A 92,796-nucleotide genomic window follows, 5' to 3' on the forward strand; every position below is an offset into this window, starting at 1 on the left:
GCCAGCCTGCGCCCTGTCGAACAAAGCGACCGCGCATCCCCGCAACAGGGGCCGGCAGCAGCCGGACCGCGCGTCGAGGAGGAGGAAAAGAATGCGTAACGTCACCATCGAGAACGTCACCGACCTGGTGATCGGGTCGCTCGGCCAGCACGAGCCCATCCCGGAGCGCCAGCGCGAGATCATGACGGCGCTGATCCGGCACCTGCACGGGTTCTGCAAGGACGTGAACCTGACCCACGCCGAATTCATGCAGGCCTGCGACTATCTGGGCCGGGCGGGCGCGCTGTGTTCGCACAAGCGCCAGGAATTCATCCTGCTGGCCGACATCCTGGGCGTCGAGGTGCTGGTCGACATGCTGTCGAACCCGGTGCAGGGGAACGCGACCATCTCGACGGTGCTGGGGCCGTTCTTCCGCGAGAACGCGCCGGTCATGCCCAAGGGCGCCAGCACCGTGCAGAAGGCGTTCGAGGGGCAGGAAACCGTCTATGTCGAAGGCTATGTCCGCGACACCGAAGGCAACCCGATCCCCGACGCCATCGTCGATGTCTGGGAGGACGCCCCGAACGGGCTTTACGAAAACCACGATCCCGAGCAGCCCGACTACAACCTGCGCGGGCGGTTCGAGACGGACCGGAACGGGCATTACGCCTTTCGCGCCATCCGCCCGGTGCCCTACCCCATCCCCGGCGACGAGACGGCGGGCGAGTTGATCCGCTATATGGGGCATCACTGCATGCGCCCGGGCCATATCCACATGATGGTCAACCGCGAAGGCTATCGCCCGCTGATCTCGCAGATCTACGATTCCAGCAGCGAATACCTCGACAACGACTCGGTCTTCGCGGTCAAGGAGGAGCTGATCGGCGAATTCCGCAAGGCGCCGGAAGGGGCCGACACGGACTTGGTGCTGCGCTTCGACTTCGTGCTGCCCCGCCAGGAGGCGAGCGGCCGCGTCGCCGCCGAGTGACGGCACGGGGGCCGCGCCGCGCCGCGCGGCCCATCCGGCCACCCTTTGGGGACAGAAAAGGATCTGCCATGACCCAGCCCGCCGTCTACGACCTCGCCCAGGCCCTGCCGGACGCACCCGGTCGCCGCCAGTCCATCGCGGCCGTCGAAACCGTAATCGTCGACGTTCCGACGACGCGCCGCCACCGCCTGTCAAACACCGAGATCAGCGCCCAGTCCTATGTGATCGTCAGGGTCGTGCTGGGCGACGGCACCGAAGGCTGGGGCGAGGCCGCGACCCTGGGCGGGCCCCGCTGGGCCGAGGAAAGCGTCGAGGCGATCCGCGCCAATATCGACGGTTATATCGCCCCCGCCATCCTGGGCCGCAGCGCCCTGGAATTCGAGGCCAACGGCCTGCGCATGACCAGGGCCGCCAGCCGCAACAACGCGGCCCGCGCGGCGGTCGAGGCGGCGCTGTTCGACGCGGCGGGCCATTCGCTGGGCCTTCCCGCCAGCACCCTGCTGGGCGGCGTGGTGCGCGACCGGATCGAGGTGCTGTGGGCGCTGGCCTCGGGCGATGCCGACCAGGAAATCGACGAGGCGCGGCGCAAGCTGGCCGCGCGCGAACATCGCCGCTTCAAGATCAAGCTGGGCTTTCATTCCCCCGCCGACGACATGGCGCGGCTGACCCGGATCGTCGAGGCCCTGCCCGGCTGCGAGATCGTCTGCGACGTCAACCAGGGCTGGACCGAGGCGACCGCCATCCGCTACCTGCCGCGCCTGCAGGACCTGGGCGTCGTGCTGATCGAACAGCCGCTGCGCCCGGGCCTGCTGGCCGCGACGGCCCGCGTCGCCGCGCGCAGCCCGATCCCCATCATGATCGACGAGGCCGCCTTCACCGGCCCCGAACTGGTCGCGAACGGCATGGCCGCCGCCGGCAGCGTCTATTCGCTGAAGCTGGTGAAAAGCGGCGGGCTGATGGAGCTGAAGCGCGCCGCCGGCATTGCGCAGGCCTTCGGCATCGAGCTTTACGGCGGCTGCCTGCTGGAAACCAGCGTGGGCGCGGCGGCGCATCTGGCGGCGTTCTCGACGCTGCCGGCGCTGGAATGGGGCTGCGAGCATTTCGGCCCCCGCATCGTCCGGACCGACCTGGTACGAAACCCCATCGTCTTTCGCGATTTCCATGTCCACTGTCCGGCCGGGCCGGGCCTCGGCATCGCGATCGACCGCGACGCCCTGGCCGCGCTGGCGCGAAAGGGCTGACCATGCCGATCCTGCACTGGTCGCCGCGCTCGCCCTATGTGCGCAAGGCGATGGTGGCGATCCGGGAAAAAGGGCTTGCCGACAGGGTGACGACGCTGCGCACCCAGGCCGATCCGATGATCCCGCACCAGGGGCTGATGGCGGTCAACCCGCTGTCCAAGATCCCCACCCTGGAGCTTGAGGACGGCCGGTGCCTGTTCGACAGCCATGTGATCTGCCGCTGGGCCGACATGACGGGCGGCACCGGCCCGCGTCTGTTTCCCGACGGCGCCGCCGGGCTCGAGGCCGAGCGGGACGAGGCGCTTGGCACCGGGCTTCTGGACGTGGCGCTGCCCTGGCTGGTCGAGGCGCGGATGCGCCCCGAGGCGCAGCGCTCGGCGCAGATGATCGCGGTCTATCGCACCAAGCTGAACCGCATCGGCGACTGGCTCGAAACCCATGTGCCCCGGCTTGAGCAGCGGCCCTTCGACATCGGGCATCTCAGCATCGGGGTCGCGCTGAGCTATCTGGATTTCCGCTTCCAGGACGAGGGCTGGCGCGACGGACGCCCCCGGCTTGCCGCCTGGCACCGCGGCTTTGCCGCCCGGCCCTCGGTTCAGGCCGAGCCCTTTCGCGACGACCCCCGCCCCGCGACCTGAGCGTTGCGGGCGAATTTCCGGGTGACCTCCAGAAAGTTCATGACCTGGGGCGAACGGTTGTCCAGCCGGGCATGGACGGTCAGCCCGGTGCCGGGGTTGTAACCCGCATAGGGCCGATAGGTCACGCCGGGCCGGGTCGTCTGCGCCACGGATTCGGGTACCACCGACAGGCCCACGCCAACCGATACCAGGCTGATCGCGCTTTGGAAATCCTGCGTCAGCTCCAGCCGCCCCGGCGTGAAGCCCTCGCGTTCGCAGATGCCCAGCACCACGTCGGCATAGCTGGGCCGGGGTCGGCGCGGATAAAGCACGAAGGTCTGCCCTGCCAGGTCGGCGAAAGCCACCTCGGACAGGGCGGCCAGCGGGGAATTGTCCGGCAAGGCCAGGATCAGCCGTTCGCGGCACAGGGGTTCGCTGCGGAATTCCTCGTCCTTCAGTTCCGGCCGGGCCACGGCCACATCGATCTCGCGCGAGATCAGGGCAAGCTGCAATTCGGCGTTGTTCAGCGCCGAAAGCGCAAGCTCGACATCGGGATAGAACGAGCGGTAGGACTTGATCAGCGTCGGCAGCACCCCGTGCGAGGCCGAGCCCACAAAAGCGATCCGCAGCCGCCCCGCGCCCCCTGCCCCGACCAGCCGGGTTTCGCGCCAGGCCGCGTCCAGCGATGCCAGAATGCGGCGCGCATGTTCCTGAAACACCAGCCCGGCCTGCGTCAGCCGGATCTGGCTGCGGCTGCGGTCGAACAGCTGCACGCCCAGATCGGCCTCGAGCGCGGCGATCTGGCGCGACAGGGGCGGTTGCGCGATGTCAAGCCGGGTGGCCGCACGCCCGAAGTGAAGCTCCTCGGCCACGGCCAGGAAATACCGCATCCTGCGGAGCGCCATGATGTCCCCTCCCCCCAGAGCCGTCCCATCCCTGCCGACAGATACCGCGCCCCATCCCGCCCGCGCAACGGCAATGTCCCCTGCCCGCCGTGCCCGAGGCCTTCATGCTGCGGCAGGTATGCCATGATACCGCCCGTCCCGGCGCCACGGTGCGTGACAGCCGGCAACCGGTCGACCCCACATCATGAACAATCCGCCACCGCCATTCATCAGCACGGACGCTGCAGGGCCTTCCGTGCCTGATCGACCTCGGACCGCATGACGCAACCCTCTGCATGGTCGTTGATCGGCCTATTGCCTGCATGAAGGCATAAACCGTGGGTCCGCCAGCTCAGGCCCGACTGGAAGCTATCAAGGCAGAGCTTCTCAAACAGCGCGATGTCGTCGACCACCGGAAAGCCCCACTCCCGGTCGTGATAGGCTAGAAACTCGGGCAGCAGCGGCAGCGCGGGCGGCCGTCCGGGCCGGGAACGGTGCCGCTCATGACGGTGTCTTCAGGAAATCCAGCGCGGGCACCGTGCGCCTGGGGTCGATCTCGTGGGTTTCCGCCGTGACGATCCCCTGCGCGACGAAGGGATCGGCGGCGATGCGGGCGTCGTGATCGGCACGGCTTTCCCCGTGGGCAAGGATCGCGCCCCCGGCCGGGGGCTGCAGCGCGCCCACGCAAAGAAAGGCGCCATCGGCAAAGCCCTGGGCGATCCAGTCGTTATGCGCGGCCATGACGTCCGGCGCGGCGGCGCGGTTCTGGGCGAATTTCAGGATGGTGACGAACATGGGCGCTCCTTTTTGGCGGATGCAGAAATGTCCGGCAAGTTCGTCAGCCAGTGCTCGATGCCGGCCACCTCGCTGCCGATGAAGGATTCGTCCCGGAACGCCGTGGCCATCACCGCGACGCCCTGCGACCAGGACTGAAGATGCATCGCCAGCGCCGCGGCCCGGTCGCCGGCGCCAAGCGCCCGGAACTGCCCGGCAAGCCAGTCGCGGAACAGGCCGAGGATGTCGGCCGCCCTGCCCTGCGCATCGTGATCGAGCTTGGCGAGCTCCGAGCAGAGCGTGCCGACGGGACAGCCGAAGGCCATGATCCTGGCCCGGTTGGCGATCAGCATGCGGATGAAGGACAGGATCCGGTCGCGCGGATCGGCCCCATCCGCTTGCCAGCCGTCAAGCATCGCCCGTGTCTGCACCATGCGGCGTGTGATCACCGCCTCCAGGATGTCGTCCTTGGTCCTGAAGTGGTGATAGAAGTTGCCGCGCGAGATGCCCACGGCCGCCGCGATTGCGGCAAAGGAGGTGGCCTCGTATCCGCCCTCATAGAACAGGGCGTCTGCCTTTTCGACAATCAGGTCACGAGTGGATGGCGCGGTCATTGTAGGTCAGTTGTCCTAGATTGCGTCTGGCATAGGGCACGGGGCATCGAATCGTCAATGCCCTGCCGTCGGATGGGGTGCGTTGCCGCCCTGCCCTGCCCACTTGATGCAGCCAAGGATTTCTGTCCGCTGCGACGCGATGCCGGAGTGTTCCGCCAAGGCGCTGATCCGTGATGCCAGCGGAAAGTTGACGGCTGTCAACTCAGCCCCGCGCCATCTGATCGCTGCGCAACAGCGCCAGCACCATCGGTCCGGGCTGAAAGTCTCCGCCTGTCGCAAGCCGCCGCAGATAGGCGCCGGGGCTTCGGATGCGGTCCGCGCGCTGCAGGATGCAGGCCAGCGCAATCGCCCGGTTTTGCGCACCCAGGTGCTGACCCGCCTGCCGCCAGGTTTCCGAGGTTATTCCCAGCATGGGATGCACGAAGCTGGCCAGCGCGTCCAACTGGTGCCAGTGCCGGATCGGGTCGGGACTGTAGTCCTGGATCTCGGGGGCCGCCTTCAACACGATCTCCAGCGGCAGCGTCTCCGTTTCTGGCGTGGTCTGCGCCGGTTCAGATTCAAAGGATTCAGGGTTTGTATTATAATGGTGCCGCTCATTCTGGCTGTCATTGCCGCCCATTTCTGGCGTGTTCGGCAGCGCGGCCAGGATCTCGTCGCGCAAGGAACGCAGGCCCCCCGCCAACCGCGACAGCGCCTCGGCATCCAGTTTCCGCCGCAGCATCGGCTGCAGGGCAGCCAGACGGGCGCGCTGGTCGGCGGTGATGTCCGCAGCGGCGTCTGCCATGTCCAGGATCTTGGTCAGGTCGCGCATCAGCAGGATGACGGTCTGGCGGGCGTGGCGGACTTGTCGCGCCGTTTCGCGTGCCGCTTCGGCGGCGGCGGCGATCTCATCGGCCCGCAGCAGCAGCGGCCGCAGGTCAAAGCCGAAGACGCGGTCGATCTGGCCGCGGCCGTCGCGCATGGCATAGCGCTTGCCGTTCGGGCTGTCGTGGCGCAGCACGATCCCCGCGTCGACCAGCGCGGCGAGGTGCCGGCGCAAGGTGCTTTCCGGCATCCCGTGCAGGCGCGCGCCCAGGCTGGCGTTCGAGGGGAACACCGTCAGCGGTCCATCGACCAGCTTGCGGTCGGGATGAAAGGACAGCAGCGCCGACAGAACCGCAAGGTTGCGGTCCGTCAGACCAAAGGCCGCGCGGGCCTCGGTCAGATCCTGCAGGACGGCCCATTTGTCCGCAGGGTCCAGACGGGTAGGCGCCTCGGCCAGCGCGTGGTGCGCCAGCAGGCCAGCCGTCACCGGCCGCCGCCCGAAGGGCGTCGTGGAAATATGCCTCATTCGTGATCTCACAAGGCAACAGAATTGCATCCGCCGGGGACCGACGCTGTTGACAGCTGTCAACGATTGCCGCTATCTTCGAGGTGCTAGATCGAGAAGCGGCCCTTCGGGATGTCATGTCCTGGGGGGCTTTTCTTTTGCCGTGCCGTGCCTCCTTGTGTTGCCGTTATGCTGTCCGTCCCGCAATCAACTCCGGCTTTTCAGCCAGTTGCGGTGAACCTCGTCCAGGTGATCGACCAGCCAGTCCGCGAAATCGCGTCCCTCGGTACCCAGTTCGATCACCGTCTTTGTCTTGCCTTGCCGCACATGGCCCAGCACCGTGCCCTGATCGTCGCGCAGGGTGCGCGCGGGCCGTGGGGCAGGGGGGGCGCTGACGGCGGCGAACACTGCGGCAAAGCGCGTGTCCGAATCGGACCCCTGCGCCGCGGCGACCAATTCGGCCAAGGGGCGGCTGCGCGCCTTTTGCGCCAGCGCCAACCAGCGGTCGCGCCCGGCCGACGGCGCGGCGCCGATGGCGCGGATCAGCCGTTCCGGCACCGCCTCGGTCACCGACAGCATCCGCGAAATCACCGTCTTGTCGATCGACAGCGCATCGCAGACCAGCTTGCGGTCATAGCCGGCGGCCGTCATCTGCCGGGCGAAGTTCGCCTTTTCGATAAAGCTCAGGTCCTTGCGGGCCGAGTTTTCCTGTCCCTGCGCCACCACCAGGTCGCGGTCGTTCAGGTGGCGCACCATCGCCTTGACCGGCAGGCCCAGCAGCCGCAGCGCCGCCACCCGCCGCCGGCCGAAGACGACGTCGTAGCGGCCCTCGAAATTCGGCGAATGGCGCAACAGGACCGGCACCTGCTGGCCGTATTCCCGGATCGAATCCATCAGCGCCTCGATGCCGCTCGGATCGTCGTCCAGCCGGTCCTCCAGGCCCGCATTGTCGATCAGCCCGGCCGGAACCTCGATGATGGCGCGGCTTTTCAGTTCGTTGATCGACTTCGACACCGCGCCGATGGCGCCGCGGTCCGAACGGGGCAGGGGGGTGCGCGCCTCCTCGGGGACGGGGGGCGAGGCCATCAGGTTCTTGAGCAGGTCCTTGCGCGCCATTATCCCCCCTTGCGGCCCCAGGCCGCCTGTATCAGGCCCTCGATCTCGCCATTGACGGCGTTCAGGCTTTCCATCGCGCGCTCATAGGTGGCGCGGGTGAACTGGCCTTTTTCGACTTCGTACAGCGTCTGCTTGGTGATCCCCGCATCCGAAATCGCGGTGGATTTCAGCACCGGATGGTTCAGCACATGATCGCCGAACATCGAGCGCATGAAGCTGACCATCTGGTTCTGCGGCCCGTCGCCCGGCTCGTAGCGGGTCACGACATAGCGCATCCAGTCGTAATCCATGCTACCGCCCGCCTCGGCGACCACGCCCAGCAGGTTCGAGGTCATCAACAGGAACTGGCACATGGACATCACGTCCAGCATCTGCGGATGTACGGTGACAAGGATGGCGGTGGCGGCCGACAGCGCGGACATGGTCAGGAACCCCAACTGCGGCGGGCAGTCGATCACCACGACATCGTAATCCGCCTCGACTTCGGCGAGAACGTCGCCAATCCTGGTAAAGAAGTAGTTACCCGAGCGTTCGCGCAACGCCATCGGCGTCGTATGCTCGAACTCCATCAGGTCGAGGTTGCCGGGAATCAGGTCGAGGTTCGTGAAATAGGTGTGCTGGATCACCTGCCGCAGCGGCACCGGGTCGTCGTAGCGGATCGCATCATAGATCGTGCCGCCGTCGCGCAGGTCGAATTCCGGCTGCACGCCGTGCAGGGCCGACAGGCTGGCCTGCGGGTCCAGGTCGATGGCAAGGACGCGATAGCCGTCCAGCGCCAGCTTTTGCGCCAGATGCGCGGCGGTGGTGGTCTTGCCCGACCCGCCCTTGAAATTAATGACGGTGATGACCTGCAAATGGTCGCCCGCGCGCCGGCCTGGCAGATAGGTTCCAGCGGATTTCGCCCCCTTTTCAAGCAGTTCTCGCAGCGCCTGAATGTCGGCCGGCGTGTAATAACGCCGCCCGCCGGCCCGCGTTTCGGGCGAGGGGCCCTTGCCCTCGAGGTCCAGCTTGCGCAGATAGGCGTCCTTGACGCCCAGAAGGTCCGCCACCTCGCCCGAGGTGAAGCGCCGCAGCTCGCGCCGCGCATCCGGCGGAAACAGCTGTTCGCGATGCGCCTGCAAGCGTTCGGACAGGGCGGCGGCATGGTCGCCGACCAGCTTGTCGATGCGTGTCTTTGGCCCGGCACTGCCCATGTCGGTGTCCTTTGCTCGTTCCGGGGCGGTTGTTGTTACGCTTTGACCCGTCTTATTCTGTTTATGCCGTAAATTAATCGGCGCTTTTTTCGATTCTGACAAGCAACTTTCACCGCCAAGCGCCCGATTTTATTCCCATAAGGGCGGTCGCTTCAGGGCAAGGCCTTGATCTGGCAATGCGTTCTTGCTATATGCAAGGAGGATCAGCCAAATGCATTGTGAACCGTCATGTCCGAATCCAGCGTCACCATCAAGGGCCAGACCACGCTGCCCAAGGCGGTGCGGCAGGCCCTGGACCTGTCGCCCGGCGACCGGCTGCGCTATGTCATCCTGGACGACGGCCAGGTGCGGCTGATGCGCAGGGTGCCGGTGGCTGGACTGGCCGGGCTGTTGCGCCGTCCCGGACAACCCGCCCTGACGGTCGAGGACATGGACCGCGCCGTGGCCGAGGGCGCGCGCGACGCATGATCGCGCTGGACACCAATGTCCTGGTCCGCTTCCTTGTCCAGGACGATGCGCAGCAGGCGGCGCAGGCCAACGCGGTCTTCGCCGCCCTGACCGAAGCCGAGCCCGCCTTTCTGTGCCGCGAGGTTCTGGCCGAACTGGTCTGGGTGCTCGAGCGCGCCTATCGCCTGCCGCGCGCCGATATCGCCGGCGCCATCGACGGCTTGCTGGCATCGCGCGAGATCGTGGTCGAGCAGGCCGACCGGGTGGGGCTTGCCAACGACCGCTATCGCCAGGGCGGGGCTGGGTTCTCGGACCAGATGATCGCGCTGGCCGCGCGCGAGGCCGGCTGCGCCGCGGTCCTGAGCTTTGACCGGCAGGCGATCTCGGGCGCCGGGATGACGGCCGTTCCCGCCCCGGCCTGAGGAGGGCCTGCCCCGGACATTTCCGCCATGGCGATCCAGTTCCGCCTGGGGCCGAAGCGCGGGTCGGGTGACGCGACGCCGCGCCGGCATTCTTCTGGCGCCTCACGAGCGCTTCCCATGAACCGGCGGGATCAGGCGGTTCATGTCCGAGCTTTCCGACACCGCCGCTCCGACCCTGCGCCGTCACCCTGGTCTTCATGGTGCCGACGGCCTGCGGAGGCATAAAAAAGCACAGGTGCGGCGCCTAAAAAGAACATAAAAAAACTATTGCATGCAATCGAATCTGTACTGATACTGAAAAAACCAGAAGCATCTTGCCGCGGTCGGCAAAGGCAGCCCACTTCGGACAGCGAAGGGGCAGGCAGAGTGCTCGCGACTCCACCTCCTGTCCGTGGGGAGTAACAGGGATATGATTGCTTTCATCCTGCGCCGTGTCGCGCAGGCCGTTCTGGTCATGCTTGTCATGACGATCATCGTCTTCATCGGCGTGAATGTGATCGGCAACCCGGTCGACATCATGATTTCGCCGCAGGCCGATCTGGCCGAGCGTCAACGGATCATCGCCGAGCTTGGTCTGGATCAGCCGATCTGGCGGCAATATCTGAATTTCGTCGGCGGGCTGCTGAACGGCGATCTGGGCGTCAGCTACGTCTACAACCGCCCCTCGCTGGACCTGATCCTGGAACGCCTGCCCGCGACGCTGGAACTGGCCGCGACCGCGATGGTCATCGCCATCGTCATCGGCATTCCGGCGGGACTTTACGCGGGGCTTTATCCGCGCGCGGTGCTGTCGCGGCTGCTGATGGCGGCCAGCGTGCTGGGGTTTTCGCTGCCGACCTTCTGGGTCGGGCTCCTGATGATCATGGTCTTCGCCGTCCACCTGGGCATCCTGCCCAGCGGCGGGCGCGGCGATACGGTCCGCCTTCTTGGCATGCAATGGTCGATCTTCAGCCATAACGGGCTGGCCTATATCATCATGCCCGCGCTGAACCTGGCGCTGTTCAAGACCTCGCTGATCCTGCGCATGACGCAGGCCGGCGTGCGCGAGGTGATGCCGCAGGATTACGTCAAGGTCGCGCGCGCCAAGGGCCTGAGCCCGGCGCGGGTGGTCTGGGTACATGTGCTGAAGAACGTCATGATCCCCGTGGTCACCATCATCGGGCTGGAGTTCGGCTCGGTCGTGGCCTTTTCGGTGGTGACGGAAAAGATCTTCGCCTGGCCGGGGATCGGCAAGCTGATCATCGACAGCATCGGCTCGCTCGATCGTCCGGTGATCATCGCCTATCTGATGATGATCGTGGCGCTGTTCGTGCTGATCAACCTGATCGTCGACCTTCTCTACATCCTGCTCGACCCCCGGGTCAGGACCGCAGGCGGACGGAGCTGAACCCGTGTCGGATAACGTCAATCCCATCGTCGAAGCCCCCGCCCTGCAAGAGGGCAGCGCCCTGGCCGTGGCCCGCAAGATCCTGCGCGACCTGATCCGCTCGCCCGTGGCGGCGGTGGCGCTGGTCGTGACCGTCGCGATCTGTCTTGTCGCGGTCTTCGCGCCCTTCATCGTGCCGCAGAACCCCTATGACCTGCAGCAACTCAGCGTGCTGGACGGGCTTCAGCCGCCGGGGGGTGCGCCGATGATGGGCGGCTATACCTTCATCCTGGGCAGCGACAGCCAGGGCCGCGACATGTATTCGGCCATCGTCTACGGACTGCGCATCTCGTTGCTGGTGGGGCTCGCCTCGGCGGTGTTCGCGGCGCTGGTCGGCGCCTCGCTGGGGCTGATCGCGGCCTATGCCGGCGGGCGCACCGAAACCGCGATCATGCGGCTGGTCGATCTGCAGCTGTCCTTTCCGACCATCCTTGTCGCGCTGATGATCCTGGCCTTTCTGGGCAAGGGGGTCGGCAACGTCATCCTGGCGCTGATCATCGTCGAATGGGCGACCTTCGCGCGCACCGCGCGCGCCGCCGCCCTGGTCGAGATCCGCAAGGAATACATCGCCGCCGCCGAGACCATGGCGCTGTCGCATTGGCGCATCCTGACGCGGCATCTGCTGCCCAACTGCATTCCGCCGCTGATCGTCATCGTGACCATGCTGGTCGCCCGCGCGATTTCCCTGGAAGCGACGCTGTCCTTCCTGGGCGTCGGCGTGCCGATCACCGAACCCAGCCTGGGGCTGCTGATCTCGAACGGCTACGAATACATGTTCGCGGGCCATTACTGGCTCAGCATCTTCCCCGGCATCGCACTGCTCGTCACCATCCTGTCGATCAACCTGGTCGGCGACCGGCTGCGCGAAATCCTGAATCCGCAGAACAATGCCTGAGGTGGCCCATGTATGACCAACCGCCGCCCGCCGCAGAGCGTCGTGCCGATGCGGTGACGAATCCGGTGCTGCGGGTCCGGAACCTGACGACCGCCTTTCGCCGCGATGACATGTGGACCGAGGTGATCCGCAACATCTCGTTCCACATCGACCCGGGCGAGACCCTGGCCGTGGTGGGCGAATCCGGTTCGGGCAAAAGCGTCACCGCGAATTCGATCATGCGCCTGCTGCCGCAGCATTCCAGCCGCATCACCGGCCAGGTCGAATTCGCCGGCCGGTCGCTGCTGGAACTGCCCGAAAGCGCGATGCGCCGCATCCGCGGCAACGAGATCGGCATGATCTTCCAGGAGGCCGGGCTGAACCCGACCTATACCGTCGGCTTCCAGTTGATCGAGACCCTGCGCCAGCACCGCCGCATGGGCCACGCCGAAGCCAGGGCCGAGGCGACCCGGCTGCTTGAGCGTGTGCGCATCCCGGCCGCCGCGCGGCGGATGGCGGACTATCCGCACAAGCTGTCGGGCGGGATGCGGCAGCGGGTCTCCATCGCCATGGCCATGGCCTGCAAGCCGCGCCTGCTGATCGCGGACGAGCCGACCACGGCGCTGGACGTGACCGTCCAGGCGCAGATCCTTGAACTGATCAAGCAACTGCAGGAAGAAGAGGCGATGTCGGTCCTGTTCATCACCCATGACATGGGGGTGGTGGCGGAAATCTCGGACCGGACGCTGGTGATGCTGCGCGGCGATTGCGTCGAGACCGCGCCCACCGCCGATCTGTTCCGCGCCCCGCGCGCGGCCTATACCCGGCGGCTCATGGCGGCGGTGCCGGTGCTGGGGGCGATGCAGGGGTGCGACACGCCGCAGCCTTTTCCCCGGCTCGATCCCGAAACCGGCCGGCCGGCGCCGGCGGCCGAGCAGCCCCGAACCGTGCGGGCCGACCAGCCCCCGGTGCTGGAGGTCGAGGACCTGGTGGTGCGCTTCGACCTGCGCGGCGGCTTGATGAACCGGGTCTCGGCGCGCGTCCACGCCGTCGAGGGCGTCAGCTTTCACGTCATGCCCGGCGAAACCCTGTCCATTGTCGGCGAATCCGGCTGCGGCAAGTCCACCACCGCGCGGGCGGTGATGCGGCTGCAACAGCCCGGCGCGGGCCGGATCCGCGTCGCGGGGCAGGATATCTCCAGGCTCGACGGCAAGGGGCTGGTGCGGCTGCGCCGCGATTGCCAGATGGTGTTCCAGGACCCCTATGCCAGCCTGAACGGGCGGATGAAGATCGGCGACGCCATTGCCGAGCCGATCCTCCAGCACGCCATCCTGCCGCGCGCCCAGGTGCGGGCGCGGGTGGGGGCGCTTCTGGAACAGGTGGGGCTCTCGGCGGATATGGCGGGGCGCTATCCGCACCAGTTTTCGGGCGGCCAGCGCCAGCGCCTCTGCATCGCACGCGCCCTGGCCTTCGAGCCGAAACTGATCGTCGCGGACGAGGCGGTGTCGGCGCTGGATGTCTCGATCAAGGCGCAGGTGGTCAACCTGATGCTGGAACTGCAAGCCAGCCTCGGCCTGTCCTTCCTGTTCATCAGCCACGACATGGCCATCGTCGAACGGCTCAGCCACCGCGTTGCCGTGATGTATCTGGGCCGCATCGTCGAAATCGGCCCACGCGCCGCGATCTTTGACCACCCGGCGCATCCCTATACCCGCCGGCTGATCTCGGCCGTGCCGGCGACCGATCCGACCAACCGCCATCTGCGGCGCGATTTCTCCGCCTCCGAGATCAGCAGCCCGGTCCGGGCCCTGGACTATCGGGTGCCGGACCTGCCGATGCGGCAGGTCGGTCCGGGCCATTTCGTCCGCGAACCGGAATGAACGGGCAGGGGTCGCCCGCAGCCATGACCGCCGGAGGCCTCATCCGGTCCCGGCTGCCTTTTGAACGCTTCAGGGGATGCTTCCATGAAGGATGACGACAAGAAAGCCAGCGGCGCGCGGACGGTCGAAACCACGCTGTGCCACGTCGGGCGCCGCTCGGCCGAGCATCACGGCGCGGTCAATACGCCGGTCTATCGCGCCTCGACCATCCTGTTTCCGACCCTGGCGGACCATGCCGACCGCAAGTCCAGGCCGGTGCGCTATGGCAGGCGGGGCACCCCCACCAGCCAGTCGCTGGAAGAGGCGGTGTCGGTGCTGGAGCAGGCGGCGGGAACCGTGCTGGCGCCCTCGGGCGTGTCGGCGATCTCGGTGGCGCTGCTGGCGCATGCCCGGCCCGGCGCGCATTATCTGGTGGCCGACAACGTCTATGGCCCCTGTCGCGCCTTTTGCCAGGACGTGCTGGCGCGGCTGGGCGTGCGGACGGAGTTCTTCGATCCGGCCATCGGGGCGGGGATCGCCGCCCGGATCGGCGAACGCACCCGGCTGATCTGGATGGAGGCGCCCGGTTCGCAGACCTTCGAGATGACCGACATGCGCGCCATCGCCGCCGTCGCGCGCGATCACGGCGTCATGACCGTGGCGGACAACACCTGGTCGGGGGGGCTCTTCTGCCAGCCTCTGGCGCTGGGGGTCGATGTCTCGGTCCAGGCCGGGACGAAATACCTGTCGGGCCATTCCGACCTGATGATGGGAACCCTGGCCTGCGACCAGGCCGCGCTGCCGCTGATGCGCGACATGGCGGCCAGCATGGGGCTGTGCGTCGGGCCGGACGACGCCTTCATGATGCTGCGCGGCATGCGCACGCTGCCGCTGCGGCTGAACCAGCATCAGGCCGGCGCGCTGAAGCTGGCGAACTGGCTGCTGACCCGCCCCGAGGTGATCCGCGTCATGCACCCCGCCCTGCCGCAGGACCCCGGCCATGCGCTGTGGCAGGACCAGTTCAGCGGCGCGTCGGGCCTGTTCGGCTTTGTCATCCGCGACGTGCCGCGCCCGGCGCTGGCCGCGATGATGGACGGGCTGGACCTGTTCGGCATGGGCGCAAGCTGGGGCGGCTATGAAAGCCTGCTGATCCCGACCGATCCGCGTCCGCATCGCAGCGCGACCGAATGGGCGGCGGGCGGGCAGACCATGCGCATGCATGTCGGGCTGGAAAACCCCGATGAGCTGATCGACGACCTGGACCGCGGCTTTGCGCGCATGGCCGCCGCCTGCGCCACGGGAGGCGCGGCATGAGACATGCCGATCTGCGCCGCATCGGGCTGATCGTTCCGGCGGGCAACATGGCGCTGGAATGGGAATTCTCGCGCTATCTGCCGCCGGGCTTCGCCTTCAACACCGCTCGCGCGGTGCGCCGGACCGACGCCGGGCTCGACTTCGCCTCGCTGCTGGAGATGGGCGATGAGGCCTTGCCGGCGGCGCGGTCCCTGATGCGGACCCGGCCCGAGGTCATTCTTTACGGTTGCACCTCGGGCAGCTTCATCGAGGGCTCGCAGGATATTCCGATCCGCATCGCCTGCGAAACCGACACGCATTGCCTGACGACCGCGGGGGCGGTGCTGGCCGCGCACGAGGCGCTTGGCGCGCGCAACGTCGTGCTGATCACCCCCTATCCCGACGCGGTCAACCACGCCGAGATCGCGTTCCTGAAGCAGGCGGGCGTCGTCGTGAACCTGTGCGACAGCCTGCCCTGCGATGCGGATCATCCGATCGGCGCGGTCTCGGACGCCGAGACGATGGCGCTGGCCTTTCGGCACGCCGATGCCATCCGCGAGGCGGATGCGCTGTTCATCAGCTGCACCAACCTGCTGACGCTGGACCGCATCGCCACGCTCGAGGCGCGGCTGGGCCGCCCGGTCATCTCCTCGAACCTGGCCTCGCTCTGGGCCGTGCTGCGCCATCTTGGCCATGACGCATGGCGCGGGCCGAACTGGAGCCTGATGGCCGCCGGCCGGTCCTGACATTCCCTTCCGGCCGACTGCGCCGAACCGCTTGACACTCGAACCGAGGTTTCCATGAAATCACCCTATGCGCCCCGCCTTGCCGTCGATATCGGCGGAACCTTCACCGATGTGGTTCTGGAAACGGCGCCCGGCGAATTCCTGTCCGGGAAATATCTGACCACCCATGCCGCCCCCGAGCAGGCCGTGATGACCGGGGTTTCCGATCTGCTGCAACGGTCGGGAACGCCTGCCGAGGCGGTCGGCGTCATGGTCCACGGCACCACGCTGGCCACCAATGCGCTGATCGAGCGCAAGGGCGCGAAGATCGCGCTGATCACCACGCGGGGCTTGCGCGACTCGCTGGAAATCGCCTTCGAGCACCGTTTCGAGGTCTCCGACCTCTATATGGTTCGGCCCGAGCCGCTGGTGCCGCGCAACCTGCGGCTTGAGGTGACCGAGCGCATGGCGGCCGATGGCTCGGTCCTGCTTGACCTCGACGACGCCAGCGTTGCCGCCCTGGTCCCGCTCCTGCGCGAAAACGGCATCGAGGCTGTGGCGGTCTGCCTGCTGCATTCCTATGCCAATCCGGCGCACGAGGCGCGCGTCGGCGCGATCCTGCGCGCGGCCATGCCGGAACTGCGCATCACGCTTTCGGCACGCATCTGCCCCGAGATGCGCGAATACGAACGCGGCTCGACCGCCTGCGCCAATGCCTATGTCCAGCCGGTGATGGAAGGCTACCTGCGCCGTCTGGAAAGCAGCCTGCGCCAGATCGGCGTCGGCTGCCAGGTGATGCTGATGATGTCCTCGGGCGGGCTGACCAGTCTGGACATCGCCTGCGAACAGCCGATCAAGCTGGTCGAATCCGGCCCGGCGGGGGGCGCGGTGCTGGCCTCGCAGATCGCGCGCGAACTGGGGCTGGACAAGGTCATCGCCTTCGACATGGGCGGCACCACCGCCAAGCTGGTGCTGATCGACGACGGCGCGCCGCAGCGCAGCCGCCATCTTGAGGTGGCGCGGGCCTATCGCTTCCTGCGCGGCAGCGGCATGCCGCTGCGCGTGCCGGTCATCGACCTGGTCGAGATCGGCGCGGGCGGCGGTTCGCTGGGCGGGGTCGATGCGCTTGGCGGCGTGTCGGTCGGGCCGGAAAGCGCAGGGTCCGAGCCGGGGCCCGCGTGCTATGGCCGTGGCGGTCTGCGTCCGGCGGTGACCGACGCCGATCTGGTGGTCGGCAAGATCGATCCCGAAGGCTTTGCCGGCGGCAGCTTCCGCCCCGACGTGGCCCTGGCCCAAGCCGCGCTGTCGGGCCACATCGGCGATCGCCTGGGCATGGACGTGCGCGGCGCGGCGGTCGCGATGATCGAGGTCGTGGACGAGAACATGGCCAATGCCGCCCGTGTTCATGCCACCGACAACGGCGTGGAACTGGAAGGCCGCACCATGATCGCCTTTGGCGGCGCCGCGCCCATGCATGCCGCCCGCATCGCGCAAAAGCTGCGCATCGAGCGCATCGTCATCCCGCGCGGCGCGGGCGTCGGCTCGGCCCATGGCTTCCTGATGGCCCCGGTCGCCTATGAGGCGGTGCGCACCCGGCTGATGCTGCTGGGCGGCATCGACCGTGGCGCGCTCAGCGCCGTTCTGGACGAGATGCGCGACGAGGCCTCCGGTTTCGTCCGCAGCGTCCTGCCCGCCGACCAGCCGCTGACCGAGGAGGCGACGCTTTACGTCCGCTATCGCGGGCAGGGGCACGAGGTGCAGATCGCATTGCCGCAGGGCCTGCCCGAGATGGACATCCAGGCCGAGATCCGCAGCCGCTTCGAGGCGGAGTATGTCCGCCATTTCGGCCGCATCATCCCCGGCATGGACATCGAATGCCTGACCTGGACGCTGACCGTGTCGGGGCCACGGCATCCCGCCGCCCCCGCCCTGGGGGACGCCGCCGCCCAGCCCGCCCCCTCGGCCCTGCGCAGCCACAAGGTGATCGACCTTGCCACCATCCAGGAGTTGACGGCGGAGATCCACAGCCGTCCCGACCTGGCCCCCGGCACCATGCTGCAAGGCCCGGTCCTGATCACCGAAGCCGAGACCAACACCACCGTTCCGCGCGGCTTTGCCGCCCGCATCGACGCGCGCGGCAATATCATCCTGACCGCCGAGGAGGCCGCCCAATGACCGCAGCCATCAAGACCATCCAGCTTCAGATCGTCTGGAGCCGCATGATCGCCGCAGTCGAGGAACAGGCCCGCAGCCTGATCCGCGCCGGCTTTTCGACCTCGACCCGCGAGGCTGGCGACGTGTCGGCGGGCGTGTTCGACGTTCGCGGCGACATGCTGGCGCAAGCCGTGACCGGCACGCCCGGCCACATCAACTCGATGGCGAATTCCGTGCGCCATTTCCTGGCCGAATTTCCGCCCGAAACCATGGCCGAGGGCGATGTCTTCATCACCAACGATCCGTGGAAAGCGACCGGCCACCTGTCCGACCTGACGGTGGTGACGCCCGTGTTCCGGGCCGGGCGCATGATCGCGCTGTTCGCCTGCACCACCCATGTCGTCGATATCGGCGGCAACGGCCCCTCGCCGGAATCGCGCGAGGTCTATGGCGAGGGACTGTTCATTCCCATCATGAAGATCGCGGATCGCGGCGTGATGAACGAGTCGCTGCTGCGCATCGTGCGCGCCAATGTCCGCGAGGCTGCGCAGGTCGAAGGCGACATTTTCGCGCTGGTCTCGTGCAACGATGTCGGTGCCCGCCGCTTGCTGACGATCATGGACGAATACGGCCTGGACGATCTCGAAAGCATCGGCGCGGAAATCCTGGCCCGGTCGCGCAAGGCGATGATCGAAGCCATCGGCAAGCTGCCCAAGGGAAGCTGGAAGAACAGCATCACCATCGACGGCTACGAGGAGCCGATCACGCTTTGCGCCGAGGTGACCGTCGGCGACGAAGGCATCCACATCGACATGGAGGGCACCTCGGGCCCGTCGCGCTTTGGCATCAACTGCCCGATCTGCTATGCCGAGGCCTATGCCTCGTTCGGGGTGAAATGCCTGGTCGCGCCCGGCCTGCCGAACAATGCCGCGACCCTGGCCTGCATCACCCTGAGCGCGCCCGAGGATTGCATCGCCAACCCCAGGTTCCCCCGCCCGGTGGTGGCCCGGTCGACCATCGGGATGTTCCTGCCCGATCTGGTCTTCGGCTGTCTGGCGCAGGCGCTCGAGGATCGCGTGCCCGCAGAAAGCACCGGCACGTTGTGGAACATCCGGCTGGCGGCGGCGGCTTCCGACAAGGCGCCGGCCTTCATGGTCACCAGCTTCCATTCCGGCGGCACCGGCGCGCGCCCGGCGCTGGACGGGCTGTCGGCGACGCCCTTCCCCTCGGGCATCCGCAACGTCCCGGTCGAGGTCACCGAGTCCATCACCTCGCTGGTGGTCTGGCGCAAGGAACTGCTGGCGGATTCCGGCGGGCCGGGCCGCCAGCGCGGCGGGCTGGGGCAGGTGATGGAGATCGGCAACCGCACGGGCGAGCCGCTGACCTTCTTTGCCCGGTTCGAGCGGGTGGTGAACCCGGCGCGGGGGCGCGAAGGCGGCGATCACGGAGCGCGCGGTCGGGTGTCGCTGGCCTCGGGCGAGGCGCTGAAGGCCAAGGGTACCCAGACCATCCCGGCGGGCGACCGCGTCGTCATCGAGATGCCGGGCGGCGGCGGCTACGGCCCCGCGACCGAGCGTCCGCTGGATCAGATCGCGCGGGATGTTGCCCTGGGCTATGTCACGCCCGAAAGCGCCGCGCAGGATTACAAGGCCGTGGTGTCGCCGGCGGGTCGGATCGACGCGGCGGCGACCGCCCGGCTGCGGGCGCGGGGCTGACCAAAGATGCAGCCCGCGAGCCCCTATCCGCTGACGCAGCGGCTGGCCCATGTCCTGGCCGCGCGCCTGGCCCCCGGCGCCGATCTTGACCAGCAGGCGCTGGCGGCGGTGTCGCGCGCGCTGCTGGACACGATCGGCGTCATGGTGGCGGGCTGCGCCGAGGCGCCCGTCACCCGGCTGGCCCCGGTCCTGACCGCAGCCGACGGGCCGTCGATGGCGCGCGAGGCGGCCATGCTTCTGGGCACGGCCGCCCATGCGCTGGATTTCGACGATGTCGCTTTCGGCGGTCATGTCAGCGCCGTGCTGGTGCCGGCGCTGCTGGCGGCCAGTCTGGGCCGGCCGGTCTCGGGTGCGGATTTCGCGCGCGCCTATGTCGCGGGATACGAGGTCTGGTCCGAACTCGCCACCCGCGACCGCGACATGTATCACCGGCGCGGCTTTCACCCGACCCCGGTTCTGGGCGCGGTCGCGGCGGCGGGTGCGGTCGCGGTGCTGCTGGGTCTGGATCGGGCGCGGATCGCGGCGGCTTTGGGACTGGGGGCCAGCATGGCCGCGGGGCTGGTGGTCAATTTCGGCTCGATGGCCAAGCCCTTTCACGCCGGGCGCGCGGCCGAGGCCGGGCTTCTGGCCGCGCAGCTGGCGCAAGGCGGCATGGGCGCCAGCGACGATGCGCTTGAGGGCGCCAAGGGGTTTCTGGCCTGCTTCACGCCGCAGGGCGCCGTGGACCGGGACCGGGCCCTGAACTGCGAGGAAACGCCCGGCTGGATGCTGGCCCGCCGCCAGCCCAGCGTGAAGCGCTATCCGGTCTGCTATGCGGCGCATCGGGCGGTGGATGCGGCGGTGGCGCTGTCGACGCGGCTGCCCGCGCAGGCGGGGCTGCGGGTCGAGGTGACGACCAGCGACCGCCACAGCACGACGCTGCGCTTTCGCGACCCGGCGACCGTGTCCGAGGCGCGTTTCAGCCTGGAGTTCTGCGTGGCCACGGCGCTGCTGCGGGGACGGCTGGGGCTGGCCGAACTGGGCGATGCGGGGCTGGCCGCGCCGGAGGTGCGGGCGCTGATGCCCCAGATCTCGCGCCGGATCGCCGACCATCGCGATCCCGCTCTGGACGGCTATGCGCTGTTCGACCGGGTCGAACTGTTCGACGCATCGGGCGCGTCCCTGGCGGCGCAGGAGGTTCGCCGTCCGCGCGGGCATGCCGACAATCCGGCGGATTTCGCCGATCTGCTGGCCAAGTTCCACGATTGCGTCGCCAGGGGCGGATTGCCCGAAGGCTGGGCCGCGCGCATCGCCGGTCTGTGCGAGGCGCCGGCCGGTATCGAGACCGTGGCGCCGCTCGCCGCCGATCTGCTGGGCGTTGCTCGGGGGATGCCGGGGCGTCGATGACGGTTCTGCCGGGGGTGCTTGGCGCGCTGCGCTGCCGGGCCTATCGCCATTTCACGATCGGCAACGTTCCGTCGCTGCTGGGCCAGTGGGCGCAGCGCACGGCGCTGGCCTGGCTGATGTGGCGGATGACGCATTCCGGCACCTGGATCGGCGCGCTGGCCTTTGTCGAGCTGGCGCCGATGGTGTTGCTGTCGCCGCTGACCGGCGTGCTGGCGGATCGCTGGCGCTATCTGCGGGTCATGCGGGCGGTGCAGCTGCTGCTGGCCGGGCAGGCGCTGGCGCTGTTCGCCCTGGCGCGGTGGGGCGACGGGGCGCTGACGCCGGGACTGATGCTGGTCCTGGTGGGGCTGGGCGGCATCGCCACGGCGGTCGACAACCCGTTCCGCCTGTCGCTGGTGCCGATGCTGGTGCCGCGTCCCCGGCTGGCGGATGCGCTGGCGCTGAACTCGATGCTCTTCAACCTGGCCCGCTTTGCGGGGCCCATGCTCGCGGCGGCGCTGCTGGCGTCGGGCGGCGCGGCGCTGGCCTTCATCGCCAATGCGCTGGCCGCGCTGCTGTTCTGCGCTGCCCTGCATCTGCTGCGCGACCCCCCGCTTGCGCGGCCCCCGACACCCGAGCCCTTGGGCCGCATGTCCCGCGACGGGCTGGGCTATGCCTTTTCGCATCCCGGGCTGCGGTTGATGATGGGCATCTCGGTCGCGGCGGCGCTGCTGGCGCGCTCGGTCCCGGAAATCCTGCCGGGCTATGCCGCGCTGTTCGGCCATGAGGCCGAGCTGTTCGCGCGCATGTCCGCCGTGGTGGGCGCCGGCGCGATGCTGGGCGGCATCCTGGTGGCGCGCGGACGCTCGCCGCGCCGGCTGGCGCTGATGGCGCTGACGGCGGCGGGCGCGCTGGCCTGCATCGTCATCCTGCTGGCGCTGGCGCCGGGGCGGGTGCCCGCGCTGGCGCTGCTGTTCCTGCTGGGCACGGCCCTGGTGGTCAGCGCGGTGTCCAACCTGAGCGTGATCCAGATGACCGCGGACCCGTCGCGTCGGGGCCGCGTGTTGTCCCTGCACACGATGATCTTTCGCGGCGGTCCGGCGGCGGGCGCGTTGGCCATCGGCGGCCTGTCCGATCTTGTCGGCCTGCGCCTGGTCCTGGCCTTCTCCGGCGGGCTGTGCCTGATCCTGGCGCTGTGGTGCGCATCGCGCCGTCAGCCCGGGCTCGCCAGCCTCCTGGACGAGCCCTAGTCCTCGGCCCGGGCATCCAGGCTGAACAGCATGCGGTGCTGCTGCGATGACCGGATATGCTTGCGCGCCGCCTCTTCCGCGCCTTCGCGGTCGCGCGCCAGCAGGGCCTTGACGATGGCGCGATGTTCCTCGGCAGCGGATTGGGCCCGGTCGCCCTTGTCCAGCAGGCTGGGCAGCAGCGACATCGTCAGCGTCAGCTGCGACAGGCTGCGCAGCAGATAGCGGTTGTGCGCGGCCAGCATCATCAGCCGGTGGAAGTTGCGATTGATTTCCACCAGCGCGCCGATGTCGCCCAGCGACTGGGCCTCCTTGTTGCTCAGCTCCTCCAGCATGGACAGCTCGATATCGCTGGCGCTTTGCGCGGCCAGGCGCGCCGAGGCGCCCTCCAGGATCTCGCGCATGAAATACAGCTCGACCACCTGCTGATGGCTCAGGACGGTGACCACGAGCCCCCGGCGCGGCTCGTTCGTCAGCAGCCCGTCCGCTTCAAGCCGGGAAACGGCATCGCGCACCGGGGTACGCGAGACGCCGAAACGCTCGGCCAGGTCGACCTCGGTCACCCGGTCGCCCACGCGCAGCGCCCCGGTGGTGATTTCCTTGCGCACCATGTCATAGATGTCGGAAACCAGGTCTCCCGAAGCCGAGGCCGTGCGCGATCGGGGGCGGGACGAGGTTTCGGATTTCTCACGGGACATGTGGGTTCTGTCTCTTAAGTATGGATGGAACGGGCAGTTTTCCCTCTATAAGCGCAGTGCCGTCGATTTCACAACGATTTGCACAATGGCCGCCCATTGTTCCGGCATGGCGGCCGCGTAGGTATTCCTTCCTTTGGCAGCACAAAGAAAAGCATAAAAAAACTCTTGCCTCCAAGCGGACGATGGACCTAGCCTTCCGGCATAAAGACACATGTATACATATGATTTTTCATGTGTGCCCAGTGAGAACAGGAGAGGTCAGGATGACAATCGCGCGCAGGGGATTTCTGGGCATGGCCGGGGCGGCGGCGACATTGCCCTGGTGGGGCATGGGGCGGGTGCTGGCGGCCGAACCCGGCGGAACGCTGACCATCGGCCTGTCGACCGAGCCGACGGCGATCGACCCGCATTGGCACCTGGTCAGCCAGAACAATGCCCTGGCGCAGCATATCTTCGACCGGGTGGCGCATGGCAAGCCCGACATGACCGTCGGGCCGGGCCTTGCCGAACGCTGGAAGGCGCTGGACGAACTGACCTGGGAATTCACCTTGCGCGACGGCGTGCGCTTTCACAACGGCGACCCGCTGACCATCGAGGACATCGCCTTCACGCTTGAGCGCGCGCAGAACGTTCCGGGCGCGATCTTCAACATGCGCAGCTATCTTCAGGACAAGGTGCTGGAAAAGGTCAGCGACCGGGTGTTCCTGATCCGCACGCCGATCCCGAACCCGGTGGTCGCCGATGAGCTGTCCACCTGCGCCATCGTCTCGAAGGCGGTGGCAGGCACGGCCACGACCGACGATTACAACAGCGGCAAGGCCGCCATCGGCACTGGCCCCTACAAGCTGGTCGAGGCCGATCTGACCAGCCGCATCGTGCTGGCCCGGAACGAGGATTACTGGGGCGAGAAGCCCAGCTTCACGCAGGTGGTCATCCGCCCGATCCCGGTCGGCGGCTCGCGCATCGCGGCGTTGCGGGCCCGCGACGTCGATCTGATCGACAAGGTGCCCCCGGCGGATGTGAAGGGGCTTGAGGCGCTGTCCGACGTCGCGCTTGCGCGCGGTACGCCGAACCGCTGCATCTTCCTGACCATGGACCAAAGCCGCGCGGTCTCGCCCTTCGTGCGCGGCAAGGATGGCGGGGAAATCCCGAACGTCCTGCGCGATCACCGTGTGCGCGAGGCGATGAACCTGGCGATCGACCGTAAGGCGATCTGCGACCGCATCCTGGGCGGCAACGGCATTCCGGCCAGGCAGCTAGTCCCCGACACCATCTTTGGCGCCAGCCCCGACCTGGCGCTGCCGGCGGTCGATCTGGACCGCGCCAAGGCCCTGCTGGCCGAGGCGGGCCTGCCTGACGGCTTCAGCCTGACGCTGCACGGCCCGAACGACCGCTTCATCCGCGATTCCGAGGTGACGCAGGCGGTTGCCCAGATGCTCAGCCGCATCGGCATCGCGGTGCAGGTCGACACCATGCCCGCCAGCGTCTTCTATCAGCGCGCGACCAGCGGCGGGCCCGAGGGCGGCTCGACCTACAGCTTCTTCCTGGTGGGCTATGGCGCCAGCATGGGCGACAGCGGCCCGTCGCTGCGCAACGTGCTGATGACGCAGGACAAGGAAAAGGGCCACGGCGCCAACAACCGCCTGCGCTATTCCAACCCCGAGGTGGATGCGCTGGTGCTGGAAGGCCAATCCACCATGGACGATGCCAAGCGGGCCGCGCTTTATGGCCGCGCCAGCAAGATGGCGATGGACGATGTCGCGATCATCCCGCTGTATCACCCGGTCGATGTCTGGGCGTTCAAGTCGGGGCTGACATATGCCGGACGCAACGATGAGCGGACGCTTGCGATGGATGTCGGCATCTGATCGCAGCCTTGAGCCTGGGGGACCGGCGTGCAGAAGAACCGCAGCGATTTCGACCAGCATGTCGCCCAGGCCAGCGCGGCGCTTGAGCCGCGACTGATCGCCCTGCGCCGCGATCTGCACCGCCATCCCGAGCTGGCCTTTCAGGAGCACCGCACCGCCGCGCGGCTGGTGGCCGAACTTGAGGCGGCAGGCCTGCAGCCGCGCGGCGGGATCGGCGGAACGGGCGTGGTCGTGGACATCGACGGCGGTGCGCCGGGGCCCTGCATCCTGCTGCGCGCCGATATCGATGCGCTGCCGATCCATGAGGCGACGGGCCTGCCCTTTGCCAGCGAAACGCCCGGCGTGATGCACGCCTGCGGCCACGACCTGCATGCGGCGATCGGGGCCGGGACGGCGCTGGTCATGGCCGGGATCGCGCCGCGCCTGCATGGACGGCTGCGCATCGTCTTCCAGCCGGCCGAAGAGATCCTGGAGGGCGCGCAGGCGATGATCGACGACGGCGTCCTGGACGGCGTCGACATGGCCATCGGCTTTCACAACAAGCCGGACCTGCCGGTGGGTCGCTTCGGCATGGTCCACGGCGCGACCACGGCGTCGTCGGACCGCTTTGTCGTCACGGTGCGGGGGCAGGGCGGCCACACCGCGCGCATGCACCAGACCCGCAGCCCGATTCCGGCCGTCGCCTCGCTGGCGCTGGCCTTGCCCGCACTGGTGCCGGCGCTGGCCGATCCTGCGGTGCCCGCGATCCTGGGCCTGGGCATGATCCAGGCGGGCCATTCGCATAATGTGGTCCCCGACACCGCCAGCCTGTCGGGCACCTTGCGCACGCGGTCGGAGACGGTGCGCAACACGCTGCAGGCCGCCATCGCCCGGCAATGCCGGGCGGTGGCGCTGGCCCATGACGTGGAATGCGCGCTGGACTACAGGCGCGGCGTCTGCGCCCAGGTCAATGACGCGGCGCTGTTCGTCCCGGTGCGCGCCGCGCTGCGGGCGCGCTTCGGCGATGTCATCGACGAACTGCCACCCGGCATGGGGGCCGAGGATTTCGCCCTGTTCTCGGATGCGGTGCCGGGGTTCCGCTTCCACATCGGCTCGGGCCAGCCGGGGCGGAGCGACCGCGTGCACGCGCCCGACTACCAGCCGGACGAGGGCAGCATCCGCCTGGGTGTCGAAGCCTGCTGCGGCATCCTGCTGGAACTGCTGGCGCGGGCGTGATCGCCGGTCTAGGTCGGCCAGCTTTTCCACAGCATGTAAAGCGCGACGGCAAAGATCAGCCCGGCAAAGACCGTGCTCAGCGTGCCCTTGCCCGACAGGCTGCGCGACAGGCGCGCCCCGTAAAGCCCGCCCGCGATGCCGCCGGCGACGAAGACGGCGGCCAGCCCCCAGGCGACCAGGCCGGAAAAGGCGTAATTCACCGCCGTCGTCAGCCCGAACGCCGTGACCGCGACCAGGCTGGTGCCCACCGCGTTGATGATCGGCATATGGGTCGAGGCGACCAGCCCCGGCACGATCAGGAACCCGCCGCCGATGCCGAAGAAGCCGGAAAACACGCCGGTCGCCAGTCCGAAGCCCATGACCTTGGGCGCGTTCTCGCGGTTGCATTGCGCGCCGGGTTCGCCGATGGCGCGACGGTTGCGCAGCATCAGCCCGCCGACCGCCAGCATCAGCAGCGCGAACAGGAACAGCAGCTTCTGCCCGTCGATCGCCATGCCCAGGGTCGAGCCGAGCACGGCCCCCAGGATCCCCGCCGCCGCATAGATGCCGCCGCAGCGCCATTTGACCGTCTGCGCGCGCGCGTGGTGCGACAGGCTGGCCGCCGCATTGACCGCGACCGCAAGGGCGCTGGTGCCGATGGCCACGTGGGGATCGGCCACGCCCACGACATGGACCATCAGCGGCACCGACAGGATCGAGCCGCCGCCGCCGACCAGTCCCAGGGTCAGCCCGACCAGCGCTCCCGACAGGCCGCCGAGCGCGTAATGCAATATATCGATCATACGGAATGTCCTGGGGCGGGCCTATCTGGCCGTGGGCAGCTTTTCGGGACGCGCCAGCCATTCGCGGCCGCGCAGCATGGCCTGCCAATAGATCGGCGGCAGCATCCGCTCTTTCAGGAACCACGCGGCCCGGCTGGGGCGGGTGCCGTCCAGAAGCGCCTTCGGGAACGAGGGTTTCAGCGCGCCGCCATAGCCGAATTCGGCCAGGACGATCTTGCCGCGCTCGACCGTCAGCGGGCACGAGCCGTAGCCGTCGTATTGCGCGGCCGGTCCTTGCCCGCGAATGTCGGCGATGACGTTTTCCGCGACCACCGGCGCCTGCTTGCGGGCCGCGGCGGCGGTCTTGGCGTTGGGTGCGTTCGTCACGTCGCCCAGCGACCAGATGTTGTCATGCGCCTTGTGGCGCAGCGTCGCCTGGTCGACGTCGACCCATCCCGCCGCATCCGCCAGGGCCGAGGCGCGGATGAAATCGGGTGCGACCTGCGGCGGACAGACATGGATCATGTCGAAGTCGCGCTCGACCCGGCGGGCCGGCTGACCGGGTTCGGCGACGTCAAAGACCGCGCGGCGGCCCGGCCCGTCGATGGCGACCAGATCGTGAAAGAAGTTCAGGCCCGCGTCATAGCGCCGGACATAGTCCATCAGCGCCGGGACGTAGTCCTTGACCCCGAAAAGCACGCCGCCGGCATTCATGAACTCGATCCGGATGTTGCCGAGCACGCCCGCGCGCAGCCAGGCGTCGCCCGACAGATACATGGCCTTTTGCGGCGCACCGGCGCATTTGATCGGCATCGGCGGCTGGGTGAAGATGGCGCGGCCGGATCTTAGCCCGCTGACCAGTTCCCAGGTATAGGGCGCGAGGTCGTAGCGGTAATTCGAGGTGACGCCGTTCAGGCCCAGCGTCGCTTCCAGGCCCTCGATCCGGCCCCAGTCCAGCTTGATGCCGGGGCAGACGATCAGCCGGTCATAGCGGACCACCCGGCAGGCGTCGATGATCACCGCATCGTTCGCGGGATCGAAGGCGGCGACGGCGGCCCTGATCCAGCGCACGCCGCGCGGGATCAGCGATGCCATGGTGCGGGCCGTGGTCGCCGCCCGAAAGACCCCGCCGCCGACAAGGGTCCAGCCGGGCTGGTAGTAATGCACCTCGGCCGGGTCGATCAGCGCGATGTCCAGATCGGGCATCCGCCTGCGCAGGCTGGCCGCCACGGCGATGCCGGCCGCCCCGCCGCCGACGATGACGACATCGGCATGGGCGTCGGCGCTGTCGGTGGGGGTGCGCCCGCCATGGGCGATGCGGCGGACGATGCCGGACATGTCAAGGCCGGCCGCCTTGGTCCGTTCGACGATCTGCGCGATCGGGCGCTGCCCGGCCTGCGCCAGCGACCACAGGCTGGCCGAGCGGATCCCGGTGCGGCAATAGGCCAGCACCGGGCCCGGCAGGTCCGACAGGGCCTGGGCGAAAGCTGCGGCGTCGGCATCGCGCACCATGCCGGGCTGGACCGGCAGGTAAAGCGCCTGCAACCCCGCCGCCGCGGCCGCCTGCGCGATGGCCTGAAAGCCCGGCTGGTCCGCAGCCTCGCCATCGGGGCGATTGCAGATCACGCTGCGAAAACCCTGGGCTGCAAGGCCGGGCAGGTCTTGCGGGAAAAGCTGCCCCGAAACGGCGAATCCCGGCTCTATCTGGCGGCGATCCATGTCTGTTCCTCCTGATGCGAACGAAAGGCCGCCTGCGTCACAGCAGGTTGACGGGGACTTTCAGATAGTGGTTGCCGCTGTCATCGGCGGGCGGCAACGCGCCTGCGCGCATGTTCACCTGCAGGGACGGGATGATCAGCCGGGGCATGTCGAGTTGCGCATCGCGCGCGGTGCGAAAGGCGATGAATTCCTCGCGCGAGCGGCCGCCGCCGACATGGATGTTGTGGGCCTTTTCCTCGGCCACGGTGGTTTCCCAGGCGATCTCGCGCCCGTTCGGGCCATAGTCGTGGCAGATGAACAGGCGGGTGTCGTCGGGCAGGGCCAGCACCTTCTGGATGCTGTCGTAAAGCGTGCCGGCATCGCCGCCGGGGAAATCGGCGCGCGCCGAGCCGCCGTCGGGCATGAACAGCGTGTCGCCGACGAAGGCCGCGTCGCCGATCACATGGGTCATGCAGGCGGGCGTGTGGCCGGGCGTGTGGATCGCGCGGCAGGTCATGGTGCCGATCTGATAGGTGTCGCCATCCTGAAACAGCCGGTCGAACTGGCTGCCGTCGCGCTGGAACTCGGTGCCTTCGTTGAAGATCTTGCCGAAGGTTTCCCGCACCACGGTGATCTGCGCGCCGATCCCCAGCCTGCCGCCAAGCGCGGCCTGGATATAGGGCGCGCCGGACAGGTGATCGGCATGGACATGCGTTTCGATCAGCCATTCAAGGCGCAGGTTGCGGTCCCGCACGAAGGCGATGATCTGGTCGGCGTGCCGGTAGCTGATGCGCCCGGCGGCATAGTCGATGTCCATCACCGAATCGATGACGGCGCAGGCATCCGAGGCCGGATCCTGGACCACATAGGAAACCGTATTGGTCGCCGGGTCGAAAAAGGCGGTGACCAGCGGGGACACGGGATTGTCAGTCATGGCGAACCTCTTGCGGGCGTTCCTGTCAGGGGGCTTCGGCCAGCATCTTCAGGCGGATGGCGAAGCCTTCGGCGATATGCGTGCGCGCGGCCCGTTCGGCGCCTTCGCCGTCACGGGCAGCGATGGCCTCGACGATGGCCTCGTGCTCGGCCTGCGCGGTCAGGATGCGGGACGGCGTGGCATAAGTCGAGCCGGGCAGCAGGCTGAGATGGACGCTGAGATTGTTCAGCGCCTCGATCATGTAATCATTGTGCGACGCCTGCACGATCTGGCGGTGCAGCAGCTTGTTGCGCTGCACCAGGCGTTCGCGGTCGGCGGTGCGCCGGTCCTCGGCCACCATCTCGCGCAGCAGCGCGATCTCGGCGAAGGACGCGTGCGAGGCCGCAAGGCGCGTCGCCATCCCCTCCAGCCCCTCGCGGACCGCGAACAGCTGCCGAAGCTGGTCATAGCTCATATGGGCGATGATCAGCCCGCGCTGCCGCCCGGGCGTGGCCAGGCCCATCGCGTGCAGCCGGTGCAGCGCCTCGCGCACGGGGGTGCGGCTGATGCCAAGGCGCTCTGCCAGTTCGGTCTCGCGCAGCCGATGTCCGGGGCGCAGCTCGCCCTTTTCGATCAGGTCCAGCAGGTGTTCGAACGGGCTGCGCCGGTCGGCGATCTGCCTGTGGCCCTGGAGCTGGCCCGTCATCGCAGGCTGCCCCGGATCGGGGAAGGGCGACGGCGGATCATGCGCGCAGCCGATCAAGGCCCTTGCGAAGCTCGTCGATCAGATCGGCCGGATCCTCAAGCCCGACATGGATGCGCACGGTCTGGCCGCCGGGGTTCCATTCCGTCGCGCTGCGATAGACCGAGGGATTGCTGGGCACGATCAGGCTTTCATAGCCGCCCCAGCTCGACCCCATGCCGAACAGCGAAAACCCGTCGAACATCCGCGCCAATGCGTCATGCTCGACCGATTTCATCACGAAGCCGAACAGGCCCGAGGCGCCGGTGAAGTATTTCCGAAACAACGCGTGGCCGGGGTCCTGCGGCAGGGCCGGGTGCATGACGCGCAGCACCTCGGGCTGTTCCAGCAGCCAGTTCGCGACCTGAAGCCCGCTGGCGTGGTGATGGCGCATGCGCACGCCGATGGTGCGCAGTCCGCGCAGCGCCAGATAGGCGTCGTCCGAACCGACGCAGACCCCGAAACGCAGGTAGGTTTCGCGCAGGCGGTCATAGATTGCGGCGCTGCAGGCGATGGTGCCCAGCATCAGGTCCGAATGACCCGAGATATACTTGGTCCCGGCCTGCACCGAGATGTCGACGCCATGCGCGATCGGCTGGAAGAAATAGCCGCCGCTCCAGGTGTTGTCGATGGCGGTGGTGACGCCGCGGCGGCGGGCGACCTCGGTGATGGCGGCCACGTCCTGCACCTCGAAGGTCTGCGAGCCGGGCGATTCCATCCAGATCAGCCTGGTTTCGGGGCGGATCAGTGCCTCGATCCCGGCGCCGATGGCCGGGTCGTAATAGGTCGTCTCGATGCCGAACTTGCGCAGGGTGAATTCGCAGAACTTGCGCGTCGGACCATAGGCGTTGTCGGTCACAAGGAAATGCGCGCCGGGTTCGGCATGGCTCATCAGCACGGTGCTGAGCGCGCTGACGCCCGAGGGGGCGACAAGCGCGCGTTCGGCGCCCTCCAGCGCGCAGATCGCATCCTCCAGGGCATGCGTCGTTGGCGTGCCGCGACGGCCATAACGCAGCTTGGCGCCTTCCTTGGCCTCCAGCGCCGCCAGGTTCGGAAACAGAATCGTCGAGGCCCGATACACAGGCGTGTTCACCATGCCGAAATGCTGCTCCGGCGCACGGCCGCTGTGGGTCACCCGTGTGTCGAGACAGAGATTCTTATTCTTCATGGGATCGCTTCCTTAGAGTTCTGTTCCCTGTTGCATACTTCTAAATACATCTGTACACAATAGGGCATGGGCGTTGACAGAAGTATGGGCACGAAGCTTGCCAAGCCCTTCCAGCAGAGAGAGGAGATCGGATTGAACAAGGTAAAGACTGTCGGCCTGTCCGCGGTGACGGGCCTGGTGCTTGCGGTCGCGGCCGCTCCGGCCGCGGTTGCGGATTCGGGCGACACGCTGGCTTCGGTCAAGGCGCGGGGCGAGCTTTTGTGCGGCGTGCATCCGGCGCGCCATGGCTTTGCGGCCCCTGACAGCCAGGGCAAGTGGAGCGGCTTCGAGGTCGATTTTTGCCACGCCCTGTCCGCCGCGATCTTTGGCGACGCGAACAAGGTGCGCTTTGTCGCGCTGTCCTCGCAGCAGCGTTTCCCGGCGATCCAGTCGGGCGAGGTGGACGTGCTGGCCCGCAACGTCAGCGCGACGCTGGGGCGCGACACGGCGCTGGGGCTGAACTTCGCTCCGCCGGTCTTTTACACCGGCACGGGCTTTCTGGTCCGCGAAGCCGACGGCATCGCCAAGATCGAGGATCTGGACGGCGCCACCATCTGCATGGCACCCGGATCGACGACCGAGCGCAACGTGGCGCAGATCTTTGCCGCGCGCGGCATGAGCTATACCCCGGTCGTGATCGAGAACAACAAGCAGCTGGTCGACGCCTATGTCACCGGCCGCTGCGACGCGCTGACCAAGGACAAGGCGGCGCTGCCCGGCGTGCGCGCCTTTGACACGCAGGACCCGTCGGCCCATGTCATGCTGCCCGGCATCTATTCCAAGGAGCCGCTGGCGATGGCCGTCCGCCAGGGCGACGACCAGTGGTACGATCTGGTCAAATGGGTGACCTACGCCACCTTCAACGCCGAGGAACTGGGTGTCACCCAGGCCAATGTCGACGAGATGAAATCCTCCGAGGATCCTGACATCCAGACCCTCTTGGGCGTGATCGGCGACAACGGCACCAAGCTGGGCGTCGACAATGCCTGGGCCTACAACGTCGTCAAGCAGGTCGGGAACTACGAAGACATCTACATGCGGCACTTCGGCCCCGACACGCCGGTGGCCCTGGAACGGGACCAGAACACGCTGTGGACCGAGGGTGGCCTGCTTTACGGCTTCCCGATGCAGTAAGGCCCGGCCGGGACATCTGCCATCGTGCCCGCACCCGTCCTTCGGGTGCGGGGGCAAGCCTCACGACGACCTTCGGGGACAACACATGACTGACGCCACTCCGGCCAGAGGCGGGAAACGTCCCGCCAGGAGCCTGAAGGACATCCTGAACAGCGAAGCCTTTCGCACCCTGATCTATCAGGTCGCGCTGGCTGCCGCCGTCGTCCTTCTTGGCCTTTATCTTTATCAGAACGTGGTCACGAACCTGCAGCGCCAGAGCATTGCGACCGGCTTCGCCTTTCTCGACCAGGTCTCGCAGTTCGAGATCGGCGAGAAGCTGATCGCCTACAGCCCGCGAGACACCTATGGCCGCGCGCTGCTGGTCGGGTTGCTGAACACCCTGACCGTTTCCGCCGCCGGCATCGTCGTCGCCACCGTCATCGGCTTTTCGGTGGGGATCGCGCGGGTATCCAGCAACTGGCTGCTGCAACGCATCGCGCTGACCTATGTCGAGATCGTGCGCAACATCCCGGTGATCCTGCAGGTGATCTTCTGGTCCGCGGTGATCCGCAACCTGCCCGCGCCGCGCCAGGCGGTCGAGCTGTTCGGCCTGGGCTTCGTCAGCAACCGCGGCCTGTCCTTCGCCGTCCCGGCCGCCGATCCGGCGCATGTCTGGATGGGGGCCGCGATGGTGCTGGGCATCGTGCTGACCGTGATCGGCACCCGCATGGCCAAGCGCCACCGCGAGAACACCGGCAAGTATGTCGACATGCTGCTGCCGGGCATCGGCCTGATCCTGGGCCTGCCGCTTCTGGTCTGGCTGGCCTTCGGCGCCCCCCATGTCATCAGCTTCCCCGAGCGCAAGGGCTTCAGCTTTGCCGGCGGCGCGTCGATCAGCCCCGAATTCGTCGGCCTGATGCTGGGGATTTCGCTGTATTCCTCGGGCCTCATCGCGGAAATCGTCCGCGCCGGCATCCAGGCCACGCCCAAGGGCCAGGTCGAGGCCGCGCGCTCGATCTCGCTGCGGCCGCGCTTCATCCTGCGCTATGTGGTGCTGCCGCAGGCGCTGCGGGTGATCGTGCCGCCGCTGACCAGCCAATATGTCAGCCTGATCAAGAACAGCTCGATCGCGGTCGTCGTCGGCTATCCCGACCTGGTGAACATCGGGAACACCGTGATGAACCAGACCGGGCAGGCGGTCGAGGCCATCGCCGTGATGATGCTGGTCTATCTGATCATCAGCCTTGTCACCTCGACCCTGATGAACGTCTACAACCGCCTCGTGGCGATCAAGGAGCGGTAAGCCATGGCTGCGCTTTCCCCAACCCCTGCCGCCGTGCCCAAGGCCTATGACCCCTCGGCGCGGATGGCGACCGGCGACTGGCTGAAACGGAACCTGTTCGGTTCGGTCCGCCAAAGCCTGCTGACGGTCGTGACCGCCGCCCCGCGAAACCGTCGGCTCGGTCACCGGCAAGCTGATGCCCACCGGAAATCCCCGCGACGGGATCGACGGCGTCGCCGTCACCTGCCTGGATGTCGCCATGCCCGTGGTCATCGCCCGGGCCGAGGCTTTCGGCCTGACCGGCACCGAGACCCCCGAGGAGCTGGATGCCGACACCGGCTTCATCGCCCGGCGCGAGGCGATCCGCATCAAGGCCGGGGCGCTGATGGGCATGGGCGATGTTTCCGGCTCGGTGACGCCGAAATTCGCCATCATGGCACCGGCGCGCCACGGCGGCGCGGCCAGCGCGCGCTATTTCATGCCGCAGACCTGCCATCCCAGCATGGCGGTGACCGGGGCGCAATGCCTGGCCGCCGGACTGCTGGTGCCGGGCAGCGTGACCGAAGACCTTGCGCAGGTCGGCCCGAGCCCGGCCCTGCTGGTGCTGGAGCATCCCTCGGGCAGCATCGGCGTCGTGGTGGAATACGAGGCTGCCGGTCCGGACAGGCCGCCGGCGCTGCACTCGGCCGGGATCATGCGCACCGCGCGGCTGCTGGCGCGGGGCGAGGTGATGATCCCCGCCTCGGTCTGGTCCTGAGCGCGGAAGAATGGCGCTCGCCGTGCTGCGCGATCTGACCTGGCGCCATCCGGCCACCCTGGGACTGGCGCTGGCGGGGGGATGGGTCTTCCATCTGCTGCACCTGCCGCTGGCCTGGATGCTGGGGGCGATGTGCGCAACCATGGTCGCCGCGCTGCTGGAACTGCCGCTGGTGGCGCGGACCCGTCCGATGCGCCCGCCCTTTGCCGCGATCCTCGGCGTGACGCTGGGCGCGACCTTCCAGCCGTCGGTCTTTGCCCAGGGCGGGACCCTGGCGGTCCTGCTGGTCGCGATCACGGTCTCGACCGTGCTCTGCGGCTTTGCGGGCTATCAGTACCTGCGCCGCGTCGCCGGGTTCGATCCGGTCACAGCCTATTTCGCGGCGATGCCCGCGGGGTTGCAGGAAATGGCGCTGCAGGGCGGGCAGGCGGGCGGAGACGAGCGCCGCATCGCCCTGATCCATGCCTGCCGGGTGTCGCTGCTGGTCCTGATCGTGCCCTTGGTCTATGGGCTGATCTATCACGTCGATTCCCAGAAAACGCCGCTGATGACCCGAACCGCCGGGGACATCGCGGGCGCGGACTGGCTGTGGCTCGGCGCATTGGCGGCCGTCGGCTGGGGCGCGGCGCGCAGGCTGGCGATGCCCAACGCGCCGATGATCGGCCCGCTGCTGCTGAGCGCCGGCGTTCATCTGCTTGGCTGGACCCAGGCCAGCCCGCCCCATGTCCTGATCGTGGTGGCCCAGGTGGTCATCGGTTCGGCGCTGGGGTCGAACTTCGTCGACACCCGCTGGAGCGTGCTGTGGCAGTCCCTGCGCCACGGGCTGGTGCTGGTGCCGATCCTGTGCGGGGTGTGCCTGTCGGTCGCGGGTGTCGCGGCGCCGCTGGTCGGCCAGAGCTTCGGCGTGGTTTTCCTGACGCTGGCGCCCGGCGGCACGACCGAGATGTCGCTGATCGCCCTGGCGTTGCACGCCGATGTCGCCCTGGTCGTCTCCAGCCAACTGGTCCGGATTCTGCTGGTGAACCTGGGCGCGACGGGCGTGTTCCGCCTTCGGCGATGATAGCCCGCAAGCCGACTGGCGATCGATGCCGGGACAGGCTTTCCGTGTGGGCGTGCCCGGTCCAGCCTCATCGCTTCATTGTCGTGTCGTAGTCTGCCTCAGGGCGTACTGCGGGGGTGCCGGGCGCTTTCGCGATATCGACGACTGCACCGCCGATGAAGTCGCAGCGCAGGATATCGTCCGGATTGCTTTCGCGGGCCGAGGCCAGGTCACATTCTCCATCGCGGGGCCGGCGTCTGCCTCAATCGGGTGGCGATGGCATGGACGGGGCGTCAGTCCGCTGGCGGAACGGGGCAGCCGAGGTCCCCTTCCTCGCAGTTCAGATAGCCCTCGAAGGCCTTGACCCGGGCCTGCGTCAGATCATCCCTGCATTGCGCGACGAGCATCGGCATCACGCTTCCGCCAGCCGCGCCCGCGGTCTGAAAGTCGCATTCGGCATCGCGGAACCTGATCCAATCGCGCTGCGCCTGAATCAGACGCTTTCGGGTATCCGCATCGTCCTTCAGGCGGGTCTCGATCTGCTTGTAGAGATCGTTGAGCGTCTTGTCGGATTTCTCGAAGGACTCCCCGGCGCACTGGTTCAACGTCGCCTGATCCGCGGCATCGGCACATGTGTCCTTGGCAGACGCGAAGGCCGGCATGGCCAAAGCCAGCGCAACCGTGAGCATGGTGATTTTCATCGATCGTCCTCCGTCGGAATGCGGTTCGGGCGGGCTGTTCTTCGCGCCGACCGTGGCTGAAAATGCACAACGCGCTTATGGCCCCAGGCGTTCGGTCCAAACAACCGCGCGACCCCGTCACGCGAACGCGATTGCAGATGGCGGTCCCCGCTTGCGTCGGTTGCCGAGGCTGGATTTCATGCTCTGGCGATGACGTTTCGTCCGAGCATTGCGCGGCGCCTTGGCACCACCCGCAGAGAGGATCGAAAAGAGAGGCCCGGCTGGTCGCTGCCTGCCGGGGGGTTCCACGCGCTTTATCCGACCGCCCGCTTTCGCCCGCCCAAGGTCGCCGCCTTCGTCGCGATGCCGGCCCAGAACGCCAGGGGTCAGGACAGCGCATCATGAGGGATGGGACGGGGCGGGCGCACCGCCCATCGCCTCGATGCAGAATTGCACGAACGCGGTTGCGGTGGCGGTCGGGGGCAGGGCCGCCGCGCGGGCCAGGGCGATGCGGCTGGGGGGCAGGCGCCCGGTCAGGGCCAGCCGCACGACGCGGCCGCCGTCATAGGCAAGGTCGTGCGGCAGGTCGGTCGCCAGCAGGCCGACGCCCAGGCCATTGGCGACCATGGCGCGCAGCATCTCGATCGAGCCGGTCTCGGCGGCGATGCGCGGCGTCACCCCGGCGATCTGGAACAGCGACAGGAAATAGCCCCGGCTGTGGGGCAGGTCGATCAGCACCACCGGATCGGCGGCCAGATCCGCCACAGAGACGGTCCCGGCGCCGGCCAGCGGGTGCCCGGGCGGCACCAGGGCATGGGGCGGCACGGCCTGCAGCTGCGTCAGCGCCAGATCCGCCGAAAGCCCCGTGTCATAGACCAGGGCCAGGTCGATGCGGCCCCGGCGCAGGCCCTGTTCCAGATCCGCCAGGTCGCCCTCGGCCAGCGTGATCCGCGCGCCGGGATGCCTGTCGGTGAAGCCGCGCATCAGGCGCGGCGCATGGCGCGGCCCCAGCGTGGAATAGACCCCCAGCGTCAACGCGCCCTCTGGCCCCGCGGCGGGCGACAGGGTCGCGCGGGCCTGCGCGAGAAGCCCTTCAAGCGCCGCCATCTTCTGCCGCCCGAACGGGGTCGGCTGCATCCCCTGTCCCGGCAGTCGCAGGAACATCGGCTGGCCGAAATGCGCCTCGATCAGCGCCACCGCATGCGAGACCGAGGGCTGCGAGACATTCACCGCGCGCGCGGCGGCGGCGGTCGATCCGGTTTCCGCGACCGCCAGCAGGTAGGCAATCTGGCGAAGCCCGAAGGGTATAGGTTCCATTGATCGAATCTATGCAAAGCAATTATTTCTTTCTATATCACGGCTTGTGCCATCCTGTCCTCGCCATTGAACGAGGACATCATGACCGACGACCGAAAACCGCTGACCGGCATCCGGGTCCTGGACTTCACGCGGGTTCTGGCCGGCCCCTACGCCACGGCGCTGATGGCGGACCTCGGCGCCGATGTCATCAAGGTCGAGGCGCCGGGCGGTGACGAATACCGCCATATCGGTCCCTTTCGCGATGGGGAAAGCGCGCTGTTCCAGACCGCCAACCGGGGCAAGCGCTCCATCGTGCTGGACCTGCGGTCGCCGGGCGATCTGACTGTCGCGCGCGATCTGGCGCTGCGCGCCGACGTGGTGGTGGAAAACTTCCGCCCGGGCGTGATGGCGCGGCTGGGGCTGGACGCGGCCACGCTGCAGGCCCTGAACCCGCGGCTTGTCTATGCCTCGGTGTCGGGCTTCGGGCAAAGCGGGCCCAACGCGGCACGCCCCGCCTATGACATCATCGTGCAGGCCCTGTCCGGGCTGATGGCCCTGACCGGAGAGCCGGACGCCGCCCCGACCATGGTGGGCGAGGCGATGGCCGATGTGGCGGGGGGGCTGTTTGCCGCCTGGGGGATCATGGTGGCGCTGTTCGACCGCAGCCGAACGGGGCAGGGCCGGGTCGTCGATCTGGCGCTGTTCGACGCGCTGTTGTCGATGATGCCCTCGGCAGGGGCGCGGGTTCTGGTCTGCGGCGCGGACCCCGTGCGCACGGGCAACCGCCACGCCCTGTCCGCGCCCTTCGGCGTCTATCCTGCGGGGCAGGGGCATTTCGCGGTCGCGGTGCTGAACGACAAGCTGTTTTCGGCCTTTTGCGCGGTGATCGGCCAGCCTGGGCTGCGGGACGATCCGCGCATGGCCAGCGACGAAAGCCGCCGCGCGCATGAACCCGTCTTGGCCGAAGCGATTGCCGCCTGGGCCGGCGGGCTGACGGCGGCGCAGGCGGTGGCCGCGCTGTCGGCGGCTGGGGTGCCCGCGTCGGAACTGGCATCGGCGCGCGACGCCTGGCTGTCGGATCAGGCCCGGGCGCGGGGGCTTGTGTCCGCCGTCACGCATCCGGTGCTGGGCTCTGTCGGCCTGCCGGAACAGCCGGTGCATTTCTCGGGCAGCCCGCGCGGGATGCGCCGGGCGGCGCCGGGGCTGGATGAACATGGCGCCGAGATCCGCGCCGAACTGGGAAAGTGACCATGACCGATTGGAACGAGGACGAAGCCGCGCTTCTGGAACAGATCGGGCGATTTGCCCAAAACGTCCTGGCCCCGCGCGCCGCCGAACTGGACGAGACGGCGACCTTTGCCATCTGCCACCTGCCCGCCATGGCGGACCTGGGCCTGATGGGCCTGAACCTGCCCCAGGACGACGGCGGCCTGGGCCTGTCCGGCCCGGCGCTCTATCGCGCCGTGGAACTGATCGCGGGGGCCTGCGGATCGACCGCCTCGCTGCTGACGGCGCATTACCTGGCGACGGATTCGCTGCACCTGGGGGCGGATGCGGCGCTGCGGGCGCGTTTTCTGCCGCGCGCGGCGGCGGGCAGCCTGGGCGCCTTTGCCCTGACCGAACCGCAGGCGGGGTCGAACCCGGCCGACATGCGCACGCTCGCGCGGCGCGACGGCGCGGGCTATCGGCTGCGCGGGGCAAAATGCTTCATCTCGAACGCGGGTGCGGCGGATTTCATGGTGGTCTATGCCAAGACCGACCCGCAGGCCGGCGCGCGCGGCGTCTCGGCCTTCGTGCTAGAGCCCAGGGCGACCGAGGGCATCGGCATCGCGCCTGCCGAACGCACCATGGGCCTGCGCGGCGGCCATGTCTTTGGCGTCACCTTGGACGATTGCTTCGTCCCCGAGGAGAACCGCATCGGGGCCGAGGGCACGGGGTTTCGCACCGCGATGAAGGTCCTGGACAACGGCCGGATCGAGGTCGCGGCCCAGGCCACCGGCATCGCCGAGGCGGCGCTGAGCGCGGCCGTCGCCTATGCCAGGGAACGGCAGGTGGGCGGTCATCCGATTGCCGATTTCCAGGGCCTGCAATGGATGCTGGCCGACAGCGCCAACGACCTGGCGGCGGCCCGCGCCCTGGGCCTGTCGGCGGCGCGCCTGCGGGGCACCGGGGCGCGCTATTCCACCGAAAGCGCCCATGCCAAGCTGTTCGCATCCGAGGCCGCCTGGCGCATCGCCGACCGGGCGCTGCAGATCCACGGCGGCTATGGCTATTGCCGCGACTTTCCGCTGGAACGCTATCTGCGCGACCTGCGGATCTTTCGCATCTACGAAGGCAGTTCGGAAATCCAGCGCAGCATCATCGCGCGCGGGCTGCTGGCGTGACGGTGCCCGGCGCGGCACCGGCATCACGCGGCCCGGTCACGGGATGGCCTTGAACAGCGCGCCGACCTGCCGCAGATGCGCCTTGCCCAGCGGCGCGTTCACCGCGCTGCACAAGAACAGCCGCTCGGCCAGCCTGCGGTTCGCCAGCTTCGCGAACCGGAACCGCCCCGAGGCCACCCCTGCAGCGGCATCCAGCGACGTCAGGAAGCTGATCCCGATGCCGGCCGCCACATAATCGGTCAGCAGCGCGATCGCGTTGGTGCGCAGCACGATCCGGGGTTCGGCATGGACGCGATAGATCTCGGCATCCAGGCGCGGCCAGACCGACAGGCTGGTATCGGGCAGGCACAGCGGATGGTGGACGCAATCCTCCAGCCGGAAGGGCGCGGTGCCGCGCGGGGCCAGCGCCGGGGCATAGACCACGCCCAGGTCATAGCTGCGTTCGTCGTGCACGCGCAGTTCCGGCAGGCGCGGCACGTTGAAGGCCAGCATGGCGTCGATCTGGTTGCCGCGCAGCTGTTCGACCAGCGCCTCGGTGCTGCCGACGCGGATCGTCAGGGCGCCGCCGCCCGCCAGACCATGCGCCAGAAACGGCGTCAGACATTCCATCACCCCCAGCCGAAGCCCCGGCGCGCCGCCGCGCGTCCGCATGGCGGCGCGCAGCGCGGTTTCGTCGTCCAGCCATTTCTGTGCCTGCGCCAGCAGCGCCTCGCCCGGTTCGGTCAGGCGCACGCCCTGCGGCACGCGGACGAACAGCGGCGTTCCGAAGCCCTGCTCCAGGATCTGCATCTGCCGGCTCAGGGCAGAGGCGGACAGGTTCAGCTTCTCGGCCGCGCGGCGGATGGATTTTTCGCGCGCGACCTCGATGAAGGTGAAAAACTCGCGCGAGAACGCCGACACGGTGCAGGCTCCGTGTGCAGTATTTTCGAACAGGATGCGCGATTCATTCTGTTTGGCGCAATCCCCGTTCGGGGCGATCCTGCGGGGACAACAAGAAACCGACAGGAAGGCAACCCATGACCACCGACACGCTGACCCGCACCGTATCCGAGACGGACCTGAAGAACCTGCGCGAGACGATGAGGATCGCCCAGGCCAGCCGCGAAAGCGGCAACCATCCCTTCGGCGCGCTGCTGGCGGGCCCCGACGGAGAGGTGCTGCTGCGATCCGGCAACACGCACAAGGACGACAAGGGCACCGGCCATGCCGAGATGAACGTCGCCCGCGCCGCCGCCAAGGCCTATGCGCCCGAGTTCCTGGCCGAATGCACCCTCGTCACCTCGGTCGAGCCCTGCTGCATGTGTTCGGGCGGCACCTATTGGGCGGGCATCGGCCGGGTGGTCTATGGCATGACGGAAAAGCGCCTGGCGGAACTGACCGGCGACAATCCCGAAAACCTGACCATGGACATGCCATGCGAACGCATCTTCGACGCCGGCCAGCGCAAGGTCGCCGTCGTCGGCCCCGTCCCCGAGCTTGAGGACGAGATCGCCCGCGCCCACGAGGGGTTCTGGTAAGGCCGGGCCTGCCAGAGGACGATCCCATGTCACAAGACCTGATGGACCTTGGCGCGGCGCAGGCCGGCGCCCCCGAACCCCTGCGCGCCGTCGCGCCCGTCGATGAAATCCTGCCTGCGGGGCGCATGTCCCTGCTGGCGGTGCAGCATGTGCTGGTGATGTACACGGGCGCCATTGCGGTGCCCTTCATCATCGGCAGCGCGCTGAACCTGACGCAGGCGCAGGTCGCCTATCTGATCCAGGCCGATCTGATCACCTGCGGCATAGCTACCCTGATCCAGACCGTGGGCTTCTGGCGCTTCGGCGTCCGCATGCCGCTGATGCAGGGCATCACCTTCGCCGCCATCTCGCCGGTCATCGCCATCGGGTCGAACCCGGCGATCCTGGCGGCGGGGCCGAACGCGGGCCTGCAGGCCATCTATGGCGCGGTCATCGCGGCGGGCGCCTTCGCGATCCTGATGGCACCCTTGGGCCGCTATATCGTGCGGGCCTTTCCGCCGGTGGTGGTCGGCGCGGTGCTGACGATCATGGGTCTCAGCCTGCTGCCGGTGGCGATCCAGTATGCCCAGGGCGGCTTCGTGCCCGACGCGGGCAAGCCCGCCTATATCGGCCTGGCCTTCCTGGTGCTGGCGGCCATCGTCGCCCTGAATGTCTTCGGGCGCGGCTTCGTCAAGAACATCTCGGTGTTTCTGGGCCTGATCGTGGGGGTGGTGCTGGCGGGCGTCATGGGCATGCTGGACTTCGGCGCGGTCGCGGATGCGGCCCCGGTCGCGGTCGTCACCCCCTTCGCCTTCGGCATGCCGAGCTTTCACCTGGTGCCGATCCTGACCATGTGCCTTGTGGTCGCGATCACCTGGGTGGAATCCATCGGCGACGCCATCGTCGTGGGCGAGATGGTCGAGAGGCCCGCCACCGAGCGGACCATCTCGGATCTGCTGCGGGCGGACGGGCTGTCGACGATGATCGGCGGGGTGATGAATTCGTTTCCCTATACCGCGTTTTCCGAGAACGTGGCCCTGGTCAACATCACCGGCGTGCGCAGCCGCTGGACCGTGGCCCTGGCCGGCTGCTTCCTGATCGTGCTGGGCCTGTCGCCGATGCTGGCCACCGCCATCGCGTCGCTGCCCAAGCCCGTCGTCGGCGGGGCGGGCTTCGTGATGTTCGGCACCCTTGTCGTGGTCGGCATCAAGACCCTGCAAAGGACCGATTTCGACACCACCTTCAACAACTTCATGGTCGTGGGCCTGAGCGTCGCCATGGCGATGATCACCATCGTCGAGCCCGGCTTCTTCGGCTTCATGCCGGACTGGTCGCAGGTGGTGTTCCATTCGCCGGTCATCATGGGCGCGCTGACCGCGATCGGGGCCAACGCGGCGCTGAACGGCCTGCGCGGACCCACGGGCATCGCCGCCGCGCATTGACGGTCGGGAAAAGCGGAAAGGCCCGGGTGCGCGCCCGGGCCTTTTCCTTGCCTGCCGCCAGGACCCGCACCGCGCGCCAAGGCGGGGGCGGACAGGGGCCGGCCGGCAGGCAAATTCAGCGATGCGCGCCGGCGCAGCCGCAATCGGTCGTTTCCAGGGGCCTTTCCCCGACGGGCAGCGGCTCCAGGTCGCCCTTGCGCAATGCCCTGGCCGCCGCGACCAGGTTTCGCAGCGCCGCCTCGGTCTCGGCCCAGCCGCGGGTCTTCAGCCCGCAGTCGGGGTTCACCCACAGCCGCTCGGCCGGGATCACGCTTGCGGCCTTGCGCAGCAGCGTGACCATGTCCGCCACCGGGGGCACGCGCGGGCTGTGGATGTCCCAGACCCCGGGCCCGATCTCGTTCGGATAGGCGAAATCGCCGAACACCGTCAGCAGCTCCATGTCCGAGCGCGCGGTCTCGATCGAGATCACGTCGGCATCCATCGCCGCGATGGCGGGCATGATGTCGTTGAACTCGGAATAGCACATATGGGTGTGGATCTGGGTGTCGTCGCGCACCGGACTGGCCGACAGGCGGAAACAGTCCACCGCCCATTGCAGATAGGCGTCCCAGTCCGCGCGGCGCAGCGGCAGCCCCTCGCGGATCGCGGGTTCGTCGATCTGGATCGCCTTGATCCCGGCGGCCTCGAGATCGGCCACCTCGTCGCGGATCGCCAGCGCGATCTGCCGGCAGGTCTGCGCGCGCGGCTGGTCGTCGCGGACGAAGGACCATTGCAGGATGGTGACCGGCCCGGTCAGCATTCCCTTCATCGGCCGGTCGGTCAGCGACTGGGCAAAGCGCGACCAGCCCACCGTCATCGGCCTGGGCCGCGACACGTCGCCGAAGATCAGCGGCGGCTTGACGCAGCGCGAGCCATAGCTTTGCACCCAGCCAAGGCGTGTGAAGGCAAAGCCCGACAGCTGCTCGCCGAAATATTCCACCATGTCGTTGCGCTCGAATTCGCCGTGGACCAGCATGTCCAGGCCAAGCGCCTCTTGCCGGCGGATGCAATCCTGGGTCTGCCGCTTCAGGAAGGCGTCGTAGGCGCCGTCCGCCAGCAGCCCCTTGCGGTGGTCGGCGCGCGCGCGGCGCACCTCGGCCGTCTGCGGGAAGGACCCGATCGTGGTGGTCGGAAAGGCCGGCAGGCCCAGCCGCGCCGCCTGCGCCCGCTGCCGCGCCGGATAGTCCGAGGCGCGGCGCAGGTCGGCCGGCGTCACCGCCGCCGCCCGGGTCTTGACCGCCGGGTCGTGGATGCGGGCCGAAGCCGCGCGGCCCGCCACGGCGCGGGCATTGGCGGCCAGTTCGATGGCCACGTCCTGCCCGTTCAGCGCGCGGCTGAGCGTCGCCACCTCGGCCAGTTTCTGCACGGCGAAGGACAGCCAGGATTTCAGTTCGCCGTCCAGCTCGGTTTCGGCATCCAGGTCCATCGGCACATGCAGAAGCGAACAGGAGGGCGCGATCTGGATGCGCCCCGGCCCCAGCGCCGCCACGGCCTGCTGCGCCAGCGCCAGCGCGGCGGCCAGGTCGGCGCGCCAGACATTGCGCCCGTCGATCAGGCCCAGCGACAGCAGCTTGTCGCCCGCCCCGGCCAGCAGCTGCGGCAGTTGCCCCGGCGCGCGCACCAGATCGACATGCAGCCCGACCACCGGCAGCGACAGCGCCAGGTCAAGGTTGTCGTCCAGCGCGCCGAAATAGCTGGCGACCAGCAGCTTCGGCCCGGCCTGCGCCAGTTCAGCATAGGCCGCCGCAAAGCCCGCGCGCTGCGCCGGGCTCAGGTCGGTGACCAGCACCGGCTCGTCGATCTGGACCCAATGCGCGCCGGCCTTGGCCAGTTCGCGCAGCACCTGCGCATAGACCGGCAGCACGCGGGGCAGCAGCGCGACGGGGTCCAGGCCCGGCTCCTTGGCCTTGCCGAGGCTCAGCCAGGTCAGCGGCCCGACCAGCACCGGCCGGGTCTGGTGGCCAAGCGCGCGGGCCTAAAGGAAGTCCTCGACCGGCTTGCGCGAGGCCAGCGCAAAGCTCTGGTCGCGGGTGAATTCGGGGACGATGTAATGGTAATTGGTGTCGAACCACTTGGTCATCTCCATCGCCGGGGCCTCGGTGGTGCCCCGCGCCATGGCGAAATACTGCGCCAGCGTCACCCGCCCCTCGACGGTGCCAAAGCGCGGCGGCACCGCGCCCAGCATCGCCGTGGTGTCCAGCATCTGGTCGTAAAGCGAAAAGTCGTTCGACGGGATGCGGTCGATCCCGGCCTCGGCTTGCAGCGCCCAATGCGCGGCGCGCAGGCGTGCGGCCTCGGCCAGCAGCGCGGGTTCGGACAGATCGCCGCGCCAATGCGCCTCGACGGCGGTCTTGAGTTCGCGCCGCGCGCCGATGCGCGGAAAGCCGAGTGTGGCGGAAAGGGTCATGGCAGCCTCCTGTTCGGGTCCGGGCCGGAATAGGGCTGATGTTCCATGATCTGGAAATGGTAATTTCTCATCGACCAATGAATGGAGATCATGGATGCTTGACCGCCAGCACTTGGCCATCCTGCGCGAGGTGGACCGCCTGGGCAGCGTGACCGCCGCCGCCGACCGGCTGAACCTGACGCAGTCGGCCGTCAGCCACACCATGCGCAAGTTCGAGCACCGCCATCGCGTCGCCGTCTGGCAGAAAGAGGGGCGCGGACTGCGCCTGACCCAGGCCGGGCGATACCTGCTGGCGCTGGCGCAGCGCGTGCTGCCCCAGATCGAACATGCCGAGACGGTGCTGGCCGATTTCGCCGCCGGCCAGCGCGGCGCGCTGCGGGTGGGGATGGAGTGCCATCCCTGCCAGCAATGGCTGATGCGCGTCGTCTCGCCCTATCTGGCGGCCTGGCCGGATGTCGACCTGGACCTGCGCAGCGGCTTTCGCTTTGGCGGCATCGCGGCCCTGCTGGGGCACGAGATCGACCTGCTGATCACCCCCGACCCGCTGGACCTGCCGGGCATTACCTATCGCGCGGTCTTCGACTATGAACTGGTGCTGGCCGTGCCCCAAGGCCATGCCATCGGCGCGGTCGCCGCGCCCGCGGACCTGACGCGCGAGGTGCTGATCACCTATCCCCTCGAACCGGCCCGGCTGGACATCTTCACCCGTTTCCTGGTGCCGGGCAACTGCCTGCCGCTGCGCCATCGCACGGTCGAGACGACCGAGATGATGCTGCACCTGGTCGCGGCGGGGCGCGGGGTCAGCGCGGTTCCCGACTGGCTGCTGCACGAGGCGGGCCGCGGCCTGCCGATCCGCGCCGCCCGGATCGGGCCGGGGCTGGCCAAGTCGATCCACCTGGGCACCCGGCGCGGCGAGGACGCGACCGATTACATCGCCGGCTTCCTGGCGCTGGCCGCGCAGGTTCAGCCCGCCGCCGAATAGGGCGCAAAGCGCGCCTCTCCGTCCCGGACCGAAAGCGGCCGGCCGACCATGGGAAAGGCGCGCTGCGGGCAGGCGGTCCGTTCGCAGACCTTGCAGCCCGGCCCGATGCGCACCGCCAGGTCGGGGTTCTTCAGGTCCAGCCCGCGGGCATAGATCAGCCGGTCGGCATGGGCCAGATCGCAGCCCAGGGCCACGGTAAAGGTCTTGACCGGGGCACCATAGCCGCCCTGGCCGCTTTGCACCTGCCGCGCGATCCACAGATCGCTGCGCCCGTCCGGCATCTGCGCGACCTGGCGGGTGATCTCGCCCGGCCGGCTGAACGCCTCGTAGACGTTCCACAGGGGGCAGGTGCCGCCGATGCGCGAGAAGTGGAAATCCGTGGCCGACTGCCGCTCGGAGATATTGCCCGCCCGGTCCACGCGGATGAAAAAGAACGGCACGCCCAGCGCCTCGGGGCGTTGCAGGGTCGAAAGCCGGTGGCAGGCGGTCTCGATCCCCACGCCGAAGCGGCGGGCGATCAGGTCGATGTCATAGGCCCGCGCCTCGGCTTCTCGCAGGAAGGCGGCATAGAACCAGTCGCGCACCGATTCAACGGCGGCGGCGGCGGCCTGCGGCTCGGTCAGCCGGCCCGCCAGCAGGTCGGCCCGCTCGGCCGTCTCGCGCAGGCAAGCCTGCATGGCGACGATGGCCCGCGCAACGGCGGGCATGTTCGCAGCGAGTTCCCGCAGTTCGGCCATGGAGGCGGGCGCGCCCTGGTCGGCCAGCGCGGCGCGCAGGTCGGTCAGCAGCCGCGCCTCGTCCGCGTCCGAGAAAAGCTGCACGTCGACAAGCGCAGCCTGCTGGCCGCCCCCGCGGCGGAGTAAGCCATGCCCTATCTGATCGCATCCGACCTGCCCGAGGCCCCCGCCGGCGCCCGCTTCCGCGCCGCGCTGGCCCGGCCCGGCATCCTGCAACTGCCCGGCGCGCATAACGGCATGGCGGCGCTTCAGGCCCGCGCGGCGGGGTTCCAGGCGCTTTACCTGTCGGGCGCGGCGATGACGGCCAGCATGGGCCTGCCGGACCTGGGCATCATCACCGTGGACGAGGTTGCCTTCTTCATCCGCCAGATCGCGCGGGCCAGCGGGTTGCCGGTGCTGGTCGACGGCGACACCGGCTATGGCGAGGCGCTGAACGTCATGCACACCCCCGCCCTTACCCCAGGTGCCGCTTTTTCTCGGCCGAGTAGCGCACCAGCGCCAGGCCGCGGAAGATGCCGTGCATGAACTTGCCGTAAGGCATGGTGACGAAGAAGCCGAAGACAAAGCCCAGGTGCAGCGCCAGCGTGACGCCCATCAGCGGCGTCGCGCGCAGGACCAGCAGCAGAAGGCCCGTCACGCCGGTCAGAAGCAGCATCAGGATGAAGGCCACATCCATGCCCATGCGGCTTTCGTCCATCAGCTGCCGGTTGCGGCGCAGCTTTGCGGCCAGCAGGCCCAGCGGGCCGATGGTGATGCCGATGCCGCCCAGCGTGCCCAGCACCACCGGCAGGTCCCACCAGGGATAAGGCGCGTCGCGGCCCAGCAGGTAATGCCACAGTGTCCCGACCGAGGTTGCGGCAAAGCACAGCATGAACCCATAGAACGTCAGGTGGTGGTAAAGCCGGCGGTTGTCGTCGGGCCTGTCGCTTTCGTTCATGCAGCCCATGCCGCCGCCGTCCAGGTATTTCAGGGTCGCGGCGTCATGCGCGCCCTCGGCCAGCGCGGCGGGGTCGCGCAGCGTGCCGGCCGGCTCGCCGATGTCGCGCCAGAAGCGGATGCAGGCCATGGCGATGGCCAGCACCGACCACAGGAAGGCCGCGCCAAAGATCGCCACCATCGTGTTGTGCGGCATGATCCGGTAAAAGGCGCCGGGACCGCGATGGGTGCCGAACAGCACCTCCGGGTCGTGCCAAAGCGCAAAGCCGATCATGAAGGCGGCCACCGACAGCGCCGCGATCAGCGCGACCGCCAGGCCGTTGCGGCGAAACAGCGGCGCCAGGAACCCCGGCCAGGCATAGCGGGCATAGCTGTCGTTCCTGACCTCGGCCAGCACCTTGGGAACGTTCACGTTGAATTCATGCGGCGGCGCGAACTGGCAGTCCGAATTGCAGGCGCCGCAGTTGTGGCACAGGTTCGCCAGATAGGTCAGGTCGCCCGAACCGAAGGCGCGGCGCATCTCCATCGCCGGGAAGACCGCGCAGAGCCCTTCGCAATAGCGGCAGGAATTGCAGACGGTCATCAGCCGCGCGGCCTCGTCCAGGTGGTCCTGCTGGGCGGGGGTGGCGGCGGCCTGCGGGCGCGGGGCTGCGCCGGGCAGGACGAATTCAGCGGCTTGCATGGGTGCTTGCTCCTTCTCCGGCAAGGCGGCCGAAGACGCTGCCGATGGTCATTCCGATGCCGGCCGCATAGCCGCGGCCCAGCACGTTGCCAGCCATGATCTCTCCGGCGGCATAGATGTTCTCGGCGCGCCCGCCGGCGGCGGTCAGCACGCGGGCGTCTTCGTCGACCTCGACGCCCAGATAGGTGAAGGTGATGCCGGGGCGCACGGGATAGGCATAGAAGGGCGCCTCCTCGATCCGCCGGGCCCAGTTGGTCTTGGGCGGCGTCAGCCCCTGGGTGTGGCAGCCGTCCAGCACGGTGTCGTCGAAGCTGCCCGGCTGCACGGCGGCGTTGAACCCATCCACCGTGGCCGACAGCGCCGCCGGGTCCAGCCCCAGCTTGCCGGCCAGTTCCGCGATGGTGCCGGCCGTGATCGGCGGGAACAGCGAGGGCATGAAGAGCTTCAGCGAGCGCGCGTCGAAGATGATATAGGCGATCTGGCCGGGCTGGGCGGCGACCAGCCGGCCCCAGATGGCATAGCGCTTGGGCCAGATGTCCTCGCCCTCGTCATAGAACCGCTGGCAGTCGCGGTTCACGACGATGCCAAAGACCACGCAATCCAGCCGGGTGATGATGCCGCCGTCGTATTTCGGCGCGCGGGCGTCGATGGCCACCGCATGGCACTGGGTCGGGTCGCCCAGCTGCTTCATGCCCTTGCCGATCAGGGTGCGCAGCAAGGAGCCACGGTTATAGGGCGTGCCGCGGATCAGGAAATTCTCGGCAATCTCGCCCCAGCCTTCCTTGAGCCAGTCGATATTCGCCTCGAACCCGCCCGAGGCCGCGACCAGCGCATGGCCGGGCAGGCGGCGCTTGCCCTGCGGCGTCGTCACCTCGGCGGCGACGAAGCGGGTGCCGTCCAGCTCCAGGTCCGTCACCTCGCTTTCATAGGCGACATGCACGCCCAGGCTCTCGGCGGTGCGGTACAGCGCGTTCAGCATCGACCGCCCGCCGCCCAGGAAGAAGCTGTTGGTGCGCCCCAGGCTCAGCGTGCCGCCCAGCGAGGGCTGGAAGCGCACGCCCTGTTCGACGATCCAGTCCAGCATGTCCTTGGAGCGGTGGATCATCATGCGCGCCAGCTGCCGGTTGGTCTGGCCCTCGGTGACGCGCAGCAGGTCCTCGAAGAACTCCTCCTCGGAATAGGGTCCGGAGAGGGTCGCCGTGGCGCTGTCGTGGGCGCAGCGCATGTTGCGGGTGTGGCGGGTGTTGCCGCCGCGATAGAAGCGCGGCGCCTTTTCCAGCACCGCGACCGAGGCGCCGCCCCGCCGTGCGGCGATCGCCGCGCAGAGCGCCGCATTGCCGCCGCCCGCGACGATGACATCATAGCTTCGGGTGAAATCGACGGGCGTTTCCATGTCAGAACACCCAGACGCTGTCGCGCGGGATGCGGACCAGCGCCCGCCCCTCGGGGACCGGGCCTTCGGTCAGCACGCGCAGGCTGTGCGGCCCGGTGCGATAGACGTTTTCCCATTTCTCGCCCAGGAACATGGTCGTGGCGCGGTCCATCTCGATGCAGTCCGGCTCGCCCGGGCTGCCCAGCGACAGCCGCTCCAACCGGCAGATCGCGGTGGCCTCGTCGCCGCGCCGGACCTCGTGGCCCATGCGGCCGGTGACGGTCAGCCCGTCGCAGTCGAGCACGGCAAAGCCGTCGCGCGCCTCGGTCACGCGGCCGGTCAGGCGGGCGTTGCTGCCGATGAAGTCGGCGGTGAACAGGGTCTTGGGCCGCGAATACAGGTCCTCGGGGCTGCCTTCCTGGGCGATGACGCCGCCGTTCAGCAGCACGATGGTATCGGCGATGGCCAGCGCCTCGATCTGGTCGTGGGTGACGATGACGGCGGCGCGCTCCTCGCGCTTGATCAGTTCCTTCAGGAAGGCCCGCGCCTCGTCGCGCAGCTTGGCGTCCAGGTTCGACAGCGGCTCGTCCAGCAGCAGCACCGGCGGGTCATAGGCCAGCGAGCGCGCGATGGCCACGCGCTGCTGCTGCCCGCCCGACAGTTGCGAGGGTAAGCGGGCGTGCAGATGGCCCAGGCCCAGCACCTCGAGCACCTCGCCGACCTTGCGCCTGACCTGCGCCTCGGGCGCCTTGCGCAGCCGCAGCCCATAGGCCACGTTGTCGAACACGGTGCGGTTCGGCCACAGCGCATAGGACTGGAACACAAAGCCCAGGCCGCGCTTCTCGGCCGGCAGGTCCAGCCCGGCTTCGCCGTGAAACACCTCCTTGCCCGAGACCGAGACGCGGCCGCGATAGGCGCGTTCCAACCCCGCGACGGTGCGCAAAAGCGTGGTCTTGCCCGAGCCCGACGGGCCGAGAAGGGCGGCGATCTGGCCCTTCTCGATGCTGAAGGACGCGCCCTTCAGCACCTCGACGGCGCCGTATTTCAGGTGAATGTTGTCGACGATCAGTTCAGGCATCCAGACGAACTCCAAGACGCAGGGCCAGCGCGATGCCGCCCGCAATGACCAGGGTGTTGACGACCGCCAGGGACGAGGCGATGTCGATGTTGCCGCCGTTCCACAGGCTGACCAGCATGGTGCCCATGACCTCGTTGCCCTGGCCCATCAGGAAGATGCCGGTGGAATATTCGCGGGCATACAGCAGGAAGGCCAGCAGCCAGGCTGCCATCAGCCCGTGGCGCGCCAGGGGCAGGATCACGTCGCGCGCCACGCGGCCGGTGCCCGCGCCGGCGACATGGGCGGCCTCCTCAAGCTCGCGCCCGACCTGGCCGAAGGAATTCGACACCAGCCGCAGGCCGAAGGGCAGCCAGACCAGGGTATAGGCGACCCACATCGCCACCAGAGAGGCGACGAAGGGGCGCAGCAGCGGCAGGAACAGGAAGATCCAGAACACCACCAGGCCCGCGACGATGCCCGGCATCGCGCGCGGCAGCAGCACCAGGAAATCCAGCGCCCGCGTGCTGCGCTTTTGCGAACGGTGGCTGGCCAGCCCGATCAGCGCATAGACGCAGAGCGAGGCGAAGCCGCCGGCAAAGGCCAGAAGCAGCGTGTTGACGATGGACCGCCGCACCAGCGGCAGTTCGGTCAGCTTGCGGTAGTTGTCCAGCGTCAGCACGTCGCGCAGATCGACCAGCGGTCCCCAGGTGGTGACCAGCGACCGCAGCGCCACGCCCGACAGGGGCAGCAGGACGACGACATAAAGCCAGACCATGACCCCGGCAAAGGCGACCCATTTCCACGGTCCCAGCGGCACCAGATGCGACCGCGTGGCCTTGCCGCCGATGGTGGAATAGCGCTGCGCCGACCGCAGCATCCGCCGTTGCAGCAGCACCAGCGGCAGCGTGACCAGCATCAGGAAGACCACCACCACGGCCATCAGCTGATAGGCGGGACGGCCCAGCAGGCTGTTGTATTTGTACAGATAGGTCGCCAGCACCAGCCGCCCGTCCTGGTCGCCCAGCACATAGGGCAGGCCGAACAGCTCGAACCCCAGGAAGGCGACCAGCACCGCGCTGACGGCAATCGAGGGCCAGACCAGCGGCAGCGTCACCCTGGTCGCCACCGTCAGCGGCGTGCCGCCGGCGACGCGCGCCGCCTCCTCGAGGTCCGAGGGCACGGTGCGCAGTGCGGTCGAGACATAGATATAGACATGCGGCACATGGGTCAGGCCGACGACCAGCACCAGGATCGGCATGGAATAGACGTTCCAGAACACCGGCCCGACGGTGTTTTCCCACCAGACCGACCAGAAGCCCGACGGCCCGATGGACACGATATAGCCAAAGGCCAGCACCATGGGCGACATGAACAGCGGCAGGAAGATCGCCGGCTCGATCCATTTGCGGCCCGGCATGTCGGTCCTGACCATCAGGAAGGCCAGCAACGAGCCCAGCGGCACCGCGATCACGACCATGCCCAGGGCCAGGGTGACGGTGTTGCGCAGCGCGGCCCAGAAGCCGGGATCGCCCAGCACGAAGGCATAGGTGTCGGTGGTCAGGCTGGACCGGGCGTTGAAGAAGGCGTCGGTCAGGAAGCTCTGCCACAGGATCAGCCCCACCGGGGCCAGGATGAACAGCGCCGTCAGTGCGACGACGCCGTTGCGCCAGGACTCGTTGCGCATGGGTCAGCGCCCCGACTTGATGGCGGCGGCCCAGTCGCGGAAGAACGCCAGCCGCTGCATCGGCTGCACCGCGTCCAGCAGTTCGGGACCGATGGGCACGGGCTTCAGCCGGTCGCCATGCGCGGCGGTCAGGCTGGCGATGGTGGCCTTGCCCTGGACGTCGGGCCGGATGGCGAACAGATGCGCCTCATTGCCGATGACGGTCTGGCCGCGATGCGACAGCAGATAGTCCAGAAACACCCGCGCCGCGTTCGGATGCTGGGCCTTTTCGGTGACGAAGGCCAGGCGCGACAGGACGGTGGTGTAATCCTCGGGCACCACGACCTTGACGTTCGGGTCGCGTTCGGCGCGCAGATAGGCATAGGGGCCGATGATGTTGTACCCCAGCGCATGTTCGCCGGCGCTGATCTTTTCCAGCATGGTGCCGGTCGAAGTGTAGAACTTGGCATCGACCGCCCCCAGCGCCCTGGCCACGTCCCAGATGCCATCGCCCTGCGCCGCGTCGCGGCTGAGCGCGAAAAAGCCCAGGCCCGAGCGTTCGGGGTCATAGGTCGCGACCTTGCCCTGCATCGCGTCCTTGTTCGCCACCAGCCATTCGGCCAGCGCGGCATGGCTTTTCGGCATCTCCTCGGGGGCGATGACCTTGCTGTTGTAGACCATCACCACCGGCTCGTAGGTGGTGGCATAGATGCTGTCACCGTGCGCCCAGTCCGGCAGCGCGGCGGTCTCGGGCGAGGCATAGGGGGCGGCGATCCCGTCCTCGACCATCTGGTATTGCAGGTCCATGGCCGAGGACCAGACCACATCCGCCTTCAGCGCGCCGGCCGCGGCCTCGCTGCTGACGCGGCTGAACAGGTCGGCGGCCTTGATCTCGATGTAATCGGCGCGGATCTTCGGGAACGCCTTCTGGAAATCGGCCAGGATCGGCTCGACCGCCGCATGTTCGGTATTGGCATAGATCACCACCGCGCCCTCGGCCTCGGCCTTGGCGACGATATCGGCGTAATCTGCGGGATAGCCGGCGGGGATCTCGGCCAGCGCGGGCAGCGGTGCGGCCAGCGCGACGGCAGCACAAAGCAGCCGGCCGAGGGCCGTTTTCTGAAAGCTCATGATTTCTCCTCTCCCTGGCGAATGCGGGGTCGAATCGACCAGAATGTCGCGGATTATTGGCTATTACTGTATACAATAAAATACAACAAAATTCTTTCCGATGGTGCAGCGCGGCGGGGGGCGCTAGAACAGGGGGAAACACGAACGGGACCGCTTCATGGATACGCGCCAGGACATGTCGAAGGGCAAGCTTGCCCGTCTTTGGGATGGTGCGCCGGCCGGGTTGCGCGGGTCCGGCCTGGGCGACGCCGTGTTTCACGCCCTGCGCCAGGGGTTGCGCGAAGGCCTGTTCCAGCCCGGCGAACGCCTGCGCGAGGAGGAAATCGCCGAGGCGTTTTCGGTCAGCCGCACCCCCGTGCGCGACGCGCTGCGCCGGCTGCTGGAACGCCGCCTGCTCGAGGTGTCGGGCGGGCGCGGGCTGATGGTGCGGCGGCTGGACCGGGGCGAGGTCTTCGAGCTTTACCAGATGCGCGAAATCCTCGAAGGGACGGCGGCGCGGCTGGCCGCCGAAAACGCCACCCCGGCCGAGGTGGCCTTGATGCGCGACCTGCACGGCGCCTTTGAACAGGCCCGAGAGCCCGCCGACCACGCCCGCATCAACAAGCAGTTCCACGATGCCATCTCGGGCGCGGTCAGGAACCGCTATTTCCACGGTCCGCTGGAGGGATTGCAGGACGCGCTGGCGCTGCTGGGGCCGACGACGTTTTCGGTCGCCGGCCGGGCGCATCCCGCGGTGGCCGAGCACCGGCTGATCCTGGACGCCATCGCCGCGCACGATCCCGACGCGGCCGAGGCCGCCGCGCGCGACCACATCCGCCGCGCCCTGGCGACCCGGCTGAAGATGCTGAGCCAGGGTTGACCGCCGAAGCGAAGGGCACCGCCCCTTGCGGGGGCCGCGGGCGGGCCTGAGCGGCAGCCGCGGCCGCCGGCTGCCCCGCGAAAGCGCCGATGATGCGGAACCTGCACGGCGGCAGGCTGTTGGCATCGAGGGGCAAATCCGGGGAAAGGCGATGAGCTATCGACGCTTCGCGGCCATGATCGCGACATCCACCATCGTCATGTTCGGCCTGATGTATCTGAACACCTACGCGTGGGACCACATCCATTACAGCCAGACCCAGACCTGGATGGCCGTCGTGATGGGCGCGGTGATGGCGATCATCATGCTGTCCTTCATGTGGGGCATGTACAAGAACAGGGGACTGAACATCGCGATCATCGCGGCCTCGGTCGTCGCCTTCGCCGGAGCCCTCTGGCTGGTGCGCAGCCAGGAGACCGTCGACGACATCAGCTACATGAAAGCGATGATCCCCCACCACTCGATCGCCATCATGACCAGCGAGCGGGCCCATATACGCGACCCCCGCGTCCGCGCGCTCGCCGACCGGATCATCGAGGCCCAGGTCCGCGAGATCGGCGAGATGAAGGCGCTGATCGCCGACCTGGAACGCAATCCGCCCCCCGCCGATGCGGCCGACCTGCCGCCCAACGCGAAAACCGAACCTGCCGCGCCGTAAGGAGGCCCCATGAACTGGACCCAGATGCTTTTTCAGGACTGGAGCGGGATCGCGCGCACGGTCGCGGTCGGGCTTCTGGCCTATGTCACGCTTGTCCTTTTCCTGCGCATTTCGGGAAAGCGCACGCTTGCCAAGCTGAACGCCTTCGACCTGGTCGTGACCGTCGCCCTGGGTTCGACGCTGTCGGCGATTCTCTTGCAGGAATCCATCGCGCTGGCGGAGGGGGCGACCGCGCTGGCGCTTCTGATCGCGATGCAGTTCGTCGTGACATTCATTTCCGTCCGGTCGGAACGCTTCGCCAAGATCGTCCGGTCCGAGCCGGCGCTTCTGGTTCGCGACGGGGCTTTTTGCCGCGCAGCCATGAAGCGGGAACGCATCACCGAGGACGAGGCGCTGAGCGCGGTCCGCGCTGCCGGGGGCAGGGGGGTAGAGGATGTGGCCAGCCTGATCCTGGAAAGCGACGGGACGCTGAGCACCGTGCTGCGGGACGGCCGATAAGCGTGCCGGTCCGTCGATGCTGCGCCCCCGGCCAAGGCCCTCTCACCCTTCGCCGCGCAGTTCCCGCGCCAGCGTCGCCATCAGTTCGGCCGCGGGCATGGCGCGCGCAAGCGGCGCGCCCTGTCCCGCCCACTGGGCGCCAAAGCCCGTCTCGCCCCGGGCACGCGCCGCGGCGTGCAAGGCCTTGCCGGCGTCGTAGGTGGCGGGATAGCCGGGCGTCGGCAGGCCGCCGAGCCTTTCGGCCAGGGCCGTGAAGCGGGTGGGCAGCGACCGCGCGGGTCGGCCCGAGACGATGGCGGTGAAAAGCGTGTGCGCGGCCCCCGGCCCCATCAGGGCGGCGCGATAGGCCTCGTCCGCGCTTGATTCCGGGCAGGGCACGAAGGCGGTCCCAAGCTGGGCCGCGACGGCGCCCAGGTCCAGCGCGGCACGGATGCCGGCCCCGTCCATGATGCCGCCCGCGGCGATGACCGGAAGCCGGCTGCCGCGCACAAGAAGGCGCGTCAGGGCCAGGGTGCCCAGGCCGTCGTCGGGCGCGTCCGGGTCGAAGATGCCCCGATGCCCCCCGGCCTCGATGCCCTGGGCCACGATCCCGTCAAGCCCGGCGGCCTCGATGGCGCGCGCCTCCTCGGGGCTGGTGGCGGTGGCAACAAGCAGGATGCCCGCGCCCTGCAGGGCGGCAATGGCCGCGGCCGAGGGCAGGCCGAAATGAAAGCTCACGACGGGCGGGCGCAGTTCGAGAAGCAGCGCCAGCATGTCGGGATCGTCGGCGAAGCTGCGATAGATCGGCCGCAGGCGGCTGGGCGGCGCGGCCCCGAATTCCGCGAACAGGGGCGCAAGCGCCGCGATCCAGGCAGCCTCTGCCTTTGCGTCGGGAACAGGCGTCGCATGGACGAATACGTTGACATTGAAGGGCCGGTCCGTGCGCCCGCGCAAGTCCTCGATCTGCGCCCGCGCGCCGGCCGCGTCGGTCGCGCCCACCCCCAGAGAGCCGAGCCCGCCCGCATTCGACACCGCCGCCGCAAGCCGGGGCGTCGAGACCCCTGCCATGGGCGCCTGGATGATCGGCAGCGACACGCCCAGGGCTTCAAGCATGATGGTCTTCCTTGACAGGGGGTGGCATGGCCGTCCGGGCCACGCGATGGATGGGCAGTCCGTGAGAGAATGCCCCCTGTCGCGCCGGATAGCCATATCTCGTGTCGACCCTCGTCCGCGCGGCGCCCAGATCGCGGGGGGGGCGCGGAGCATCGCTTTCCGGGCGAGAAGGCCGCGCGTGTCGCAGCCATGGAAGATCGCAATCCTTTGTCGCCCGGATCCAGGTCGGTCCTTGGTTCCCGAAGCCATCCTCGCGCCGGCTTGGGACAGATGGGATGCGCCGGTCTCCGACGGCTTCGTCCCTTACATCGGGGTGAAATCCGTATCCGGGCGCAGGCGTCGGCAATATTCGCAGACAAGATCGATGGTGGCCTGGATATCGGCGAGCGATACCACCTCGGATGGGGTGTGCATATAGCGCAGCGGCACCGAGATCACACCCGTGGCGACGCCGCCCTGCAGCTCTTGCACGACCCGGGCGTCGGTCGGGCTGGTGCCGCCGGTCGCCTGCTGCTGCCAGGCGATCCCCTTGTCCCGCGCGGCCGAGATCAGAAGGTCCAGCACCACCGGGTTGGTGTTGGCCCCCTGCGAGATGCCCGGTCCCTTGCCCAGATCGAGTTGCCCCTGATCCTGGGGCCGCGCACGCGGATAATCCGTGGCCACGCCCATGTCGATCGCAAGGGCCGTGCGCGGCGCAAGGTTGAAGCCCGCCGTCTTGGCGCCGCGAGAGCCGATCTCCTCCTGCACCGTGCCCAGGATGTACAGCCCGACGTCGGGATGCACGCCGCCCTCCTCGGCCAGGCGGCGCACCACCTCGGCGCCGATCAGCAGCCCCACCTTGTTGTCGAAGGCCCGTCCCACGGCCAGGCCGCCGCGCAGCAGGGCGAAGCCGGCGTCGATCGTCACCGGGCTGCCGACATGGACGACCTTTTCGGCCTCTGCGCGCGAGGATGCGCCGATGTCGATCCACAGATCCTTCAGCGACGGCGTCTGGCTGACATCGGATGCCTCGAAGGTCTGGATCGCCTTGCGCCCGATCACCCCCGGCACGCGTTCATGTCCATGAACCCAGACGCGCTGTTCGATCTCGGTCGCGACGTCGGTGCCGCCGATGGTGCTGAAGAACAGGAAGCCGTCCTGGTCGATGTGATGGACGATGAAGCCCACTTCGTCCATGTGGCCCGCATACATGAAGCGCATCGGGGCGTCGGGATGGATGACGGCGCTGACATTGCCCAGGATATCGGTCGTGACCTTGTCCGCGAAGGGCTGGACGTAATCGCGATAAAGCCGGGCGACCGGCTGCTCGAAACCGCTGGGCGAGGGGGCCGCGACGATGGCTTTCAGGAAATCAAGGGCCGGATCATGCATGGCATGGAACTCCTGTAGGGTCTGTCCCAACCGCCCTGCACGGGCAATGTTCCGAAAAGGAAACCGTCTGGCCGGCGGGCGCGGGGCGGACCAAGGCGCCGGCCCACCCCCGCCGGGATCGGGCCTAGAGACTGTCGGCCACGCAGCGTCCTTCGGCCAGCCGAAGACGATTGTGGATCCGCGTGGCGGCGATCTCGCCCTGCGCCATGGCGACGGCGATCTGGTTTAGGCCGGTGACGACGTCCCCGGCCGCAAAGACCCCTTCCGCAGAGGTCTCCTGATGCGCGTCGGTCAGGATGCGACCGTCGGCCGCCAGCTTGGCGCCCAGCGTACGGGCAAGGGTGTTTTGCGGATCGCTGCCCAGGCCGGAATAGACCGCCGCGAACCGGCGCTGCCCGCCTTCCAGCCGGACATCGACCCGGTCGCCGCCGAAGTCCCAGCCCGCGGCCTTCTCCGTGACGATCCTGACCCCGGCGCGGTCCAGCTTGGACCGGACGCCGGCCGAAACCTGAAGGTCTTGTCCAAGCGTCAGCACCGTGATGTCGGACGTGTAATGGCGAAGAAACAGGGCCTCGCCGGCGGCGCAGTCCCCGTCCCCGATGACCGCGACGGGCTTGCCGGTCAGCTCGTAGGCGTCGCAGACCGGGCATTGCCGGACAAGACCCTCGCGGATATGGCACAGGGCATCGCGGATCGGCGGAAGGCGGTCACGCGATCCCGTGGCCAGGATGACATGATCCGCGACCAGCGTCCTGCCGGCCTGCACGGCCAATCTGCCGTCCTGCAACCGGGCGATATCCATCGCCTGGTCCGGCAGGCAGGTCACGCCATAGTTGCGCAGCTGTTGCCGCATCCTGTCCAGCAGCTCGCGCCCGCCAATGCCATCGGGATATCCCGGATGATTGTGCGAGCGCGGGATCAGCCCGGCACGGCTTTCCCCGCCGTCGAGCAGGATGACCCGGCGCCGGAAACGCGCCAGATAGATGGCGGCCGTCAGGCCGGCGGGGCCGCCGCCGACGACGATACAGTCGATGTCCCCCTTGCGTCGCGGATCGTCCATCCGATACGTCCCTCAAGCGCCGACCCGCGGCCTCAGACGTCGGCGCGCTGGTCGCTGGCGGACAGCCGGATGAACTGGCGCACCACGTCGGGCAGGCCGGCCTCGATATCGGCCGCCATCGCGCGTTCCTCATCCAGGTTCTGTTGCAGCAGGGGAATCGCGGATTGGCCGCCGCCCTGTTCGGCCATCGTGATCAGGCTGGTATAGGCGGCGATTTCGAAATGCTCGAACGCATAGTTGGCAAGCGAGTTCTTGAGGATCTCGTCGCTGGCCAGGCTGTGGGTGACGGCCGCCATGGAGCCGCCAAGCGACAGCATCGTGTCCTTCAGGCCCGACGCGGATGTGCCCAATCCGTCCAGGATCTCGTCGATCCGCCGGATCTGGCCCTCGGTTTCGCGGATATGGCGGTCCAGAAGCGCGGAAACCTCGGGATAGTGTTCCAGCCGGTTCAACTGCGGCTGCATGATGGACAGGGCCTGTTTCTCCATGGCATGGGCATTGCGAAGACCGTCAAGAAAAATGTCATGTGCGGAGGTGGTCACTGTTCGTCTCCTTTGTGGATCGGTTGCGACACGACCGGAAGCGGGCCGCGAGTGGAAGGAACCGGGCCGGGCGGCATCTGTTCCGAGTGATCGGGAAAATAGCGGTCGATCCATCGCGCCGGACGCGCAGGTCGGGCACCCGTCGGCGTGGCCTTGCCCGTCTCGGCTGGCCCGGTCCCGGCGCATGACCGTCCCCGGCGCCGGGGCAGGCGCCGAGAAAGAAGCGCCGCCCCATCCCGCGGTGGCGCAAGTCATGAAGGCGCCCGCCCGGTGGATTGGGGCCCGGCCGCACGACGCGCGCCCCCGGCCAGGGTGTCGGACGCCGGAGGGACGGGCCGAAACCGGCCTTCAGATCGGTTGGAAGCCGAGCGCCGCGCGGAAGCGGTTCTTGACATAGCTGCCGTCGCGCGGCGGCAGGACGCGCGGCGCTTCCGCCGCGGCGATCTTGATCACCGCCAGTTTGACGCCGTCGCGTGTCGCAAGCTGCCGTTGCAGGTCCGTCACGCCATCCAGGTCGGTGATGCGTGCCGTCCAGGAAAAGCCGCAGGCGGCGGCCACGCGATCGAACTCGAGACCTCGGCCGGCGTGGCTGACCTGCATCCCCGTCTCGCCGAAATGGCCGTTGTCGAGGATGGCGACAGTCAGGTTCGGCGGGTTCTGCACCGCCACCGTCGCCAGCGCGCCGAAACCCATCAGCGCCTCGCCGTCGCCCGTCACCACCAGGACGGATCGGTCGGGCTGCGCCCTGGCAAGCCCCAGTCCGGTCATCACGGCCGAACCCATCGCCGCCCACAGGGAGTAATTGTTGTCGTGGTCGCCTGCCGCCATCACGTCATAGGCCGCCGATCCCAGGCCATCGGCACATCGCTGTGTGAAACAAGGCCCGCCGTGCGACAGGCCGTTTCTTGGTAGGGGTTATCGGACTCGAACCGATACTCCGTTAGGAAGCAGATTTTGAGTCTGCCGCGTCTACCATTCCGCCAAACCCCCAAGCGCGCCCCTGCGGGCCCGTCGCATCTCGCCTAAGACCCAGGGCGGGAATTTGCAAGAGCCCGCGCTCAGGCCCGGCCCAGCTTCTTCAGTCGCGCTTCGCGCAAGGCGGCGAAATCGTCGCCCGCGTGATAGGACGACCGCGTCAGCGGCGTCGCGGACACCATCAGGAAGCCCTTGCCATAGGCGGCCTTTTCATAGCTGGCGAATTCTTCCGGGGTGACGAAGCTTGCCACCCGGTGGTGCTTGGGCGTCGGCTGCAGGTACTGGCCGATGGTGATGAAATCCACGTCCGCCGCGCGCATGTCGTCCATCACCTGCAGGACCGACTGCCGGTCCTCGCCCAGGCCGACCATGATGCCCGACTTGGTGAACATCGCCGGGTCGAGCTCCTTGACCTTTTGCAGCAGCCGCAGCGAATGGAAATAGCGCGCGCCGGGCCGCACCTCGGGGTAAAGCCCCGGCACGGTTTCCAGGTTGTGGTTGAAGACGTCGGGCCGCGCCTCGACCACGGTTTCCAGCGCGCCGGGCTTCGACTTCAGGAAGTCGGGCGTCAGCACCTCGATCGTCGAGGACGGAGAGCGGTGGCGGATCGCGCGGATGGTCTGGGCGAAATGCTCGGCCCCGCCATCGTCCAGGTCGTCGCGGTCGACCGAGGTGATCACGACATGCTTCAGCCCCAGCTTGTGCACCGCATGGGCCACGCGGCCCGGTTCGAACACGTCCAGCGCGTTGGGCTTGCCGGTCGCCACGTTGCAGAAGGTGCAGCCGCGGGTGCAGATCTCGCCCATGATCATCATGGTGGCGTGGCCCTGGCTCCAGCATTCGCCGACGTTGGGGCAGCCGGCTTCCTCGCAGACCGTGGACAGGCGGTTTTCGCGCAGCAGGTCGCGGGTCTGCTTGTAGCCTTCCGAAGTGGGCGCCTTGACGCGGATCCAGGACGGTTTCTTTGGCTGTTCCTGATCGGGCCGGTGGGCCTTTTCGGGATGGCGTTGCTCTGGCATCCGAAGATCGCGCAAGGTCTAGTCCTTTCGGTCGCGGCTGGAGCGAAAGATAACCCTTCGGCCGGCCGAAGGCAACGCCGGCGTGGCGGGCCGAAAGGGGGCCGCGGATTTCGTCGCCCGGCAGGAAACGCCTTGGCCCTGCCGGGGGATTTTGCGTGGGGCGGGCGCTAGCCCGCCTCGGCCGCCGCAACCCGGGCCTGGCCCTGCAGCCGCATCGCGATGGCAAAGCCGGCGATGCCGCCTGCCAGCTTGCCCAGCAGCAGCGGCAGGATGATCGTCGGCTGGAAATTGGCCGAGAACGCCAGGTGATCGCCGAACATGAAGGCGCCGCAGACTGCAAAGGAAATCACCAGGACCTTGTCGCGCGGCGGCATGTCCTTGACCAGCCGGAACATGGCCAGCACGTTCGCCGCCGCCGCAAGCAGCCCGGCCGTGCCCGCCGAGGAAAGGCCCAGCCGCGCCCCGACCCATTGCATGGGCCGTTGCAAAAAGCGGTTCATCAGCCAGCCCATCGGAAAAGCGCCGCACAGCATGATGCCGATATAGCCCGCGATCTCGAGCGCGCGGAACTGGTCCTCGGCATCGGCGATGATCGGGGCGAAGCCCCAGTGGCCGAAGACGCGGGTGAAGAAGCCGGTGAAATACTCGACGATCGAGAACACCAGGACCAGCGTGATCGCGGCATACATCACCCGGCCGAAGCCCAGGAACAGCCGGATCATCGCCTTGGGAAACAGCTTCAGGCAGGTCGCCAGCACCAGGCAAAAGACGATCAGGGGCGCGATGTTGCGCATGACCTGCAAGGTGTTCATCGCCAGCGCATGGGTGGCCTCGCCGGTGGCGGCGATCTCGGGGCGGACGGCGATGCCCATGACCCCCAGCGCCAGGCAGGACACCAGGACGCCGACGGGAATGGCCAGCACGCCGCACATGATGCCGACGGCCATGTATTGGTGGTCGTCCTTGTCCAGCATGGCAAGGCCCACGGGGATCGTGAAGATGATCGTCGCCCCGGCCATGAAGCCGGTGACCGAGGCCATGATCCAGCCCTCCTGGCTTTGTGCCAGCGCCCTGGCCAGCTGGTAGCCGCCCATGTCCACCGCGATGATCGAGGTCGCGGCCATGGCCGGATCGGCGCCGACCGCATGGAACAGCGGCCCCGCCACCGCGTCGACGAAGGCCGACAGATAGGGGATCGAGGCCATGATCCCCGCCACCGGGATGAAGATATAACCGATGGCATGCAGCCCGGCGCTGAACTCGCGCCCCAGCGGGCTGTCGCTGTCGACGATCGAGGCGATGGCCCCGATCACCGCGCAGATCATGATGATGTAGATGACGAATGTCCCGATCTGGGCCATGATGTGTCCTCCCTTATGGTTGAGGGGCGGGCCTCCCGTCCCGCCCGCGCCGGCGCCGTCAGCGGAACAGCTGCGACAGATGGTCGTTCAGGTAGACGCCCTGCGGGTCCAGCTTGCGGCGCAATGCGCGGAAATCCTCGGCCCTGGGATAGATTGCCGTCACGTCCTCGCCGGTCAGGAAATGCATCTTGCCCCAATGCGGCCGGGCGCCATAGCCGCGCAGGATGCGGTCCACGGCGCGCAGATAGTCCCAGTAGTCCTTGCCCGGCTCGCCCGAGACCGAGACCGTCACGCTGTCCTGGCGATGGAACGGGCTCATCCAGGCCTCGTCCCCGGCGGTGAAGCGGTATTCGATGGGATAGATCGCCTCGGGAAAATCCTCGAGCATCAGCCGGCGCACGGCGCGCACCGCGTCCTTGCCGTGTTCGCGCGGCACGGCATATTCCAGTTCGTGGAAGTTCGCGACATATTCGATGGGATAGACGTCCGCGCTGTAGGCGACCTTCTCGAACTCGGCCTCGAAGGGCTCCTCCTCGGTGATGTCCATCACTTTCATCTCGCAGACGTCGGTGGTGCGGCCGGATGTCGAGGTCGCCGCCGTGTCGGGCAGGCAATAGCAATGCCGGCTTTCCTCGTAAGGGCACCAGAAGAAACTGAAATGCCGGTGCTTTTCGGCCAGTTCGTCATGCATCTCCATGGCGGATTCGAAATCCTCGCGCCAGATGCGTTCGCGCAAGCGATAGCTGTCGGTCAGTTGCAGCGTCATTTCTGAAATCGCGCCCAAAAGGCCCAGCGACACCCGGCCGGCCAGCAGCAGGTCGGGCGTCGTCTCGTCCACCACCAGGATCGAGCCGTCGGGCTGCACCAGCTTCATGCCGACGATGGCATCGGCCAGCACCGGCAGGGTCGCGCCGGTGCCATGCGTGCCGGTGGTCAGCGCGCCGGCGATGGCCTGGCTGTCGATGTCGCCCTGGTTGATCATCGACAGACCCTCGGCCTTCAGCACCTTGACCAGTTCGTTGATCGTGGTCCCGGCCGAGGCGGTGACGCGCCGCCGCTCGCGGTCGATGTGCTTGACGCCCTTCATGCCGGCCAGGGTCAGGTGCAGCCCGCTGGTCAGCGCGACCGGGGTGAAGCTGTGGCCCGAGCCCGCGACGCGGACGTTCATGCCCTTGGCGGTGGCGCCGGCGATCAGGGCGCACAGCTCGTCCTCGCTGGCGGGGGCGGCGCGGGCGGCGCGGACGCAGGACTGGTTGCCGACCCAGTTGCGCCAATGCGCGTGCTCCAGGCCGAAATCGTTGACGGTCATGCCGTGCGACGCGGTGTTCATGGCGTCATTCTCCCTGTTGGTTCCGGTTCAGATCGCGGTGTAGCCGTTGTCGGCGAATAGATGGGCGCCGTTGACGAAGCTGGCGTCGTCGCTGGCCAGGAACAATGCGGCGCTCGCGACCTCCTCGGGGCGGCAAAGCCGGCCCTGGGCGGCGGCAATCATGCTTTCCGATACATCGACGCCCTGCTTGCCCAGCATCTCGATCTCGCGCAGGCCATGGGCGGTGGCGATGAAGCCGGGGCAGATCGCGTTCGCGCGGATGCCGCGGTCGCGGAACTCGACGGCCAGGGCGCGGGCGAACATGTGGCAGGCACCCTTGCTGGTGCAGTACAGCACCTCCATCGGCGTGCCGACCACGGCCGAGATCGACGAGGTGCAGATCACGCTGCCGCCGCCCGCCGCGATCATGCCGGGCAGCACCGCCCTGGTGACCAGGAACATGCTTTTCACGTTCACCGCCATGACGCGGTCCCATTCCTCCTCGCTGGTGTCCAGGAAGGGCAGGGCGGCCAGGATGCCCGCGTGGTTCATCAGCACGGTGACCGGGCCGAAGGCCGCCTCGACCGCTGCGACCGCGCCGGCCACCTGCGCCGCGTCGGACACGTCGGCGGGGGCGAAGATCGCCTGATGCCCCGCGTCGCGCAGGCGCTGCGCCACCGCCTCGCCCTGGCTTGCCGGCAGGTCCACGATGCCGACCCGCGCGCCCTCGGCCGCGAAGCGTTCCGATGCGGCCAGCCCGCAGCCGCCAGCCCCGCCAGTGATAAGGGCGGTCTTGCCCTGCAAACGTCCTGTCACGTCATCCTCCCTTGCCGGGCTTGCGCGCCCGGCCGTTTTCCCGTGTGAATGGCCAAAGGGTCCGGTCTCTCCCATGGCCGGATGGGAAAAGCCTAGGGAGGTGGGGTGGAAATTCCATATGGCGAAAGTCATATGATCGGCGCGCGGACGGCGCAGGCGGTCGCCGGGCTGTTCGCGTCTGTCGGCACATCCGGCTATGGCGCGGCGCTGGACCGGCTGACCCGGATCGGCGCCGGTTTCGACATGAGCTGCATCTTCGGCTTTTCGGCGACCCGCCCCCCGGTGGTGATCCATGACGGCTACAGCGAGACGGTGGACCGCCGGGCGCTGCGGTCCTATCTGCGCGGCGCCTATCAGCTGGACCCGTTCTATGCGGCCTGTATCGCGCAGCCGCTGCGCCCGGGGCTGTGGCGGATGCGCGACCTGGCCCCCGACGCCTATTACGACGCCGGCTTTTCCGGCTCGCACGAGGTGCATCCCTGCATCTCGGACCAGGCCGGCACGCTGGTCGAGGAGATCGGCTATGTCCTGCCGCTGCCGGACGGCTTCGCGGCCACCTATTCGCTGATGCGCAATCGCGGCGGAGCCCTGTTTGACCAGTCCGAGATCGACCGGCTGCACGGGCTGATCCCGATCGTCGCGGCAAGCCTGCGCCTGCATTGGACCATGCTCGGCTCGGACAGCCGGCCCGTCGCGAGCCCGGACCCCGACGAGGTGTTCCGCACCGCCTTCGCCAGCCTGACGCCGGCCCAGCACGCCGTGACCAAGCTGATCCTGCGCGGCCACAGCAACATCTCGATCGCCGGCAACCTCGACATCACCGAGGGCACGGTCAAGCAGCACCGCTACAACATCTACAGACGCCTGGGCATTTCCAGCCAGTCCGAGCTGTTCCAGCGGTTCATAGACCATCTCGGCGGGCAATGACGGCCGCTGGCCTGCTCAGCCGGGATGCGCCCCCGCGTGACCGGGCAAGCCGCCCGGGCCGGATCGGGCCGCGCCGACCGGCTTGGTGAACAGGATCCATTCGCCTGCATCGACCTTCCAGTCGCCCTTGACGACCGGGCGGCGGGCGACCTGCCGATAGCCCTTCGCCGTGTAAAGGCGCAGCGCGTCCCGATGCGTGTCCGCGGCGATCAGGCTGATGGTGTCGTGACCGGCGGCGGCCGCGACGGATTCGGCATAGGCCAGCAAGGCGCTGCCCAGTCCCTTGCCGCGAAACCCGTCGTCGGTGGCCAGCACGTTCAGGTACCACGACCCCGGCGCCAGCGCCTCAAGCTCCAGCAGCGGCACGAAGATCGGCGGCGTGTCCGGGTCGACCGGGCCGGGCGCCGGCTCGGCCGCATAGCCGAGCAGGCAGGCCGCGACGGTGCCGTCGACCTCGGCCAGCCAGGCGTTGCGATAGGAGAAGTTTCCCGTCTCGCGCGCGGCACGTTCCCGTCCCAGCGCCCAGGGGTCGCCCTCGGGGCCGACCGACTTGCGCCAGAAATGCAGCGGCAGGTCGTCCGCCGCCATGTTGATGAAGCGCACCAGATCGGCGGCGTCCGACGCCCTTGCCCTGCGGATCTCCATGCCTGTTTCCCGTTCCTGCCTGCGCCCCTTGCGCGCCTCAGTCTTTGACGATCTGGCGGCCGCTCGCCAGCCCCTTCGGCAATCATGCGCCCCCTCCGATCGTCTGGCTTGCGCGCCGCGCGGGGGGCGCCTACCAAGATCGGTGATCCACGCGGCGCCTTACGAGGACAGACATGAGCGACACGGTTTTCCGCTTTCCCGAGCCGGGCCCCGAGCCCATCACCACCGATCTGGAGGGCTGGACCAAACGCGAGGGCAACCCGACCATGCGCTACTGGGTGCAGCACAGTTCGGCCGACGGCAGCATGATCTCGGGCACCTGGGAGGCGACGACCGGCACCTGGCATGCAAGCTATCAGTTCTACGAATTCGTCCACCTGATCGAGGGCCGCATCACCATCACCCCCGAGGGCGGCGAACCCGTCACGCTGACGCCCGGCGACGCCTTCGTGGTCGAGCCGACGTTCAAGGGCACCTGGACCATCGAGGAGCCGGTGCGCAAGCACTTCGCCATCAAGCTGAAATAGGCGCGGCCATGCCCCGCGCCGATCTGATCCTGACCAACGCCCGGGTCCTGACCATGGACCCGGACCGCCCCCGCGCCGAGGCGGTGGCCCTGGCCGGCGAACGCATCCTGGCGGTCGGCGGCGCGGCCGAGATCGCCGCGCTGGCCGGGCCGGGCACGCGGATCATCGACGCGGGCGGCGCGACGCTGCTGCCCGGCTTCTTCGAGGGGCATGTGCATGTCGGGCTGGGCGGGGCGGACCTGACGCATCTGCACATCGGTCACCTGCACGGGGCCGAGGCGGTCGGCGCCGCCTTCCGCGCCTTTGCCGCCGCGAACCCCGACGCGGCCCTGCTGATGGCGCAAGAGGCGCATTACGGCATCCTCGGGCATCCCGCCTCGCGCCACGATCTGGACGCGATGATCGCGGACCGGCCCATCGCCATGATGTCGCCGGACCTGCACACGGTCTGGGCCAATACCGCCGCGCTGCGGGCGGCCGGGCTGCTGCATGGCGCGAATATGCCGCATGGCCATGAGGTGGTCATGGGCGCGGACGGCCTCGCCACCGGCGAATTGCGCGAATTCGAGGCCTTCGGCCCGCTGATCGCCTTTGCCGGCGAGGGCCGCATCAACCTGGGCATCGCCACCGGCGAGGAACCCGATTCCGCGCCCACCCCGGCCGAGCGCGCCGCCGACAAGGCGCTGCTGCTGAAGGGGATGGAGCATTGCGCCGCGCATGGGGTGACCAGCCTCGTGAACATGGACGGCAACCGCTATACGCTGGAGCTGCTGGCCGAGATGCGGGCCGAGGGACGCTTGGCCCTGCGCGTCAAGGTGCCGTTCCATTTCAAGCCGCATATGGAGCTTGAGGCGCTGGAGCGCGCATCGCGCATGGCGGCGGATTTCGACGATGACTGGATCAGTTCGGGCTTTGTCAAGCTGTTCATGGACGGGGTGATCGACAGCCGCACCGCTTACCTGCTGCGCGACTATCCCGACCAGCCCGGCCACCGCGGGCAGCCGCTGTTCGCGGATTTCGACCGCATCGCCACCGAGATCGACCGGCGCGGCCTGCAGATCGCCGTGCACGCCATCGGCGACGGCGCGGTCCGCGCGGTGATCGACGGCTATCAGGCGGCGCGCGCCGCCAACGGTCCCCGCGACAGCCGCCACCGCATCGAGCATATCGAACTGATCGACCCCGCCGACGTGCCCCGGTTGGGCGCCTTGGGCATCACCGCCAGCCTGCAACCGCCGCATGCGCCGGGAGCGATGGATTTCCCGCTGCAACCGACCCTGTCGCGGATCGGCGCGGACCGCTGGCCGGATGCCTACCTGTGCCGCAGCCTGGCCGGGGCCGGCGCCGCCATCGCCTTTTCCAGCGACTGGCCGGTGGCCGATGTCTCGGTCCTGCGCGGCATCGCGGCGGCGCTGACGCGCGTGCCCTATGACGGCGCCCGCGACGAGCGGCTGTCCCTGGCCGAGGTGCTGCACGCCTATACGGCGGGCGGCGCCTGGGCGGCGCACCGCGACCATGTCACCGGAACGCTGCGCCCGGGGCTGGCCGCCGACCTCGTGCTGCTGGGCGGCGACATCGAGGCCGTGGAGCCGGCCCGGATCCCCGATCTGGGCGTGGCCCTGACGATCTGCGGCGGCCGCATCATCCACGAGGCCGGGATGTCGGGCTGAGGGCGCGTTGAACGCCGCCGCGATGCCGGCGCCGCGCCCGCAAGGATCAGCCCCCTGGCCGGAGCCTTGACGCCCGGCGCCCGCGCGGGCCAGCATGATGGCACCGCCGGGCACGCCCGCCTCAGGCCAGCTCCCGCTTTTCGGCCAGCAGGCCCTTGAGGATGGCCCAGCAGGCGCCCAGCAGCACCAGCGTGAAGGGCAGGCCGGTCGAAACCGCCATCGCCTGCAGCGCCGCGAGCCCTCCGCCCAGCAGCAGCGCAATGGCGACCAGCCCCTCGAAGCTGCACCAGAAGATCCGCTGCGGCACCGGCGCATGGATCTTGCCGCCCGCCGCGATGGTGTCGATCACCAGCGAGCCGGAATCCGAGGAGGTGACGAAGAACACGATCACCAGGACGATGCCGATGAAGCTGGAAATCGCGGTCAGCGGCAGCTGCGACAGCATCTGGAACAGCTGCAGTTCCAGCGCCGCATCGGTCACGCCCGAAAAGCCGGCCAGCGTCTCGGAAATCGCGGTGCCACCAAAAGCCGTCATCCACAGGACCGAGATCAGCGAGGGCACGATCAGCACCGCGGTCAGGAACTGCCGCACGGTCCGCCCGCGCGAGACCCGGGCGATGAACATGCCGACAAAGGGCGACCAGCTGATCCACCAGGCCCAGTAGAAGGCGGTCCAGCCATGGCGAAAGTTGTCGTCGCTGCGCCCGAACGGATTGGACAGCGGCAGGATCTTGGCGCCATAGGCGGCCAGATTGCCGAAAAAGCCGGTCAGGATCTGCCAGGTCGGCCCGGTCAGGATCACGAAAAGCAGCAGCACGACCGCCAGGATCATGTTGATCTCGGACAGGCGCTTGACCCCTTTCTCGACGCCCAGCACCACCGAGGCGGTGGCGACGGCGGTGATGATGACGATCAGCACGATCTTGGACGTGTCCGACGCGCTCCAGCCGAACAGGAAGCCGAAGCCGGCAGTGGCCTGCTCGGCGCCGATCCCCAGCGAGGTGGCCAGCCCGAAGAGCGTCGCCATCACCGCCAGCACATCGACGACATGGCCCGGCCAGCCCCAGACCCGCTCGCCCAGGATCGGATAAAAGACCGAGCGCAGCGTCAGCGGCAGCCCCTTGTTATAGGCAAAGAGCGCCAGCGCCAGCGCCACCACCGCATAGATCGCCCAGGGGTGCAGGCCCCAGTGGAAGATCGTCGCGGCCATCGCCAGCCGGCGGGCGCCCAGTTCGTCGCCCGGCGCGCCGTCCAGCGGCGCCCAGTCGGTACGGACCCCGTTTTCGACCACCGGCCCGCCCAGGGCGGCGGTGAAATGGCCCAGCGGCTCGCTGACGCCATAGAACATCAGGCCGATGCCCATGCCCGCGGCAAAAAGCATGGAAAACCAGCCCGACAGGGTGAAATCCGGCGTCGCCTCGGGACCGCCCAGCCGGACCGAGCCCAGCGGCGACAGGATCAGGCCAAGGCACAGCAGCACGAAGATATTGCCGGCGATCAGGAAGAACCAGTCGAAATTGCTGGTGACCACGTCGCGCAGGCCGGCAAAGAAGGGCCCCAGCACCGAGGGGAACAGCAAGGTCGCCCCGGTGAACAGCACGATGGCCGCGGCCGAGATCATGAAGACCGGGTTGTGGATGTCATAGGCGACGGGCTTCACGCCCTCGATATTGTCCTGGCCGATCTCGTATTCGGTCGAGATGATCTCGGTGGGGCCCTCGGGCAGCGGCAGGGCCTCGATACCGGCGCTGCCATCCTGCTGGCCGGCCAAGGCGTCGCGTTCCGTCTGCGTCTTGTCGTCGGATGGGCTTGGTTGTGACATGCGTCCCTTTCTCATTTTTGGTGCGATGGGGCGCCGAAAATTTCGACTTGGCGCCGATGCGCCTGGGGGACGAAGAATTTCACAATTTCTTCAGGATTGCCATCCGTCGTCGGCCCGGCCGTCCCCGCAGCGTGCCGCCTGAGCCCGGGACCGCGTGCAGGAAGCTGCGGAAGCTGATTGACTCGTGCTCTTACATGTTACATGTAACACGCAACTCTTGCTTGGGGAGGAGCCAGAGATGCCTGCCGGACCCGCCATGCGCATTGCGCAGCCGCCGTCGCTGGCGACGATGGTCGCGGAACGACTGCGCGACGCGATCATCGATGGCGAATTCACCCTGGGCGAAAACATCTCGGAGGAGCGGCTTTGCGCGGCCTTCGGGGTCAGCCGATCACCCGTCCGGGACGCGCTGAACGCGCTGCAATTCACCGGCCTGGTCGAGGTGCGGCCCAAGCGCGGCAGCTTTGTCTTCAACCCGACCGAGGCGGATGTCGCCAGGCTTTGCGATTATCGCTTCATGCTGGAACGCGAAGCGGCGCTGATGGCCGTGCGCGTTGCCAGGAACGATCTTGCGGCCGGGCTGGAGGCGGCGGTCGCGACCATGGCGCGGGCGCATGCCGACGGCGACCGCCGCGCCTATGGCCATGCCGACACCGCCTATCACGGCGTGTTCTTTGCCTGCTGCGGCAACAGCCTGGTGCGCGACGCCTATCGCCTGGCCGAGGCGCAGCTGGCGACGCTGCGCACCCTGCTGACCGCGCCCTTCGACGAGCGCCGCGAATCCGGCCTGACCCAGCACCGCGACATGGCCGAGGCGCTGCTCTCGGGCGACGAGGCGGGTTTCGCCGCCATGCTGAAGGCGCACGCCGACTGGAGCGGGCGCCTGACCGCAGCCCTGCAATCGCAACAGGAACGGAACCCCGGATGACGGATCAGGCCAGGACCCTGCGCGCCCTGCTGGCGCATGGACGCATCATCGCGGCGCCGGGCGCGCCCGACGCGCTGTCGGCGCGGCTGATCGCGCGGACGGGTTTCGACGCGGTCTACATGACCGGGCTTGGCGCCACCGCCAGCCGGCTGGGCGCGCCGGACCTGGGCCTGCTGAGCCAGACCGAGATGGCCGATCAGGCCCGCGCCATGGCCGCCGCCGCCGGGGTGCCGGTGATCGCCGACGCCGACACCGGCTATGGCGGGCCGCTGAACCTGCGTCGCGTCGTCGACGACTATGCCCGCGCCGGCATCGCCGCCTTCCATGTCGAGGACCAGCAGATGCCCAAGCGCTGCGGCCAGCTGTCGGGCGCGCGCCTGGTGCCGCCGGCCGAGGCCGAGGCCCGGCTGCGCGCCGCCGTCGCCGCGCGGGACGCCAGCGGCCGCGACATGCTGGTCATCGGCCGCACCGACGCGCTGGGGACCGAGGGCATCGAGGCCGCGCTGGAGCGCGCCCGCCGCTATGCCGGGGCGGGGGTGGACCTGACCTTCGTCGATGGCATCCGCACCATCGCCCAGGTCGAGGCGGTGGCCCACGGCCTGCCCGGACCCAAGGTCGTCAGCCTGGTCGACGGCACCGAGGCCGCCGAGCTGGACCTGGCCCGGTTGCAGGACATGGGCTTTTCGGTCTGCCTTTTCGCCATCACCACGCTGCTGGCCAGCCTGACCGCGCAGGCCGCGGCCTTGCAGCAGTTGCGCAGCACCGGCCGCATCCCCGCCGATGCCGAGGGCTTCGACTATGCCCGCTTCTCGGAACTGGTCGATCTGGCCGGGCACCAGGCCTTTGCCCATGAGTACGAGGCGTGAGCGCGCCGGTCGTCCTGATCACCGGCGGCGCGGCGGGCATCGGCCTTGCGATCGCCCGCCGCGCGGCGGCCCGTGGCGCGCGGCTGTGGCTGTGGGACCGCGACCCTGACGCCCTGCGGGCCGCGCAATCCGAACTGGGTTCGCGCGCCCGGACCTTTGCGGTCGACCTCGCGGACGCGGACGCCATCGCCGGGGCCGAGGCCGCGCTGGCGGACCTGCCGCCGACGCATCTGGTGAACAATGCCGGCATCCTGGGCCGGGCCATGACGTTGGACGCCATGGAAGCCGCGGAAATCCAGCGGGTGCTGTCGATCAACGTCACCGGCACGCTGCTGTCCAGCGCGGCCTTTCTGCGCGCGCGCGCCCCGCATCCGCAGGCGGCCATCGTCAACATGTCCTCGATCGCCGGAACCAATGGCGGCGCGCCGGGCCATGCCGTCTATGGCGCGACCAAGGCGGCGCTGCTGGCGCTGACCTGCGCGATGGCCCGCGACCTGGCGCCCGAAATCCGGGTCAACGCGCTTGCGCCGGGGATCATCGACACGGACATCCAGAAAACCGTATTCGCCGACCGCGACGCGCTGCGGGCCGCGGCATCAGGCATTCCGCTGGGCCGGGTCGGCAGCCCCGACGAGGTGGCCGAGGCGGCGGAATGGCTGCTGTTCGCCGCCCCCTATGTCACCGGCGAAACCATTCGCGTCGGAGGAGGGCGCAAATGAAACACCTTGATCGTCTGTTCTTTCGCGCCATCGACATCGCGCTGGTGCTGCTGCTGGCGGCGATGACGCTGATGGTCTTCGGCAATGTCGTGCTGCGCTACGGCTTCGGCTCGGGGCTGGATTTCTCGGAGGAGATGTCGCGCTTCTGCTTCGTCTGGATGATCTTCCTGGGCTCGATCGCGGCCATGCGGCGCAACCTGCACATGGGCTTCGACATGGTCGTGGTCTCGGCCGGCCCCAGGGCGCGCCGCGTGCTGCTGACGCTTGCCAACGCGCTGATCCTGGGCTGCTGCCTGCTGTTGCTGGCGGGCACGCTGATGCAGTGGCACGTCAACGCCACCAACATCGCGCCCGTCACCGGAATGCCGATGAGCTGGCTGTTCGGCGTCGCCCTGCCGATGAGCCTGGCCGTCGGTCTGATGGCGGGCTGGCGCATGATCGGCTATGCCACCGGCCGCCTGACGGACGCCCCCACCCCGCATGGCGAGCTGCACGAATGAGCCTGGTCATCTTTCTGGGCGTGCTGATCGCCGCTATGGCCGTGGGCGTTCCCATCGCCTTTTCGCTGATCCTCTGCGCGGTCGCCATGGGCCTTGCGCTGGACATGTTCGACCCGCAGATCATCTCGCAGCGCATGATCGTGGGTGCGAACAGCTTCACCCTGCTGGCGATCCCCTTCTTCCTGCTGGCCGGCGAGCTGATGAACGCGGGCGGCATGTCGCGCCGCATCGTGGCCTTTGCCATCTCGCTGGCCGGGCATGTCCGGGGCGGGCTGGGCGTGGTCGCGATCTTTGCCGCGATCATCCTGGCCTCGCTCTCGGGCTCGGCCGCCGCCGATACGGCCGCGCTGGTCACGATGCTTCTGCCGATGATGCGGGGCGCCGGCCATGACGAGGCGCGCTCGGTCGGGCTTCTGGCCTCGGGCGGGATCATCGCGCCGATCATCCCGCCCTCCATCGCCTATATCATCTTCGGCGTGGCGACGAACCTGTCGATCACCCAGCTGTTCATGGCCGGGATCGTGCCCGGCGTGATGATGGGCCTTGGCGCGCTGGCGGCCTGGATGGTCGTGTCGCGGCTGGACAACGTCGAGCCCCTGCCGCGCGCCACCTGGGCCGAGCGCGGCCGCGCCACGCGGGACGCGATCTGGGCGCTGGGTCTGCCGGTCATCATCCTGGGCGGCATCCGCTTTGGCATCGTCACCCCGACCGAGGCCGCCGTCGTCGCCGTCGCCTATGCGCTGTTCGTGGGCCTTGTCGTCTATCGCGAACTGAAGCCCTCGCAGCTGTTCGAGGTGTTCCGCAACGCGGCCACCACGACCGCCGTGGTGATGCTGCTGGCCGCCGCCGCGCTGGCCACCGCCTGGTTCGTCTCGATCGCGGATCTCTCGGGCATCGTGCTGTCGCTGGTCGAGCCGCTGATCGAGCATCCCAAGATCCTGATGGCGGTCATCATGCTGCTGATCGTGGCCGTGGGGACGGCGCTGGACATGGGCCCGACCATCCTGATCCTGGCCCCGGTCCTGCTGCCGGTGGTCAAGGAGGCCGGGATCGACCCGATCTATTTCGGTGTCCTTTTCGTCATCAACTGCGCCATCGGGCTGGTGACGCCGCCCGTGGGCATCGCGCTGTCGGTCGCCTCGGGCGTCTCGGGCGTGCCCATGCACCGCGCGGCCCTGGGGGCGATGCCCTTCATGATCGCCCAGATCGGCGTCCTGTTCCTGCTGGTCCTGTTCCCGCAACTGGTGCTGTGGCCGATGGAATGGCTGCGCTAGCGCCCTGAAACCCTGTTCTGTCCTTGGGAGGAGAAACCGATGAAACGCAGCATGAAAAGCCTTCTGGGCACGGCGCTGGTCGCGGCGGCGCTAGCCGCCCCGGCCCAGGCCGAGATCGGCCGCCACACCTTCAAGGTGTCGAACGGCGCGGCCGAGGATCACCCCGTCTCGGCCGGGATCAAGGGCATGTCGGAATGCCTGGCCGACAAGACCGACGGCAAGATGAAGCTGCGCGGCTTTTACAACGGCGAACTGGGCGACGATGCCGAGGCCACGCAATCGGTGCGTTCGGGCTCGATCGAGATGGTGGTGACGGGGGCGGCCGCGATCGGCGGGATCGAACCCGCGATGAGCGCCTTCGAACTGCCGTTCCTGTTCAATTCGGATGCCGAGGTCGATGCGGTGATGACCGGCCCCTATTACGACCATGTGGCGGCCAAGATGCCGGCGCATGACCTGGTGCTGCTGTCGATCTGGGAAAACGGCTTCCGCAACTCGACCAACAACAAGCACGCGATCACCAGGGCCGAGGATTTCGCGGGCCTGAACTTCCGCGTCATGCAGAACCCGATCTTCCTGGACACCTTCCGCCGGCTGGGCGCGAACCCGGTGCCGATGGCCTTCGGCGAGGTCTTCACCGCGCTGGAGACCGGCGCCGTGGACGGGCAGGAAAATCCGCTGCCGCTGATCCAGGCCAGCCGCTTCTACGAGGTCCAGAAATATCTGACCCTGACGCGCCACGCCTATTCGCCGACCCCGGTGCTGATGTCGAAGAAGGTCTGGGACGGGCTCGACCCCGAGGAACAGGCGCTGGTCCAGACCTGCGCCACCGAGGGCCGGGTGAAGCAGATCGAACGCTCGCGCGCCGCCGTCGACGAGGCCCTGGCCGAGCTGAAGGAGCACGGCATGGAAGTGACCGAGCTGACCCCCGAGGCCACCGCCCATCTGCGCGAACTGGTCGCCCCGGTCTATGAGGCGGCGATCCCGACCGTCGGGCAGGAGAACTACGACCTGCTGACCGCAGAGCTGAAGAAGGTGCGCGGCAACTAAGCCCCACGACCCGTTCGGCGCGGCCTCCTCCCCGGCCGCGCCGATCCCGTCCCTGCCAGAGGTTCCGACCATGCCCGCCCAGCCCGATGCCTGCCTTGCTGCCCTGGCGGCAGCGTTCCCCCCTGCCGCGCTTCTGCAAGGCGACGCCATTCCTGCCCGCAACCTGCAGGACACCAGCTATCTGCCCCCCGAGACGCCGCTGGCCGTGCTGCGTCCCGACACGCCCCAGGGCGTGGCCGAGGCGGTGCGGATCTGCGCCCGGCACGGCGTCGCGGTCGTGCCTCAGGGCGGGCTGACGGGGCTGGCGGGCGGCGCCCATCCGCTGGCCGGCGCAGTCATGCTGTCGCTGGAGCGGCTGGCCGGGATCGAGGAAATGGACCCCGCCGCCTCGACCATGACGGTGCGGGCCGGCACGCCGCTCGAGGTGATCCAGCGCGCCGCCGACGAGGCGGGTTTCCTGGTCCCGCTGGACCTGGGCGCCAGGGGCTCGTGCCAGATCGGCGGCAACCTGGGCACCAACGCCGGCGGCAACCGGGTGATCCGCTATGGCATGGCGCGCGAGATGGTGCTGGGGCTGGAATACGTCCTGCCCGACGGCACGCTGGTCACCAGCCTGAACAAGATGATCAAGAACAACGCCGGCTATGACCTGAAGCAGCTGTTCATCGGCTCCGAAGGCACGCTGGGCATCATCACCCGCGCGGTCCTGCGCATGCAGCCCAAGCCCGGCTGCGTCAACGCGGCGCTGTGCGGCATGGAAAGCTATGCGGACGTGGTCGCGCTGCTCGGCGCGGCCCGGCGCGGGCTTGGGCCGATGCTGTCGGCCTTCGAGGTGATGTGGGACGATTACTGGCACGAGGTCACCGAAACGGTCGGCGTTCGCGCGCCCCTGGCCGGGCGCCATGCCCTTTACGTGCTGATCGAGGCGCAGGGCCTGTCCGAGGCGGTGGACGGTCCCCGCTTCCAGTCCTGGATCGAAAGCCAGTTCGAGGCCGGGCTGATCGGCGACGCCGCCGTGTCGCAAAGCATGGGCGACGTGGCGGCCTTCTGGGCGATGCGCGACGCCTGTTCGGAATTCGGCAGCCGGCTCGGCCCGCATGTCGCCTTCGACGTGGGCCTGCCGGTGGCCCGGATGGACGATTTCGCCAAGGCCTGCAAGGCACGGGTGGCCGAGCGCGTCCCGAATGCGTTCTCGGTCTATTACGGCCATATCGGCGACGGCAACCTGCATCTGGTGGCGCTGTCGCGCGGCGCCTCGGGGCAGCCGATGGGCCTGATCTCGGCGGCGGTCTATGAAACGGTGCGCGATTTCGACGGCACGATCTCGGCCGAACACGGCATCGGCCTGCTGAAGAAATCCTATCTCGGCCACACGCGGAGCCCGCAGGAACTGGCGCTGATGCGGCGGCTCAAGGCGGCGATGGACCCGCAGGGCATTCTCAACCCCGGCAAGGTGTTCGACATGGAGGACAAGGCATGAACCGGCTGAAGCAACGGATCGCGGCGGGCGAACAGGTCGCCGCCGCCTGGCTTGAACTGGGCAACCCCGACGTCGCCGAGATCATGGTGCGCCATGGCTGGACCACGCTGGTCATCGACGGCGAACATGGCGTGGGCGACCTGGACGACTGGGTGGCCGTCGCCCGCGCCGTCGAGGCCGCCGGCGGCGAGGTGGTGCTGCGGGTGCCGGACGGGTCGGACACCACGCTGAAGCGGGTGCTGGACCGGGGCTTCCGCTCGCTGATCGTGCCCATGGTGAACACGGCCGAACAAGCGCGCGGGATCGTGGCCTCCTGCCGCTATCCCGGGCTGGGGCGGCGGGGATATGCGGCGCCGATCCTGCGCGCCTCGGACTGGGGCGCGCGGCCCGGCTATGCCCGGCACGAGGCCGCCGAGGAACTGCTGCTGATGCTGCAATGCGAGCATGTCGAGGCGGTCGAGAACCTGCCCGAGATCGCGGCCGTCGCGGGCGTGGACATGATCTTCATCGGCCCGAACGACCTTGCCGGTTCGATCGACCACCTCGAGCGCATGGAGGAGCCCGCCCCGCAAGAGTTGCTCAGGCGGATCGAGGCGGGGGCTGCGGCGGCGGGCAAGCCATTGGCGACCATCCTGGGCGCCGGCCGCGGCTGGGCCGAACTGCGGGCGCTTGGTTATCGCTTCATGGTCGGGCCGAACGACATCTCGCTGCTGATCGCCGGCGCCCGCGCCAGCGCGGCCGAGCGCGACGATGGGCCGGCAAGCCCGGTGGCATCCTACTGACCCATCCGGGCGGACCGCCCGGCGTTGCCCCTTGCGCTGCGGAAAACCCCGGCGGCTGCGGCGGTCAACGCGTCCGGCCCCCCGCGTCGGGCTCGGCGGCCGGAGGCCTTCCGTACGACTTCTCCTCGACCAGGACCGAGCGCAGCAGGACGTTGATCTTGCGCTTGAGCGCCGCCCGTTCGTCGTTCGTCAGATAGACCGCGCGCGCCAGCCGGATGAATTCGGCGTCGAAGCGTGCGGCGGCATCGCGGGCGCGGATCGCGTCCTCGATCTCCCACAGGGCGCAGTTGATGCTGCGCAGGGCCTCGATCAGCGCGGCAAGGCCCGGCTGCGGAAGGACCGGCGCCGCGACCTCGCGCAGCAGGGCCAGCTCGCGGGCGACGTTGGCGCGGGCGGCTGCGTCCTCGATGCGGTCGGCCTTGATCTCCAGGATGGTGATCTTGTCCAGCAGCTCGCCCCAGGACACCGGGACAAGCGGCGCGGTGCGCGGCTCCAAGGTCATGCGATCCCCTTTTCCATGGGCAAAGGCCCGGGCAGGCCGTCCAGCGCGGCCGCCGCCGGGCCGATGGCGCCCGCCCAGTCGCCGGGGGCGGGCTGGCGCCAGACGCGCATGGTCGGATACCAGGGCGTGCGCCGGCCCCGGACGGGCCAGCGCCAGTCCGGCCGGTGCTTGACCAGCAGGCACACCGGCTGCCCCAGCATCCCGGCCAGATGGGCGATCATCGTGTCCACCGTGACGACCCCCGCCGCCCCGGCGACCAGTTCGGCGGTGCGCCGGATGTCCAGGGGGCACCCCTGCGGGTTCAGCACCGGCAGCGCGGTCGGCCCCGGCATCAGGGACAGGGCAGGGCCCCGGCAGAACGGCGCGAACATCGGCTCGGGCACGGATCGGTCGGGGTCCCAGTCGCCCGCCCCCCAGCACAGCGCCAGCGTTCCGGGCGGCAGCGGCGCGGGGGCGATCGCCGGCGCCATCAGGGGGGCGTCCGCCGGGCCCGCGCGCAGCGCCAGCGGCAGCTCCATGATCTCGAGGTCGCAGTCTTGCGGCGGCAGCGGCCGGGCCGGATCGAAAGGCACCAGCCGCCCGATGCCCGGCACGTCCTGGAACAGCGCCAGCAGATGCGGCTGCATCTCGACCGTCAGGCGAGCGGCGCGGCGGGCCATCAGCGGCAGGAAGCGGGAAACATCAGCGTGTCGCCCAGGCCGTGATAGCAGCGCACCAGCACGTCCCGCCCGTCGAAGGCGCGTCCGTCCCAGACCCAGCGCAGGTGATAGGGCAGCGCCGGATCGTCGCGCCCGGCCGGGTCGCGCAGGGACAGGCCTTGCGCCGCGATGTCCCAGGCAGCGGCGAAATCGCCGCGCCGCATCGCCCGCGTCCAGGGATCGCCCACGGCCGGGCCCTTCGCCTATTCGGCCGCCTTGGCGGCAGGCCGGCGCTCGTCCAGTTCCTCGGCGAACCAGGCGCAGGTGGCGGCCAGCCCCTCGGCCAGGGGCGTGCGGGGGGACCAGCCCAGCAATGCGGCGGCGCGGCCGATGTCGGGCCGGCGCCGGCGCGGATCGTCGATCGGCAACGGGCGATTGACCACAGGGGCGCGCGTGCCGGTTAGCTTCAGAACATGGGCCAGAAGCTTGTTCACCGTGAGTTCCTGGGGATTGCCCAGGTTCACCGGCTCCATCCCGTCGAAATCGGCCTCCATCAGCGCCAGAAGCCCCGCCACCATGTCCGAGACATAGCAGAAGCTGCGGGTCTGGCTGCCGTCGCCATAGACCGTCAGTTCGTCCCCGCGCAGCGCCTGGCAGATCAGGTTCGACACCACGCGCCCGTCGCAGGGGTCCATGTTGGGGCCGTAGGTGTTGAAGATGCGGGCGACGCGCACCTGCGCGCGGCCCGCGCGGGCATAGTCGAAGGCCAGCGTCTCGGCGGCGCGCTTGCCCTCGTCATAGCAGGCGCGGGGGCCGGTGCAGTTCACATGGCCGCGGTAACTCTCGGCCTGCGGGTGGATCTCGGGGTCGCCATAGACCTCGCTGGTCGAGGTCAGCAGGAACCGGGCCCCGGCCGCCTCGGCCAGGTGCAGCAGGTTGTTGGTGCCGACCACATTGGTCATCATCGTGTGTTCGGGATCGCGCTGATAATGGGGCGGCGAGGCCGGGCATGCCAGGTTCCAGACGCGGTGGATGCGCGGCGCCATCCGCAGCAGCTCGGCAGGCAGCGGCTGGCTGATGTCGTGGTGCAGAAAGCGAAAGCGGGGCTGGCCCTCCAGCGCCCGCAGGTTCGAGGGCCGGGCGGTCTGCAGGTTGTCGAGGCAGAGGACCGCTTCCCCCTGATCCAGCAGCGCGCGGCACAGGTGCGATCCGATGAAGCCCGCACCGCCGGCGACGACGTTCAGGGCCAGCGCCTCCACCGTTCCGCGGGGGCCGTGATCCAGGTCGGTCTGCTTTCTCATGCGTTCATCCCTCCGCTGTTGCGACCGGCCGGGGGCGGGTCTTTCGATGTGCGGCCTCGGCCAGATGCGATTCCAGTTCGGCGGCGCGGTGATCGGACGAATGGCCGGCCCCGATCCGCGCGCTGGCGGCCCGGCCCATCGCGGCCGCATCGCCGTCCAGCGCCGCCAGGACATCGGCCGGGCCATCGGCCAGCACGATCTCGGACCCCGGCCGGAACAGCGTCTCGATCCCCTCCCAACGGTCCGAGATGATGGGCGTGGCGCAGGCTCCGGCCTCGAACACCCGGACCGAGGGCGAATAGCCCGCCCGGATCATGTCCGCCCGCGTGACGTTCAGGGTGAAGCGGCTGGCCGAATAGAAGGCCGCATGGTCGGCGGGCGGGCAATGTTCGATGCGTTCGACATTGCCGGGCCAGTCGATGCCGGCGGGATATTGCGGCCCGGCCACCACGAAACGCAGGTCGGGGCGGCTCCGGGCGGGTTCCAGCAGCAGCCGCTCCAGCGTGGGCTGGCGGTCGTCGCTGTAGGTGCCAAGATAGGACAGGTCCCAGCGGATCGGCACGTCGCGCGGGCCGTAAAGGTCCAGGTCCACCGAGCAGTAAAGCGCCCGCGCCATCGGCGCGCCATAGCGGGTTTCGATATGGCGCAGGGTCGGGCCGCCGGTGAAGGACAGATACACATCGAAACCGGGGATCACCTCGGGCGAGAGGTATTCGTGATCGCCCCGTTCCAGCTTGGCCAGCGTGACCGGCGTGTCGATGTCGTAGAAGGCCGCCACGCCCCCCGCCCAGCCCTGCACGCGGCGCGCGACCTCGACGCCTTGGGGGACGTAGCTGCCGACGATCACCGCATCCGCCGCCGCGATCTCGTCCCGCCAGCGATCCAGCGCGGGCAGCCCCTCATAGAATTCCAGCCGGCACCAGTCGGGGGCGGTCAGGTCGCGCTGCCCGGCATACCAGGGCACGTCGCGTTCCAGGAACAGCACCTGATGGCCGCGCCGGGCAAAGGATTTCAGCAGCGCGCGAAAGGTCGTCGCGTGGCCATTGCCCCAGGACGACGACAGCGACAGGCCCAGGACGACCAGCTTCATGCCGCCATTCCCTTCGCCTGTGCCTTGAACAGCGCGTCCACCTGCGCACCGCGCAGGGCATAGGTGTGTTCCGCCTTGACCCGCGCCAGCGCCGCCTGGCCGATCTCTCTCGCCCGTTCCGGCGTCAGCGCCGCCAGATGGTCGGCCACGTCCTGCCCGTCGCGGGCCACCAGAACCTCGGCGTCGGGGGTCAGGAACTGCTCGATCCCCTCCCAGGCGTCGGTGATCAGGCATGCGGCGGCACCGGCGGCTTCAAAGACGCGGGTGGCAGGGGAAAAGCCCACATGCGCCATGCTGTCGCGCGCGACGTTCAGGACAGCCAGCGGCGTGCAGTTGAAGGCGTTGTGTTCGGCCGTATAGACATGGCCCAGGTGGCGGACATTGCCCGGCATCGGCTTGCTGTCCCAGCCGTTGCCGCCGATCAGGAAACTGCGATCCGCCAGCATGGCGGCGGGCTTCAGGAAGAACTCCTCGACCCGCGCCTCGCGGTCGGGCAGGCGGTTGCCCAGAAAGGCGAGATCCGAGGCGAATTTCGGGTCGGCGGGGGCGGGGTGGTGGGTATCCGGGTCCAAGGCGTTATAGACCGGCTCGCACAGCTTCGCGCCGAAGCCGCGATAGGCGTCCACCACGGGCGGGCCGCCGCCATAGGTCAGCACCATGTCGAGGGCGGGCAGCGCCCGGCGCACCGGATGGTCCGGGGCCGCCCGCATTTCGTCCAATGTGGCCGCCGCATCCACGTCCCAGAAGATCTTGAGCGCGCCGGGTTTTGCACCCGCGACCACGCCGTCCAGCAGTTCCCGGTCGAAGACGCCGACGCCATTGGCCTTGACCACGATATCGGCGTCGGCCGCCTCGGCCAGGACGCCGCGCATGGCGTCCTCGGTCGCGGGATAGACGACCGAGCGGCACCAGTCCGGCGGGTCGATGTCGCGGTGCTGCTGGCGGTCGAAGGCGTCGGGTTCGTAGAAGGTGATCTGGTAGCCGCGCCGGGCGAGTTCGCCCAGGATGCCGCGGTAATAGGTGGCGGCACCGTTCCAATAGGAGGACAGCAGGCTGGATCCGTAGAATGCGATCTTCATGCGGCAGAAGCTCCGTGGTTCAGGCCGAGCGTTCCGGCAATGGACAGAAGTTCCTGCGCGCGATGGGCGCAGGTGTGGCGGGCGCGGATGGTCTCCAGCCCATGCGCCGCCAGCGCGGCGCGCAGGTCGGCATCATGGGCGAGGTCGCGCAGATGGGCGGTCATTTCCGCACCGTCGCGGGCGAACAGAAAGTCTTGGCCGGGGCGGAACAGGGCTTCGCTGTCCTGCCAGGGGGCCGAGACTAGCGGGATGCCGCAGGCCAGCGCCTCGAAGACGCGGATGGTGGGGATGCCGGGCAGCATCGTGGTATAGAAGCGGCGCGGGACATGGACGGTCGCCATGTGGCGCGCAAAGATTTCGGGTGCCGCCGCGTTCGGCGCCCAGCCGTGATAGCGCACGCCGTAACGGTCCAGCGTCGCCAGGGCATCGGCCGGATAGCGCACGCCGTAGATGTCGAGCGGCAGGTTCGCCTCGCGGCCTGGGCGGAACAGGAAGGTCTCAAGCTCCTCGGTCCGTTCGCCGTCGCCCCAGTTGCCGATCCAGACCAGCCCTTCGCGCGCGGTCTCCTGCGCAGGCGGGTGGAACAGGCGGGTGTCGGCGGCCTCGTGCCAGGTCCAGACGCGGTCGACCCAGCCCCAGCGGCGATAGACCGCGCTCAGCGCCTCGCCAAAGGCCAGAACGCCGTCGAAGCCCGACAGGTCGAAGGCGCGGATCGCATCCGGGTCGCTGACGGCGCGGTGGTGGGTGTCGTGGAACAGCAGCTTGAAGCGGGCGCCCTGTTGGCGCGCCCGGCCCAGGGTCGCGGCCAGCGCGGGGTCGTTCCATTCATGGACGATGACCAGATCGGCGTCGCCCGCCAGATCGACCGGATCGGCGGCGGGGTTATAGGTTTCGACCGACAGGTCGGGATAGTTCCGGCGGAAGGGCTCCAGCCCCGCAGGCCCGTGATCGCGCAGCAGGTTTTCCAGGCTCCAGGCGCCTTGCGGCTCCAGCGCGCGGACATGGTGGCCCGCTGCGGCCAGTTCCCGCAGCACGCCGCGCAGGAAATGGGCGTTGCCGTGGTTCCAGCAGCTTTGCAGCGAATGGGTGAAATAGACGATCTTCATGCGGCCTGGGTCCGTCTGGCAAGCGCGTCGCGATAGATCTTGGCCATCTGCTCGGCCATCGCGGCGGGGGTGTAGCGGGCGGCGCGCTGACGGGCGGAGTTGCCCTGCGCGGCGTGGCAAGCCGGGTCGGCCAGAAGCGCGGCGATGGCGTCGGCAAAGCCCTGCGCGTCGCCAGGCGCAACGAAGGACGCCGCTCCGTCCCAGAGTTCGCGAAAGGTCGGGATGTCCGACAGCACCAGCGGGCAACCGGCCTGCGCGGCTTCCAGGACCGCCAGGCCAAAGGGCTCGAACCGGGCGGCGCTGACAAAGACCGGGCGGCGGGCCAGCCAATGGCCGATGACCTCGGCCGGCAGGGGGCCGGTGGCTTGCAGATGCGTGGCCGCGACCGTGGCGCCATGGGGCGCGCGGGTGGCGCCGATGGCGACGAAGGGCGCATTCAGCCGCGCGGCCACGGCGTCCAGGGTGGCGGTATCCTTGACCTCGTCCCAAAGCCTGCCGACCGTCAGCGCGCCGGGAAACGGCTGCGCCGGGGGCAGGGGCAGGGCGGTGCGGCCGTTATGGACCACCGCCGGCAGCAAGGGCAGGCCATAGCGGCGAGCCGTCGCCTCGGCATAGGCGCGGGTCGGCGCCACGACGCGGTCGGCGGCGCGCAGGCCCCGGCCGACCAGTTCGGGCAGCCAGGCCAGCGCCGGATCGACCGCCCCGCCGCGCGCCGCGTCCCACCAGGTGCCAAGGCAGCCGTGGTTCACGGCGACGACCGGCCGGTCATGGCGCGCCACGGCCAGAGCCGGGGCGTTCAGATGCACCAGATCCGCGCCCTCCTCGTGCGCCATCCGCGCGACCGCCTCGGCCGCCGACAGCACCGCTGCGGGACCGTCGCTGAGCCAATCGAGCGGCAGGCCGGTTTCGATCAGCCGCACCCCCGCAGCCTCGGCCGCGGCGCGCTGATCGGGGTCGGGCGCGGGGCCCAGAACCGCCAGCACCACCTCGACCCGCAGGGCGGAGGCGAGTTCCAGCGCATAGGCCCAGACCCCGCCCACCGCGTCGGTGGTCATCAGCACCCGCATCATGCCGACTTCGCCAGGGGCTGGCCGATGGGCAGGTTGATCCCGCCCTCGGCAGCCAGCCATCGCGCCAGCCTTGTCACGCCCTCCTGCCAGTCCAGCTTGGGCGACAGGTCCAGCGCCTGGTCCGCCGCGCGCGTGTCGGCCACGAAATACCGCTGGTCGCCCGCCCGCCAGTCGGAATAGGCGATGTCCACCGGGCGTCCGATGATCCGGCCCACGAAGGCCAGAAGCTGGCGCAGGCTGACCGCGTTCGCGGGCCCGCCGCCCAGGTTGAAGACCCGGCCGGACACCTGGTCGATCCGGTCCCAGGCCGCCAGATAGGCCTCGACCGCGTTCGACACGTCCAGGATGTCGCGCACCTGGCAGCCATCGCCGAACAGCGTGATCTGCTGGCCCTTCAGCGCGCGGATCAGGAAATGGGCGACCCAGCCCTGATCCTCGGTTCCCATCTGGCGCTGGCCATAGATGCAGGACATGCGCAACACGCAGGTGGGCACGCCGAAGCTGCGGGCATAGTCCAGAACATACTGGTCCGCCGCGCCCTTGGAACAGCCATAGGGGGTGTGGAAATCCAGCGGCCGGGCCTCGCCGATGCCGTGGTCGCGCACCTGGACGTCGGTCGGAAGGTAAGCCTCGCCCTCCAGCGCGAAATCCAGATCGGCCAGGTCGCCATAGACCTTGTTCGTCGAGGCAAAGACCAGCGGCGTGCCGTCGCCCTTGGCGCGCAGCGCCTCCAGCAGGTTCATCGTGCCGATCAGGTTGATGGTCATGTCCTCGACCGGCTCGACCATGCTGGTGGTCACGGCGACCTGGGCCGCAAGGTGAAAGACCGCTTTTGCTTCGCGCGCGGCAGCGGCCATGCGGGCGGCGTCGCGGATGTCGGCCCGGACATGCTCGATCCGGTCGTCGTGGCGATCTTGCAGCCAGGCGAGGTTGCGTTCCACCCCCGGCCGGGTCATGGCGTCATAGACGATGACCCGGTGCCCGTCGCCCGCCAGCCGGTCGGCCAGGTTCGAGCCGATGAAGCCCGCGCCGCCGGTGACCAGCACCGGGCGCGGATCGGCGGATGCGTCGGTCCTGGCCATCACGCCACCAGCCCGCGCTTGTCCAGTTCCGCCCGCGCCTGTTCGACCCGGTCCACGGCGGTCTGGCGCAAGGTTGGCCGCGACGTGGCCAAGGCGATCTTCGCGCCCCCGAACTGCACCGTCGTCTTTGCCTCCGAAGTGCCCGACACCGGCGCCGTGGTGCGCATGGGCCGCATCCTGGACGGCGTGGCCGAGCACATGGCCGACCACCCGGCCGAACGCACCTTCCTGCCCGCGGGCGAACCCGAACCCTCGCGCGAGGACGTGGTTGCCGCGCTGCGGGATGCGCAGGTGGACGTTCTGATGAACTACCTGCCCGTGGGCAGCCAGCAGGCGACCGAATTCTATGCCGAATGCGCGCTCGAGGCGGGGGTGGCCTTCGTCAACAACATTCCGGTGTTCATCGCCTCGGACCCCGCCTGGGCGGAACGCTTCGAAAAGGCCGGCGTGCCGATCATCGGCGACGACATCAAGGCTCAGCTTGGCGCGACCATCGTCCATCGCGTGCTGACCGACCTGTTTCACAAGCGCGGCGTCAAGCTGTGCCGGACCTATCAGCTGAACACCGGCGGCAACACCGATTTCCTGAACATGGCGAACCGCAGCCGGCTGGTCAGCAAGAAGATTTCCAAGACCGAGGCCGTCCAGGCGGTCGCCGCCGAACGGATCGCCGACGAAAACATCCATGTCGGCCCGTCGGACTATGTCGCCTGGCAGAACGACAACAAGGTCTGCTTCCTGCGGATGGAGGGCGAGTTGTTCGGCGGCGTGCCGATGAACCTGGAACTGCGCCTTTCGGTCGAGGACAGCCCGAACTCGGCCGGTGTCGCCATCGACATGATCCGCTGCGCGGCCATTGCGCGCGACCGGGGGCTGGCCGGCCCGGTGCTGGCGCCCGCCGCCTGGTTCTGCAAGCACCCGCCGCAGCAGATGACCGATGACGAGGCCTATGAGGCGGTCGAATCCTTCATCGCGGAAGGCGCACCCGCCCCGTGACCGCCCGTCTTCGGATCGCCTTCACTGGACCCCAGAGCGTCCAGCACCTGGTCGGGATCGACGGTCTTTTCGACCTCGGCCACGGTGGCCTGGTCCAAGGGCACCTCGAGTCGCTCGGCGATGCGGTGGATGACCTCGGCCAGCCGGGTCAGTTCATCCTCGGCCAGAAGGCCCACGTGCAGGTCCAGGTCGGCGCGCCGGTCGGCGGCCTCGGCCTGCCGGTTCTGGTTGATCAGGACGAAGGTGGACAGGAAGATCGCCTCGACCGAGGCCTCCATCGCCAGCATGACGAAGGTCGGGTCCCAGGGCGTGACACCCGGTATCCAGCCCAGGTTGGCCACGATCCAGAAGCCGTAGACCACCAGATGCAGGACCACGAAGGTCATGGAGCCGGTAAAGGCCGTGATCCGGGCCGCGATCCGCGCGCCAAGCGGCGCGGCCGCAGCCTCGCGTCGGCGGCGTTCGGCCAGCCGCTCGATATTGGCGGCCAGCCGCGCGCTCATCTGGCTGCCGATTGCGTTCGTGTCCATGTCCCTTGCCCGCCCTTGTTCTGCCACCCCGGACAAAGCGGCGCCGCCCCCCATTCGGTTCCGAAAGGACAGCCATGATCGAAGCTTCCCTGATGCGCGCCGCCATTCTGGACGGACCGCAGCGGTTTTCCCTGGCCAGGGTGCCGGTGCCCCGGCCCGGCCCGGGCGAGGTGCTGATCCGGCTGGAGGGCTGCGGCGTCTGCGCCTCGAACGTCGAGCCGTGGGAGGGCCAGCCCTGGTCCACCTGGCCCGGCGCGCCCGGCGGCATGGGGCACGAGGGCTGGGGCCGGATCGCGGCCCTGGGCGAGGGGGTCGGGGGCCTGTCCGTCGGGGACCGCGTGACCGCGCTGACCGAACGATCCTATGCCGAATACGACACGGCCCCCGCCGCGATGGTGGTGCCGCTGCCCGCCAGTCTGGACGGGATGCCGGTCCCGGGCGAACCCGTGGCCTGCGCGCTGAACATCTTCGCGCGCTCGGACATCCGCGCCGGCCAGACGGTGGCGATCGTCGGCATCGGCTTTCTGGGCGCGATCCTGACCCGGCTGGCAACGGATGCGGGAGCCCGCGTGATCGCCGTCTCGCGCCGGGCCGAGACGCTGGACCTGGCCCGCAGAATGGGTGCTGCGGAAACCATCCCCATGGACGACCACTGGCGCATCATCGAGGACGTGAAGCGCCTGACCGACGGGCACATGGCCCAGCGGGTGATCGAATGCGTGGGCAAGCAATGGCCGCTGGATCTGGCCGGGGACCTGGTGGCCGAGGGCGGGCGTCTGGTGATCGCGGGCTATCACCAGGACGGGCCGCGGCAGGTGAACATGCAGATGTGGAATTGGAAGGGCATCGACATCGCCAGCGCGCATGAACGCGACGCGGCCGTGCGCGTGGCGGGGCTGCGGGCGGCGGTGGATGCGCTGGCCCAGGGGCGGCTGGACCTTGGCCCGCTGCTGACCGGCTCCTATCCGCTGGAGGATCTGGGCGAGGCCCTGGCCGCGACCCGCGACAAGCCCGGCGGCTTCGTCAAGGCCTGGGTGGCGCTGTGAGGCCGCGCCTGGGCTTTCTCGGCACCGGCTGGATCGGGCGGCACCGGATGGCGGCCCTGGCCGCCAGCGGCCTGGCCGAGATCGTCGCGGTGGCCGAGCCCGACGACGCCTGCGCCGCCGAGGCGCTGACGCTTGCGCCCGATGCCCGGCGGGTGGACGGACTTGACGCGCTGCTGGCCGCCGACATCGACGCCGTGGTGATCGCCACCCCAAGCGCGGCCCATGCGGACCAATCCATCGCCGCGCTGAACGCGGGCAAGGCGGTGTTCTGCCAGAAGCCCCTGGGCCGCACCGGGCCCGAGGTGGCCCAGGTGGTCGCGGCCGCCCGCCGCGCCGACCGCCTGCTGGGCGTCGATCTGTCCTATCGCCACACCGCCGCCATGGCCGCGATCCGCCCGCTGCTGGACGCGGGCAGCCTGGGCCATGTCTTCGGGGTTGACGTGACCTTCCACAACGCCTGGGGCCCGGACAAGCCCTGGTTCTATGACCCCGCGCTGTCAGGCGGCGGCTGCGTGGTCGACCTGGGCGTCCACCTGATCGACCTGGCGCTGTGGTCGCTGGGCTGGCCCGAGGTCGCGGGCGTCGAAAGCCGGCTTTACGCCAAGGGCGCGCCGCTGGCCGATCCGGCGCGGCAGGTCGAGGATTACGCCACAGCCACGCTGGATCTGGCGGGCGGCACGGTCGTCCGCCTCGCCTGCTCCTGGGGCCTTCAGGCGGGGCGCGAGGCGGTGATCGCGGCCGAGTTCTTCGGCACCGAAGGCGGCGCATCCCTGCGCAACGTCAACGGTTCCTTCTACGATCTGCGGGCCGAGCGGCATCGTCACATCCGCGCCGAGCCCCTGGCCGGGCCGCCCGACGACTGGGGCGGGCGCGCGGCGGTGGACTGGCTGGCGCGGCTGGCATCGGGGGGGCGCTTTGACGATGACGCGCGGCATCTGGTCACGGTCGCGCGGGTGATCGACCGGATCTATGGGCGATAGATGCGCGTCGGGGTGCTGACCTTTCACCGCTGCATCAACTATGGCAGCTACTGGCAGGCCCGCTGCCTGGTCGAGGCCATCTCCGCGCGCGGCCACAAGGCGGTCCTGCTGGATCATCAGTCGCGGGACGTGACCTCGCGCGAATGGCGCTATGCCTTCCAGCCGCTGACGCCGGACCGATCCTCGCGCGCCGACGTGGCGCAATATGGCCGCAAGCTGCGCAAGTTCGTGCAGGCGTTCGAGGCGCTGCCGCTCTCCGCGCCCTTCGACCTGGATGATCCCGCCGCGATGCCGCCGGTGGATCTGGCGGTGATCGGCAGCGACGAGGTGCTGAACCTCAGCCATCCCTGGTATGGCGGCAAGCCGATCTTCTGGGGCGAGGGGCTGGCCGCCCCGCGCGTCGTCACCTATGCCGCCAGCTTCGGCAATTACGCCGCCGACTTCATCGAGCCGCAATGGGCGGAACGCCTGCGTGCGCTGGATGCGGTCTCGGTGCGCGACGCCAACAGCTTCGGGCTGGTGGCGGGGGTCCTGGGGCGAGAGCCGGCGATGGTGCTGGACCCGGTGCTGCTGAACCCGCCCCAGGTTCAGCCGGCAGAGGAGTCGCCCTATGTGCTGGTCTATGGCCACCACATCCCCGACTGGTTCGCGGATCGCGTGCAGGCTGCCGCCCGCGCGCGGGGCCTGCGCATGGTCAGCGTGGGCTATCGCAACGACTGGGCCGACGAACAGCGGCTGGATGCCGGGCCGCTGGACTTCGCGGCGCTGATGGCGGGGGCGCAGGCGGTCGCCACCACCTATTTCCACGGCTGCTGCTTTGCGCTGCTGAACGGCAAGCCGCTGGCCTGCGCGCCCTCGGATTACCGCTGGACCAAGGTGCGCGACCTGACCGCGCTGCTGGGGGCGGAACGCCACCTGACTTTCGAGGATCGCGACCCCGCCGACATCGCCGCGCTGCTGGCCGAGCCGGTTTCCGATGCGATCCACGCCCGCATCGCCGCGTTGCGCGCGCAATCGGCGGCCTGGCTGGACGCGGCGCTTGCGGGGCGGGCATGAGCCGCGCGCTCAGCCCCGCGCAGATCGTCGCCTCGGATCTGTGCATCGGCTGCGGGGTCTGCGCGTCGGGCGGCGAGGCGGGGATGGCCTGGGATGCGTATGGCCAGTTGAAACCGCACGGTCCCGCCACCCGGCGGCAGACCGAGGCTTTCGCCGCGCTCTGCCCGTTTTCGCCTTTCGCGGCGAACGAGGACCAGATCGCAGCCGCCCGCTTTCCCGACGCACCGCAGCACGACGCCCGCCTCGGCCGCCATATCAGCTGCCATGTCGGCGCCGTGGCCGAGCCGCCCTTCCGACAGCGCGGCAGTTCAGGCGGCATGGTTACATGGGTCGCCGCCGAGCTGATGCGGCGGGGCCAGATCGACGGGGTGCTGCATGTCCATCCGGGGCAGCCGGGCCAGCCCTTCTTCGGCTATCGCATCAGCCGGTCGGAACAGGAACTGCTGGCGGGCGCCCGGTCGCGCTATCACCCGATCCATCTGGCCGAGGTGCTGAGGGAAGTCCGCGCCATGCCGGGCCGCTATGCGGTGGTGGGCATTCCCTGTTTCATCAAGGCCGTGCATCTGGCCCGCGCGCAGGATCCGGTGCTGGCGGACCGGATCACCCACATGCTGGGCCTGTTCTGCGGCCATATGAAAAGCGCGCGCTTCGTCGACAGCTTCGCCTGGCAGCTTGGCGCCGATCCGGCCCGCGTCCGGGCGGTCGAATACCGGCTGAAGGACGCGAACCGCCCGGCCAACTGGTACACCGCGCATCTGACGCTGGAGGATGGCGGCACGGTGCAGAAAGACTGGTTCCACCTGGCCGACGGCGACTGGGGCGCGGGCTATTTCCAGAACCCGGCCTGCAATTTCTGCGACGACGTGGTGGCAGAGACCGCCGATGTCAGCTTCGGCGATGCCTGGGTGGAACCCTATTCCCAGGACGGCCGGGGCACCAATGTGGTGGTCGTCCGCGCCCCCCTGATCCAGCGCCTGATCGACGAGGCCCGCGCCGAGGGTCGGCTGGCGCTGGACCAGGTCGATGCCGATTTCGTGGCCGAGACGCAGGCGGCGGGGTTCCGGCAGCGGCGCGAGGGGCTGGCCTATCGCCTGACCTGGGCGAAACGCGGCATTCGCCCCGTCAAGCGCGTGGCGCCGCAGGCTGCCGGGATCGGCTGGCGCCGAAAGCTGGTCTATCGCACCCGCGCCGCGATCAGCCGCGGCTCGCACCGGATGGCGCGGCTGGCGGCGATCACGGGCCGCCCGCGGATCTATGTCGGGTGGGCGAGACGAGCCTATGCGCTTTACGAAGCCCTGACCTATCACCGGGGGCGGCTTGCCCCGATCCTCGACCGGATCGAGCGGATGACAAAGCCGCGCGGCGGCGGACGCGGTTCCTAGAGTCTGGACCTATAAATTTCCTTGAGCGCCGGCGGGCGGCATGATTCAAACTCCCGACTTGGGGAGGGATCATGAGCGCGCTTTACTGGCTGACAGATGCGCAGATAGAGCGGCTGCGGCCGTTCTTTCCGAAGTTCCGAGGCAGGCCGAGGGTCGATGACCGGCGCGTTCTGAGCGGGATAATCTTGATCCAGCGCAATGGGTTGATGTGGAAGCATGCTCCGGCCGCCTATGGCCCGCCGAAGACGCTCTGCAGCCGCTGGAAGCGGTGGATCCGGATGGGCGTGTTCGCCACGATCATGACCGAACTGGCCGTCCAGGCCCAGGAAACCCGGATCGTCATGAT

General features: G+C 68.7%; 86 protein-coding genes, 1 tRNA gene and 4 pseudogenes. 46 read left to right on the plus strand and 45 right to left on the minus strand.

What is annotated here, in order from left to right:
* The first annotated feature begins 91 nt into the window (after positions 1-91).
* The 3 genes from BU28_RS0112000 to BU28_RS0112010 all read left to right on the plus strand — a co-directional run bounded on the left by BU28_RS0112000 (position 92) and on the right by BU28_RS0112010 (position 2,846).
* A complete protein-coding gene (locus BU28_RS0112000) occupies positions 92-967 on the plus strand; it encodes a dioxygenase family protein (RefSeq protein ID WP_028719701.1) in 876 nt (291 codons plus the stop codon).
* Positions 968-1,035: 68 nt separating this feature from the next.
* Positions 1,036-2,208 carry a muconate/chloromuconate family cycloisomerase gene (locus tag BU28_RS0112005; protein WP_028719702.1) on the plus strand — a complete coding sequence of 391 codons (1,173 nt, stop codon included), beginning with the start codon at positions 1,036-1,038 and terminating at the stop codon, positions 2,206-2,208.
* 2 nt (positions 2,209-2,210) lie between these two features.
* Positions 2,211-2,846 carry a glutathione S-transferase family protein gene (locus BU28_RS0112010; RefSeq protein ID WP_028719703.1) on the plus strand — a complete coding sequence of 212 codons (636 nt, stop codon included), beginning with the start codon at positions 2,211-2,213 and terminating at the stop codon, positions 2,844-2,846.
* Here the strand turns inward: BU28_RS0112010 and BU28_RS0112015 are convergent.
* From BU28_RS0112015 to repA, 7 genes and pseudogenes are all read right to left on the minus strand, one after another.
* The gene (locus BU28_RS0112015) at positions 2,804-3,730 is read right to left on the minus strand and encodes a LysR family transcriptional regulator (protein WP_028719704.1); all 927 of its coding nucleotides are present in this window, start codon (positions 3,728-3,730) and stop codon (positions 2,804-2,806) included. The genes BU28_RS0112010 and BU28_RS0112015 overlap by 43 nt on opposite strands.
* 320 nt (positions 3,731-4,050) lie before the next feature.
* Positions 4,051-4,214 (minus strand): annotated as a pseudogene (locus BU28_RS24695) (DNA-3-methyladenine glycosylase I); the annotation flags it as partial.
* Positions 4,211-4,504, minus strand: a complete 294-nt coding sequence (locus tag BU28_RS0112020) for a YciI family protein (protein WP_028719705.1) — start codon at positions 4,502-4,504, stop codon at positions 4,211-4,213. The pseudogene BU28_RS24695 and the gene BU28_RS0112020, both read right to left, overlap by 4 nt.
* Positions 4,486-5,097 carry a TetR/AcrR family transcriptional regulator gene (locus BU28_RS0112025; RefSeq protein ID WP_028719706.1) on the minus strand — a complete coding sequence of 204 codons (612 nt, stop codon included), beginning with the start codon at positions 5,095-5,097 and terminating at the stop codon, positions 4,486-4,488. The genes BU28_RS0112020 and BU28_RS0112025 overlap by 19 nt, the downstream gene beginning before the upstream one ends.
* A 202-nt stretch (positions 5,098-5,299) precedes the next feature.
* Positions 5,300-6,427: a plasmid replication protein RepC gene (gene repC, locus BU28_RS0112030; RefSeq protein ID WP_028719707.1), complete on the minus strand. Its 1,128-nt coding sequence runs from the start codon at positions 6,425-6,427 to the stop codon at positions 5,300-5,302.
* Between the two features lie 186 nt (positions 6,428-6,613).
* Complete coding sequence (gene repB, locus BU28_RS0112035) at positions 6,614-7,522, minus strand: plasmid partitioning protein RepB (RefSeq protein WP_028719708.1); 909 nt, start codon at positions 7,520-7,522, stop codon at positions 6,614-6,616.
* Positions 7,522-8,715, minus strand: coding sequence for a plasmid partitioning protein RepA (gene repA / locus BU28_RS0112040; protein ID WP_028719709.1), 1,194 nt, complete (start codon positions 8,713-8,715; stop codon positions 7,522-7,524). The genes repB and repA overlap by 1 nt, the downstream gene beginning before the upstream one ends.
* A 228-nt stretch (positions 8,716-8,943) precedes the next feature.
* Here repA and BU28_RS0112045 point away from each other — a divergent pair, with 228 nt between their 5' ends.
* From BU28_RS0112045 to BU28_RS0112095, 11 genes are all read left to right on the plus strand, one after another.
* The gene (locus BU28_RS0112045) at positions 8,944-9,183 is read left to right on the plus strand and encodes an AbrB/MazE/SpoVT family DNA-binding domain-containing protein (protein ID WP_028719710.1); all 240 of its coding nucleotides are present in this window, start codon (positions 8,944-8,946) and stop codon (positions 9,181-9,183) included.
* Positions 9,180-9,584, plus strand: a complete 405-nt coding sequence (locus BU28_RS0112050) for a type II toxin-antitoxin system VapC family toxin (protein WP_028719711.1) — start codon at positions 9,180-9,182, stop codon at positions 9,582-9,584. Before BU28_RS0112045 ends, BU28_RS0112050 begins: the two co-directional genes overlap by 4 nt.
* Before the next feature lie 409 nt (positions 9,585-9,993).
* On the plus strand, positions 9,994-10,971 hold the full coding sequence (locus tag BU28_RS0112055; RefSeq protein ID WP_028719712.1) for an ABC transporter permease: 978 nt from the start codon (positions 9,994-9,996) through the stop codon (positions 10,969-10,971).
* Between the two features lie 4 nt (positions 10,972-10,975).
* Positions 10,976-11,905, plus strand: coding sequence for an ABC transporter permease (locus BU28_RS0112060; protein WP_028719713.1), 930 nt, complete (start codon positions 10,976-10,978; stop codon positions 11,903-11,905).
* 8 nt (positions 11,906-11,913) lie between these two features.
* The gene (locus BU28_RS0112065) at positions 11,914-13,764 is read left to right on the plus strand and encodes an ABC transporter ATP-binding protein (protein ID WP_081791364.1); all 1,851 of its coding nucleotides are present in this window, start codon (positions 11,914-11,916) and stop codon (positions 13,762-13,764) included.
* 84 nt (positions 13,765-13,848) lie between these two features.
* Positions 13,849-15,057: a cystathionine beta-lyase gene (gene metC / locus BU28_RS0112070; protein WP_051578155.1), complete on the plus strand. Its 1,209-nt coding sequence runs from the start codon at positions 13,849-13,851 to the stop codon at positions 15,055-15,057.
* Positions 15,054-15,782, plus strand: a complete 729-nt coding sequence (locus tag BU28_RS22820) for a maleate cis-trans isomerase family protein (protein ID WP_051578156.1) — start codon at positions 15,054-15,056, stop codon at positions 15,780-15,782. Before metC (BU28_RS0112070) ends, BU28_RS22820 begins: the two co-directional genes overlap by 4 nt.
* Positions 15,783-15,836: 54 nt before the next feature.
* Positions 15,837-17,936, plus strand: coding sequence for a hydantoinase/oxoprolinase family protein (locus BU28_RS0112080; protein WP_028719716.1), 2,100 nt, complete (start codon positions 15,837-15,839; stop codon positions 17,934-17,936).
* On the plus strand, positions 17,933-19,630 hold the full coding sequence (locus BU28_RS22825; protein ID WP_036762771.1) for a hydantoinase B/oxoprolinase family protein: 1,698 nt from the start codon (positions 17,933-17,935) through the stop codon (positions 19,628-19,630). The genes BU28_RS0112080 and BU28_RS22825 overlap by 4 nt, the downstream gene beginning before the upstream one ends.
* Before the next feature lie 6 nt (positions 19,631-19,636).
* Positions 19,637-21,016 carry an MmgE/PrpD family protein gene (locus BU28_RS22830; RefSeq protein ID WP_051578157.1) on the plus strand — a complete coding sequence of 460 codons (1,380 nt, stop codon included), beginning with the start codon at positions 19,637-19,639 and terminating at the stop codon, positions 21,014-21,016.
* Positions 21,013-22,245: an MFS transporter gene (locus tag BU28_RS0112095; protein ID WP_028719717.1), complete on the plus strand. Its 1,233-nt coding sequence runs from the start codon at positions 21,013-21,015 to the stop codon at positions 22,243-22,245. Before BU28_RS22830 ends, BU28_RS0112095 begins: the two co-directional genes overlap by 4 nt.
* On the opposite strand, the gene BU28_RS0112100 is transcribed toward BU28_RS0112095, so the two are convergent.
* Entirely contained in the window at positions 22,242-22,940 is a 699-nt protein-coding gene (locus tag BU28_RS0112100) for a GntR family transcriptional regulator (RefSeq protein WP_051578158.1), read from the minus strand. The genes BU28_RS0112095 and BU28_RS0112100 overlap by 4 nt on opposite strands.
* Positions 22,941-23,203: 263 nt before the next feature.
* Here BU28_RS0112100 and BU28_RS22835 point away from each other — a divergent pair, with 263 nt between their 5' ends.
* Complete coding sequence (locus BU28_RS22835) at positions 23,204-24,808, plus strand: ABC transporter substrate-binding protein (protein WP_051578159.1); 1,605 nt, start codon at positions 23,204-23,206, stop codon at positions 24,806-24,808.
* 27 nt (positions 24,809-24,835) lie between these two features.
* Entirely contained in the window at positions 24,836-26,023 is a 1,188-nt protein-coding gene (locus BU28_RS0112110) for a M20 metallopeptidase family protein (RefSeq protein WP_028719719.1), read from the plus strand.
* A gap of 8 nt (positions 26,024-26,031) precedes the next feature.
* On the opposite strand, the gene BU28_RS0112115 is transcribed toward BU28_RS0112110, so the two are convergent.
* From BU28_RS0112115 to metC (BU28_RS0112135), 5 genes are read right to left on the minus strand one after another with little or no spacing between them, the layout of a single operon-like run.
* On the minus strand, positions 26,032-26,805 hold the full coding sequence (locus tag BU28_RS0112115; protein WP_028719720.1) for a sulfite exporter TauE/SafE family protein: 774 nt from the start codon (positions 26,803-26,805) through the stop codon (positions 26,032-26,034).
* A 21-nt stretch (positions 26,806-26,826) separates the two neighbouring features.
* A complete protein-coding gene (locus tag BU28_RS0112120; RefSeq protein ID WP_028719721.1) occupies positions 26,827-28,503 on the minus strand; it encodes a bifunctional protein tyrosine phosphatase family protein/NAD(P)/FAD-dependent oxidoreductase in 1,677 nt (558 codons plus the stop codon).
* A 37-nt stretch (positions 28,504-28,540) separates the two neighbouring features.
* A complete protein-coding gene (locus BU28_RS0112125) occupies positions 28,541-29,416 on the minus strand; it encodes an MBL fold metallo-hydrolase (RefSeq protein ID WP_028719722.1) in 876 nt (291 codons plus the stop codon).
* A gap of 25 nt (positions 29,417-29,441) precedes the next feature.
* Positions 29,442-30,101, minus strand: coding sequence for a GntR family transcriptional regulator (locus BU28_RS0112130; RefSeq protein ID WP_051578174.1), 660 nt, complete (start codon positions 30,099-30,101; stop codon positions 29,442-29,444).
* A 37-nt stretch (positions 30,102-30,138) separates the two neighbouring features.
* Positions 30,139-31,305, minus strand: a complete 1,167-nt coding sequence (gene metC, locus BU28_RS0112135) for a cystathionine beta-lyase (RefSeq protein WP_028719724.1) — start codon at positions 31,303-31,305, stop codon at positions 30,139-30,141.
* Positions 31,306-31,437: 132 nt separating this feature from the next.
* On the opposite strand from metC (BU28_RS0112135), the gene BU28_RS0112140 reads away from it, so the two are divergent.
* From BU28_RS0112140 to BU28_RS0112155, 4 genes and pseudogenes are all read left to right on the plus strand, one after another.
* On the plus strand, positions 31,438-32,478 hold the full coding sequence (locus tag BU28_RS0112140) for an amino acid ABC transporter substrate-binding protein (RefSeq protein ID WP_028719725.1): 1,041 nt from the start codon (positions 31,438-31,440) through the stop codon (positions 32,476-32,478).
* An 85-nt stretch (positions 32,479-32,563) separates the two neighbouring features.
* A complete protein-coding gene (locus BU28_RS0112145) occupies positions 32,564-33,760 on the plus strand; it encodes an amino acid ABC transporter permease (protein WP_028719726.1) in 1,197 nt (398 codons plus the stop codon).
* Between the two features lie 160 nt (positions 33,761-33,920).
* Positions 33,921-34,496: pseudogene (locus BU28_RS22840) on the plus strand (PrpF domain-containing protein); the annotation flags it as partial.
* Between the two features lie 10 nt (positions 34,497-34,506).
* On the plus strand, positions 34,507-35,556 hold the full coding sequence (locus BU28_RS0112155) for an AbrB family transcriptional regulator (RefSeq protein WP_051578161.1): 1,050 nt from the start codon (positions 34,507-34,509) through the stop codon (positions 35,554-35,556).
* Between the two features lie 272 nt (positions 35,557-35,828).
* Here BU28_RS0112155 and BU28_RS0112160 read toward each other — a convergent pair whose 3' ends face one another.
* Positions 35,829-36,236, minus strand: coding sequence for a lysozyme inhibitor LprI family protein (locus tag BU28_RS0112160; RefSeq protein ID WP_028719728.1), 408 nt, complete (start codon positions 36,234-36,236; stop codon positions 35,829-35,831).
* A gap of 378 nt (positions 36,237-36,614) precedes the next feature.
* Positions 36,615-37,532 (minus strand): LysR family transcriptional regulator, encoded by a 918-nt coding sequence (locus tag BU28_RS22845; RefSeq protein ID WP_051578162.1) that lies wholly within the window; start codon positions 37,530-37,532, stop codon positions 36,615-36,617.
* Positions 37,533-37,613: 81 nt separating this feature from the next.
* On the opposite strand from BU28_RS22845, the gene BU28_RS0112170 reads away from it, so the two are divergent.
* Both BU28_RS0112170 and BU28_RS0112175 read left to right on the plus strand, forming a co-directional pair.
* Positions 37,614-38,762 carry a CaiB/BaiF CoA transferase family protein gene (locus BU28_RS0112170; protein ID WP_036762793.1) on the plus strand — a complete coding sequence of 383 codons (1,149 nt, stop codon included), beginning with the start codon at positions 37,614-37,616 and terminating at the stop codon, positions 38,760-38,762.
* A 2-nt stretch (positions 38,763-38,764) separates the two neighbouring features.
* Positions 38,765-39,898 carry an acyl-CoA dehydrogenase family protein gene (locus tag BU28_RS0112175; RefSeq protein ID WP_028719730.1) on the plus strand — a complete coding sequence of 378 codons (1,134 nt, stop codon included), beginning with the start codon at positions 38,765-38,767 and terminating at the stop codon, positions 39,896-39,898.
* 36 nt (positions 39,899-39,934) lie between these two features.
* On the opposite strand, the gene BU28_RS0112180 is transcribed toward BU28_RS0112175, so the two are convergent.
* The gene (locus tag BU28_RS0112180; protein WP_028719731.1) at positions 39,935-40,798 is read right to left on the minus strand and encodes a LysR family transcriptional regulator; all 864 of its coding nucleotides are present in this window, start codon (positions 40,796-40,798) and stop codon (positions 39,935-39,937) included.
* Between the two features lie 116 nt (positions 40,799-40,914).
* Between BU28_RS0112180 and BU28_RS0112185 the strand changes: the two genes are divergently transcribed.
* Complete coding sequence (locus BU28_RS0112185) at positions 40,915-41,415, plus strand: nucleoside deaminase (RefSeq protein WP_051578163.1); 501 nt, start codon at positions 40,915-40,917, stop codon at positions 41,413-41,415.
* 26 nt (positions 41,416-41,441) lie between these two features.
* A complete protein-coding gene (locus BU28_RS22850) occupies positions 41,442-42,836 on the plus strand; it encodes a nucleobase:cation symporter-2 family protein (RefSeq protein WP_081791367.1) in 1,395 nt (464 codons plus the stop codon).
* Between the two features lie 115 nt (positions 42,837-42,951).
* Here BU28_RS22850 and metE read toward each other — a convergent pair.
* Positions 42,952-45,486, minus strand: a pseudogene (gene metE / locus BU28_RS22855) (5-methyltetrahydropteroyltriglutamate--homocysteine S-methyltransferase).
* Between metE and BU28_RS0112200 the strand changes: the two are divergent.
* Positions 45,377-46,264 carry a LysR family transcriptional regulator gene (locus tag BU28_RS0112200; RefSeq protein WP_028719733.1) on the plus strand — a complete coding sequence of 296 codons (888 nt, stop codon included), beginning with the start codon at positions 45,377-45,379 and terminating at the stop codon, positions 46,262-46,264. The pseudogene metE and the gene BU28_RS0112200 overlap by 110 nt on opposite strands.
* Here BU28_RS0112200 and BU28_RS22860 read toward each other — a convergent pair.
* Positions 46,246-47,085 (minus strand): helix-turn-helix domain-containing protein, encoded by an 840-nt coding sequence (locus tag BU28_RS22860; RefSeq protein ID WP_051578165.1) that lies wholly within the window; start codon positions 47,083-47,085, stop codon positions 46,246-46,248. The genes BU28_RS0112200 and BU28_RS22860 overlap by 19 nt on opposite strands.
* A 45-nt stretch (positions 47,086-47,130) precedes the next feature.
* Between BU28_RS22860 and BU28_RS24200 the strand changes: the two are divergent.
* Positions 47,131-47,445 (plus strand): annotated as a pseudogene (locus BU28_RS24200) (isocitrate lyase/phosphoenolpyruvate mutase family protein); the annotation flags it as partial.
* A gap of 10 nt (positions 47,446-47,455) precedes the next feature.
* Here BU28_RS24200 and tcuB read toward each other — a convergent pair.
* Genes tcuB through BU28_RS25475 form a run of 5 tightly spaced genes read right to left on the minus strand, consistent with a single transcriptional unit; the run spans position 47,456 to position 53,842 of the window.
* The gene (gene tcuB, locus BU28_RS0112215) at positions 47,456-48,619 is read right to left on the minus strand and encodes a tricarballylate utilization 4Fe-4S protein TcuB (RefSeq protein WP_081791369.1); all 1,164 of its coding nucleotides are present in this window, start codon (positions 48,617-48,619) and stop codon (positions 47,456-47,458) included.
* Positions 48,606-50,012, minus strand: coding sequence for an FAD-dependent tricarballylate dehydrogenase TcuA (tcuA, locus tag BU28_RS0112220; protein ID WP_028719735.1), 1,407 nt, complete (start codon positions 50,010-50,012; stop codon positions 48,606-48,608). The genes tcuB and tcuA overlap by 14 nt, the downstream gene beginning before the upstream one ends.
* Before the next feature lies 1 nt (position 50,013).
* Positions 50,014-51,069, minus strand: coding sequence for an ABC transporter ATP-binding protein (locus tag BU28_RS0112225; protein WP_028719736.1), 1,056 nt, complete (start codon positions 51,067-51,069; stop codon positions 50,014-50,016).
* Positions 51,062-52,732: an ABC transporter permease gene (locus BU28_RS25470; RefSeq protein WP_028719737.1), complete on the minus strand. Its 1,671-nt coding sequence runs from the start codon at positions 52,730-52,732 to the stop codon at positions 51,062-51,064. Before BU28_RS25470 ends, BU28_RS0112225 begins: the two co-directional genes overlap by 8 nt.
* A gap of 3 nt (positions 52,733-52,735) precedes the next feature.
* A complete protein-coding gene (locus BU28_RS25475) occupies positions 52,736-53,842 on the minus strand; it encodes an ABC transporter substrate-binding protein (protein WP_088239287.1) in 1,107 nt (368 codons plus the stop codon).
* A 157-nt stretch (positions 53,843-53,999) separates the two neighbouring features.
* On the opposite strand from BU28_RS25475, the gene BU28_RS0112240 reads away from it, so the two are divergent.
* The 3 genes from BU28_RS0112240 to BU28_RS0112250 all read left to right on the plus strand — a co-directional run bounded on the left by BU28_RS0112240 (position 54,000) and on the right by BU28_RS0112250 (position 55,857).
* Complete coding sequence (locus BU28_RS0112240) at positions 54,000-54,701, plus strand: GntR family transcriptional regulator (protein WP_028719739.1); 702 nt, start codon at positions 54,000-54,002, stop codon at positions 54,699-54,701.
* Positions 54,702-54,852: 151 nt separating this feature from the next.
* On the plus strand, positions 54,853-55,359 hold the full coding sequence (locus BU28_RS0112245) for a DUF305 domain-containing protein (RefSeq protein ID WP_028719740.1): 507 nt from the start codon (positions 54,853-54,855) through the stop codon (positions 55,357-55,359).
* Positions 55,360-55,368: 9 nt separating this feature from the next.
* Positions 55,369-55,857, plus strand: coding sequence for a DUF421 domain-containing protein (locus tag BU28_RS0112250; protein WP_028719741.1), 489 nt, complete (start codon positions 55,369-55,371; stop codon positions 55,855-55,857).
* Between the two features lie 42 nt (positions 55,858-55,899).
* Here the strand turns inward: BU28_RS0112250 and BU28_RS0112255 are convergent, their stop codons facing one another.
* The 10 genes from BU28_RS0112255 to BU28_RS0112300 form a co-directional block, all read right to left on the minus strand.
* Positions 55,900-56,949, minus strand: coding sequence for an NAD(P)H-dependent flavin oxidoreductase (locus BU28_RS0112255; RefSeq protein WP_028719742.1), 1,050 nt, complete (start codon positions 56,947-56,949; stop codon positions 55,900-55,902).
* A 303-nt stretch (positions 56,950-57,252) separates the two neighbouring features.
* Positions 57,253-58,320 (minus strand): M42 family metallopeptidase, encoded by a 1,068-nt coding sequence (locus BU28_RS0112260; RefSeq protein ID WP_028719743.1) that lies wholly within the window; start codon positions 58,318-58,320, stop codon positions 57,253-57,255.
* Positions 58,321-58,444: 124 nt separating this feature from the next.
* On the minus strand, positions 58,445-59,380 hold the full coding sequence (locus BU28_RS0112265) for an NAD(P)/FAD-dependent oxidoreductase (RefSeq protein ID WP_028719744.1): 936 nt from the start codon (positions 59,378-59,380) through the stop codon (positions 58,445-58,447).
* Between the two features lie 32 nt (positions 59,381-59,412).
* The gene (locus tag BU28_RS0112270; protein WP_036762773.1) at positions 59,413-59,922 is read right to left on the minus strand and encodes a ferritin-like domain-containing protein; all 510 of its coding nucleotides are present in this window, start codon (positions 59,920-59,922) and stop codon (positions 59,413-59,415) included.
* Positions 59,923-60,270: 348 nt separating this feature from the next.
* Positions 60,271-60,750 (minus strand): thiamine pyrophosphate-dependent enzyme, encoded by a 480-nt coding sequence (locus BU28_RS22865; RefSeq protein ID WP_081791370.1) that lies wholly within the window; start codon positions 60,748-60,750, stop codon positions 60,271-60,273.
* A 78-nt stretch (positions 60,751-60,828) separates the two neighbouring features.
* A tRNA-Leu gene (locus BU28_RS0112280) sits at positions 60,829-60,912 on the minus strand.
* Between the two features lie 68 nt (positions 60,913-60,980).
* Positions 60,981-61,916, minus strand: coding sequence for a lipoyl synthase (gene lipA, locus BU28_RS0112285; protein ID WP_088239286.1), 936 nt, complete (start codon positions 61,914-61,916; stop codon positions 60,981-60,983).
* 167 nt (positions 61,917-62,083) lie between these two features.
* Positions 62,084-63,277 (minus strand): ethanolamine utilization protein EutH, encoded by a 1,194-nt coding sequence (eutH, locus tag BU28_RS0112290; RefSeq protein ID WP_028719747.1) that lies wholly within the window; start codon positions 63,275-63,277, stop codon positions 62,084-62,086.
* 58 nt (positions 63,278-63,335) lie between these two features.
* On the minus strand, positions 63,336-64,607 hold the full coding sequence (locus BU28_RS0112295) for a D-arabinono-1,4-lactone oxidase (RefSeq protein ID WP_028719748.1): 1,272 nt from the start codon (positions 64,605-64,607) through the stop codon (positions 63,336-63,338).
* Positions 64,608-64,634: 27 nt separating this feature from the next.
* Positions 64,635-65,402: an SDR family NAD(P)-dependent oxidoreductase gene (locus tag BU28_RS0112300; protein ID WP_028719749.1), complete on the minus strand. Its 768-nt coding sequence runs from the start codon at positions 65,400-65,402 to the stop codon at positions 64,635-64,637.
* A 132-nt stretch (positions 65,403-65,534) separates the two neighbouring features.
* Between BU28_RS0112300 and BU28_RS0112305 the strand changes: the two genes are divergently transcribed.
* Complete coding sequence (locus tag BU28_RS0112305) at positions 65,535-66,329, plus strand: helix-turn-helix transcriptional regulator (RefSeq protein WP_028719750.1); 795 nt, start codon at positions 65,535-65,537, stop codon at positions 66,327-66,329.
* 15 nt (positions 66,330-66,344) lie between these two features.
* On the opposite strand, the gene BU28_RS22870 is transcribed toward BU28_RS0112305, so the two are convergent.
* Positions 66,345-66,974, minus strand: coding sequence for a GNAT family N-acetyltransferase (locus BU28_RS22870; RefSeq protein ID WP_051578167.1), 630 nt, complete (start codon positions 66,972-66,974; stop codon positions 66,345-66,347).
* 173 nt (positions 66,975-67,147) lie between these two features.
* On the opposite strand from BU28_RS22870, the gene BU28_RS0112315 reads away from it, so the two are divergent.
* Positions 67,148-67,501: a cupin domain-containing protein gene (locus BU28_RS0112315; protein WP_028719751.1), complete on the plus strand. Its 354-nt coding sequence runs from the start codon at positions 67,148-67,150 to the stop codon at positions 67,499-67,501.
* A gap of 8 nt (positions 67,502-67,509) precedes the next feature.
* The gene (locus BU28_RS0112320; protein WP_028719752.1) at positions 67,510-69,171 is read left to right on the plus strand and encodes an amidohydrolase; all 1,662 of its coding nucleotides are present in this window, start codon (positions 67,510-67,512) and stop codon (positions 69,169-69,171) included.
* Between the two features lie 121 nt (positions 69,172-69,292).
* Here the strand turns inward: BU28_RS0112320 and BU28_RS0112325 are convergent, their stop codons facing one another.
* Complete coding sequence (locus tag BU28_RS0112325) at positions 69,293-70,993, minus strand: BCCT family transporter (RefSeq protein WP_036762776.1); 1,701 nt, start codon at positions 70,991-70,993, stop codon at positions 69,293-69,295.
* Positions 70,994-71,231: 238 nt separating this feature from the next.
* Here BU28_RS0112325 and BU28_RS0112330 point away from each other — a divergent pair, with 238 nt between their 5' ends.
* The 8 genes from BU28_RS0112330 to BU28_RS0112365 all read left to right on the plus strand — a co-directional run bounded on the left by BU28_RS0112330 (position 71,232) and on the right by BU28_RS0112365 (position 78,592).
* On the plus strand, positions 71,232-71,921 hold the full coding sequence (locus BU28_RS0112330) for a GntR family transcriptional regulator (protein ID WP_028719754.1): 690 nt from the start codon (positions 71,232-71,234) through the stop codon (positions 71,919-71,921).
* Positions 71,918-72,787 carry an isocitrate lyase/PEP mutase family protein gene (locus tag BU28_RS0112335; RefSeq protein WP_028719755.1) on the plus strand — a complete coding sequence of 290 codons (870 nt, stop codon included), beginning with the start codon at positions 71,918-71,920 and terminating at the stop codon, positions 72,785-72,787. Before BU28_RS0112330 ends, BU28_RS0112335 begins: the two co-directional genes overlap by 4 nt.
* Complete coding sequence (locus tag BU28_RS0112340) at positions 72,784-73,506, plus strand: SDR family NAD(P)-dependent oxidoreductase (RefSeq protein WP_028719756.1); 723 nt, start codon at positions 72,784-72,786, stop codon at positions 73,504-73,506. The genes BU28_RS0112335 and BU28_RS0112340 overlap by 4 nt, the downstream gene beginning before the upstream one ends.
* The gene (locus tag BU28_RS0112345) at positions 73,503-74,006 is read left to right on the plus strand and encodes a TRAP transporter small permease (protein ID WP_028719757.1); all 504 of its coding nucleotides are present in this window, start codon (positions 73,503-73,505) and stop codon (positions 74,004-74,006) included. Before BU28_RS0112340 ends, BU28_RS0112345 begins: the two co-directional genes overlap by 4 nt.
* A complete protein-coding gene (locus BU28_RS0112350) occupies positions 74,003-75,280 on the plus strand; it encodes a TRAP transporter large permease (RefSeq protein ID WP_028719758.1) in 1,278 nt (425 codons plus the stop codon). Before BU28_RS0112345 ends, BU28_RS0112350 begins: the two co-directional genes overlap by 4 nt.
* A gap of 39 nt (positions 75,281-75,319) precedes the next feature.
* On the plus strand, positions 75,320-76,330 hold the full coding sequence (locus BU28_RS0112355) for a TRAP transporter substrate-binding protein (RefSeq protein ID WP_028719759.1): 1,011 nt from the start codon (positions 75,320-75,322) through the stop codon (positions 76,328-76,330).
* Between the two features lie 70 nt (positions 76,331-76,400).
* Positions 76,401-77,810, plus strand: a complete 1,410-nt coding sequence (locus tag BU28_RS0112360; protein WP_028719760.1) for an FAD-binding oxidoreductase — start codon at positions 76,401-76,403, stop codon at positions 77,808-77,810.
* Positions 77,807-78,592, plus strand: a complete 786-nt coding sequence (locus BU28_RS0112365) for an HpcH/HpaI aldolase family protein (protein WP_028719761.1) — start codon at positions 77,807-77,809, stop codon at positions 78,590-78,592. Before BU28_RS0112360 ends, BU28_RS0112365 begins: the two co-directional genes overlap by 4 nt.
* A 64-nt stretch (positions 78,593-78,656) precedes the next feature.
* Here the strand turns inward: BU28_RS0112365 and BU28_RS0112370 are convergent, their stop codons facing one another.
* From BU28_RS0112370 to BU28_RS0112405, 9 genes are read right to left on the minus strand one after another with little or no spacing between them, the layout of a single operon-like run.
* On the minus strand, positions 78,657-79,094 hold the full coding sequence (locus BU28_RS0112370) for a DUF6165 family protein (RefSeq protein WP_028719762.1): 438 nt from the start codon (positions 79,092-79,094) through the stop codon (positions 78,657-78,659).
* Positions 79,091-79,753: a hypothetical protein gene (locus BU28_RS22875; protein WP_051578168.1), complete on the minus strand. Its 663-nt coding sequence runs from the start codon at positions 79,751-79,753 to the stop codon at positions 79,091-79,093. Before BU28_RS22875 ends, BU28_RS0112370 begins: the two co-directional genes overlap by 4 nt.
* Positions 79,753-79,980 carry a hypothetical protein gene (locus BU28_RS26105; protein WP_051578169.1) on the minus strand — a complete coding sequence of 76 codons (228 nt, stop codon included), beginning with the start codon at positions 79,978-79,980 and terminating at the stop codon, positions 79,753-79,755. Before BU28_RS26105 ends, BU28_RS22875 begins: the two co-directional genes overlap by 1 nt.
* A 15-nt stretch (positions 79,981-79,995) precedes the next feature.
* Entirely contained in the window at positions 79,996-81,033 is a 1,038-nt protein-coding gene (locus BU28_RS0112380; protein WP_081791371.1) for a UDP-glucuronic acid decarboxylase family protein, read from the minus strand.
* Positions 81,034-81,037: 4 nt separating this feature from the next.
* Positions 81,038-82,123 carry a CgeB family protein gene (locus BU28_RS0112385; RefSeq protein WP_028719764.1) on the minus strand — a complete coding sequence of 362 codons (1,086 nt, stop codon included), beginning with the start codon at positions 82,121-82,123 and terminating at the stop codon, positions 81,038-81,040.
* Positions 82,120-83,202 (minus strand): CgeB family protein, encoded by a 1,083-nt coding sequence (locus BU28_RS0112390; RefSeq protein ID WP_028719765.1) that lies wholly within the window; start codon positions 83,200-83,202, stop codon positions 82,120-82,122. Before BU28_RS0112390 ends, BU28_RS0112385 begins: the two co-directional genes overlap by 4 nt.
* Positions 83,199-84,308 carry a CgeB family protein gene (locus BU28_RS0112395; protein WP_028719766.1) on the minus strand — a complete coding sequence of 370 codons (1,110 nt, stop codon included), beginning with the start codon at positions 84,306-84,308 and terminating at the stop codon, positions 83,199-83,201. The genes BU28_RS0112390 and BU28_RS0112395 overlap by 4 nt, the downstream gene beginning before the upstream one ends.
* Positions 84,305-85,378: a glycosyltransferase family 4 protein gene (locus BU28_RS0112400; RefSeq protein WP_028719767.1), complete on the minus strand. Its 1,074-nt coding sequence runs from the start codon at positions 85,376-85,378 to the stop codon at positions 84,305-84,307. Before BU28_RS0112400 ends, BU28_RS0112395 begins: the two co-directional genes overlap by 4 nt.
* Positions 85,375-86,460 carry an SDR family NAD(P)-dependent oxidoreductase gene (locus BU28_RS0112405; protein WP_028719768.1) on the minus strand — a complete coding sequence of 362 codons (1,086 nt, stop codon included), beginning with the start codon at positions 86,458-86,460 and terminating at the stop codon, positions 85,375-85,377. Before BU28_RS0112405 ends, BU28_RS0112400 begins: the two co-directional genes overlap by 4 nt.
* 18 nt (positions 86,461-86,478) lie before the next feature.
* On the opposite strand from BU28_RS0112405, the gene BU28_RS26325 reads away from it, so the two are divergent.
* On the plus strand, positions 86,479-87,456 hold the full coding sequence (locus tag BU28_RS26325) for an inositol-3-phosphate synthase (RefSeq protein WP_051578170.1): 978 nt from the start codon (positions 86,479-86,481) through the stop codon (positions 87,454-87,456).
* Here the strand turns inward: BU28_RS26325 and BU28_RS22885 are convergent.
* A complete protein-coding gene (locus tag BU28_RS22885; protein WP_051578171.1) occupies positions 87,408-87,986 on the minus strand; it encodes a DUF1003 domain-containing protein in 579 nt (192 codons plus the stop codon). The genes BU28_RS26325 and BU28_RS22885 overlap by 49 nt on opposite strands.
* Positions 87,987-88,060: 74 nt before the next feature.
* On the opposite strand from BU28_RS22885, the gene BU28_RS0112420 reads away from it, so the two are divergent.
* The 5 genes from BU28_RS0112420 to BU28_RS0112440 all read left to right on the plus strand — a co-directional run.
* Positions 88,061-89,032 carry an MDR/zinc-dependent alcohol dehydrogenase-like family protein gene (locus BU28_RS0112420; RefSeq protein ID WP_036762777.1) on the plus strand — a complete coding sequence of 324 codons (972 nt, stop codon included), beginning with the start codon at positions 88,061-88,063 and terminating at the stop codon, positions 89,030-89,032.
* Positions 89,029-90,012 carry a Gfo/Idh/MocA family protein gene (locus BU28_RS0112425; RefSeq protein ID WP_051578172.1) on the plus strand — a complete coding sequence of 328 codons (984 nt, stop codon included), beginning with the start codon at positions 89,029-89,031 and terminating at the stop codon, positions 90,010-90,012. The genes BU28_RS0112420 and BU28_RS0112425 overlap by 4 nt, the downstream gene beginning before the upstream one ends.
* Positions 90,013-91,068 (plus strand): polysaccharide pyruvyl transferase family protein, encoded by a 1,056-nt coding sequence (locus tag BU28_RS0112430; protein WP_028719771.1) that lies wholly within the window; start codon positions 90,013-90,015, stop codon positions 91,066-91,068. It begins immediately after the preceding gene.
* Positions 91,065-92,450 carry a Coenzyme F420 hydrogenase/dehydrogenase, beta subunit C-terminal domain gene (locus BU28_RS22890; RefSeq protein ID WP_051578173.1) on the plus strand — a complete coding sequence of 462 codons (1,386 nt, stop codon included), beginning with the start codon at positions 91,065-91,067 and terminating at the stop codon, positions 92,448-92,450. The genes BU28_RS0112430 and BU28_RS22890 overlap by 4 nt, the downstream gene beginning before the upstream one ends.
* A 71-nt stretch (positions 92,451-92,521) precedes the next feature.
* Positions 92,522-92,796 (plus strand): IS5/IS1182 family transposase (locus BU28_RS0112440; RefSeq protein ID WP_028719772.1); only part of this gene is annotated, 275 nt, incomplete at its 3' end.

Origin of the sequence: Paracoccus yeei ATCC BAA-599 (genome assembly GCF_000622145.1) — a bacterium.
Classification (GTDB): domain Bacteria; phylum Pseudomonadota; class Alphaproteobacteria; order Rhodobacterales; family Rhodobacteraceae; genus Paracoccus; species Paracoccus yeei.

What these genes read in the sequence shown, in the direction of transcription:
- BU28_RS0112050 (WP_028719711.1), top strand. Translation starts at nt 9,180, where the DNA reads ATGATCGCGCTGGACACCAATGTCCTGGTCCGCTTCCTTGTCCAGGAC.
- BU28_RS0112010 (WP_028719703.1), top strand. Translation starts at nt 2,211, where the DNA reads ATGCCGATCCTGCACTGGTCGCCGCGCTCGCCCTATGTGCGCAAGGCG.
- BU28_RS0112315 (WP_028719751.1), top strand. Translation starts at nt 67,148, where the DNA reads ATGAGCGACACGGTTTTCCGCTTTCCCGAGCCGGGCCCCGAGCCCATC.
- tcuB (WP_081791369.1), bottom strand. Translation starts at nt 48,619, where the DNA reads ATGCAAGCCGCTGAATTCGTCCTGCCCGGCGCAGCCCCGCGCCCGCAG.
- BU28_RS0112420 (WP_036762777.1), top strand. Translation starts at nt 88,061, where the DNA reads ATGATCGAAGCTTCCCTGATGCGCGCCGCCATTCTGGACGGACCGCAG.
- BU28_RS22835 (WP_051578159.1), top strand. Translation starts at nt 23,204, where the DNA reads ATGACAATCGCGCGCAGGGGATTTCTGGGCATGGCCGGGGCGGCGGCG.
- metC (WP_051578155.1), top strand. Translation starts at nt 13,849, where the DNA reads ATGAAGGATGACGACAAGAAAGCCAGCGGCGCGCGGACGGTCGAAACC.
- BU28_RS0112005 (WP_028719702.1), top strand. Translation starts at nt 1,036, where the DNA reads ATGACCCAGCCCGCCGTCTACGACCTCGCCCAGGCCCTGCCGGACGCA.
- tcuA (WP_028719735.1), bottom strand. Translation starts at nt 50,012, where the DNA reads ATGGAAACGCCCGTCGATTTCACCCGAAGCTATGATGTCATCGTCGCG.
- BU28_RS0112250 (WP_028719741.1), top strand. Translation starts at nt 55,369, where the DNA reads ATGAACTGGACCCAGATGCTTTTTCAGGACTGGAGCGGGATCGCGCGC.
- repA (WP_028719709.1), bottom strand. Translation starts at nt 8,715, where the DNA reads ATGGGCAGTGCCGGGCCAAAGACACGCATCGACAAGCTGGTCGGCGAC.
- BU28_RS0112380 (WP_081791371.1), bottom strand. Translation starts at nt 81,033, where the DNA reads ATGAGAAAGCAGACCGACCTGGATCACGGCCCCCGCGGAACGGTGGAG.
- BU28_RS22870 (WP_051578167.1), bottom strand. Translation starts at nt 66,974, where the DNA reads ATGGAGATCCGCAGGGCAAGGGCGTCGGACGCCGCCGATCTGGTGCGC.
- BU28_RS0112360 (WP_028719760.1), top strand. Translation starts at nt 76,401, where the DNA reads ATGCCCGCCCAGCCCGATGCCTGCCTTGCTGCCCTGGCGGCAGCGTTC.
- BU28_RS0112055 (WP_028719712.1), top strand. Translation starts at nt 9,994, where the DNA reads ATGATTGCTTTCATCCTGCGCCGTGTCGCGCAGGCCGTTCTGGTCATG.
- BU28_RS0112100 (WP_051578158.1), bottom strand. Translation starts at nt 22,940, where the DNA reads ATGTCCCGTGAGAAATCCGAAACCTCGTCCCGCCCCCGATCGCGCACG.
- BU28_RS0112045 (WP_028719710.1), top strand. Translation starts at nt 8,944, where the DNA reads ATGTCCGAATCCAGCGTCACCATCAAGGGCCAGACCACGCTGCCCAAG.
- BU28_RS0112240 (WP_028719739.1), top strand. Translation starts at nt 54,000, where the DNA reads ATGGATACGCGCCAGGACATGTCGAAGGGCAAGCTTGCCCGTCTTTGG.
- BU28_RS0112255 (WP_028719742.1), bottom strand. Translation starts at nt 56,949, where the DNA reads ATGCTTGAAGCCCTGGGCGTGTCGCTGCCGATCATCCAGGCGCCCATG.
- BU28_RS0112130 (WP_051578174.1), bottom strand. Translation starts at nt 30,101, where the DNA reads ATGACGGGCCAGCTCCAGGGCCACAGGCAGATCGCCGACCGGCGCAGC.
- BU28_RS0112430 (WP_028719771.1), top strand. Translation starts at nt 90,013, where the DNA reads ATGCGCGTCGGGGTGCTGACCTTTCACCGCTGCATCAACTATGGCAGC.
- BU28_RS0112365 (WP_028719761.1), top strand. Translation starts at nt 77,807, where the DNA reads ATGAACCGGCTGAAGCAACGGATCGCGGCGGGCGAACAGGTCGCCGCC.
- BU28_RS0112245 (WP_028719740.1), top strand. Translation starts at nt 54,853, where the DNA reads ATGAGCTATCGACGCTTCGCGGCCATGATCGCGACATCCACCATCGTC.
- BU28_RS0112225 (WP_028719736.1), bottom strand. Translation starts at nt 51,069, where the DNA reads ATGCCTGAACTGATCGTCGACAACATTCACCTGAAATACGGCGCCGTC.
- BU28_RS0112295 (WP_028719748.1), bottom strand. Translation starts at nt 64,607, where the DNA reads ATGAACACCGCGTCGCACGGCATGACCGTCAACGATTTCGGCCTGGAG.
- BU28_RS25470 (WP_028719737.1), bottom strand. Translation starts at nt 52,732, where the DNA reads ATGCGCAACGAGTCCTGGCGCAACGGCGTCGTCGCACTGACGGCGCTG.
- BU28_RS0112115 (WP_028719720.1), bottom strand. Translation starts at nt 26,805, where the DNA reads ATGATCGATATATTGCATTACGCGCTCGGCGGCCTGTCGGGAGCGCTG.
- repC (WP_028719707.1), bottom strand. Translation starts at nt 6,427, where the DNA reads ATGAGGCATATTTCCACGACGCCCTTCGGGCGGCGGCCGGTGACGGCT.
- BU28_RS0112170 (WP_036762793.1), top strand. Translation starts at nt 37,614, where the DNA reads ATGACCGACGACCGAAAACCGCTGACCGGCATCCGGGTCCTGGACTTC.
- BU28_RS0112145 (WP_028719726.1), top strand. Translation starts at nt 32,564, where the DNA reads ATGACTGACGCCACTCCGGCCAGAGGCGGGAAACGTCCCGCCAGGAGC.
- BU28_RS22830 (WP_051578157.1), top strand. Translation starts at nt 19,637, where the DNA reads ATGCAGCCCGCGAGCCCCTATCCGCTGACGCAGCGGCTGGCCCATGTC.
- BU28_RS0112200 (WP_028719733.1), top strand. Translation starts at nt 45,377, where the DNA reads ATGCTTGACCGCCAGCACTTGGCCATCCTGCGCGAGGTGGACCGCCTG.
- BU28_RS0112335 (WP_028719755.1), top strand. Translation starts at nt 71,918, where the DNA reads ATGACGGATCAGGCCAGGACCCTGCGCGCCCTGCTGGCGCATGGACGC.
- BU28_RS22845 (WP_051578162.1), bottom strand. Translation starts at nt 37,532, where the DNA reads ATGGAACCTATACCCTTCGGGCTTCGCCAGATTGCCTACCTGCTGGCG.
- BU28_RS0112080 (WP_028719716.1), top strand. Translation starts at nt 15,837, where the DNA reads ATGAAATCACCCTATGCGCCCCGCCTTGCCGTCGATATCGGCGGAACC.
- BU28_RS22875 (WP_051578168.1), bottom strand. Translation starts at nt 79,753, where the DNA reads ATGGCCCGCCGCGCCGCTCGCCTGACGGTCGAGATGCAGCCGCATCTG.
- BU28_RS0112325 (WP_036762776.1), bottom strand. Translation starts at nt 70,993, where the DNA reads ATGTCACAACCAAGCCCATCCGACGACAAGACGCAGACGGAACGCGAC.
- BU28_RS0112095 (WP_028719717.1), top strand. Translation starts at nt 21,013, where the DNA reads ATGACGGTTCTGCCGGGGGTGCTTGGCGCGCTGCGCTGCCGGGCCTAT.
- BU28_RS0112405 (WP_028719768.1), bottom strand. Translation starts at nt 86,460, where the DNA reads ATGGCCAGGACCGACGCATCCGCCGATCCGCGCCCGGTGCTGGTCACC.
- metC (WP_028719724.1), bottom strand. Translation starts at nt 31,305, where the DNA reads ATGAAGAATAAGAATCTCTGTCTCGACACACGGGTGACCCACAGCGGC.
- BU28_RS0112120 (WP_028719721.1), bottom strand. Translation starts at nt 28,503, where the DNA reads ATGGATCGCCGCCAGATAGAGCCGGGATTCGCCGTTTCGGGGCAGCTT.
- BU28_RS0112265 (WP_028719744.1), bottom strand. Translation starts at nt 59,380, where the DNA reads ATGGACGATCCGCGACGCAAGGGGGACATCGACTGTATCGTCGTCGGC.
- BU28_RS0112305 (WP_028719750.1), top strand. Translation starts at nt 65,535, where the DNA reads ATGATCGGCGCGCGGACGGCGCAGGCGGTCGCCGGGCTGTTCGCGTCT.
- repB (WP_028719708.1), bottom strand. Translation starts at nt 7,522, where the DNA reads ATGGCGCGCAAGGACCTGCTCAAGAACCTGATGGCCTCGCCCCCCGTC.
- eutH (WP_028719747.1), bottom strand. Translation starts at nt 63,277, where the DNA reads ATGGCCCAGATCGGGACATTCGTCATCTACATCATCATGATCTGCGCG.
- BU28_RS22850 (WP_081791367.1), top strand. Translation starts at nt 41,442, where the DNA reads ATGTCACAAGACCTGATGGACCTTGGCGCGGCGCAGGCCGGCGCCCCC.
- BU28_RS0112350 (WP_028719758.1), top strand. Translation starts at nt 74,003, where the DNA reads ATGAGCCTGGTCATCTTTCTGGGCGTGCTGATCGCCGCTATGGCCGTG.
- BU28_RS0112390 (WP_028719765.1), bottom strand. Translation starts at nt 83,202, where the DNA reads ATGAAGATCGCATTCTACGGATCCAGCCTGCTGTCCTCCTATTGGAAC.
- BU28_RS22820 (WP_051578156.1), top strand. Translation starts at nt 15,054, where the DNA reads ATGAGACATGCCGATCTGCGCCGCATCGGGCTGATCGTTCCGGCGGGC.
- BU28_RS0112125 (WP_028719722.1), bottom strand. Translation starts at nt 29,416, where the DNA reads ATGACTGACAATCCCGTGTCCCCGCTGGTCACCGCCTTTTTCGACCCG.
- BU28_RS0112385 (WP_028719764.1), bottom strand. Translation starts at nt 82,123, where the DNA reads ATGAAGCTGGTCGTCCTGGGCCTGTCGCTGTCGTCGTCCTGGGGCAAT.
- BU28_RS0112370 (WP_028719762.1), bottom strand. Translation starts at nt 79,094, where the DNA reads ATGACCTTGGAGCCGCGCACCGCGCCGCTTGTCCCGGTGTCCTGGGGC.
- BU28_RS0112355 (WP_028719759.1), top strand. Translation starts at nt 75,320, where the DNA reads ATGAAACGCAGCATGAAAAGCCTTCTGGGCACGGCGCTGGTCGCGGCG.
- BU28_RS0112155 (WP_051578161.1), top strand. Translation starts at nt 34,507, where the DNA reads ATGGCGCTCGCCGTGCTGCGCGATCTGACCTGGCGCCATCCGGCCACC.
- BU28_RS0112065 (WP_081791364.1), top strand. Translation starts at nt 11,914, where the DNA reads ATGTATGACCAACCGCCGCCCGCCGCAGAGCGTCGTGCCGATGCGGTG.
- BU28_RS0112345 (WP_028719757.1), top strand. Translation starts at nt 73,503, where the DNA reads ATGAAACACCTTGATCGTCTGTTCTTTCGCGCCATCGACATCGCGCTG.
- BU28_RS0112175 (WP_028719730.1), top strand. Translation starts at nt 38,765, where the DNA reads ATGACCGATTGGAACGAGGACGAAGCCGCGCTTCTGGAACAGATCGGG.
- BU28_RS0112015 (WP_028719704.1), bottom strand. Translation starts at nt 3,730, where the DNA reads ATGGCGCTCCGCAGGATGCGGTATTTCCTGGCCGTGGCCGAGGAGCTT.
- BU28_RS0112320 (WP_028719752.1), top strand. Translation starts at nt 67,510, where the DNA reads ATGCCCCGCGCCGATCTGATCCTGACCAACGCCCGGGTCCTGACCATG.
- lipA (WP_088239286.1), bottom strand. Translation starts at nt 61,916, where the DNA reads ATGCCAGAGCAACGCCATCCCGAAAAGGCCCACCGGCCCGATCAGGAA.
- BU28_RS22885 (WP_051578171.1), bottom strand. Translation starts at nt 87,986, where the DNA reads ATGGACACGAACGCAATCGGCAGCCAGATGAGCGCGCGGCTGGCCGCC.
- BU28_RS0112400 (WP_028719767.1), bottom strand. Translation starts at nt 85,378, where the DNA reads ATGATGCGGGTGCTGATGACCACCGACGCGGTGGGCGGGGTCTGGGCC.
- BU28_RS0112260 (WP_028719743.1), bottom strand. Translation starts at nt 58,320, where the DNA reads ATGCATGATCCGGCCCTTGATTTCCTGAAAGCCATCGTCGCGGCCCCC.
- BU28_RS0112025 (WP_028719706.1), bottom strand. Translation starts at nt 5,097, where the DNA reads ATGACCGCGCCATCCACTCGTGACCTGATTGTCGAAAAGGCAGACGCC.
- BU28_RS0112185 (WP_051578163.1), top strand. Translation starts at nt 40,915, where the DNA reads ATGACCACCGACACGCTGACCCGCACCGTATCCGAGACGGACCTGAAG.
- BU28_RS0112395 (WP_028719766.1), bottom strand. Translation starts at nt 84,308, where the DNA reads ATGAAGATCGTCTATTTCACCCATTCGCTGCAAAGCTGCTGGAACCAC.
- BU28_RS25475 (WP_088239287.1), bottom strand. Translation starts at nt 53,842, where the DNA reads ATGAGCTTTCAGAAAACGGCCCTCGGCCGGCTGCTTTGTGCTGCCGTC.
- BU28_RS22865 (WP_081791370.1), bottom strand. Translation starts at nt 60,750, where the DNA reads ATGGCGGCAGGCGACCACGACAACAATTACTCCCTGTGGGCGGCGATG.
- BU28_RS22890 (WP_051578173.1), top strand. Translation starts at nt 91,065, where the DNA reads ATGAGCCGCGCGCTCAGCCCCGCGCAGATCGTCGCCTCGGATCTGTGC.
- BU28_RS0112000 (WP_028719701.1), top strand. Translation starts at nt 92, where the DNA reads ATGCGTAACGTCACCATCGAGAACGTCACCGACCTGGTGATCGGGTCG.
- BU28_RS22825 (WP_036762771.1), top strand. Translation starts at nt 17,933, where the DNA reads ATGACCGCAGCCATCAAGACCATCCAGCTTCAGATCGTCTGGAGCCGC.
- BU28_RS0112330 (WP_028719754.1), top strand. Translation starts at nt 71,232, where the DNA reads ATGCCTGCCGGACCCGCCATGCGCATTGCGCAGCCGCCGTCGCTGGCG.
- BU28_RS0112020 (WP_028719705.1), bottom strand. Translation starts at nt 4,504, where the DNA reads ATGTTCGTCACCATCCTGAAATTCGCCCAGAACCGCGCCGCCGCGCCG.
- BU28_RS0112160 (WP_028719728.1), bottom strand. Translation starts at nt 36,236, where the DNA reads ATGAAAATCACCATGCTCACGGTTGCGCTGGCTTTGGCCATGCCGGCC.